This is a genomic window from Streptomyces sp. NBRC 110611, assembly GCF_001590865.1.
GTDB lineage: Bacteria > Actinomycetota > Actinomycetes > Streptomycetales > Streptomycetaceae > Streptomyces.
Window position 1 is genome coordinate 235,217 of record NZ_BBUY01000003.1, and the last position, 112,165, is coordinate 347,381.

General features: G+C 69.8%; 110 protein-coding genes (2 of these 110 cut by a window edge). 39 read left to right on the forward strand and 71 right to left on the reverse strand.

Features of this window, described 5'->3' with window-relative positions:
• From AZE13_RS09230 to AZE13_RS09250, 5 genes are all read right to left on the reverse strand, one after another.
• On the reverse strand, window positions 1-992 hold the 5' portion of the coding sequence (locus AZE13_RS09230) for a hypothetical protein (protein ID WP_147264625.1). It extends 70 nt beyond the left edge of the window; only the first 992 of its 1,062 coding nucleotides appear in the window; the start codon lies at window positions 990-992; the stop codon falls past the left edge of the window.
• 463 nt (window positions 993-1,455) lie between these two features.
• The gene (locus AZE13_RS09235) at window positions 1,456-2,403 is read right to left on the reverse strand and encodes an ABC transporter substrate-binding protein (RefSeq protein WP_066929534.1); all 948 of its coding nucleotides are present in this window, start codon (window positions 2,401-2,403) and stop codon (window positions 1,456-1,458) included.
• 119 nt (window positions 2,404-2,522) lie between these two features.
• Entirely contained in the window at window positions 2,523-3,221 is a 699-nt protein-coding gene (locus tag AZE13_RS09240) for an ABC transporter permease (RefSeq protein ID WP_066928915.1), read from the reverse strand.
• A complete protein-coding gene (locus AZE13_RS09245) occupies window positions 3,218-3,982 on the reverse strand; it encodes an ABC transporter permease (protein WP_066928917.1) in 765 nt (254 codons plus the stop codon). The genes AZE13_RS09240 and AZE13_RS09245 overlap by 4 nt, the downstream gene beginning before the upstream one ends.
• A 96-nt stretch (window positions 3,983-4,078) precedes the next feature.
• The gene (locus AZE13_RS09250; RefSeq protein ID WP_066928919.1) at window positions 4,079-5,308 is read right to left on the reverse strand and encodes an alpha/beta hydrolase; all 1,230 of its coding nucleotides are present in this window, start codon (window positions 5,306-5,308) and stop codon (window positions 4,079-4,081) included.
• Window positions 5,309-5,845: 537 nt separating this feature from the next.
• On the opposite strand from AZE13_RS09250, the gene AZE13_RS33820 reads away from it, so the two are divergent.
• From AZE13_RS33820 to AZE13_RS09275, 6 genes are all read left to right on the forward strand, one after another.
• The gene (locus AZE13_RS33820) at window positions 5,846-7,228 is read left to right on the forward strand and encodes a VWA domain-containing protein (RefSeq protein ID WP_079123843.1); all 1,383 of its coding nucleotides are present in this window, start codon (window positions 5,846-5,848) and stop codon (window positions 7,226-7,228) included.
• Between the two features lie 245 nt (window positions 7,229-7,473).
• The gene (locus AZE13_RS09260) at window positions 7,474-7,938 is read left to right on the forward strand and encodes an SseB family protein (protein ID WP_079123844.1); all 465 of its coding nucleotides are present in this window, start codon (window positions 7,474-7,476) and stop codon (window positions 7,936-7,938) included.
• Window positions 7,929-8,597, forward strand: coding sequence for a hypothetical protein (locus tag AZE13_RS09265; protein ID WP_079123845.1), 669 nt, complete (start codon window positions 7,929-7,931; stop codon window positions 8,595-8,597). The genes AZE13_RS09260 and AZE13_RS09265 overlap by 10 nt, the downstream gene beginning before the upstream one ends.
• The gene (locus tag AZE13_RS09270) at window positions 8,594-13,396 is read left to right on the forward strand and encodes a putative T7SS-secreted protein (RefSeq protein ID WP_066928923.1); all 4,803 of its coding nucleotides are present in this window, start codon (window positions 8,594-8,596) and stop codon (window positions 13,394-13,396) included. Before AZE13_RS09265 ends, AZE13_RS09270 begins: the two co-directional genes overlap by 4 nt.
• 8 nt (window positions 13,397-13,404) lie before the next feature.
• Window positions 13,405-13,848 (forward strand): hypothetical protein, encoded by a 444-nt coding sequence (locus tag AZE13_RS36255; RefSeq protein WP_147264626.1) that lies wholly within the window; start codon window positions 13,405-13,407, stop codon window positions 13,846-13,848.
• A gap of 371 nt (window positions 13,849-14,219) precedes the next feature.
• On the forward strand, window positions 14,220-14,570 hold the full coding sequence (locus AZE13_RS09275) for a hypothetical protein (protein WP_066928925.1): 351 nt from the start codon (window positions 14,220-14,222) through the stop codon (window positions 14,568-14,570).
• An 18-nt stretch (window positions 14,571-14,588) separates the two neighbouring features.
• On the opposite strand, the gene AZE13_RS36765 is transcribed toward AZE13_RS09275, so the two are convergent.
• The 4 genes from AZE13_RS36765 to AZE13_RS09290 form a co-directional block, all read right to left on the reverse strand.
• Window positions 14,589-14,753, reverse strand: a complete 165-nt coding sequence (locus AZE13_RS36765; RefSeq protein WP_181690292.1) for a hypothetical protein — start codon at window positions 14,751-14,753, stop codon at window positions 14,589-14,591.
• Window positions 14,750-15,700: a hypothetical protein gene (locus tag AZE13_RS35530; RefSeq protein WP_066928927.1), complete on the reverse strand. Its 951-nt coding sequence runs from the start codon at window positions 15,698-15,700 to the stop codon at window positions 14,750-14,752. Before AZE13_RS35530 ends, AZE13_RS36765 begins: the two co-directional genes overlap by 4 nt.
• Before the next feature lie 248 nt (window positions 15,701-15,948).
• Window positions 15,949-16,131, reverse strand: coding sequence for a DUF397 domain-containing protein (locus tag AZE13_RS09285; RefSeq protein ID WP_066928929.1), 183 nt, complete (start codon window positions 16,129-16,131; stop codon window positions 15,949-15,951).
• Window positions 16,128-16,946 (reverse strand): helix-turn-helix domain-containing protein, encoded by an 819-nt coding sequence (locus AZE13_RS09290; protein WP_066929543.1) that lies wholly within the window; start codon window positions 16,944-16,946, stop codon window positions 16,128-16,130. Before AZE13_RS09290 ends, AZE13_RS09285 begins: the two co-directional genes overlap by 4 nt.
• A 91-nt stretch (window positions 16,947-17,037) precedes the next feature.
• Between AZE13_RS09290 and AZE13_RS09295 the strand changes: the two genes are divergently transcribed.
• Together AZE13_RS09295 and metG are read left to right on the forward strand one after the other, a co-directional pair.
• Window positions 17,038-17,289, forward strand: coding sequence for a hypothetical protein (locus AZE13_RS09295; RefSeq protein WP_066928931.1), 252 nt, complete (start codon window positions 17,038-17,040; stop codon window positions 17,287-17,289).
• Window positions 17,290-17,414: 125 nt separating this feature from the next.
• Entirely contained in the window at window positions 17,415-19,130 is a 1,716-nt protein-coding gene (gene metG, locus AZE13_RS09300; protein WP_066928933.1) for a methionine--tRNA ligase, read from the forward strand.
• On the opposite strand, the gene AZE13_RS37500 is transcribed toward metG, so the two are convergent.
• Together AZE13_RS37500 and aspS are read right to left on the reverse strand one after the other, a co-directional pair.
• Window positions 19,097-21,262, reverse strand: a complete 2,166-nt coding sequence (locus AZE13_RS37500; protein ID WP_066928935.1) for a hypothetical protein — start codon at window positions 21,260-21,262, stop codon at window positions 19,097-19,099. The genes metG and AZE13_RS37500 overlap by 34 nt on opposite strands.
• Window positions 21,263-21,419: 157 nt before the next feature.
• Window positions 21,420-23,207, reverse strand: a complete 1,788-nt coding sequence (gene aspS / locus AZE13_RS09310; protein ID WP_066928937.1) for an aspartate--tRNA ligase — start codon at window positions 23,205-23,207, stop codon at window positions 21,420-21,422.
• Between the two features lie 378 nt (window positions 23,208-23,585).
• Between aspS and AZE13_RS09315 the strand changes: the two genes are divergently transcribed.
• Window positions 23,586-25,772 carry a SpoIIE family protein phosphatase gene (locus AZE13_RS09315; protein ID WP_066928939.1) on the forward strand — a complete coding sequence of 729 codons (2,187 nt, stop codon included), beginning with the start codon at window positions 23,586-23,588 and terminating at the stop codon, window positions 25,770-25,772.
• Here AZE13_RS09315 and AZE13_RS09320 read toward each other — a convergent pair.
• The 3 genes from AZE13_RS09320 to AZE13_RS09330 form a co-directional block, all read right to left on the reverse strand.
• Complete coding sequence (locus tag AZE13_RS09320) at window positions 25,676-26,848, reverse strand: AI-2E family transporter (RefSeq protein ID WP_066928941.1); 1,173 nt, start codon at window positions 26,846-26,848, stop codon at window positions 25,676-25,678. The genes AZE13_RS09315 and AZE13_RS09320 overlap by 97 nt on opposite strands.
• Window positions 26,849-26,956: 108 nt before the next feature.
• Window positions 26,957-27,910, reverse strand: a complete 954-nt coding sequence (locus AZE13_RS09325) for a pirin family protein (RefSeq protein ID WP_066928943.1) — start codon at window positions 27,908-27,910, stop codon at window positions 26,957-26,959.
• A 191-nt stretch (window positions 27,911-28,101) separates the two neighbouring features.
• The gene (locus AZE13_RS09330; protein ID WP_066928945.1) at window positions 28,102-28,575 is read right to left on the reverse strand and encodes an SseB family protein; all 474 of its coding nucleotides are present in this window, start codon (window positions 28,573-28,575) and stop codon (window positions 28,102-28,104) included.
• 166 nt (window positions 28,576-28,741) lie between these two features.
• On the opposite strand from AZE13_RS09330, the gene AZE13_RS09335 reads away from it, so the two are divergent.
• From AZE13_RS09335 to AZE13_RS09365, 7 genes are all read left to right on the forward strand, one after another.
• Window positions 28,742-30,583 carry an acyl-CoA dehydrogenase gene (locus AZE13_RS09335; RefSeq protein ID WP_066928947.1) on the forward strand — a complete coding sequence of 614 codons (1,842 nt, stop codon included), beginning with the start codon at window positions 28,742-28,744 and terminating at the stop codon, window positions 30,581-30,583.
• 324 nt (window positions 30,584-30,907) lie between these two features.
• Window positions 30,908-32,251, forward strand: coding sequence for a M18 family aminopeptidase (locus AZE13_RS09340; RefSeq protein ID WP_066928949.1), 1,344 nt, complete (start codon window positions 30,908-30,910; stop codon window positions 32,249-32,251).
• Window position 32,252: 1 nt separating this feature from the next.
• A complete protein-coding gene (locus tag AZE13_RS09345; RefSeq protein ID WP_066928951.1) occupies window positions 32,253-34,268 on the forward strand; it encodes a BTAD domain-containing putative transcriptional regulator in 2,016 nt (671 codons plus the stop codon).
• Window positions 34,269-34,381: 113 nt separating this feature from the next.
• Window positions 34,382-35,206 (forward strand): DUF4232 domain-containing protein, encoded by an 825-nt coding sequence (locus AZE13_RS09350; protein WP_066928953.1) that lies wholly within the window; start codon window positions 34,382-34,384, stop codon window positions 35,204-35,206.
• Between the two features lie 296 nt (window positions 35,207-35,502).
• Window positions 35,503-36,438 carry a hypothetical protein gene (locus AZE13_RS09355; RefSeq protein WP_258527673.1) on the forward strand — a complete coding sequence of 312 codons (936 nt, stop codon included), beginning with the start codon at window positions 35,503-35,505 and terminating at the stop codon, window positions 36,436-36,438.
• A gap of 226 nt (window positions 36,439-36,664) precedes the next feature.
• Window positions 36,665-37,594, forward strand: a complete 930-nt coding sequence (locus tag AZE13_RS09360; RefSeq protein WP_066928955.1) for a helix-turn-helix domain-containing protein — start codon at window positions 36,665-36,667, stop codon at window positions 37,592-37,594.
• 161 nt (window positions 37,595-37,755) lie between these two features.
• Window positions 37,756-38,412 (forward strand): DUF4232 domain-containing protein, encoded by a 657-nt coding sequence (locus tag AZE13_RS09365; protein WP_066928958.1) that lies wholly within the window; start codon window positions 37,756-37,758, stop codon window positions 38,410-38,412.
• Between the two features lie 74 nt (window positions 38,413-38,486).
• On the opposite strand, the gene AZE13_RS09370 is transcribed toward AZE13_RS09365, so the two are convergent.
• Window positions 38,487-40,304 carry an NHL domain-containing thioredoxin family protein gene (locus tag AZE13_RS09370; RefSeq protein ID WP_066928959.1) on the reverse strand — a complete coding sequence of 606 codons (1,818 nt, stop codon included), beginning with the start codon at window positions 40,302-40,304 and terminating at the stop codon, window positions 38,487-38,489.
• Window positions 40,305-40,368: 64 nt separating this feature from the next.
• Here AZE13_RS09370 and AZE13_RS09375 point away from each other — a divergent pair, with 64 nt between their 5' ends.
• A complete protein-coding gene (locus AZE13_RS09375; RefSeq protein ID WP_066928961.1) occupies window positions 40,369-40,899 on the forward strand; it encodes an LURP-one-related/scramblase family protein in 531 nt (176 codons plus the stop codon).
• A gap of 150 nt (window positions 40,900-41,049) precedes the next feature.
• On the forward strand, window positions 41,050-41,874 hold the full coding sequence (locus AZE13_RS09380; protein WP_066928963.1) for a maleylpyruvate isomerase family mycothiol-dependent enzyme: 825 nt from the start codon (window positions 41,050-41,052) through the stop codon (window positions 41,872-41,874).
• A gap of 131 nt (window positions 41,875-42,005) precedes the next feature.
• On the opposite strand, the gene AZE13_RS09385 is transcribed toward AZE13_RS09380, so the two are convergent.
• The 3 genes from AZE13_RS09385 to AZE13_RS09395 all read right to left on the reverse strand — a co-directional run bounded on the left by AZE13_RS09385 (window position 42,006) and on the right by AZE13_RS09395 (window position 45,114).
• The gene (locus tag AZE13_RS09385) at window positions 42,006-43,256 is read right to left on the reverse strand and encodes an MFS transporter (RefSeq protein WP_066929549.1); all 1,251 of its coding nucleotides are present in this window, start codon (window positions 43,254-43,256) and stop codon (window positions 42,006-42,008) included.
• Between the two features lie 116 nt (window positions 43,257-43,372).
• Window positions 43,373-44,056, reverse strand: a complete 684-nt coding sequence (locus tag AZE13_RS09390; protein ID WP_066928965.1) for a GntR family transcriptional regulator — start codon at window positions 44,054-44,056, stop codon at window positions 43,373-43,375.
• Window positions 44,057-44,163: 107 nt separating this feature from the next.
• Window positions 44,164-45,114 (reverse strand): GNAT family N-acetyltransferase, encoded by a 951-nt coding sequence (locus AZE13_RS09395; RefSeq protein ID WP_066928967.1) that lies wholly within the window; start codon window positions 45,112-45,114, stop codon window positions 44,164-44,166.
• 207 nt (window positions 45,115-45,321) lie between these two features.
• Between AZE13_RS09395 and AZE13_RS36775 the strand changes: the two genes are divergently transcribed.
• Window positions 45,322-45,498, forward strand: a complete 177-nt coding sequence (locus AZE13_RS36775; RefSeq protein WP_181690293.1) for a hypothetical protein — start codon at window positions 45,322-45,324, stop codon at window positions 45,496-45,498.
• Window positions 45,499-45,627: 129 nt separating this feature from the next.
• On the opposite strand, the gene AZE13_RS09405 is transcribed toward AZE13_RS36775, so the two are convergent.
• From AZE13_RS09405 to pdhA (AZE13_RS09415), 3 genes are read right to left on the reverse strand one after another with little or no spacing between them, the layout of a single operon-like run.
• Window positions 45,628-47,115 (reverse strand): dihydrolipoamide acetyltransferase family protein, encoded by a 1,488-nt coding sequence (locus AZE13_RS09405; RefSeq protein ID WP_066928971.1) that lies wholly within the window; start codon window positions 47,113-47,115, stop codon window positions 45,628-45,630.
• Window positions 47,116-47,138: 23 nt separating this feature from the next.
• Window positions 47,139-48,122, reverse strand: coding sequence for an alpha-ketoacid dehydrogenase subunit beta (locus tag AZE13_RS09410; RefSeq protein ID WP_066928973.1), 984 nt, complete (start codon window positions 48,120-48,122; stop codon window positions 47,139-47,141).
• A gap of 2 nt (window positions 48,123-48,124) precedes the next feature.
• Window positions 48,125-49,342 carry a pyruvate dehydrogenase (acetyl-transferring) E1 component subunit alpha gene (pdhA, locus tag AZE13_RS09415; protein WP_066928975.1) on the reverse strand — a complete coding sequence of 406 codons (1,218 nt, stop codon included), beginning with the start codon at window positions 49,340-49,342 and terminating at the stop codon, window positions 48,125-48,127.
• A 327-nt stretch (window positions 49,343-49,669) separates the two neighbouring features.
• Between pdhA (AZE13_RS09415) and AZE13_RS09420 the strand changes: the two genes are divergently transcribed.
• The 3 genes from AZE13_RS09420 (at window position 49,670) to AZE13_RS09430 (ending at window position 51,975) form a co-directional block, all read left to right on the forward strand.
• The gene (locus AZE13_RS09420; protein WP_066928978.1) at window positions 49,670-50,329 is read left to right on the forward strand and encodes a response regulator; all 660 of its coding nucleotides are present in this window, start codon (window positions 49,670-49,672) and stop codon (window positions 50,327-50,329) included.
• 133 nt (window positions 50,330-50,462) lie between these two features.
• Window positions 50,463-50,879, forward strand: coding sequence for a pyridoxamine 5'-phosphate oxidase family protein (locus AZE13_RS09425; protein WP_066928980.1), 417 nt, complete (start codon window positions 50,463-50,465; stop codon window positions 50,877-50,879).
• A gap of 52 nt (window positions 50,880-50,931) precedes the next feature.
• Window positions 50,932-51,975: a phosphotransferase gene (locus AZE13_RS09430; RefSeq protein ID WP_066928982.1), complete on the forward strand. Its 1,044-nt coding sequence runs from the start codon at window positions 50,932-50,934 to the stop codon at window positions 51,973-51,975.
• Window positions 51,976-51,995: 20 nt separating this feature from the next.
• Here AZE13_RS09430 and AZE13_RS09435 read toward each other — a convergent pair whose 3' ends face one another.
• Entirely contained in the window at window positions 51,996-53,633 is a 1,638-nt protein-coding gene (locus AZE13_RS09435; RefSeq protein WP_066928984.1) for a protein kinase domain-containing protein, read from the reverse strand.
• Between the two features lie 319 nt (window positions 53,634-53,952).
• On the opposite strand from AZE13_RS09435, the gene AZE13_RS09440 reads away from it, so the two are divergent.
• Window positions 53,953-55,626, forward strand: a complete 1,674-nt coding sequence (locus AZE13_RS09440; protein WP_066928986.1) for a protein kinase domain-containing protein — start codon at window positions 53,953-53,955, stop codon at window positions 55,624-55,626.
• 172 nt (window positions 55,627-55,798) lie between these two features.
• Here the strand turns inward: AZE13_RS09440 and AZE13_RS09445 are convergent, their stop codons facing one another.
• The 3 genes from AZE13_RS09445 to AZE13_RS09450 form a co-directional block, all read right to left on the reverse strand.
• A complete protein-coding gene (locus AZE13_RS09445; protein ID WP_066929550.1) occupies window positions 55,799-56,362 on the reverse strand; it encodes a bacterial proteasome activator family protein in 564 nt (187 codons plus the stop codon).
• Between the two features lie 166 nt (window positions 56,363-56,528).
• The gene (locus AZE13_RS36780) at window positions 56,529-56,666 is read right to left on the reverse strand and encodes a hypothetical protein (RefSeq protein WP_181690317.1); all 138 of its coding nucleotides are present in this window, start codon (window positions 56,664-56,666) and stop codon (window positions 56,529-56,531) included.
• Window positions 56,667-57,544: 878 nt separating this feature from the next.
• Window positions 57,545-58,522 (reverse strand): NAD(P)H-quinone oxidoreductase, encoded by a 978-nt coding sequence (locus tag AZE13_RS09450; protein ID WP_066928988.1) that lies wholly within the window; start codon window positions 58,520-58,522, stop codon window positions 57,545-57,547.
• Between the two features lie 335 nt (window positions 58,523-58,857).
• Between AZE13_RS09450 and AZE13_RS09455 the strand changes: the two genes are divergently transcribed.
• Complete coding sequence (locus tag AZE13_RS09455) at window positions 58,858-59,979, forward strand: potassium channel family protein (RefSeq protein WP_066928990.1); 1,122 nt, start codon at window positions 58,858-58,860, stop codon at window positions 59,977-59,979.
• 14 nt (window positions 59,980-59,993) lie between these two features.
• On the opposite strand, the gene AZE13_RS09460 is transcribed toward AZE13_RS09455, so the two are convergent.
• The 5 genes from AZE13_RS09460 to pdhA (AZE13_RS09480) form a co-directional block, all read right to left on the reverse strand.
• Window positions 59,994-61,712, reverse strand: a complete 1,719-nt coding sequence (locus tag AZE13_RS09460) for a molybdopterin molybdotransferase MoeA (protein WP_258527674.1) — start codon at window positions 61,710-61,712, stop codon at window positions 59,994-59,996.
• Complete coding sequence (locus AZE13_RS09465) at window positions 61,709-62,641, reverse strand: NTP transferase domain-containing protein (RefSeq protein ID WP_066929553.1); 933 nt, start codon at window positions 62,639-62,641, stop codon at window positions 61,709-61,711. The genes AZE13_RS09460 and AZE13_RS09465 overlap by 4 nt, the downstream gene beginning before the upstream one ends.
• A 74-nt stretch (window positions 62,642-62,715) precedes the next feature.
• Window positions 62,716-64,050, reverse strand: a complete 1,335-nt coding sequence (locus AZE13_RS09470; RefSeq protein ID WP_066928992.1) for a dihydrolipoamide acetyltransferase family protein — start codon at window positions 64,048-64,050, stop codon at window positions 62,716-62,718.
• A complete protein-coding gene (locus AZE13_RS09475; RefSeq protein WP_066928993.1) occupies window positions 64,050-65,084 on the reverse strand; it encodes an alpha-ketoacid dehydrogenase subunit beta in 1,035 nt (344 codons plus the stop codon). The genes AZE13_RS09470 and AZE13_RS09475 overlap by 1 nt, the downstream gene beginning before the upstream one ends.
• Complete coding sequence (gene pdhA, locus AZE13_RS09480) at window positions 65,081-66,316, reverse strand: pyruvate dehydrogenase (acetyl-transferring) E1 component subunit alpha (RefSeq protein ID WP_066928995.1); 1,236 nt, start codon at window positions 66,314-66,316, stop codon at window positions 65,081-65,083. Before pdhA (AZE13_RS09480) ends, AZE13_RS09475 begins: the two co-directional genes overlap by 4 nt.
• Window positions 66,317-66,541: 225 nt before the next feature.
• On the opposite strand from pdhA (AZE13_RS09480), the gene AZE13_RS09485 reads away from it, so the two are divergent.
• Window positions 66,542-67,057, forward strand: coding sequence for an Lrp/AsnC family transcriptional regulator (locus tag AZE13_RS09485; protein ID WP_066928997.1), 516 nt, complete (start codon window positions 66,542-66,544; stop codon window positions 67,055-67,057).
• Window positions 67,058-67,133: 76 nt separating this feature from the next.
• On the opposite strand, the gene AZE13_RS09490 is transcribed toward AZE13_RS09485, so the two are convergent.
• Both AZE13_RS09490 and AZE13_RS09495 read right to left on the reverse strand, forming a co-directional pair.
• Complete coding sequence (locus AZE13_RS09490; RefSeq protein ID WP_066928999.1) at window positions 67,134-67,724, reverse strand: TetR/AcrR family transcriptional regulator; 591 nt, start codon at window positions 67,722-67,724, stop codon at window positions 67,134-67,136.
• 2 nt (window positions 67,725-67,726) lie between these two features.
• Window positions 67,727-69,247 (reverse strand): 3-hydroxyacyl-CoA dehydrogenase, encoded by a 1,521-nt coding sequence (locus tag AZE13_RS09495; protein WP_066929001.1) that lies wholly within the window; start codon window positions 69,245-69,247, stop codon window positions 67,727-67,729.
• A gap of 204 nt (window positions 69,248-69,451) precedes the next feature.
• Here AZE13_RS09495 and paaN point away from each other — a divergent pair, with 204 nt between their 5' ends.
• Window positions 69,452-71,134 (forward strand): phenylacetic acid degradation protein PaaN, encoded by a 1,683-nt coding sequence (gene paaN / locus AZE13_RS09500; protein ID WP_066929003.1) that lies wholly within the window; start codon window positions 69,452-69,454, stop codon window positions 71,132-71,134.
• Between the two features lie 90 nt (window positions 71,135-71,224).
• On the opposite strand, the gene AZE13_RS09505 is transcribed toward paaN, so the two are convergent.
• From AZE13_RS09505 to AZE13_RS09515, 3 genes are read right to left on the reverse strand one after another with little or no spacing between them, the layout of a single operon-like run.
• Window positions 71,225-71,899, reverse strand: a complete 675-nt coding sequence (locus AZE13_RS09505; RefSeq protein ID WP_066929004.1) for a TrmH family RNA methyltransferase — start codon at window positions 71,897-71,899, stop codon at window positions 71,225-71,227.
• Entirely contained in the window at window positions 71,896-73,221 is a 1,326-nt protein-coding gene (locus AZE13_RS09510) for an HTTM domain-containing protein (protein ID WP_066929006.1), read from the reverse strand. The genes AZE13_RS09505 and AZE13_RS09510 overlap by 4 nt, the downstream gene beginning before the upstream one ends.
• A complete protein-coding gene (locus AZE13_RS09515; protein WP_066929008.1) occupies window positions 73,218-73,889 on the reverse strand; it encodes a DUF5819 family protein in 672 nt (223 codons plus the stop codon). Before AZE13_RS09515 ends, AZE13_RS09510 begins: the two co-directional genes overlap by 4 nt.
• Before the next feature lie 166 nt (window positions 73,890-74,055).
• Between AZE13_RS09515 and paaA the strand changes: the two genes are divergently transcribed.
• The 6 genes from paaA to AZE13_RS09545 all read left to right on the forward strand — a co-directional run bounded on the left by paaA (window position 74,056) and on the right by AZE13_RS09545 (window position 78,940).
• Window positions 74,056-75,006: a 1,2-phenylacetyl-CoA epoxidase subunit PaaA gene (paaA, locus tag AZE13_RS09520; RefSeq protein ID WP_066929010.1), complete on the forward strand. Its 951-nt coding sequence runs from the start codon at window positions 74,056-74,058 to the stop codon at window positions 75,004-75,006.
• Window positions 75,003-75,338 (forward strand): 1,2-phenylacetyl-CoA epoxidase subunit PaaB, encoded by a 336-nt coding sequence (gene paaB, locus AZE13_RS09525; protein ID WP_066929012.1) that lies wholly within the window; start codon window positions 75,003-75,005, stop codon window positions 75,336-75,338. The genes paaA and paaB overlap by 4 nt, the downstream gene beginning before the upstream one ends.
• Entirely contained in the window at window positions 75,335-76,105 is a 771-nt protein-coding gene (gene paaC, locus AZE13_RS09530; protein WP_079123847.1) for a 1,2-phenylacetyl-CoA epoxidase subunit PaaC, read from the forward strand. The genes paaB and paaC overlap by 4 nt, the downstream gene beginning before the upstream one ends.
• A complete protein-coding gene (gene paaD / locus AZE13_RS09535) occupies window positions 76,099-76,596 on the forward strand; it encodes a 1,2-phenylacetyl-CoA epoxidase subunit PaaD (protein WP_066929014.1) in 498 nt (165 codons plus the stop codon). Before paaC ends, paaD begins: the two co-directional genes overlap by 7 nt.
• The gene (locus AZE13_RS09540; protein ID WP_066929016.1) at window positions 76,596-77,639 is read left to right on the forward strand and encodes a 2Fe-2S iron-sulfur cluster-binding protein; all 1,044 of its coding nucleotides are present in this window, start codon (window positions 76,596-76,598) and stop codon (window positions 77,637-77,639) included. Before paaD ends, AZE13_RS09540 begins: the two co-directional genes overlap by 1 nt.
• Window positions 77,640-77,803: 164 nt before the next feature.
• Window positions 77,804-78,940: an acyl-CoA dehydrogenase family protein gene (locus tag AZE13_RS09545; RefSeq protein ID WP_066929018.1), complete on the forward strand. Its 1,137-nt coding sequence runs from the start codon at window positions 77,804-77,806 to the stop codon at window positions 78,938-78,940.
• Between the two features lie 23 nt (window positions 78,941-78,963).
• On the opposite strand, the gene AZE13_RS09550 is transcribed toward AZE13_RS09545, so the two are convergent.
• The 4 genes from AZE13_RS09550 to AZE13_RS09565 form a co-directional block, all read right to left on the reverse strand.
• Window positions 78,964-79,308, reverse strand: coding sequence for a rhodanese-like domain-containing protein (locus AZE13_RS09550; RefSeq protein ID WP_066929020.1), 345 nt, complete (start codon window positions 79,306-79,308; stop codon window positions 78,964-78,966).
• Window positions 79,309-79,318: 10 nt separating this feature from the next.
• On the reverse strand, window positions 79,319-80,209 hold the full coding sequence (locus AZE13_RS09555) for a hypothetical protein (protein WP_258527675.1): 891 nt from the start codon (window positions 80,207-80,209) through the stop codon (window positions 79,319-79,321).
• A 101-nt stretch (window positions 80,210-80,310) separates the two neighbouring features.
• Window positions 80,311-81,756 carry a DUF2252 domain-containing protein gene (locus AZE13_RS09560; protein WP_079123848.1) on the reverse strand — a complete coding sequence of 482 codons (1,446 nt, stop codon included), beginning with the start codon at window positions 81,754-81,756 and terminating at the stop codon, window positions 80,311-80,313.
• Between the two features lie 322 nt (window positions 81,757-82,078).
• On the reverse strand, window positions 82,079-83,257 hold the full coding sequence (locus AZE13_RS09565; protein ID WP_066929555.1) for a hypothetical protein: 1,179 nt from the start codon (window positions 83,255-83,257) through the stop codon (window positions 82,079-82,081).
• Between the two features lie 393 nt (window positions 83,258-83,650).
• On the opposite strand from AZE13_RS09565, the gene AZE13_RS09570 reads away from it, so the two are divergent.
• Entirely contained in the window at window positions 83,651-84,085 is a 435-nt protein-coding gene (locus tag AZE13_RS09570; RefSeq protein ID WP_066929024.1) for a MarR family winged helix-turn-helix transcriptional regulator, read from the forward strand.
• A 17-nt stretch (window positions 84,086-84,102) separates the two neighbouring features.
• Here AZE13_RS09570 and AZE13_RS09575 read toward each other — a convergent pair whose 3' ends face one another.
• Complete coding sequence (locus AZE13_RS09575; RefSeq protein ID WP_066929026.1) at window positions 84,103-84,465, reverse strand: winged helix-turn-helix transcriptional regulator; 363 nt, start codon at window positions 84,463-84,465, stop codon at window positions 84,103-84,105.
• Window positions 84,466-84,590: 125 nt separating this feature from the next.
• Between AZE13_RS09575 and AZE13_RS09580 the strand changes: the two genes are divergently transcribed.
• Window positions 84,591-85,244, forward strand: a complete 654-nt coding sequence (locus AZE13_RS09580; protein ID WP_066929028.1) for an FMN-dependent NADH-azoreductase — start codon at window positions 84,591-84,593, stop codon at window positions 85,242-85,244.
• 378 nt (window positions 85,245-85,622) lie between these two features.
• Here the strand turns inward: AZE13_RS09580 and AZE13_RS09585 are convergent, their stop codons facing one another.
• Window positions 85,623-86,477, reverse strand: a complete 855-nt coding sequence (locus tag AZE13_RS09585) for a hypothetical protein (RefSeq protein ID WP_147264627.1) — start codon at window positions 86,475-86,477, stop codon at window positions 85,623-85,625.
• 292 nt (window positions 86,478-86,769) lie between these two features.
• Window positions 86,770-87,156, reverse strand: coding sequence for a hypothetical protein (locus AZE13_RS36265; protein WP_147264628.1), 387 nt, complete (start codon window positions 87,154-87,156; stop codon window positions 86,770-86,772).
• A gap of 173 nt (window positions 87,157-87,329) precedes the next feature.
• On the opposite strand from AZE13_RS36265, the gene AZE13_RS33835 reads away from it, so the two are divergent.
• Window positions 87,330-87,605 (forward strand): GntR family transcriptional regulator, encoded by a 276-nt coding sequence (locus tag AZE13_RS33835; RefSeq protein WP_079123849.1) that lies wholly within the window; start codon window positions 87,330-87,332, stop codon window positions 87,603-87,605.
• Window positions 87,606-87,965: 360 nt separating this feature from the next.
• On the opposite strand, the gene AZE13_RS09590 is transcribed toward AZE13_RS33835, so the two are convergent.
• The 5 genes from AZE13_RS09590 to AZE13_RS09605 form a co-directional block, all read right to left on the reverse strand.
• Window positions 87,966-88,928: a threonine/serine dehydratase gene (locus AZE13_RS09590; protein WP_398780125.1), complete on the reverse strand. Its 963-nt coding sequence runs from the start codon at window positions 88,926-88,928 to the stop codon at window positions 87,966-87,968.
• A gap of 3 nt (window positions 88,929-88,931) precedes the next feature.
• Entirely contained in the window at window positions 88,932-89,735 is an 804-nt protein-coding gene (locus tag AZE13_RS09595; RefSeq protein WP_066929032.1) for a 2OG-Fe(II) oxygenase family protein, read from the reverse strand.
• A gap of 377 nt (window positions 89,736-90,112) precedes the next feature.
• Window positions 90,113-90,265, reverse strand: coding sequence for a hypothetical protein (locus AZE13_RS33845; protein ID WP_258527676.1), 153 nt, complete (start codon window positions 90,263-90,265; stop codon window positions 90,113-90,115).
• 125 nt (window positions 90,266-90,390) lie between these two features.
• A complete protein-coding gene (locus AZE13_RS09600) occupies window positions 90,391-90,594 on the reverse strand; it encodes a hypothetical protein (protein WP_066929034.1) in 204 nt (67 codons plus the stop codon).
• A 193-nt stretch (window positions 90,595-90,787) separates the two neighbouring features.
• The gene (locus AZE13_RS09605; protein WP_147264629.1) at window positions 90,788-90,976 is read right to left on the reverse strand and encodes a hypothetical protein; all 189 of its coding nucleotides are present in this window, start codon (window positions 90,974-90,976) and stop codon (window positions 90,788-90,790) included.
• A gap of 323 nt (window positions 90,977-91,299) precedes the next feature.
• Between AZE13_RS09605 and AZE13_RS09610 the strand changes: the two genes are divergently transcribed.
• Entirely contained in the window at window positions 91,300-92,178 is an 879-nt protein-coding gene (locus AZE13_RS09610) for a helix-turn-helix domain-containing protein (protein ID WP_066929038.1), read from the forward strand.
• Complete coding sequence (locus AZE13_RS09615) at window positions 92,175-92,399, forward strand: DUF397 domain-containing protein (protein ID WP_066929040.1); 225 nt, start codon at window positions 92,175-92,177, stop codon at window positions 92,397-92,399. The genes AZE13_RS09610 and AZE13_RS09615 overlap by 4 nt, the downstream gene beginning before the upstream one ends.
• A 155-nt stretch (window positions 92,400-92,554) precedes the next feature.
• Here AZE13_RS09615 and AZE13_RS09620 read toward each other — a convergent pair whose 3' ends face one another.
• From AZE13_RS09620 to AZE13_RS09680, 14 genes are all read right to left on the reverse strand, one after another.
• The gene (locus tag AZE13_RS09620) at window positions 92,555-92,803 is read right to left on the reverse strand and encodes a hypothetical protein (RefSeq protein ID WP_258527677.1); all 249 of its coding nucleotides are present in this window, start codon (window positions 92,801-92,803) and stop codon (window positions 92,555-92,557) included.
• Window positions 92,800-93,054, reverse strand: a complete 255-nt coding sequence (locus AZE13_RS09625; protein WP_066929043.1) for a holin — start codon at window positions 93,052-93,054, stop codon at window positions 92,800-92,802. The genes AZE13_RS09620 and AZE13_RS09625 overlap by 4 nt, the downstream gene beginning before the upstream one ends.
• 15 nt (window positions 93,055-93,069) lie before the next feature.
• On the reverse strand, window positions 93,070-94,008 hold the full coding sequence (locus AZE13_RS09630; protein ID WP_066929045.1) for an N-acetylmuramoyl-L-alanine amidase: 939 nt from the start codon (window positions 94,006-94,008) through the stop codon (window positions 93,070-93,072).
• 8 nt (window positions 94,009-94,016) lie between these two features.
• Window positions 94,017-94,175, reverse strand: coding sequence for a hypothetical protein (locus AZE13_RS36785; protein WP_181690295.1), 159 nt, complete (start codon window positions 94,173-94,175; stop codon window positions 94,017-94,019).
• Between the two features lie 3 nt (window positions 94,176-94,178).
• A complete protein-coding gene (locus tag AZE13_RS09635; protein WP_066929047.1) occupies window positions 94,179-95,300 on the reverse strand; it encodes a hypothetical protein in 1,122 nt (373 codons plus the stop codon).
• Window positions 95,297-96,346 (reverse strand): hypothetical protein, encoded by a 1,050-nt coding sequence (locus tag AZE13_RS09640; protein ID WP_066929049.1) that lies wholly within the window; start codon window positions 96,344-96,346, stop codon window positions 95,297-95,299. The genes AZE13_RS09635 and AZE13_RS09640 overlap by 4 nt, the downstream gene beginning before the upstream one ends.
• Before the next feature lie 27 nt (window positions 96,347-96,373).
• On the reverse strand, window positions 96,374-97,273 hold the full coding sequence (locus tag AZE13_RS09645; RefSeq protein WP_066929051.1) for a phage distal tail protein: 900 nt from the start codon (window positions 97,271-97,273) through the stop codon (window positions 96,374-96,376).
• Window positions 97,274-97,279: 6 nt separating this feature from the next.
• Window positions 97,280-100,033, reverse strand: a complete 2,754-nt coding sequence (locus AZE13_RS09650) for a hypothetical protein (protein WP_066929053.1) — start codon at window positions 100,031-100,033, stop codon at window positions 97,280-97,282.
• A gap of 9 nt (window positions 100,034-100,042) precedes the next feature.
• The gene (locus AZE13_RS37505) at window positions 100,043-100,477 is read right to left on the reverse strand and encodes a hypothetical protein (protein ID WP_066929055.1); all 435 of its coding nucleotides are present in this window, start codon (window positions 100,475-100,477) and stop codon (window positions 100,043-100,045) included.
• Complete coding sequence (locus AZE13_RS09660) at window positions 100,429-100,761, reverse strand: phage tail assembly protein (RefSeq protein WP_066929057.1); 333 nt, start codon at window positions 100,759-100,761, stop codon at window positions 100,429-100,431. The genes AZE13_RS37505 and AZE13_RS09660 overlap by 49 nt, the downstream gene beginning before the upstream one ends.
• 109 nt (window positions 100,762-100,870) lie before the next feature.
• Window positions 100,871-101,458, reverse strand: coding sequence for a hypothetical protein (locus tag AZE13_RS09665; protein WP_066929059.1), 588 nt, complete (start codon window positions 101,456-101,458; stop codon window positions 100,871-100,873).
• A gap of 71 nt (window positions 101,459-101,529) precedes the next feature.
• A complete protein-coding gene (locus tag AZE13_RS09670; RefSeq protein WP_066929061.1) occupies window positions 101,530-101,922 on the reverse strand; it encodes a hypothetical protein in 393 nt (130 codons plus the stop codon).
• Window positions 101,923-101,939: 17 nt separating this feature from the next.
• Window positions 101,940-102,221 (reverse strand): DUF5403 family protein, encoded by a 282-nt coding sequence (locus tag AZE13_RS09675; protein WP_066929063.1) that lies wholly within the window; start codon window positions 102,219-102,221, stop codon window positions 101,940-101,942.
• Between the two features lie 24 nt (window positions 102,222-102,245).
• Complete coding sequence (locus AZE13_RS09680) at window positions 102,246-102,581, reverse strand: head-tail adaptor protein (protein ID WP_066929065.1); 336 nt, start codon at window positions 102,579-102,581, stop codon at window positions 102,246-102,248.
• 76 nt (window positions 102,582-102,657) lie between these two features.
• On the opposite strand from AZE13_RS09680, the gene AZE13_RS36270 reads away from it, so the two are divergent.
• On the forward strand, window positions 102,658-103,470 hold the full coding sequence (locus AZE13_RS36270; RefSeq protein ID WP_147264630.1) for a hypothetical protein: 813 nt from the start codon (window positions 102,658-102,660) through the stop codon (window positions 103,468-103,470).
• Here the strand turns inward: AZE13_RS36270 and AZE13_RS09690 are convergent.
• From AZE13_RS09690 to AZE13_RS09725, 8 genes are all read right to left on the reverse strand, one after another.
• Entirely contained in the window at window positions 103,448-103,894 is a 447-nt protein-coding gene (locus AZE13_RS09690) for a Gp19/Gp15/Gp42 family protein (protein ID WP_066929069.1), read from the reverse strand. The two genes, AZE13_RS36270 and AZE13_RS09690, sit on opposite strands and share 23 nt — an antisense overlap.
• Window positions 103,872-104,864, reverse strand: coding sequence for a glycosyltransferase family 4 protein (locus tag AZE13_RS09695; RefSeq protein ID WP_066929071.1), 993 nt, complete (start codon window positions 104,862-104,864; stop codon window positions 103,872-103,874). The genes AZE13_RS09690 and AZE13_RS09695 overlap by 23 nt, the downstream gene beginning before the upstream one ends.
• Before the next feature lie 15 nt (window positions 104,865-104,879).
• Complete coding sequence (locus AZE13_RS09700) at window positions 104,880-105,812, reverse strand: phage major capsid protein (RefSeq protein ID WP_066929073.1); 933 nt, start codon at window positions 105,810-105,812, stop codon at window positions 104,880-104,882.
• A gap of 14 nt (window positions 105,813-105,826) precedes the next feature.
• Entirely contained in the window at window positions 105,827-106,399 is a 573-nt protein-coding gene (locus tag AZE13_RS09705; protein WP_066929075.1) for a hypothetical protein, read from the reverse strand.
• 118 nt (window positions 106,400-106,517) lie between these two features.
• Complete coding sequence (locus AZE13_RS09710; protein WP_066929077.1) at window positions 106,518-107,426, reverse strand: hypothetical protein; 909 nt, start codon at window positions 107,424-107,426, stop codon at window positions 106,518-106,520.
• The gene (locus AZE13_RS09715) at window positions 107,423-108,805 is read right to left on the reverse strand and encodes a phage portal protein (protein ID WP_066929079.1); all 1,383 of its coding nucleotides are present in this window, start codon (window positions 108,803-108,805) and stop codon (window positions 107,423-107,425) included. The genes AZE13_RS09710 and AZE13_RS09715 overlap by 4 nt, the downstream gene beginning before the upstream one ends.
• 23 nt (window positions 108,806-108,828) lie before the next feature.
• Window positions 108,829-110,394, reverse strand: a complete 1,566-nt coding sequence (locus tag AZE13_RS09720) for a terminase (RefSeq protein ID WP_066929082.1) — start codon at window positions 110,392-110,394, stop codon at window positions 108,829-108,831.
• Between the two features lie 63 nt (window positions 110,395-110,457).
• Window positions 110,458-110,850: a hypothetical protein gene (locus tag AZE13_RS09725; protein ID WP_066929559.1), complete on the reverse strand. Its 393-nt coding sequence runs from the start codon at window positions 110,848-110,850 to the stop codon at window positions 110,458-110,460.
• A 141-nt stretch (window positions 110,851-110,991) separates the two neighbouring features.
• On the opposite strand from AZE13_RS09725, the gene AZE13_RS09730 reads away from it, so the two are divergent.
• On the forward strand, window positions 110,992-111,501 hold the full coding sequence (locus AZE13_RS09730) for a hypothetical protein (RefSeq protein ID WP_066929085.1): 510 nt from the start codon (window positions 110,992-110,994) through the stop codon (window positions 111,499-111,501).
• A gap of 209 nt (window positions 111,502-111,710) precedes the next feature.
• Here AZE13_RS09730 and AZE13_RS09735 read toward each other — a convergent pair whose 3' ends face one another.
• On the reverse strand, window positions 111,711-112,052 hold the full coding sequence (locus AZE13_RS09735; RefSeq protein WP_066929087.1) for an HNH endonuclease: 342 nt from the start codon (window positions 112,050-112,052) through the stop codon (window positions 111,711-111,713).
• Window positions 112,053-112,065: 13 nt separating this feature from the next.
• Window positions 112,066-112,165, reverse strand: the 3' portion of a protein-coding gene (locus AZE13_RS09740) for a hypothetical protein (protein ID WP_066929088.1). Its footprint extends 95 nt past the window's final position; 100 of the gene's 195 nt are visible here — the last part of the coding sequence; its start codon lies beyond the right edge, outside the window; its stop codon occupies window positions 112,066-112,068.

The window sequence follows — 112,165 nt, forward strand, 5'->3', positions numbered from 1 at the left end:
GAAGCCGCCAGGGCGAGCGTGACGGCCGCAGCGGCCGCGGCGAGCAGGACGGCGCCGGTGCGGCCGTCGACACTGATCGCGGATGGTTCGGGTGGGCTGGCGAGATCGTCGGGACCGGCGGTTTCCAGGGGTATGTCGTGCTCGACGGGGAAACCGGAAACGGGCGGCACCCAGCGGTCGATCGGGGCCGGACCGTCCTCGACCTCAAGCTTGATCGGTGCGGCGTTGTTGCTGGGGTCGGTGTCTCCGTCAGCGGGTTCGGCCACCGAGATCCTGCCCTCGGCCCCTTCGACCCGCCGGTCGATCCGTACACGCAGGGTGACAAACCAGTTGACATTGCTGCAGTAGATGTTCCCGTCTTCCTCGTCACGCGTGCAGTAGTCGATCTCGGAGGGCAGGCCCTCCCGCTCCCACCGTGTGAGCGGGGCGAAGGTCGTCCCTTCCGGCACCTCGATCCGCACTTCCTGGGCCGCCCCGGTGGGAGCCGGGATGCTCGCCTCGGCGTACTCGCCGACCCTGCCACGGAGCTTGATGCCCTCGATGCCCCAGTCCGCTTTGTCGGCATAGCCGTGCGAGACGAAGCGCAGTTCACCACCGCGCTGCCGTTCCCCACTGTCCTGCCGGTCCCCACCGTCCTGCCGGTCCTGCCCGTCCTGCCCGTCCTGCTGTTCACCATCACGACCGTTGAGCGTGCCGATGGCGACCGGCTTGAGGCCGAGTGCGGGCAGGGTGCCCTGTTCGTACTCCGCCTTGTAGTCCTCGGTATGCGCGGGCGGATCTCCCAGCGGCCAGACGGCGTACGTATACGACCCCATGACGGCGTAGTGGCGGCCATAGACCTCCGGGAGGGGCTCGGCGGTCTCGTAGGCGGCTCCAACGGACACGGGGTTCGGGAACTCGCAGAAGAGGGTGCGCTTGTACTGCCCGCGGTAGCAGTTGCGGGGAAAGCCGACGCCGGTGTCAAAGCGGGCATCGGTGACCGTGACGCGCATGACCACTCCATGAGGCGCCGCGACCGGCCCGGTGTTCCCGAAAGCAGGTGTGAGGGACGGGATGCGGCCACGGTCGTCAGAGGTGAGGGTGTACGGCTCGTGGGTACGGAGCGTGAAGGACGGCCGCTCACCGTCCGGGCGCACCCCGCCAGGTCCGGCGGCACCGGGTGCACCGGCACCGGCGCCGGGCCCGAGCAGCAACACGGCGCCTGCGGTGAACAGGACCGCCGGAATCGCCCTGCGCCCTCTCCCCTTACGCTCCTTGCCCGCCCTGCGCACCATCACCGTCGTCTGCCCCCTCGTACCAGACCGTCCCGGTCCCCCGGGGGTGACACTCTCGCATGCATCCCCTACATACGGCTCATAGAGGTCACCCACGTCACACGGCTCACGGCTCACGGCTCACGCAGGCCGGCCCGAACCGTTTCACGTGAAACAGTGCCGGCCGTTTCACGTGAAACTCTCAGTCTCTCGGCAGCAGCCTCTTCGACACGAGGTAGTTGCGGGCCACATCGGCCGGCAGCCGCCGCCAGCTGTCCACCTGCTCGTTGAGATGCGCGAGATCGGCGGTGGTCAGGACCTTGTTGAGGCGGTTGAGGGCGGCAGCCACCCGTACGCTGCCCGCGCGGCCGCGGTTGACGACCGGGATGACGTAGTCGGCGTTCTGCAACTTCTTGTCGTCGGCGAGCAGGACCAGCCCGAACTGGTCGAGAGTGGCATCGGTGCTGGTGGTCACCATCATCTGGTCCTGTCCGCGCTGCACGGCTTGTTTGGCGGGGATCGTGCCGATGCCTTTGGGGTCGATAGCGGTGATGTTGATCCCGTACGTCTTCCTCAACCCCGGTGCACAGAAAGGCCGTTGGACGCATTCATCGCCTGCCGCGAGGCGGACCGGCAGTTTCGCCCGTCCCACGTCGCTGAGGGTCTTGAGCTGGTGCTTACGGGCGTACGCGGCGCTCACCGCGAAGGCGTTCTGGTCGACGGCCCGGCCGGCCGGAAGCACGGTCAGCCCCCGGGCCGCGGCGAGCCTCCGCAGCACGGCCATGGTCGCGCCGAGGTCGGATGAGGCGACCGGGGCAGTTGTGGAGCCCTTGTCCTTGGCGTTGAGCCAGTCCGCGAAGGTGGCGGCGTACTCGGGGACGACATCGATCTGTCCGGCCTCCAGCGCGGGTTCGTACAGCTCACGGTTGCCGACGGTGAGGACCCGGGTCCGGTAGCCGGCGTGCGCGAGCAGCGCCGCGTACATCTGGGCGAGCAGCTCGCTCTCGGTGAATCCGGCCGAGCCGATGGCCAGGTCGCGGTGGTCCCCGGGCGAGGCGGTGATCGCGGGGCGGGTCTCCAGAGAAGGACCGCGGGCGCAGCCCGTGAGCCCGACGACGGTGAGGACGGTGACGGAAGTAACGGCGGCCATGGTGGTGACGGAGGTGACAGAGGTGACGGCGGTGAGGACGCTGCGGGCGTGGACGGCCGTGCGGGCGGCGGCACGGGCTACGGCAGTGGTGCGGGCCGAGAAGGCCGGCGGCGCGGACCTCACCGGATCCGCCCCCGTGCCCACCGCGGCGCATACCGCTCCACGAGCTCGAACCCGGCCTCCATCAGCAACGCGAACGCCGCGACCAGCACCGCACCGGCCACCACCTGCGGAGTGCTGGCCAGGTTGAACCCTGCGGTGATGATCCGGCCGAGCCCGCCGCCGCCCACCAGCGCGGCGAGCGTGGCAGTGGCCACGAGCTGCACGGCGGCGATCCGCACGCCGGTCAGCACGAGCGGGAAGGCGAGTGGCACCTCGACCCGCCACACCAGCTGCGCCCCGGTCATCCCCATACCGCGCGCGGCCCGCACCACGTCACGGTCCACCTCCCGCATCCCGATGTACGCGTTCGTCAGCAGCGGCGGGACGGCGAACAACACCAGTGCGATGACCGTCGGCCACTGCGCATGCCGCCCGATGGGGGTGAGCAGCAGAAGGACCAGGACGGCGAAGGTCGGCACCGCCCGCCCGACATTGGCGAGGTTGACCGCCAGCGCACCGCCGCGCCCGAGGTGCCCGAGGGTCAGCGCGACCGGCAGCGCGATCAGGGCGCTGATGATCAGGCAGGCGAAGGTGAGCGCGAGGTGCTGCTCCAGACGGTGCCAGACGCCGTTCTCGCCGGACCAGTTGGCAGCGGTGGTCAGCCAGGCCCAGACCGCGGAAAGGGTGCTCGTGCCCGGTGCGGCGATGGTGCTCATGTCCGCCGTCCGGGTACCGTCACCAGCCGTTTCAGCCCGGCCGTCGCCCGGGCCCGCACCGCCCTCTTCCGGCCCGCCCCCTTCCGGCCCGCGCGCCGCCAGGGCGTGAGCAGTCGCTCCGCGCCGAGCAGCAGCAGATCGAAGACCGTCGCGATGATCACGCACAGCACCGACGCGGTGAGCACCTGCGCCTTGAAGAACGAGTTCATCCCGGAGTAGATGAGGTTGCCCAGTCCGCCGTACCCGACGATCGCCCCTACGGTGGCGAGCGCGACCGTCGAGACCGTGGCGATCCGCAGTCCCGCCATGGCCGCGGGCACCGCCAGCGGCAGCTCGACGGTCAGCAGTTGGCGCATCGGCCCGTAGCCCATCCCGCGAGCGGCCTCCCTGGCCTGTACGGGCACGCCGTTCAGCCCCGCCAGGATGTTCCGTACCAACAGGGTGAGTGAGTACAGGGCGAGCCCGACCACGACCAGGGTGGCGGACAGTCCGTAGACCGGGAGCAGCAGCGAGAACATCGCCAGCGACGGGATCGTGTAGACGACCGTGGTGATGCCGAGCACCGGCCCGGCCGTCCAGCGCCGGCGCCGGGCCAGCAGCGCCAGCGGGACCGCGATCACCAGCCCGAGCGCCACCGAGACCACCGTCAGCTGGACGTGCTGCGCGACCGCGTCGAGCAGGATCTGCCGGCGCGTGGTCAGGTAGTCGCCGCAGATCCACTCGTTATGGGCCAGGCAGTCGTCCGGCGGCGGTGCGGTCACGGTACGAGTCCATCCCGGCGGAGGCGGGAGTGTCGCGCCCACGGCGTCCAATCGGGTCCTGCCGCAGACCCGCCTACCCGGACTTCCCGGACCCGCCTACCCGGACTTCCCGGCCTTGGCGGCCTCCTTGTGCGGCTCGCTCCGCGGCAGCACACCAGGCTCCGTGTCCTGCGGGAACGTCAGCTGCCGACCCTGCCACTCCAGAGCCGGTACGAGCTCACGGCGCCAGGTCGCGAACTGGTGGCTTCCCCGCGGCAGGATGATCGAGTCCACCCGCATCGGCGCCTTGGCCGCCTGCATGAACCGCATCGTGTCGCGGTAATTCCCCTCGCCCTCGCGGCTGCTGGTCACCAGCGCGGAGATCTGCGGCGCGGGCAGATGCTTCAGCCGCCACAGCAGATCGTGCTCCCGCTGCCGCTGGGCGGCCGCCGGCCCGCTGCCGAAGAGGCTGCCGGTGGTCAGGTCGTCCTTGACCGCGTAGTCCCCGGAGAGCGAGACCGCGGAGGTGTACGCCTTCGGGTTGCGCAACACCAGCTGCAGCGAGCACGTACCACCGGACGAGTACCCGAACGCGCCCCAGGCGCTGGGGTCATGGCCCACCCGGTAGGCGGACTTCATGGCCTCCGGCAGGTCCTGGGTGAAGAACGTCTCGGCCTGCGGACCACCCGGCACGTCCACGCACTCGGTGTCCCGTGGCGGGGCGATCGTCGGCCGCACCATCACGATCACGGTCGGCTGCATCCTGCCCTGCTCGATCAGCCGGCCCGCGTTCTGCGGCACCTGGAGATGCTGCGCGAGATTCATGATCCCGCCCGGGTAGCCGCTGATGACGACCATGACGGGGAACCGCTGGCGGCGGAACTGCTGCTGGAAGTACTGCGGCGGCAGATAGACGAAGCCGGGGTTGATGGCCCGGCTCCGCCGCCCGGTGATCCGTACGGACTCGACCTTGCCCACCTTGTCGGCGGGCCCCTGGGGCAGTCCGGTCACCCGATCGAGCCCCTGCGGACCGGCCGGTTGGACCAGCCCGTTCTTGGCATCGCCGACCGAGGCGTACTGCCCGCCGCCCTGGTTCACGGACACGGGCGCCTCGTCGTTGTTGCCCAGAAGCTCGTCCCAGCTGCCGTAGAACTCGAAGTTCGCGTTCACCGCCAGGGCGAACGCGCACACGATCGACAGCTGGGTGACGAGGATGGCGCCCAGTCTGCCCAGCACGGCCCCGGCCCCGCGCTTCGCCAGCCGGGGCCAGAACCACACCGTGGCGGCCACACAGGCCAGCGCCAGCACGACCACCGTGCATTCGAGCGACTGACTGGTCAGCCCCATGCGCTCACATCTCCCGTCACCCTCGGAAAGGGTTCTCGCCTTCTTACGGGTTCTCGCCTTCTTACCGGCTTACCGGCCGCCTAAGGCACAACGGCGGCTCGGGACATTGGTCACCGGCAAGTGCGGGCACACCTGCCCATCGGATACCTGAGCGACCGATTCCCGCCCTTCCCTCAGGCCTTTGCCCCTCCCTCTTACTCGCCTCGTGCCGGTTCGTGCTCGCCTCTTGCCAGTTCGTTTCCGTGCCGTGATGCGGGACAGCGGCCCTGGGCCGCGTCAGCGCAATGCCGCCCCCCCCGGGCCCACGCCCAGTGCCCAACAGACCCCCGTAGCCAAAGACACCCCATGGCCGAAGCCGCCTCGGGTCCGCAAAACCACATACCTCACCAGACCCCCCGGATAGCCCATTCCACAAGGCGCGGGGTCCCACGATGGGGCCGGTCCCGGCCGCTACGCTTACGTATCCGTCCTGGTCAGGGACATGTCTGTGCTTCACGGACAAACGCCGCACCCACCACACGCAAGAGAGGTTCGCCGATGGGCATTCGGAGTCTGCTGCGCAACGCTTTCGGTCGCTCCAAGGCGACCCGTGAAGGAACCGGCGCAGCCCCGAGCGGCGCCGACAAGCCGGAGTCCGCGACCATCCCGGAGGCCCGCGAGGAGCCCACCCCGGCCCCTTCCTCGACCTCCGCCGCGTCCTCGGCTTCCGCCTCCTCGTCCTCGGCCGCTGTCCCCGCCTCCGCCCCCGCAGCCGAGGTCCCGGCCGCGCGCACGGCCCCCTCGGACGGGCCGGACGCGGACCCGTACTCGACGACCGCCTCGACGCCCGCCCCTACGACCGCCCCGACGACCGCCCCGGCCACCGCCACCCTGCCGGCCCAGGGCAGCCCGGTGGACCGCGGTGAGCCGCCGGTCCGGGAGCCGGACGCGGAACGGCCCACCGGCACGGTTACGGCCGAGGTCAAGACCGAGGTCAAGGCCGATTCCCACCCCACGTCCGATGACACTGTCGCCGACCTCGTCAGCCAGGCCTTCGACAGCCCAAGTCCGGCGCCCGACGAAACCGTCGAGCCCGCCGCGGCACCGGCGAAGGCACAGCCCGACACCGACCTCAATCCCGAGACCGAGTCGCAGGCCGAGCCCCGGACCGAGACGGAGCCCCGGGTCGAGCCCCGGACCGAGACGGAACCCCAGGCCGAGCCCCGGACCGAGACCGAGCTGGCAGCCACCGCCCCCGCCCTCGTCAGCCTCTACAAGTCCGCCCGCGTCACCCTGGACAAGCATGGCCTCGCCACCCAGCGCGCCGCCGTCTACCTCATCCTCGACCGCTCCGGCTCGATGCGCAACTACTACAAGGACGGTACGGTCCAGCACCTCGCCGAGCAGGCCCTCGGCCTCGCCGTCAACTTCGACGACGACGCCATCGTCCCCGTCATCTTCTTCTCCACCGACGTCGACGGCTCCGCCGACCTCGACCTCACCAACTACCAGGGCCGCATCGACGAGTTGCACTCCGGCCTCGGCCACATGGGCCGTACCAACTACCACTGGGCCATCAACGCCGTCGTCGAGCACTACAAGAACTCCGGCAGCACGGCCCCCGCCTTCGTCATCTTCCAGACCGACGGCGCCCCGACCTCCAAGCCGGCCGCCGAGAGGGCGCTGTGCGAAGCGGCCGAACTCCCCATCTTCTGGCAGTTCATCGGCTTCGGTGACCCGGAGGGCAAGGGCTTCGACTTCCTCCGCAAGCTCGACGACCTGGCCGTCCCGGAGAAGCGCGTGGTGGACAACGCCGGCTTCTTCCACGCCGGCCGGGACCCCCGCGCCCTCTCCCACGACGAGCTCTACCAGCAGCTGATGGTCGAGTTCCCCGAGTGGCTCACCGAGGCCCGCACCGCCGGCGTCCTCAAGGACAACTGACCCACCGCCCAACCTCAGTTCCGCCCCACCGGCCGCGGCCGGGCCCTCGGCCCGCCCGCGGCCGGTTCCATTTACATCCGTTACATCCGTTGAAATAAAAAACAACCACCGTCCGGTTTTGCACCGCAGCACGCCCGCCCCACCCCTCATTGTCAGTGCCGTATGCCAGAGTTAGGCGCAGCAGTTCGACAGTCAGACGGTTGAGCAATCCATCATCGGCGCATCGGGGGAGGGGCCGATCCGTCATGTCATTGGTTGATGAGGTAGCGGCAGTTCACGCGGGACAACCAAATCCAGCCGCGTTGATTGGCGAATTCCGCCGTACCCATGTCCTCCTCCCCACCGTCAACGACACTCTCATGTCCGCCGAAATGAACGGCATTCGCTGGCTGTACGCCTTCACCGACGAAGAGGCCCTCTCCCGCTTTGCTGGATCCCGCGACAGTGATCCCGGCACGGCAGCGGCAACGGCAGCGGAATGGCAGTACGTAACGGCGTCCGGCGCCCGCATCCTCGACGTCCTGATACCCGCCATCGAAGGGCCGACGGGAGTGGCGCTGGATGCGGGCAGCGAACAGGGCGCACTCTTCCCGCCAATGGCCGGAATCGTCCCCGACAACGCGGCGCTCGACGTACCGACCGACGGCGTACCTCCACGTGACATATCCGATATCACGCCTCTCAGGAGGGACGCGCGGAAATGGGCCTGATAGGCGGCGACGGGTATCAGCTCGAACCGGAGGCCTTCGAGGCAATTTCCAAGGGCATCAAAGCAGCCACCGCCGAACTCAAAGAACTGGGCTTCGACATCGAGGCCCAGCTCGGCCGCGGCTTCGACAAACTTGCCCTGGACAGCGTCGAATGCGGCGACGACGGCTTGGCGACCGTCCTCGACTCCTTCTGCGAGCGCTGGGGCTGGGGCGTCCGCACCCTGATGCAAGAGGCCAACGGCTTCTCCCAGAGGCTGGGTCTCACAGCAGGCCTCTATTACGAGCAGGAGCAGTACCTCTCGGACACGCTCAAGCAGACCGTGAACGCCGCGATGGGCGACCCGGCCAAGTCCGCCGAGAAGCTGCACAACACGTCCTGGGGTGACGTCCTCGCCGACAACCCCATCTCCCAGGTCAAGAACGCGGACTTCGACCCGACGTCCGCAGCGTCGCTGGAAGCGCAGCAGAAGGCGAGGAACGCGGGCAACCAGTTCCTCCAGGACGTCCGCTCCATCCCCGACCGGATCACCCACCCCTTTGACGGCCCGGCCGAGGCCACCACGGAGTTTCACGAGCCGACGAAGCCCGAAGGGCACGGAGGCACCGGCAACGGAGGTAACGGGCAAGGGCGTAACGGTCACGGGGGTAACGACAAGTGAACTGGCTGGGAGACGCCGTCAACAAGGTCGGCGACGCGGCCGACAAGCTCACGGACGCCGTGGAACGCGGCGCCGGGGAGGCCGTGGAGTTCGGTGCCGACAAGCTGGGCGACGGCCTGGAGGCGATCGGGGCGGATGGCGCCGCCGACACCGTCCGCTCAGGTGGCGACAAGCTCGCGGGTGCGCTGGGCGCCCACGTCGACGAACGCCAGCTCGGCGAATCCGACGATCCCAAACAGCTCATCCACGGCGACGTCGAAAAGATCAACGAGAGCGCCTCCCACCTCAAGGACTTCTCCGCCGCCTTCGACCGGGTGGCCGACGGGATGCGCAAGATCGGCTCGCACAGCGGCTGGACCGGTCAGGCCGCCGACGCCTTCCGCGAGTCGTTCGACATGCACCCCAAGCAGTGGATGCGCGCCGCCGACGCCTGCAACGACGCCTCGAAAGCCCTCAAGACCTACGCGCACACCGTCTCCTGGGCACAGGGCAAGGCCGCCGACGCGATCGACAAGTACCGCAACGCCTGCGAAGCGACGAAGAAGGCCGTCGACACCTACAAGACCTCCGTCGACTCCTACAACGCGAAGGTCAAGTCCTACAACGCCACCGTGGACAGCGGCTCCGACCCGGGCCCGAAACCGACCGAGCCCGGCGCGTTCAGCGACCCCGGCGACGAGGGCCGCCAGGCCGCCCAGGACATCCTCAAGGACGCCCGCAGCCAGCGCAACGAAGCCGCTGAGCGAGCCCGTAACGCCCTCCAGAAAGCCCTGGCCCACGCCCCCGACAAGCCCGCCTTCACCGAACTGGCAGGCGCGGCCCTCAAGGACGGCAGCAAGGCGTTCGTCCTGGAACACATGCACCTGGCCGGCGGCGTCGTGAAGGCCGGCGCCGAAACCCTCAAGCTGGCCCGCATGATCAACCCCCTTGACCCCTACAACATCACCCACCCTTTCCAATACCTCTCCAACACCAGCACCACGCTCCTCGGCCTGGCCTCCGCCCCCCTCCACCCCATAGAGACCGCCAAGGGCATGCTCGGCTCCGGCTGGGGCAGCGACCCGGCCGACTCTCTCGGCACCATGCTCGGCAACCTCGTCGGCGGCAAGGGGGCCGGCGGACTGGCCAAGGGAGCGGCCAAGGCAGGCGCCAAGAACGCGGCCAAGGGCGCCGCACGGACCGCCGCCAGGGAAGGCGGCAAACGCACCATCCGGGACCGTCTGCGCACCGCCTGGTGCAAGACCTTCGGCAGCGACCCCATCGACATGGCCACCGGCCGTATGCACCTGCCGCAAACCGACATCGCCCTCCCGGCCGGCTTCCCCCTCGCCTTCACCCGCACTTTCGAGTCGTCCTACCGCACCGGCCGCTGGTTCGGCCCGGCCTGGATGTCCACCGTCGACCAGCGCCTGGAGATCGACTCCGAAGGCGTCATCCTCATCGGCGAAGAGGGCGACTTCCTCCTCTATCCCCACCCCGCCGTCGGCGTCCCCACCCTCCCCGTCGAGGGCGACGGCGCAGCCCTGGAGCTCACCCCGGACGGCGACTACCTCCTCACCGACCCCCTCACCGGCCTCCGCCGCTACTTCACCACCTACACCGAGACCCTCGCCGTCCTCGACGAGATATCCGACCGCCACGGCAACCACCACATCACCTTCGACTACACCGAAGACGGCACCCCCACCGCCCTCACCCACAGCGCCGGCTACCGCCTCCTCCTCACCACCGACCAGGGCCGCATCACCGCCCTTCACCTCGCCGGCGCCGCCCCCGACGGCACCGACCAACTCCTGCTCACCTACGGCTACGACGACTTCGGCAACCTCACCACCGTCGCCAAGTCCTCCGGCCTCCCCCTCCGCTTCACCTACGACGACGCCGGCCGCATCACGTCCTGGACCGACACCAACAACAGCGGCTACCACTACGCCTACGACGACCAGGACCGCTGCACCCACCAGGGCGGTACCGAGGGCCACCTACGCGCCCACTTCACCTGGGGCGACCCCGACCCGGTCACCGGCCTGCGCACCAACGTCCACCACAACTCCCTCGGCCAGGCCACCACCTACCAGGTCAACGACCACCACCAGATCGTCGCCACGACCGATCCCACCGGCGCCACCACCCGCACCGTCCGCGACGCGTCCCACCGCATCCTCTCCACCACCGACGCCCTCGGCCGCACCACCCACCTCACCTACGACGACCACGGCCGCCCGCTCACCGTCACCCTCCCCGACGGCACCACCTCCACCACCGAGTACACCGACGACGGCCACCCCCTGCGGGTCACCGGTCCGGACGGCACCACCTGGACCCACACCTACGACGCCAAGGGCAACCGCACCTCCACCACCGACCCCACCGGCGCCACCACCACCTACACCCACGACCCCCGTGGCCACCTCGCCTCCGTCACCGACGCCCTCGGCAACACCACCCGCATCTACTGCAACGACGCCGGCCTCCCGCTCACCGTCACCGACCCCCTCGGCGCCAAGACCCACTACCGCCGCGACGCCTTCGGCCGCACCACATCCGTCACGGACCCCCTCGGCGAAACCACCCACTACATCTGGTCCACCGAAGGCAACCTCACCGCCCGGATAGACCCCACCGGCGCCACCGAGGAATGGACCTACGACGGCGAAGGCAACCGCACCTCTCACACCGACGCCATCGGCCAGACCACCCACTACGAATACGGTCACTTCGACCTCCTGACCGCCCGTACCACGCCCGACGGCGTCCGCTACTCCTTCACTCACGACACCGAACTCCGCCTCACCCAGGTCACCAACCCCCAGGGCCTGACCTGGAGCTACGCCTACGACGACGCCGGCCGCCTCACCTCCGAGTCAGACTTCGACAACCGCACCCTCACCTACACCCACGACCCGGCCGGCCGGCTCACCACCCGCACCAACGCCCTCGGCGAAACCACGACCTACACCCGCGACATAGCCGGCCGCATCACCCACAAAAACGCCGCAGGCCTGGTCACCACCTACACCCACTCCCCCTCGGGCCAACTCCTCCAGGCAGCCAACCCCGACGCCACCGTCACCTACACCCGGGACGTCCTGGGCCGCGTCACCACCGAAACGGTCAACGGCCGTACCCTCACCTTCACTTACGACGCCCTGGGCCGCCGCACCTCCCGCACCACCCCCACCGGCCACGCCACCACCTACGCCTACGACCCGGCCGGCAACCGCACGGCGATGGACATCGCCGGCCACCCCCTCACCTTCGACCACGACGCCGCCGGCCAGGAACTCACCCGCACCATCGCCAACACCCTCCAACTGGCCCACACCTGGGACCCCACCGGCCGCCTGGCGTCCCAGTCCCTCACCACCACAGCCACCGGCACCGTCCAGTCACCACAACCTGCCGCCGAAACAGTGGGGCTTCTCCACCGCACCTACACCTACCGCCCCGACGGCCACCTCACCGCGCTCACCGACTCCCACACCGGCCGCCGCACCTTCGACCTCGACCGCGCCGGCCGCGTCACCGCCGTCCACGCCGCCGACTGGACCGAGACCTACGCCTACGACGAAGCCGGCAACCAAACCCACGCCACCTGGCCCGACCACCACCCCTCCCCCTCCGCCCGAGGCGAAAGGTCATACGTCGGCACCCGCATCACCCACGCCGGCCGCATCCGCTACGAACACGACCCTCTCGGCCGAGTAACCCTCCGCCAGAAGACCCGCCTCTCCCACAAACCCGACACCTGGCACTACACCTGGAACACAGAGGACCGCCTCACCATCGTCACCACCCCTGACGGCACCACCTGGCGCTACCTCTACGACCCCACCGGCCGCCGAATAGCCAAACAACGCCTGTCGGAAGACGGCCAAACCGTCGCCGAACAAACCGACTTCACTTGGGACGGCCCCACTCTCACCGAACAATCCACCCACACCCCAGGCCGTCCAGACGCCCTCTCCCTCACCTGGGACCACCAGGGCCTCACCCCCCTCACCCAAACCGAACGCAAAACCACCACCCTCACCACCACCCTCACCAACGCCCCCCAACACGTAATAGACCAGCGCTTCTTCGCGATCGCCACCGACCTCGTCGGCTCCCCCACCGAACTCGTCGACACTTCAGGCTCGATTGCTTGGCGCACCCGCACCACCCTCTGGGGCACCACCACCTGGAACCGCGAAGCCACCGCCTACACCCCCCTCCGCTTCCCCGGCCAATACTTCGACCCCGAAACCCAGCTCCACTACAACTTCCACCGCTACTACGACCCAGATTCAGGCCGCTATACAACCCTCGATCCGCTCGGCCTCATACCGGCACCCAACCCCGCCTCCTACGTAGATAACCCGCATGCCGCGGTTGACCCTCTTGGCCTCTCTGGTTGTCCGCCACTCGGCGAACACTCAAATCCCTTCAGTTCCCGGGCAGACGCAGAGAGAGCCGCCTTCGACCTCGCAGGTGTCCCTCATGGGCGAATACCCGATGCCGAATGGCAAGCGGTAGGAGATAAAGCCTACAGACACATCCCCGGTTATACATACTCACCCAAGCCGGAACATTGGGGTAATTTCCGTCAATTCGAACTGGATCACGGATCCCGAGTAGTGGTCGAGCATACTCACGACCCCGCCGGACCCCACTTCCATGCCGGCAAACCAAAGGTGGACGACACTCGCCACTTCGTAAATTTCGGCTGGGACAACACAAAAGCGGGATACGAGACCATGGAGAGGTATGCGAAAATTAACAAGCCTGGCGGAGATCACCATTTCTTCTATAAGGAGTGATTCAAATCATGCCTCACCTTGATCGAACACATCGATTGCAACTGATCTCATCCAGCGGATTGGTGGTGGTAGATGCACAGCCGCCGCCAAGCATTCCGACCGTGATGCAGGCATGGCAGAAGGTTGTAAACGTACAGACTGAACCCACAGTCGCAGTCAGTCAGGACCTCCCGGACGCACTGAAAGAGGTGGACCGGCAGTGGCTTTCCCAGGGAGTCAAGAATTCACTATTCAACAAGGAAGGCGAATTCCTCATCAGCGTGGCCGGTCCCGGATCAGTCGACTTCGGATGGACTCGCGTTAGATGGTCCAAGAATGCCAGCCCCTCTTCGATGCCAAGCCAGGATGAAAATTCGCCAGAATTTCTTGGGATGTCACTAGATGGTCGCAACATTTGCGCCGTAACAACAGAAGAGTATGACTATTGGATTGTGGTTTCCAAAATCCAATAACCAACCACTTACGTCGCCTTCACGAACCAACCCTTCAGGACATCCGCAGCCATACCCCTCTACGGCCCGTGACGGGGACCTCGTAACCTGCTGTACCGAATGTCTTGAACTGGTGCGCTCACGTAGCGGCACAGCACAACAGGGGGAACTGCATGTCCGCGTACTCACCGCCGCCGCACGGTCAGCCCGGCCCTGCCCCGTACGGCCCGCTGGCCGGACCGCCTATGGGCCAACCGCCTACGGGTCAGAGCGGCGGTGTTCCCTACAGTCCGCCCGCGGGCACTCCGGTGCCGTACGGCCGGCAGCCGGCGTACGGTCCGCCCGGCCATCAGCCGTGGGCACAGATGCATACACAGCAAGCCGGGACTCCGATGTTCACGCCGACGGGAGTACCTGCGCGGCGGCCGTGGCTGCGTCCGCTCATTGCCTTCGGTGCCGTGGCGGTTGCCTTTACGGGCTTCTGGGTCCTGACCGTCCTCACCGACGACGGCAAACCCCCGGCGAAGGATGCCCGCGAGGCGAATGCCGGGGAGTGCCTGGAGAACCGCGGCACCCAAGCCAAGCCGGTGCTCTTCACCATCGGCTGCAACGACGCCAAGGCCGAGTACATGATCGCGACGAAGCCGGGCTACCAGGGCACATGCGCTCCCGAATTTGACGTGTATGAGGAGAAGCGCAACCGCCTCAAGTACACCGTGTGCCTCCGCCCGCTGCGTCACTGAAGCTCAGCCGCGCGTGGATCACGAAGCTGATTCCCAGCGATCCTCGGCTTCGAGCTCGGCCATGAACGCATCATGAGTCATCGTCGGGCCGGTGGGGGAAGCCTCGCGCGCCTGCGCTTCGGCGGCGTCCGCCGCGTCCCTGAGTTCCTGAAGTTCCCTTGCAGCGACCTCGTGGACGTTCAAGATCGGCTCCGTTCAGTGGAGCGCGCGGTGGCGCGGAGCGTTGCGGCTCGGGCGTGAACCTCGGCGGGGGTGAGGGGGACCGCAAGTGGGGGTGGTGCCTCATTTCGGCAGGAACGGCAGAGGCCGCCGGGGAGAGCTTCGGGGCGGCCCGGTACGCCGCAGTGGGCGCACTCCACCAGCCAGCCGTGAGGCGGAGCGGTGGCGGCCCGCTTCGGTTCACGGCTGCGCTCTGGAGGGATCTTGGTGGTCAGGCGGGTGCGGATGAAGGCACCTGGGCTGTGGATCTCTCCCGGGAGATCGGCGGTGAGGGAGCGGACCAGGTGGTCCTCGCTGGCGCCTCGATCCAGCCACTGGTTAGCCAGGCTTTCGAGGGCCACGCATTCGGCTGCTGAGAGTGTGACGCGGTCATCCGCGTGGCCGAGGCGGGCGAGGGTGGCGTAGGCCCGGGTGCGAGGGGCCTTTCCCGGAGCGGGAGCGGGCGTGTCCGTCGGGTGGGTGGCTGTGGCTGTGCGCGGCCTGGCGGGATGGGGAGTTGGCTGGTGCTGGTTGTTGAGGTACGTCGCCCACCAGGTGTCGGGGCGGGGCGTACGGGAGAAGAAGGTGTGGGTGACGAGCCTGTTGCCGACGGCCGGGGCACGGCGTACGCGACGTAGATGACCTGCGGCGGAGAGGGTGCGCAGGGCGGTGGCGACGGCCTGCTGGCCGTAGTACGGCTGCGCGTCCGCGAGGATCTTGATGCTCATCGCGGCGCCTTCGGGCAACTGGTCGATGAGGGTGGCGAGGTACGCCTCGCGGGCCGGGAGGTGGGCGAAGAGGCCGTCGGCGGAGGGGGTTTGGCCCGTTTCGCCGTCGTCAGCCACCGTCCGTTTTCCGTAGCCCGGTCGGGCCATGGGGTGGGCGGGCGGTGTGGGGATGGGCAGGGCGAGGGTAGGGTTGATTGAAGCCACGAGATCTCCTGTAGCGATCTTGATGGTCAGACCCTGGCTTTGGTGTTGGCGCACCGGCCGGGGTCGTTTTAGTTGTGTGCGTTGAGAGCTGCGGCGAACGCTAGACGAGCAGGACAGGCCGTGGCAAGCCGGTCACGAAAAGTCATCTCCGGTGGTAAAAGGCCCAGTTGGGGTTGGGGGATAACCAATCCAGAACCCAACCAAACCAACAAAGCTTGGGACTCGGGACTTGAGACCCGGGACTCGGGTCAGCGGTCTGCGACCAGGGCGACGAAGCCCGTCCAGGCGGGGACGGAGAAGGTGAGCTGAGGCCCGGTTGCGTGCTTCGAGTCCCGGACGTGGATGGTGTCGGGGCAGGTGGCCACCTCGACGCACGCGCTGCCCTCACTGTCGCTGTAGCTGGACTTGAACCAGGACAGTTCGGCGCTCATAGCTTTTCCACCATCTGTTCGAGGAAGCTCGTTGATTCCTCCACGCTAAGGGCCTGAGTGCGGATCGCGCCATGGCGCGCAGTGAACAGACTGAGGTCGGCCGGATCTGACGTGAGATGGCTCAGGGACTGCCCCTCGGCAAGAGCGAAACGTTCGTGGTCTCGGGTTTCGAGCAGCACCATAGGCCCCATAAGGGCTGCGGGGACGACCCGGTCGTACGGGAGCACTTGCAGGGAGAGGTTCCGCAGTTGCACAGCCTCCAGCAGGTGGAGCAGTTGCCGCTTGTGCCCACCCGGACCACCTACTGGACAGCGCAGGACGGCCTCATAGAGCACGAAGCTGAGATCCACTGGCGGGTTCCGGGACAGCAGCCCTTGTCGATCCAGGCGCGCCTGGATCCGTTCTTCGACCGTAGCCTCGTCCAGTGGTGGGCAGTGGTTTCCGATCAACGCCCTCGCGTACTCCTCCGTCTGCAACAGCCCCGGCACGAGTGCGACCTCGTACCACCAGACACTGACCGCATCCGCCTCGAACTCGAAGAAGTCCCGCGACCGTTCCGGAAACTTCTCCCTCTTCAGGTACGGCAACCCGGCCTTCAGCTTCCCGCCCGCCCCGAAGAGTTCATCCGCCACCTCCGCCAGCTTCGGCGGTACCGGGCGCTTCCCGAGTTCCACGGACTCCACCGTGGACGCGGAGTAGCGGGCGGCCTCGCCCACCTCCGCGCGGGAGACGCCCGCACCCCTGCGCCACAGCTGGAACTGGCTGCCGAAGTAGCGGTACGGAACCGGAAGTTGAAGTTGCGGTTCGTTCACCATGATCGTGCCCCGCCTCCCACGCACCACGTACACACGCTGCGTACGCGTCTCATTACTCGCAGAGTAGGCGCGCCTCGGCGACCGTGATGCCATGAACAGCGAGATTCCCCCGGACCGGCCCCCACTGGCGCCGGCACTGCCCCTGGGCTCGTACGCCGTCGACACCCGTACCGACCGCATCGGGCGGATCATGGACCGCCACGGCGGGCTCGTACAGCTCCGGCCGCCGGGCGGGGGACGAGAGTGGGACTGCCCTCCGGATCTTGTGCGGCGGGCGACGCGGGCCGAGTCGCTGCGGGCGGACGTGGCACGAATGAACGCGGAGAGCGGATGGAGGGTGTGAACGGCGAGCCCCCGGGGCGAAACCCCAGGGAAAGTCCGCGCCGTCGCGCCCACCCCGTCCAGTACGATATTGACGTTCCGTAAAGCAAATCCTCACTGACCGTAGCGACTTGGGAGCAGCCGGCAATGGCTCGACACCTCATCACCAGCGCCCTTCCGTATATCAACGGGATCAAGCACCTGGGCAACATGGTGGGGTCCATGCTTCCCGCTGATGTGTACGCCCGGTATCTGCGGCAGCGGGGGCATGACGTCCTCTACATCTGCGCCACGGACGAGCACGGGACGCCGGCCGAGCTGGCCGCGAAGGAGGCCGGGCAGTCGGTCGCCGAGTTCTGCGGTGAGCAGCACGGCAAGCAGAAGGCGATCTACGACGGCTTCGGGCTGGAATTCGATCACTTCGGGCGGAGCTCGTCGCCGGAGAACGTGGAGCTCACCCAGCACTTCGCGCGCAAGCTGCACGAGAACGGCTTCATCGAGGAGCGGGCCATTCGGCAGGTCTACTCCAACGCCGATGAGCGCTTCCTCCCCGACCGCTACATCGTCGGTACGTGCCCGCACTGCGGCTACGACAAGGCGCGCGGCGACCAGTGCGAGAACTGCACCCGGGTGCTGGACCCGACCGATCTGATCGACGCGCGGTCGGCGATCAGCGGCAGCAGTGATCTCGAGGTGCGGGAGACCAAGCACCTGTTCCTGCTCCAGTCGAAGCTCCAGCACGAGGTCGAGGGCTGGCTGGAGGGGAACGGCAGCAAGGAGTGGCCGGTCCTGGCGTCCTCCATCGCGCACAAGTGGCTGACCGAGGGGCTCCAGGACCGGGCGATCACCCGTGACCTGGACTGGGGTGTCCCGGTGCCGGCCGATGTGTGGCCGGAGCTGGCGGCCGAGGGCAAGGTCTTCTACGTGTGGTTCGACGCGCCGATCGAGTACATCGGGGCGACGAAGGAGTGGGCGGACGTCGCCCCGGAGAACCGCGACTGGAAGTCGTGGTGGTACGAGGCCGATGACGTCCGCTACACGGAGTTCATGGCCAAGGACAATGTGCCGTTCCACTCCGTGATGTTCCCGGCGACGCAGCTGGGGACCCGCGAGCCGTGGAAGAAGGTCGACTTCCTCAAGGCCTTCAACTGGCTGAACTACTACGGCGGGAAGTTCTCCACGTCGCAGAAGCGCGGGATCTTCACGGACGCGGCGCTGGAGCTGCTGCCGGCCGACTACTGGCGCTACTTCCTGATGGCGTACGCCCCGGAGTCGGACGACACCTCCTTCACCTGGGAGCTGTTCTCGGCCTCGGTCAACAAGGACCTGGCGGACACGCTGGGCAACTTCGTCAACCGGGTGCTGTCGTTCTCGCGGAAGCGGTTCGGGGACGAGGTGCCGGCGGGTGCCGAGGCGGGGGCCGCGGAGCAGAAGCTGGGCGTGGAGATCGCCGGACTGCTGGCCGAGTACGAGGGGCACATGGAGGCCCTGCAGTTCCGTAAGGCGGCGGCCTCGCTGCGTGCGCTGTGGAGCGCGGGCAACTCCTACCTGGAGGAGAAGGCCCCGTGGCTGGAGATCAAGACCGACAAGGACGCGGCGGCGCTGACGCTGCGCACCGCGATGAACCTGATCCACCTGTACGCGGTGGTCTCCGAGCCGTTCATCCCGGCGTCGGCGAAGGCGATGCGGAGCGCGTTCACGCTGGCCGACGACACCGCGGTGTGGGTCTCGGCGGACGAGGCGAAGACGCTGGCCGCAGTGCCGGCCGGGACGCCGTTCACGGTGCCGCCGGTGCTCTTCGCGAAGATCACGGAGGAGGACCTGGAGTCCTACCGGGAGCGGTTCGGCGGCTCGGAGGGGTAAGGCCCGTCCGGAGCGTCGGGCTCGGCAGGAGTGTCGGGTTCGGCAGGGAAGTCGGGCTCTGCAGGAGAGCCGGGCTCGGCTGGGGTGTCGGGCTCGGCGGGAAAGGCGGGCTCGGCGGGGAATTCGGGCTCGCCGGAGGCGTAGGGCCCAGGGGGGTAAGGCTCCTTTCGCCCTCCCACCACGTGTACATGCGCCCGCTCGGTCTTCGCGGACCGGGCGGGCGTTTGTGCGCGGCCGGGTGAGCGCTCGTGCGCGGCCGGGCGGACGGCCGGTGACACATATGCGCTCAGGGGCGTCAGGCCCGGCGTCGGCGGGAGGGGGAGTGGGTGCCAGTCGCGGGCGTAGTGGGGCGGTTTGTCGTGGGCGGGGAGGACGACGGCGGTGGGGTCGTGCGCGCCGAGGCTGGTCAGGGCGGCGGGGGTGATGCTGGCGTCATGGCCGTCCGGCTGCCGGGAGGCGCAGCCGATCCGGTAGGCCAGCCGTACCGCTTCCTCTCCGCTGACCACGCACGGCGGCCGTAGGCCGGCGGTCTGGAGGGTGGTGGCGATCCGCTCGATGTCGTTCTGCCCGCGTACGGTTCCCCGCTGCATCTTCTGCAGGATGGCCAGCTGCAGCGCCTCGTGGCCCAGCAGCGCGATCACCAGAGCAGCCACCGCCCAGGCGTGGCGGCGGCGCGGCAGGCGGGTGAGCCAGTGCAGGAACCAGGCGGCAGGCATCAGCAGCAGGGCGTAGGCGGGCAGCAGGAAGCGCGGGGCGGCGTAGTCCACCATCAGCAGGTACGGGGCGGCGAGGCAGAGGCCGGCCAGGGCGGGGAGGGTGACGGCGGCGGCCGGGCCGTAGCGGTGGCGGGGGCCGACGGGGTCGCCGATGCGCGGTGTGGGCCACGGGGGGCCGTAGCCGTGCAGCGGGCCGGCGCCGTGCGGAGGGCCGTAGCGATGCGGCGAACCGTAGCCGTCGGGCGCGTCGGCGGGCCTGAGTCCGTGCGGCGCCGCCCCGGGGGAGCCAAGGCCGAGCGGCCGGGCCGCTCCCCCGCCGAGTGGCCGAAGCGCATCCATGCCGTACGGCTGGACCGTGTCCATGCCGTACGGCTGGGCCGGATCCACGCCGAGCGGCCGGGCCGGGGCCACGCCGAGCGCCCCCAGCCGTACGGGCTCCAGGCCCAGGCCGCGCCGTCGGCCGCCGGGCCTGCTGGTGCGCGCCGCTGCCCAGACCGCGCCGACCACCGCCACGGGCAGCGCGAACCACCATGCCGCCGTCACCGGGTACTTCCACTCCAGATCGCAGGGGCGGCAGAGCGTCTTGCCCTGGAGTACCCGGACGTGGTCGCCGAAGGACGGATGCCAGCCCAGGCCGCCCTGGATCTCCGCCGCCTGCCGCAGCCGGGCGGGCAGCCCGCCGTAGGACAGATACGCCTCCACGACCCACTCACCGCAGCCCAGGAGCACGCCGACCGGGAGCGCCAGCAGCACGGTGGAGCGCCGCCACGCCGGTACACACAGCGCCACGGCGAAGAGCGGTACGGCCAGCCAGACGGCGTCGACCGGGCGCATCAGAGCGGCCACGGCCACCGCGAGGGCGAGGCCGACCGCCGCGCCCCGGCCGGCGCGGGGCGCCAGCTGGGCCGACGGCTGTTGTACGGCCAGCAGGAAGCAGCCGACGGCGATGAGTGCGGCGTAGCCGACCCATAGGTTGGGCATCACCTGCGGTCCGTAGAAGAGCGTGACCCACAGACCGGCGAAGAGCGCACCGCCGAGGGCCGGCACGGGGGCGGGCAGCAGGCGCCGCCAGACACACAGGGTCAGGAGGAATCCGGCGCCGGAGAGCACCGCGAGGTAGCAGTGCAGGACGACGGCCGAGGTCGTCAGGGCGGCGAGCGGGGCGAGGAGGAGGGAGACGCCGCGGGCGCGCGGGGCGCTGAAGAACGCGGCCGGCGCGTCGGGATCGACCTGGCTGACGTACACCGTCTCGTCCCAGCCCAGGCCGGGGGTGGCGAGGGCGAGGTAGACCTGGGCGGCGGTGAAGACGGCCGCGAGGGCGACAAGCCATCGCAGGTCACGGACGGGGGCGGAGGGCGTCGTCAGGGCCCGTGCGTCCGGGCCGGACCTGGCGGGGAGGAGGCTGGCTTGGTGCATGGGCACCACAGTGCGCGGGGTGGACCGTCACGGCCACACGTGTGGTGCGGTTGGAGCAGTGGGCCGACATGCCGCAGGGGCGGTGTTTCACGTGAAACTGTTTCACGTGAAACACCGCCCCTGGGCGTGTCCGGGACGGGCCGCTGGCCCGCCCGCGTCACTTGGTCGGCTTGTACGGCGTCGGCTTCGCCGGGCCCTTGTAGATGTTCAGGTGCAGTTCCTTGAGCCGGGCCGCTTCCAGCTCGCTCGGCGCGCCCATCATCAGGTCCTGCGCGTTGCCGTTCAGCGGGAACGCGATGGTCTCGCGGATGTTCGGCTCGTCGGCGAGCAGCATGACGATCCGGTCGACGCCGGGGGCGATGCCGCCGTGCGGCGGGGCGCCGAAGCGGAAGGCGCGCAGCATGCCCGCGAACTGCTCCTCGACGGTGTCACGGTCGTAGCCCGCGATCTCGAAGGCCTTGATCATGATGTCGGGCTCGTGGTTCCGGATCGCGCCGGAGGACAGCTCGACACCGTTGCAGACGATGTCGTACTGCCAGCCCAGGATGTCCAGCGGGTCCTTCTCCTCCAGGTCCTTCATACCGCCCTGCGGCATGGAGAAGGGGTTGTGGGAGAAGTCGATCTTGCCGGTCTCCTCGTCCCGCTCGTACATCGGGAAGTCGACGATCCAGCAGAAGCGGAAGACGCCCTCTTCGAAGTGGCCGGCCCGCTTCGCAGCCTCGACGCGCACCGCGCCCATGATCTTCGAGACCTCGTCGAAGTCGCCCGCGCCGAAGAACACGGCGTGGCCGGCCTCCAGGCCGAGGCGCTCGCCGAGGACCTTGACGTTCTCCTCGGTCAGGAACTTGGCGATCGGGCCGGTCAGTGCGCCATCGGCGCCGACGCGCACCCAGGCCAGGCCCTTGGCGCCCTGCTCGACGGCGAACTCACCGAGCTGGTCGAAGAACTTGCGCGGCTGGTCCTGCACGGCCGGCACCGGCAGCGCGCGGACGTGCTTGCCCGCGAAGGCCTTGAACTCCGAGCCCTCGAAGACATCGGTGATGTCGACCAGTTCCAGCTGGGCGCGCAGGTCCGGCTTGTCGGAGCCGTACTTCAGCATCGCCTCGCGGAACGGGATGCGCGGGAACGGCGAGGTGACGTGGCGGCCACCACCGAACTCCTCGAAGAGCTCGGTCATCAGCTTCTCGACGGGCTGGAAGACGTCCTCCTGCTCGACGAAGGACATCTCGATGTCGAGCTGGTAGAACTCGCCCGGCGAACGGTCCGCACGGGCGTCCTCGTCACGGAAGCAGGGGGCGATCTGGAAGTAGCGGTCGAAGCCCGAGATCATCAGCAGCTGCTTGAACTGCTGCGGGGCCTGCGGCAGCGCGTAGAACTTGCCCGGGTGGAGGCGGGACGGCACGACGAAGTCGCGGGCGCCCTCCGGCGAGGTGGCGCTGAGGATCGGCGTCGCCATCTCGTTGAAGCCGAGCGTGGTCATCTTGTGGCGGATGGCCGCGATGACCGCCGAGCGCAGCATGATGTTGCGGTGCATGCGCTCGCGGCGCAGGTCGAGGAAGCGGTACTCCAGGCGCTTCTCCTCGTTGACGCCGTCGTCCGCGTTGATGGTGAAGGGGATCTGCTGGGCCGCGCCCAGGACCTCGACCTCGGACGCCTCGATCTCGATCTCGCCGGTGGGCAGCTCCGGATTGACGTTCTCGGCGCCGCGCGAGACGACCTTGCCGTCGACGCGGACGACGGTCTCCTTCGTCAGCTTGTCCAGCACCTCGGCGGCCGCGGTGCCGGGGCGGGCGACGAGCTGGGTGATGCCGTAGTGGTCGCGCAGATCGATGAAGAGGATGCCGCCCAGGTCACGTCGATTGTGCAGCCAGCCGCTGAGGCGGACGTCCGTGCCGACGTCCGCGGCTCGGAGCTCGCCGCAGTTATGGGACCGGTACCGGTGCATCGCTCATCCAAGTCGTCGCGAGTGTCGAGGTGAGGAGTTGTCGGGCGGGGAGGGAAGGGATCGGAGCCCGGACTCGGACGCCCGGTCGGTCCCCTCGTGGATCACCCGGAAGGCCACCCCAGGATTGACATAACCGCTCCAGGTTACCGTCCCGGCGCCCGCCGCTTCATTGACGTATACGCAACAGCGTTTTCCCCACGCGACGGCCCCGTGATTCACCCCCGCGGAGACCCTGCGGTTCACCCCCGCGAAGACCCCATGGTTCTCCCACCCGACGGCCTCGTGGGAGAGCGAGGCTCCGACCGGGACGCCCGACTGGGATGATGGTCACGTTCCGCTCACTGGTCGCTGCACGTCAAACACCCATAAAGTGATGCAATGCGCACCGAGGACCTCCTGGCCGCCCTCGCAACCGGCCTGTGGCGCTGGGACAACGCATCGGGACGGGTCACCCTCGACGCCGAGGCGGCCCGGCTGCTCGGGCTCCCCGCCGAGCCGACGGAGCTGAGCGAGGCGGCCGTACGCTCCCGTTTTCATCCCGTCGACTTCGCCGAGATCAACGGGGTGGTCCAGCTCGCGGTCGCCGAGGAGACGGTCGCCGAGGCCCGGCTGCGCATCGTGGACGAGCGCGGGCGAGTGCAGCGCATCGTCCGCTCCCGCTCCCGGCCCCGCGTCGTCAACGGCGGCTTCGAGATGGTCGGCACCCTCCAGGAGGTACCCGAGCCGCAGCCGGGCACGTCCGCCGCGCACACCCCGATAACCGGTGACTGGCGCCGCTCCCGCGAGGCGTTCCTGCTGGACGCGGGGCGGGCGCTGGCCGAGGCGCACTCCACGGCCGAGGTACTGCGGGTGGCCGCGGGACTGGCCATGCCGGGGTTCATGCCGGACGGGCTGGCGGTCTTCGGGATCGCGGGCGACCGGGTCACGGTGATCGGCCACCACGGCCACCGCCCCGGCGACGAGAAGCCCTTCCTCAACATGCCACTGGACACCGACTACCCGGCCGCCGAGGTCATCCGCACCGGCCGGGCGATCTACCTGCCCACACCCGACGACTACCGCCGCCGCTACCCCGGCACCTGGCCGCTGGCCGCCCGCTTCGGCCGGACGTCCTGGGCGTTCCTGCCGCTGGTCAACGCGGGCCGGACGATCGGCGCCTGGATGGCGGCGTTCGCCCAGCCGGTCGGCTTCACCCCCGATGAGCGCTCGGTGCTGACCACCGTCGCCCGGATGCTGGCCCAGGCGCTGGCCAGGGCCGGTATGCGGGAGGAGCAGCAGGAGCTGGCGCTGGGGTTGCAGCGCAGCATGATGCCGACGGTGCAGCCGGACATCCCGGGGATGTCGGTCGCGGCGCGTTACGTGCCGACCGGCGGCGGGCTGGAGGTCGGCGGCGACTGGTACGACATGATTCCGCTGCCGTCCGGCCGGATCGCCCTGGTCATCGGGGACGTCCAGGGGCATGACGTACGGGCCGCGGGCCTGATGGGCCAGCTGCGGATCGCGCTGCGCGCCTACGCCTCCGAGGGGCACCACCCCGATGCGGTGCTCTCCCGCGCCTCCCGCTTTCTGGCCGGGATCAACGAGACCGAGCTCCGGGGCCACGGCGAGGACCAGCGCTTCGCGACCTGTCTGTACATCGAGGTGGATCCGGCGACCGGGCTGCTGGACATCGCACGGGCCGGCCATCCGGACCCGGCGATCCGGCTGGCCGACGGCACCATGCTGGTGCGGCACACCGCGGGCGGACTGCCGCTGGGCATCGTGCCGGACGCCGACTACCCCACGACCCGGATCGTCCTGGAACCCGGCGAGACGATGCTGGTGTGCACCGATGGGCTGATCGAGACCGGCGGCCACGACCTGGAGACGGGCTGGGCCCGGCTGCGCGACATCATCGAGGCCCACGAGACCAATGAGGACGACCAGGGGCTGGAGCGGCTCGCCGACGCCCTGGTCCAGGCCGTGCACGGGCCGCCCTCGCACCACACCACCGGCCCGCTGGTGGACCGCCGCGAGGACGACATAGCGGTGCTGTTGCTGAGCCGCGACGCCGCCTGCTGCGGGGTGGGCACCGGCCTGCTGGCGCAGCAGCCCGTACGGCGCACCGTGCTCGCCGTCGCGCAGGCCGAACCTCAGCGGATCGCCGAGGCGCGCCGGCAGATCCGCGATGTGCTGCACGACTGGGCCGACCCGGACCAGGTCGACTCGGCGGTGCTGATGGTCTCCGAGATGGTCACCAACGTGCTGATGCACACCGACGGGGACGCGCTGCTGGTCGCCGAGATCTCCGGTGCGCGAGGCGCCCGGCGGATCCGCGTCGACGTCTCCGACAGCAGCGATGAGCTGCCGCACCGCCGCACCCCCGGTGAACTGGCCTCCTCGGGGCGCGGGCTGATGCTGCTGGAGCTGCTGGCCGGGGCATGGGGCGTGGATCCACGCGGGGACGGCAAGTCGACGTGGTTCGAACTTTACGAGGACGCGGGAGACGCGGCCGGACCGCTGTCGCCGGAATCCGGCCCGGAGCCGGATCCCGGGCTCGAGGCGGAGTCCGAGCCCGCCGCGTAGTGCCGGCGCAGCTCGTGCAGCACACCCGTGGCGGCCGCGGTCAGCGGTACGGACAGCAGCATGCCGAGGATTCCGCCGACGCTGGCACCCGCGGTGATCGCCAGCATCACGGTCGCCGGGTGCATCTGGACCGTACGGCTCTGGATCATCGGCTGCAGCACATGGCCCTCCAGCACCTGCACCGCCATGACGACGCCGACCGCCCAGAGCGCGATCACGAAGCCCCGGTCCGCGAAGGCCACCAGGATCGCCACCGCGCCCGAGATGAACGCGCCGAGGTAGGGGATGTACGCGCCGACGAAGACCAGCGCGCCCAGCCCGACGGCGCCCGGTACCTGGAGGATCAGGAGTCCGACGGTGATGAAGGTGGCGTCGATCAGCGCGATGAGGGTGGTGCCGCGCATAAAGCCCTCGATGGACTGGAAGCCCCGGCGGGCCATCTTCTCCAGGCGGGGCCCGGAGTCGCCGGGCGCCCAGTCGTGCAGGGCTTGTACGGCCTTGCCGGAGTCACGCAGGAAGAAGAAGGTCAGCAGCAGGGCGAGTACCGAGGCAGCGATGAACTGGCCGACGACGCTGACCCCGGCCAGCAGCCCGGAGGCCGCGGTGCCGCCGAACTTGGTGACCAGCCCCTTGGCGTTGGTGGCGAGATCGTCCAGCGAGGCCCCGGCCATGCCGAAGTACTTGGAGAGGCCCTCGGCCGCGTCCTTGAGCGAGTTGATGATCTGGTCACCCGTGTCGACCAGCGCGCTGACGACGATGTATCCGGCGCCGCCGACCACCACCACGAGAACCGCGCAGGTCAGTCCGGCCGCCAGCGAACGGTTGAGCTTCATCGCCACCAGCTGCCGGTAGAGCGGCCCGAGCAGCGCACTGCCGAGCAGCGCCAGCAGTACGGGCGTGACCGCCGCGCTCAGGTAGACGCACAGCCACACCACCACGGCCAGCACAGCCGCGACCAGCAGCACCACCCCGCACCAGGCCGCGGCCCGGCGGGCCTCGACCGGCAGCAACGGCTTGTCGGGACGCGGCCGTTCACCGCCGGCGCCACGGCGGTCTTGATCTGAGTCGTTTCGCACCCCGACAGTCCACCATGGCGAGCCGCTCCCATGCGGAGCCTGGAACGGGCCCGAACGGTGTTTCACGTGAAACAGGGGTGGAGTTTCGCGTGACGGGCGGACGCGGCGTCAGCGCTCCGCGGCCGGGACCGTTCCGAACCGTCCGGCCTGGAAGTCCTCGAAGGCCTGGGCCAGTTCGGCATGGGTGTTCATCACAAACGGCCCGTAGTGCATCATCGGCTCGCGGATCGGCCGGCCGCCCAGCAGCACCACCTCGAAGTTCGGGCTGCGCGACTCCTGGGTCTCGTCGGCCCGGATGGTGATCGCGTCACCGGAACCGAACACCACCGCCTGTCCTGTGCGGAACGGGCGCTCCTCGGTACCTGCCGAGCCGCGTCCGGCCAGGGCGTAGGCGAGGGCGTTGAACTCCTGGCGCCAGGGCAGGGTCAGCTCGGCGCCCGGGTTCACCGTCACATGCATCATCGTGATCGGCGTGTGTGTGATGCCCGGCCCACGGTGACCGTCGAGATCACCGGCGATCAGTCGCAGCAGCGCACCGCCGTCGCCGGAGGTCAGGAGCTTGACCTGGCCACCGCCGATGTCCTGGTAGCGGGGAGCCATCATCTTGTCGCTCTTGGGCAGGTTCACCCAGAGCTGGATGCCGTGGAAGAGGCCGCCGGACATCACCAGCGACTCGGGCGGCTCCTCGATATGGAGCAGGCCGGAGCCGGCCGTCATCCACTGGGTGTCGCCGTCGTTGATGACACCGCCGCCTCCGTGCGAGTCACGGTGCACGAACGTGCCGTCGAGCAGGTAGGTGACGGTCTCGAAGCCGCGGTGCGGGTGCCAGGGCGTGCCCTTCGGCTCTCCGGGCGCGTACTCCACCTCGCCCATCTGGTCCATCATGATGAACGGGTCGAGGTGCCGGTAGTCGATACCGGCGAACGCCCTGCGCACCGGGAAGCCCTCGCCCTCGAATCCGCCCGGGGCAGTGGCGACGGCCAGCACGGGGCGGGTGTGTGCTGCGGCAGGGGCCGCCACACGCGGCAGGGTCAGCGGGTTCTCAACGGTCACTGCGGGCATGACGGCCTCCTCGGTCGTTCGCTCAACTTAGTTGAAGCATGAACAACCGGCAAGGCGCACGGCATTCCCGCGCACATTTCCCCAGATCAAAGGCTACGTGAGCGGATTAATATGATTAAAGAGGGATGAAACGGGCCACCGGGGCTAACGAGGTCAACGAGGACGAATCCCCCGATCCCGCCCCGCGCCCCCTACCCGTACATCCGGCGCATCGCGAAGTCCACCATCTGCTCCACGGCCTTCGCGTCGAAGACCATCCGGTGGTCGCCCTCCATGTCGAGGACGAAGCCGTAGCCGGTCGGCAGCAGGTCGAGCACCTCGGCGCCGGTGATCACGAAGTACTTGGACTCCTTGCCCGCGTACCGCCGGAGCTCCTTGAGCGAGGTGAACATCGGGATCACCGGCTGCTGGGTGTTGTGCAGCGCCAGGAAGCCGGGGTTGTCGCCGCGCGGGCAGTAGACCTTGGACGTGGAGAAGATGCCCTGGAAGTCCTCGGCCGACATCGAGCCGGTGGTGAAGGCGCGCACCGCGTCGGCGAGCGAGGGCGGGGACGGCTCGGGATACAGCGGCTGCTCGCCGTAGCCCCCGGGGGCCGGTTGCTGCGGCGGGGGCGGCGGTGCGCCGTACTGCTGCCCGACACCCGCGTTCTGGTCGTAGCCGTACATGGGCCACAGCGTACTGAGTCAGAGGTTCCGCGGGGGACGCTCGTCACAGATGGCGAGAAGGGGTTGATTCTTATTACCCGCGGGTAGCATCATTTGCCTACTAGCCGGTATTGCGTCTGAGGTCCCTGCCTTGGGTCCTCTCCCGAACACTTACGGAGCCGTACCCATGGGCCACTACAAGTCGAATCTCCGCGACATCGAGTTCAACCTCTTCGAGGTGCTGGGCCGTGACCGCGTGTACGGCACCGGACCGTTCGCCGAGATGGACGTCGACACCGCCAAGAGCGTGCTGTCCGAGATCACCCGGCTGTCCGAGAACGAGCTGGCGGAGTCCTTCGCCGACACGGACCGCAACCCCCCGGTCTTCGACCCGGAGACCAACACCGCGCCGGTTCCGGACACCTTCAAGAAGAGCTACCAGGCCTACATGGACGCCGAGTGGTGGCGCCTGGGCATCCCGGAGGAGATCGGCGGCACCACCGCGCCACGCTCCCTGCTGTGGGCCTTCGCCGAGACCATCCTGGGCTCCAACCCGGCGATCTGGATGTACGCCTCCGGCCCCGCCTTCGCCGGTGTCCTCCACGACGAGGGCACCGAGGAGCAGCACCGCATAGCTCAGCTGATGGTGGACAAGCAGTGGGGCTCCACGATGGTGCTGACCGAGCCGGACGCCGGTTCGGACGTCGGCGCGGGCCGCACGAAGGCCACCCAGCAGGAGGACGGCTCCTGGCACATCGAGGGTGTGAAGCGCTTCATCACCTCCGGTGAGCACGACATGGCCGAGAACATCGTGCACTTCGTCCTCGCCCGCCCCGAGGGCGCCGGTCCGGGCACCAAGGGCCTGTCGCTGTTCATCGTGCCGAAGTACGACTTCGACTGGGAGACCGGCGAGCTGGGCGAGCGCAACGGCGCCTACGCCACGAACGTCGAGCACAAGATGGGCCTGAAGGCCTCCAACACCTGCGAGATGACCTTCGGCGCCAACCACCCGGCCAAGGGCTGGCTGCTGGGCGAGAAGCACGACGGCATCCGCCAGATGTTCAAGATCATCGAGTTCGCCCGGATGATGGTCGGCACGAAGGCCATCGCCACCCTCTCCACCGGCTACCTCAACGCGCTGGAGTACGCCAAGGAGCGTGTGCAGGGCCCGGACCTGGCGGCGTTCACCGACAAGACCGCCCCGCGCGTCACCATCACGCACCACCCGGACGTCCGCCGCTCGCTGATGACGCAGAAGGCGTACGCCGAGGGTATGCGCGCCCTGGTGCTCTACACCGCCACGGTCCAGGACGAGATCATCGTCAAGGAGGCCGCGGGCGAGGACGCCGGCGCCGCGATCCGCCTGAACGACCTGCTGCTGCCGATCGTCAAGGGCTACGGCTCGGAGAAGTCCTACGAGCAGCTGGCGCAGTCACTGCAGACCTTCGGCGGCTCCGGCTACCTGCAGGAGTACCCGATCGAGCAGTACATCCGGGACGCCAAGATCGACACCCTCTACGAGGGCACCACCGCGATCCAGGGCCAGGACTTCTTCTTCCGGAAGATCGTCCGCGACCAGGGCCAGGCGCTCACCGCGCTGTCCGAGGAGATCAAGAAGTTCCTCGCCGACAGCACCGGCGGTGACGACCTGGCGCAGGCCCGTGGTGAGCTGGCCAAGGCCGCCGCCGACCTGGAGGCGATCGTCGGCGCCATGCTGACCGACCTCGCGGCCACCGAGCAGGACGTCAAGTCGATCTACAAGGTCGGCCTGAACACCACCCGCCTGCTGCTGGCCTCCGGCGATGTCGTGATCGGCTACCTGCTCCTCAAGGGCGCGGCGGTGGCCGCCGAGAAGCTGGCCGACGCCTCGGCGAAGGCTGTTTCCTCCAAGGATGTGGCCTTCTACACCGGCAAGATCGCCGCGGCGAAGTTCTTCGCGCACAACGTCCTGCCGGACGTCTCCGTCCAGCGCGGGCTGGCCGAGTCCGTCGACCAGTCGCTGATGGAGCTGGACGAGGCAGCGTTCTGAGCAAGCCTCAGTCCCGGCTACCGGGAACGGCGCGTTCCGGGCAGGGTCCGCTGCCCGGAACGCGCGTTCTCCTGAGCGGCGTTCTTAGACGTCTCTCATCTTCGCCGCCCACACTGATCGTTGCCCGCCTCTCTTCCCCCGGGGAGGCGGGCTTCGTCGTCCGCCCGGCGCACCCTGCCCCGGCCCCGCGCTGTGCACACACGACCGGAATAGTTCAGTCCATTTCAGGTTTTCTTCGGGAATGCGGAATTCGTGGCCGGAAGGGAGCGTGGTCATCGCGCACGCGCACGGGGTATGCGGGGTCCGGCTCTTTATGCTGAATCCATGACCAACTCCGCTCGCTTTGATCGCGGCCATACCGACGACCTGATGTCCTTCCTCGCCGCCAGTCCGTCGCCCTACCACGCGGTCGCCAACGCGGCGGAGCGGCTGGAGAAGGCCGGCTTCCGGCAGGTCGCGGAGGCCGACGCGTGGGACAACGCGAGCGGTGGCAAGTATGTGCTGCGCGGCGGCGCCATCATCGCGTGGTACGTGCCCGAGGGGGCGAGCGCCGCGACGCCGTTCCGCATCGTCGGGGCTCACACCGACTCCCCCAATCTGCGGGTCAAGCCGATTCCCGACACCGGCGCCCGCGGCTGGCGGCAGATCGCCGTGGAAATCTACGGCGGCACCCTGCTCAACACCTGGCTCGACCGCGACCTGGGGCTGAGCGGCCGGGTGACGCTGGGGGACCCGGCATCCGGAGACTCACAGGAGCGCCGAGGCGGAGCGGAGCGGAGCGGGCCGCACCGGCTGGTCCATATCGACCGGCCGCTGCTGCGGGTGCCGCAGCTGGCCGTACACCTGGACCGCTCGGTGAACTCCGAAGGACTCAAGCTCGACAAACAGCGCCATATGACGCCCATCTGGGGTCTGGGCGAGGTCGCCGAGGGAGATCTGATCTCCTTCATCGCCGAGGAGGCCGGCGTCCCGGCAGAGGACATCAAGGGCTGGGACCTGATGGTGCACAGCGTCGAGCCGCCCTCCTACCTCGGCCGCGACCGCGAGCTGGTCGCCGGTCCGCGGATGGACAACCTGCTGTCCGTGCACGCCGGTACGGCAGCCCTCGCCGCCGCGGCCACGGCCGGCAGCTCGCTGTCCCACATCCCGGTGCTGGCCGCCTTCGACCACGAGGAGAACGGCAGCCAGTCCGACACCGGCGCGGACGGCCCCCTGCTCGGCACGGTGCTGGAACGTTCGGTCTTCGCGCGCGGCGGCTCGTACGAGGACCGCGCCCGGGCCTTCGCCGGCACCATCTGCCTGTCGTCCGACACCGGGCACGCCGTACACCCCAACTACAGCGAACGGCACGACCCGGGGCACCACCCGATGCCCAACGGCGGGCCGATCCTCAAGGTGAATGTCAATCAGCGCTACGCCACGGACGGCAGCGGCCGGGCGGTCTTCGCGGCGGCCTGCGAGCGCGCCGGGGTGCCGTGGCAGAGCTTCGTCTCCAACAACTCGATGCCGTGCGGCACCACGATCGGCCCGATCACCGCGGCCCGGCACGGCATCGCGACGGTCGACATCGGTGTGGCGATCCTGTCCATGCACTCGGCGCGCGAGCTGTGCGGTGCCGAGGACCCGTATCTGCTGGCGAACGCCCTGACGGCCTTCTTGGAGAGCTGAGTTGGAGTTCTCGCTGCTCGGCCCGATCGCCGTGACGACCGGCTCCGGAGAGCTGTCGCTCGGGCCCGCCAAACGGCGCAGTGTGCTGGCGCTGCTCTTGTTGCAGCCCAACACCACCGTTCCACTGGAGCAGTTGATCGACTCCCTGTGGGAGGACGCACCACCCGAGCATGCCCGTACGGTCGTCCAGGGGCATGTCTCGCGGCTGCGCGCCACTCTCGCCGAGGGCGGGGCCCAGGCGCACGGCATCGAGCTCACCACACACGGTTCGGCCTATCTGCTGCGGCTGCCGGAGGAGCTGATCGACGCCCACCGGTTCGGTGAACTGGTGTCGCTGGCACGCCCCGAGGCGGCGCCCGCCGACGCGGTTCCGCTGCTCCGGGAGGCGCTGGGGCTGTGGCACGGACCCGCACTTACCGGCACGGTCACCAGCCCGCCGTTCGCCGCCGCGGCCCATGCGCTGGAGGAGCGCCGGCTGACGGCCGTGGAGGCACTGGGACGAGCGCACGGCACACTCGGCGAGCATGAGCAGGCCGCCGCCGTGCTCTACTCCGCGGCCGTCAACCACCCCTTGCGCGAAGGGCTGATCGCCGGTCTGATGCGGGCGCTGTTCCGTACCGGGCGGCAGTCCGACGCACTGGAGTGGTTCCACCGCACCCGGCGACTGCTCAACGAGGAGCTGGGCGTCGATCCGGGCGAGCGGCTGCGCGGTGCGTACGAGGAGATCCTCCGGGCGGAGGCGGCACACGGCAGGCACCCTGCGGCCGGGCCCACGCGAGGATCACGCGATGCGGAGGACCGGCCCGCGGGGACACCGGTGTTTCACGTGAAACAGGGCGGCGAGGGGCAGGCCCCACCCGTCCATGGCGGCACCGGCCCGGCAGCAGGTTCCGGGCACGGTCCCGGCACCGGGACCAGTACCGGCCGGGCCGGTGCGGCGCCGCGGCTGCTGCCCCGACCGCCCGCCCGCTTCCTCGGCCGTGAGGCCCAACTCGGCGCACTGACCGGCGCATTGACGGGGCGCACCCCCGGGGAGAGCCCGGTCACGGTGGTCGTGGGACCGGCCGGCGTGGGCAAGACCGCCTGTGCCGTCCAGTGGGCGCATCTGTACGCCGGCGCCTTCCCCGACGGTCAGCTCTTCGCCGATCTGCGCGGCTTCGGCGAGGGCGATGAGGCACCGGCGGCCGAGATCCTGCGGGACTTCCTGCTGGCACTGGGCACACCGCAGGACCGGGTGCCCTCTTCGGCACAGGCCGCATCGGCGCTCTTCCGCTCGCTGGTCGCCGAGCGCCGACTGCTGGTGGTCCTCGACAACGCGCGCAGTTCGGCGCAGGTACGGCCACTGCTGCCGGGCGGTCAGCACTGCGCCACGGTCGTCACCAGCCGCAGCCGGCTGGACGGCCTGGTCGCCACCGACTGCGCCCGGCCGGTCGGCCTCCAGGCGCTCGGCCACGAGGAGGGCGCGGCGCTGCTCGGCGCCATGCTCGGCACGGACCGGGTCGCCGAGGACCCGGCCGCCGCCCGCGAGTTGGTCGACCTCTGCGACGGCCTGCCACTGGCGCTGCGGGCCGCGGCCGCCCAGCTGACCGCCCGGCCGCGCTGGCGGCTGGCGCGGCTGGCCGCGGCGCTGCGCGACGAACGGCGGCGGCTGGCGCTGCTCTCGGCGGAGGACACCGGTGTCGCGGCGGCGCTGCGGATGTCCGTCGCCCGGCTGTCGGCGGACGACGCGCGGCTCCTCAGCGCCCTGGCGAGGAGCGCGGACGGACATCTCAACGCCTCGGTGGCGGCCGCGCTGGCCGGATACGACCAGGAACGCACCCAGGACGGGCTGGACCGGCTGGCGGAGATGCACCTGGTGGACGAGGAGGCCACCGACGTCTACACGATCAGCACGCTCACGCAGCTCTTCGCGCGGGACGAGCGTGGGCAGGTCCGAGGACGCGGCGGCACCGGCACCAGCGCCACGGAGGGCCGGAGCGGGAGCGGCGCCGGTGAGGAGCCGGACGGGCGCGGCTGAGCTGCGGCGGAGCAGCGCACAGGGGCGTTAGGCACACGTTAGTGAGACGGCAGCGGCGGGCGACAGTCTGAGGGACAGACGGGAAGACCACCAACCACCGGGGGAGACCGGAGATGCCGCGCAGCCAGGCCCGTACCAGCAACCTTCGTACGCCTCGGAGCGTCCGCCGCACGGTCAGGATCGCCACGGCCGGACTGACCGCCGTCGCCGCGCTCACCCTCACCGCGTGCGGCGAGGACAACCCGCTGAAGACCAGCGCGGCCAAGCCGTACCACCCGGCGCCGCGGCACGCCACGGAGTCGGCCGCCGACACCGGCGACAGCACTCCGGGCACGGGCGACGCGGCAGAGCCGGCCGGTACCCGGCCCAACGGCGGCGGTACGGCGCAGGTGCCCGCCCAGGGCGGCGGCACCGATTCCGGTACGAACACCGCGGCGGGGAGCGGAAAGCACGGTGCGACGGGGACCGGCAAGCACGGTGCGGGCCGGCGCGGTAGCGATACCGCCGTCCGGCACCGCGCATGCGATGCCGACCGGATCCGTATCGTCGCCGAGCCGGTGAAGGAGCCGGTCAACCATCTCCTGCTGGTGGCCACCAACACCTCGGGGGCCGCCTGTGACCTCTACGAAGCGCCGAATCTGCGATTCGGTACGGCGCAGTCACCGCTCACCGCGCTGCCGGACAGCAAGCCGCAAGCAGTGGTCACTCTCGCACCGGGGCAGTCCGGTTACGCTGGTGTGCTGACGTCGTCCGCCGATGGCTCCGGCCGCAACGGCCGGACGATGACCTCACTGTCCGTCAGCCTCGCGGGACGCGACGGCAAGGGCAGCGTCGGCGGCTCGGCGCAGGTCCCGCTCCCGGGCGGCTCGGTGTACATCGACGACAGCGCATGGGTGACGTACTGGCAGTCGGATATGCGCGATGCGACGGCTTGGTGAGCTGTCCGGCCGAGCCGGAATCCCCTGAGCAGGGCGCCCGCCTCCCCAGCGGGCGCCCTTTCCGCCGCCTACTGTCCCGCCATGTCTCACACAGCGGCCCGCCACGTCTCATACCGCTGTTGTCTTCGCAGGTCACAGCCGTGCGTACGACCGGGACATCCCATGGGACGAGCATCCTCCGAGCGGCCCCCGCGCCCCGCTCCATGATGGTCCCCGTCGCCGCGACCGGACCACCCGGCGGCCGTCCATCAGCCCAGGGCCAACCGGCCAACCGGCCGCCTACGGAGGGAACCGGCATGCACGAGCGCAGCGGCAGCCGCCTGGCGGACACCGCGTCTTCCGCGCACGATCCAGCCCCCACGAACGCCGGCGCGCTCCCCGCGCGCTTCCCATTCGGCAGGGTGGTGCTGCGCAGAGTGCTGCCCACGGTGGCCGCAGCCGGGATCGGCGCCGCTGCGATCGCCGGAGCCTCCGATGGCACCGCTCGCGCCGTTTCCCTGCGCCAGGACGCAGCCGCCGTCGACTTCCCCACCTGGGGCACGCGTTGGGTGGTCCATGCCTCCGCCGACATCAATTCGCCCTCCGTCGGCGTGATCAATACCTCGGCACCTGGGCAGGACCGGATCACCGTCGACTACCAGGTCGAGACCGGCCACACGGCGTGCGAGGGCACCGCCTGCTCGACGTTCATGGCACATATCACCGGCCCGGTCACGGGTTTCCTCACCGTGGTCGCGGTGGACATCCCGCAGGACCGGCTGCCGGGCATACCGGTCCACAGCGACGGGTGGCCACAGCCCGGTGGCTCCCGGCAGGACATGCTCCACCGCGCCGCCACCTGGCTGACCGCCAACAACGGCGCCCAGGTCCCGTACAGCCAGACCACGGTCTGGAAGGACGGCTACCGGCAGGACTGCTCGGGCTATGTGTCCATGGCGCTGGGGCTGCCGGCCCCCGGCACCAACACCGTGGGGCTGGCCGCCAACCGCACCCTCACCCGGCCCATCTCGCTGGGTGAACTCAAGCCCGGGGATCTGCTGATCGACGCGGCCGGCGACCACGACAACCGGCATGTCGTGATCTTCGAGAAGTGGAACAACCCGGCGCACTCCTCGTACACGGCCTACGAGCAGCGCGGGGGCCACGGCACCGACCACCGGACATTGACCTACGGCCTGCCGGGCGGAGACACCGAGTTCACGCCTTACCGTCCCGTGAAGTTCGGGGACTGACGGGTCCCGGGACGGATCCGTCGGTGCCGGCGGCGGCCGTGGCGCTGGTGTGCAACAGCCCGCCGGACGGCATGGCGTCGTTTCACGTGAAACCCTCTCGGGCCTTTGCGGTTTCACGTGAAACGTCACCGACCGATCCGGGTCCGGTCCGGATCGTGCAACGAGGGGCACTTCCGTCACAGGGGAGCGGAAGTGCCCCTCGCGCGCGGATGTCTGCTGTGCTGGAATGCCAGACGTGCCTGGCAACCAGAACCACGCCGCCCGACCACGTCGCAAACCCTTGGCCCCGCTCCCCGATGAACTCTCCGGCCCGGTACGGGACTTCGCCGCCGGCCTGCGCCGTATGCATGGCGAACTGGGCTACAGCCTCAAGGAGTTGGAGAGCAGACTGCCCGCCAGCCGCTCCTCCCTCTCGCGGTACCTGCGCGGCCAGAGCCTGCCCGACGAACGGCTGCTGGTGCAGTGGTGCAAGCTCTCCTTCACCGGTGAGGACCGGCTGCCCACGCTGGTCGATCTGCTGCACCGGGCCCAGGAGGTGGCGGATGCCGGCGAGCAGAGGGGTGTCCCGTCCCCGTCTCCGTCCCCGCCCCCGTCGCCGGAAGAGGGCGGCGCGTCCGGCGCGGGAACGCCGGACTGTACCGACAGCGCAACCGCCGGGCCCGCACTGCCGGCCGGGCGGCGTCGGCTGCGGCTGGTGTTCGCGGCGCTCGGGACGGCCGCCGTACTCGCCGGTGCCGCACTGGTGGTACCGGCGCTGACCAAGGGGAACGGCGCGACGGGCGGCGGTGGAGCACGTGCCGATGCCGGGGTCCAGGGTTCACCGGCCACACCCCCGGGCGCCGGATCCGCCCGCATCACCGTGCACAACGTCGAACGGGCCTGTCAGCGCCCGCACACCGAGTACTGTGCGCTCGGGCTGGCCCGCGACCCGTACCGGCCCTATCGGCGCTCCAACATCGTGGGCCACGCCTGGCACGGCGATGAGCTGCGCGCGGTGTGCCGGATCGCCGACGGGGTCACGGTCACCGACGAGGTGGGCGAGCACAGCAGCATCTGGTTCCGGCTCGACCACGATGGTGAGCCGATGTGGGTACCGGGTATCCGCATCCGCCCGGAACAGCTCGAAAACACCGCATTACCCAGTTGTCCCGATTGACCGCCGCCCTCGCCTCCCGCCCCTACCTACCTGACCAGCAACGACTCCCTATCCCTGGCAGACCCCGCGCACCCGCCCTGACGCGTCGGACCGTAATCGCTATCGTGGCCGTGCCATGACTGACACGCCTCGCTGAACGCAGCGACCCACTGGGGGAACCCATGACCGCACGTCGCTCCCGCCGCTCCGCGGCCTACGCCGCGATGGCCCTCGGCCTGGCCGGCTCGCTCGCGCTGACCGGCTGCAACAGCAGCTCCTCGAAGTCGAAGTCGAAGTCGAAGAAGTCCTCCTCGTCGCCCACGAGCAAGAAGCGGAAGATCATCGGTGGTGGCGCCGCGGCGGGAGCGGGAGCAGGGGCGGCGGCGTCGCGCCGGGCGACCCGCTGCTACCCGACCACGGCCAGGCTCCGCTTCTCCCAGCAGTCCGGGCCGAAGGGCCACGTGACCATCGAGTACAAGAACAGCAGTGACCGGCCCTGCTACCTCAACTACGCACCGCGGCTGCGCTTCAACAACGCCAAGGACCCGCTGCCGATGATCCGGCGCGGGGGCGAGGCGCTCACCAACCACACCGTTACCCTCCGCGCCCGCGCTTCCGCCTACGCCGTCATTCCGACCAACACCCCGGCAACCAAGGGCACCGAGCAGAAGTCGGTGGCCGTCGAACTCATGAACTCGTCGGAGGACGCCCGGCCCTATGGTCCGGTGACGTTCGACTTCGTTCAGAAGCGCGACCACATCTCCGTGGGAAAGAGCCAGGTCACCTACTGGAACAGCAGCCTCGCCGGAGCGAAACTGGCCGCCGGTGTGGGCGACTGACCCACGGCACGGACTGCTTCCTCAGCCGAGCCGGCGGCCCCGCCCCGTCCGAGGCCAAGGCCGCCCCCTCAGGGCTACGCGGTGTCCAGACCCGCCAGGACGAGTCCCAGCCGGGCCACCCCGCCGTCGGCGACCTCGACCGGAACGCCCCAGTCCTGCTGGTGGACATGGCAGGCGGGGAAGTGCTCCGCGTCGGGACCGCTCTCCGCGTCGCAGGACGCGGCCATCGCCGAGACGTGCAGGACGCCCTCGGTCACGCCGTCCGCGAGGACCAGATCGCGGGTGAGATCCGTGCCCGCGCCCGCGCCCTCGGCGAGCAGCTCCGGCGGCGTGGCGCTGACCAGCAGCCGCGTCGACGGGCCGTAGCTGGTGTCCAGCTTCTGGCCCGCCGGGGGCTGGAAGATCACTTCCAGCCGCAGCGTGCCCGGGGCGACCTCGGTGGCCGCGCGCTGGGTGCGGTGCGCCACCGACTCCACGCGTACCGCGTCCTCGGGCAGCCGCAGCCGGGTCAGCCGGTGCCTCGCCGACTCCACCACCACGATGTCGTCGTCGGCGAGCACCGCGCCGGACGGTTCGCGCAGATCAGTCGCCAGCGTCGTGACCTCGCCGGTCGCGGGGTCGAAGCGGCGCAGTGCGTGGTTGTAGGTGTCCGCGACGGCGACCGATCCGTCGGGCAGTGCGGTGACCCCCAGCGGGTGCTGGAGCAGCGCCTGTCCGGCCGCACCATCGCGGTGTCCGAAATCGAAGAGGCCGGTGCCGACGGCCGTACGGACGACATAGCCCACCCCGTCCGCGGCGGGCTCCACCCAGCGGACCGCGCTGGTCTCCGAGTCGGCGATCCACAGCCGGTCGTCGGCCGCCGCGAGCCCGGACGGCTGGGCGAACCAGGCCTCGGCGGCCGGTCCGTCGACCAGGCCCTCGTTGGTCGTGCCGGCCACGACCTCGACCCTGCCGGTGGCCGGGTCGTACGTCCACAGCTGGTGCACGCCGGCCATCGCGATCCACAGCCGGTCCCGCCACCAGGCGAGGTCCCACGGCGAGGAGAGCGCCACCTCGCGCGCCGGTCCGGAAGTCGGTGAACCCTGGAACCACTGCGCGCCGGTACCGGCCACTGTCTCCAGCCCGCCGGTCTCCGGGTCGAAGACGCGGAGGGCGTGGTTGACGGTGTCCGCGACGGCCACCGTGCCGTCGGGCAGCAGCGCCAGGCCCTGCGGCTCGTTGAAGGAGTCCGGCGTCAGGCCGCGCTCGCCGCTGCCGATGCGGCGCAGCACCTGCTCGCCGTCCCCGGCCAGCTCCACCAGCTGATGCCGGGTGGTGTCCGAGACGAGGAAGCTGCCGCCGGGCAGCCGGACCGCCTTGCCGGGGAAGCGCAGATCCGTGGCGGCCGGTTCCGGCGGCACATACGGGCCGTCGCCACGCCGCAGCGTGCCCTTCGCCGTGTGCTCGGCCTCCAGCTCCTCGACGAGCGTGGCAAGAGCGTGCGCATGCCCCTCGCCGGCGTGCTGGGCCACGACATACCCCTCCGGGTCGATCACCACCAGCGTCGGCCAGGCGCGGACCGCGTACTGCTTCCAGGTGATCAGCTCCGGGTCGTCGAGGACCGGATGCTCGACGCCGTACCGCTCGACGGCGTCCACGACCGCCTGGTGGTCGGCCTCGTGCACAAACTTCGGGGAGTGCACGCCGATGATCACCAGCGTGTCGCGGTGCCGCTCCTCCAGCTCCCGCAGTTCGTCCAGGACGTGCAGACAGTTCACACAGCAGAACGTCCAGAAATCCAGGATGACAATGCGTCCTCGCAGGTCGGACAGGGTGAGTTCGTTGTCGCCGGTGTTCAGCCAGCCGCCCTTGCCGGTCAGCTCGGGGGCCCGGACGCGCGCACGTGAAGCCATGTGGACATTCAACGTCACTCCGGTGCGCGCACATTCCGCAGGGGCACCGGGGAACACGTCTGCCATGTGGCATTCCCCCGGGGTACGGCCCCGGCACTCCCGTAAATACCTCGTCCGCGACCGGATCTTCGGCATCGGTGACGACTACTGGATCGAGGACGAGCACGGACAGCACGCCTTCCTGGTCGACGGGAAGGCGCTGCGGCTCCGGGAGACCTTCGAGCTGAAGGACTCCGAGCGGCGGGTGCTGATCACCATCCGCAAGAAGATGCTGGCCCTGCGCGACACGATGACGCTCGAGCGGGACGGCGGGCCACTGGCCACCATCAAGCGCAAGCGGCTCTCACTGCTGCGCAACCACTACCGGGTGGAGCTGGTGGACGGCACCGAACTGGACGTCAGCGGAAAGATCATGGACCGCGAATTCGCCATCGAGTACGAGGGTGAGCTGCTCGCCGAGATCTCCCGTCGCTGGCTGACCGTGCGCGACACCTATGCGGTCAATGTCGTGCGGGACGACGCGGACCCGGCGCTGCTGATCGCCGTCGCGGTGGGGGTGATCCGGCTGGCGGAACGGGAGCGCGGGGAGGAGTGAGCGATGGGCACCGCACCGTACGTCGCCGCCCTCAACGGCCTTGCCACATCGGCCTGCGCTGGTCCCCCAAAGCACTGCCGGGATACCCGTGCGCAGCGGTAACTTAACTGCACAGACAGCAGCCCGCGTACGAACCGTCCGAGGGGTCCCGTGACCGTCCATCCCAGCCTTCAGCCCTCCATCGATGCCTGGACACACTCCATAGAAGCGATAGCCGAGCTGGTGACATCGCTCGCCGAAGGCGAATGGAACAAGGCGACGTGCCTGCCAGGGTGGTCCGTTCGCGATGTGGTCTCCCATGTCATCGGCCTGGAATGCGAGATGCTGGGCGACCCACGGCCGATCCACACACTGCCGCGCGATCTTTACCACGTACGCACCGAATCGGCGCGCCGTATGGAAGTCCAGGTCGACGTCCGGCGGCACCACACCGCCCCGGAGATGCTCAGCGAACTCGAGTACACCGTCATCCGGCGTTCCCGGCAGCTGCGCAACGAGTCCCGTCAGCCGGATGCCGTGGTACGCAGCCCGCTCGGCGAGGACCGTTCACTGGAATTCGTACTGCAACAGCGGGCGTTCGACGTCTGGGTGCATGAGCAGGATCTGCGGCGGGCGCTGGGCAAGCCCGGCAATCTCGACTCCCCCGGTGCGCAGGTGACGCGCGATCTGCTGGTGAAGGTGCTGCCCACCGTTGTCGCCAAAAGGACCCAGGCGCCCGCTGGTTCGGCGGTGGTGTTCGATGTCAGCGGAGCACTGGAGTTCCTGCGCACGGTCCGTATCGACGCGCAGGGCAATGCCACGATCGACGGCAGCGTCTCCCTCGGTCCGACCGTGACGTTCGCGCTGGACTGGGACGTCTTCCACCAGCTGGCCTGCGGCCGGGTGCGCCCGACGGCCGTCGCCCAGCAGATCAAGATCGACGGTGACCACGGACTGGCTGCGGGGATCCTCAACAACTTCGCGGTCACCCCGTGATCTTCACCGCCGTAGACGTCGCGGTCAGGCCGTAACGGAGCGGAACGGGGATGGGGGCAGGGCCGTCCCGGAGGTGTGTTTCACGTGAAACAGCCCGCCGCCGTTTCACGTGAAACACACCCGGCTCCTCCTCAGGCCGGGACGTGCACCGCCTCGACCCGGCTGACGACCAGCCGCTCGCGCTCCCGCTGTGCAGCACTACGGCGCAGCCGGAGGATCTGGGAGACCCCGACCGCCTCCAGAACGAAGATCGAGGCCAGGGCGATCCGGTAGTTGTCGCCCGTCGCATCGAGCAGGACACCCACGGCGAGCAGGGTCGTCATCGACGCGGTGAAGCCGCCCATATTGACGATGCCGGAAGCGGTGCCCTGACGTTCCGGCGGGTTGGCCGGCCGGGCGAAGTCGAAGCCGATCATCGAGGCGGGGCCGCAGGCGCCCAGCACCGCACTCAGCACGATGAGCAGCCCCATGGGTGCATGATCGGTCGGCCAGGACAACACGATCGCCCACATCAGGGCGGTCGCGCCGACGGTTCCCAGAACCAGCGGCATACGCGCCGCGTGGTGGCGCGCGATGATCTGCCCGTAGACCAGGCCCACCGCCATGTTGGCGAGCACCACGAGAGTGAGCAGCTCACCGGCGGTGCCGCGGGACAGGCCCTGCGCCTCGACGAGGAACGGCAGGCCCCACAGCAGCAGGAACACCATCGCGGGGAACTGGGTGGTGAAGTGCACCCACATGCCCAGCCGGGTGCCGGGCTCGCGCCAGGCGTCCACGATCTGCCGGCGGAATCCGGTGCCGGTGTGCGCCGAGGGCGCGGGCGGCGGCGCAAAACCCTCGGGGTGGTTCTTGAGGAAGAGCAGCAGCACGATCAGCACGACGATGCCGCCGGCCGCGCTGGAGGCGAAGGTCGGGGTCCAGCCGAATGTGTGCAGAAGGCGAGCCAGGACGAGGGTGGAGATCAGGTTGCCCGCCATCCCGACCAGGGCGGCGACCTGCGCGATCATCGGCCCACGGCGGGCCGGGAACCAGTGGGAGCCCAGCCGCAGCACACTGATGAACGTCATCGCGTCGCCACAGCCGAGCAGAGCGCGCGAGCCCAGTGCCGTCGGGTACGACGCGGAGAGCGCAAACCCGAACTGGCCGAGGGTGTAGAGCACCACGCCGAGGGTGAGCACCTTCTTGGCACCCAGCCGGTCGACCATCAGGCCGACGGGTATCTGCATCCCCGCATAGACCAACAGCTGGAGGATGGAGAACGTCGACAGCGCCGAGGCGTTGATGTGGAAACGCTCGGCGGCGTCCAGGCCGGCCACGCCGAGACTCGTGCGGTAGGTGATCGCGACGAAGTAGACCGCGACGCCGATACCCCAGACCGCCATGGCCCGGCGGCCACCGGGTGGATCGGTGGATGGCGGGTGGGCGGTGCCGCCGCCTATGCCGGAGCCACCGGACGGCTCCGAGCCGCCGGCACCGCTCGGTCCACCGGGGCCGGCGCTCATCGCACCTCTCCCTGTGCGAGGTTGCGGACCCAGCTGACGTGCCGGTGCACGGCGGCGGTCGCGGCATCCGCGTCACCGGCCCGCAGCGCGTCGAGGATCTCCGCATGCTCGGTGATGTTCTTGGCGATCCGGTCCGGATGGGCGTGCATCACCGCGACGCCCATCCTCAGCTGGCGGTCGCGCAGCTGCTCATAGAGCCGATTCAGGATCTGGTTGCCGGCGCTGCGCACGATGGCGGCGTGGAAGGCCCGGTCAGTGACCGAGACGGCGGCCAGGTCACCGGAGGCGGCCTGCTCCCGCATCGTCTCCAGCAGCCCGGTCAGCTCGTCGAGCAGCGCATCGCTCGCGGGCACCGCCTTGGCCGCCGCGTGCTGCTCGACCAGCAGCCTGGTCTCGACGACATCGGCGATCTCCTGTGCGGAGACCGGCAGCACCATGGCGCCCTTCTTCGGGTAGAGCTTGATCAGCCCCTCGACCTCCAGCCGCAGCAGCGCCTCGCGCACCGGCGTCCGGGACACCCCTACGGCGTCGGCCAGCTCGCCCTCGGTGAGCAGCATCCCGCCCTCGTAGCGGCGGTCCAGTACGGCGTCCTTGATGTGCGCATAGACCCGCTCAGCGGCAGGTGGCTGCTTGGCGACGGGCTCTCTGGAAGGGGCGGCGGGAGTGGACGCGACAGACATGCGCACAGGATAGATACAACAGGTATGCGTGTGGCACCCGGTTCCGCGATGCGGACAGCCAGGTTCCGGGTGCCGGCCAGGTCCCGCCCGGGTCCCGGCGGCCGCCGTCAGCCGCGCATACGCCCCTGCGCGATCAGCCGGTCCACAACCTGCGCATGGGCCGGAGCGCAGCGCTCGCGCGCCTCCCGGCGGTCGAACCAGGCGTACTCGGCGATCTCCCGGCCGGGGACCGGCACGATGTCCTGGGGACCGCCGGCGAAGCAGGTCATATGGAGCCGACGGCCGTTCTTGCCGTGTGCGACGTCATGGATGACGAACGCCTCCGAGAGGTCCTCGGCCGGGACCACCAGGCCCAGCTCCTCGGAGAGCTCCCGCGACAGCGCCTCACGCGCGGTCTCTCCGGGCTCGTACTTGCCGCCGGGGAGGTAGAACGTGTCGTTCCCCCGCGTCCGTACGCTCAGCAGCCGCCCCTCGCGCAGATGTAGCCAGCCCACCGACTTCAGTGGCGCGGTCCGCTCCAGCCCGATCAGCGGATGGCCGGTGCCCTCGTCGGTCCGGCGCCCCCGTTCAGTGAAGCCGAGGTACGCGTAGAAGCGCCGGGCACGGTCGTTCGCCTCGAAGACCTCCAAGGTCAGCGCACCGTGCAGGGCCGCCGCATGCTCCAGCAACTGCCCTCCGACGCCGCCCCCTTGGGCCTCCGGCGCCACGAAGAGGCCGCCGACCTCGGCACCCGGCTCATCGGCCGGAACACCCAGCTCGCCGGTCCCGGCACCCGGTCCGCCGACCGGAGCGTCTCCGCCGCTCTCCCCGCCATGCGTCCCGCCGCGCTCCTCGCGCCCACCCGGCAGGAGTCCGAGCAGTCCGATGACGGTGCCGTCACGCTCGGCGACCCAGTTGTCCGCCTGGACGAGGTACCTCTCGCGGAGGATACGGGCCCGCTCGCCCGCACCCTCCCCCTCGATGAACGGATGCGCCCGGCGCGCGGCCCGGGACCACAGATCCATGACCACGTGCTGGTCGGAGGGCTGATAACGCCGGATGGTCAGATCGCTGCTCATTGCGCCGACCGTAAACAGCACGGCCGACGGCGGCAAACCCTTTACGGTCCGGGGTCCGGCTCCGTCGTAAGGGGGGACCTACGGCCTACGTAAGGTCCACCTCAAGTCTGACGGGAGTCCGTACCTGGCGCGTATGGATCAGCGCGAATCCCATGGGTGAATGGAGGCATGGAGCCGGGAGGCTCCGACACCAAAGGGGAGTTGACCATGCAGCCCAGGACGAATGCCGGCCGCCGCGCACGGAACACCGTCGTACTGGCATTGATCGTCGCCGGCCTGTGGGCGGGCATCTCACTGACCCGCGGGGCCGCACACGCCGACGAGTCCGGCTCGACTGGACCGGTGGGGCATTTCAGCCGCGCCGTGGAGCTGATCCGGGGCTGACCGGACAGCGCGGCGGCGCCGGGAGATCCGCTGGACCGGCCACGGGGCTGTTTCACGTGAAACAGCCCCGATCCGAAGCCCCGTTTCACGTGAAACAACGCCCGGGCCCGGCCGGTCCCGCTTCCTGGATCATCCCCAGGTGATCAGCCGCTTCGGCCGCTCCAGCACCGCCGCCACATCCGCGAGCAGCTTCGAGCCAAGTTCGCCGTCGATCAGGCGGTGGTCGAAGGACAGCGCGAGGGTGGTGACCTGACGCGCCTTCACCTTGCCCTTGTGGACCCACGGCTGGAGCTTGACCGCGCCGAAGGCGAGGATCGCCGACTCCCCCGGGTTGAGGATCGGCGTACCGGTATCGACGCCGAAGACGCCTACGTTGGTAATGGTGACCGTGCCGCCGGACATCGCCGCCGGAGACGTCTTGCCTTCCCTAGCGGTGGCGACCAGCTCGCCCAGTTCCTCGGCGAGCTGGGGGAGCGTCTTGGCGCCGGCGTCCTTGATGTTCGGGACGATCAGGCCGCGCGGAGTGGCCGCCGCGATTCCGAGGTTGATGTAGTCCTTGTAGACGATCTCCTGATTCGCCTCGTCCCAGGACGCATTGACCTCCGGGTGCCGCTTGATGGCGACCAGGAAGGCCTTGGCGACGAGCAGCAGCGGGTTGACCCGCAGCCCCGCCAGGTCCGGGTCCTGCTTGAGCTCCTGGACGAGCTTCATCGTGCGGGTCACATCGACGGTGATGAACTCCGTGACATGCGGCGCGGTGAAGGCGCTGGCCACCATCGCCTGCGCGGTGGCCTTCCGTACACCCTTGACCGGCACCCGCCGCTCGCGGGCGGCGGTGTCGACGACGCCGGGCACGGCCGGGGCGCCCGCCACCGGCGTGGCAGCCTCGCTCGGTGCGGCCGGGGCCGCTGCCCGGCCGACTGCCGCGTGGACATCGTCGCGGGTGATGGTGCCGTCCGGCCCGGTCGGGACGACCGTCGCCAGATCGATGCCGAGGTCCTTGGCGAGCTTGCGCACCGGCGGCTTGGCCAGCGGCCGGCCGGCACCGGCAGCACTCACGGCCGGTGCCACGGACGCCGGAGCGGTGGGGGCGTCCTCGGCCACCGGGGCCGCCATCGGCGCCGGCGCGGGCCGCCCGTTGAGCTCCGCCTGGAGCCCGGCGCTCGCGGGCTCCGGCTGCGCCGGAACACCGGCCTGCGCCTTGCGGGCCCGGCGCTTGGTCGAGGACGGCGCGGCGCCGTAGCCGACCAGCACCGCCTGGCGGCCCTGCGGCTCGGCGTCCTCCTCCGAGTCGGCTGCGGCGGCCTCCTGGGCACCGGACGCCGCCGGCGCCTCGGCGGGGCCGGCTCCGGGATCGGTGTCCACGCTGATGATGACGGTGCCGACATCGACGGTGACGCCCTCACCGAATCTCAGCTCATGGACCACCCCGTCGTAGGGGATGGGCAGTTCGACGGCGGCCTTGGCGGTCTCGACCTCACAGACCGCCTGACCGTCGGTGACGGTGTCGCCCGGCTGGACGTACCACTTGAGGATCTCGGCCTCGGTGAGCCCCTCGCCCACGTCGGGCATCTTGAACTCACGGAAGCGCTGCGCGTTGGCGGTCCCTGCAGTCATGGTCACGAACTCTCCTCAAACCCTCAGTACGCCAACGCACGGTCAACGGCGTCGAGCACCCGGTCCAGTCCCGGAAGGTACTCGTCCTCCAGCCGGGAGGGCGGGTACGGGGAGTGGAAGCCGCCGACCCGCAGGACCGGGGCCTCCAGGTGGTAGAAGCACCGCTCGGTGATCCTGGCGGCGATCTCCGCGCCCGTGCCGAAGAAGACCGGCGCTTCGTGGACGACGACCAGCCGGCCGGTCTTCTGCACCGACGTCTGCACGGTGTCGAAGTCGATCGGGGAGAGCGAGCGCAGGTCGACGACCTCGACCGACTTGCCCTCCTCGGCCGCGACCTTGGCCGCGTCCAGGCAGACCTTCACCATCGGGCCGTAGGCGGCCAGCGTCAGGTCGGAGCCGCTCTGGGTGACCCGGGCCTTGTGCAGCGGGTCCGGGATCGACTCGGTGTCCAGCCGCGACTTGTCGTGGTAGCGGCGCTTGGGCTCGAAGTAGATGACCGGGTCGTCGCCGGCGATCGCCTGCTGGAGCATCCAGTAGGCGTCGGAGGAGTTCGCGGGAGAGACGATCTTCAGGCCCGCGACGTGCGCGAACAGCGCCTCGGGGGATTCGGAGTGGTGCTCGACCGCGCCGATGCCGCCGCCGTACGGAATGCGGATGACGACCGGCACCTTGACCTTGCCCAGCGCACGGGCGTGCATCTTGGCGAGCTGGGTGACGATCTGGTCGTAGGCGGGGAAGACGAAGCCGTCGAACTGGATCTCGACGACCGGGCGGTAGCCGCGCAGCGCCAGGCCGATGGCGGTGCCGACGATGCCGGACTCGGCCAGCGGGGTGTCGATCACCCGGTCCTCGCCGAAGTCCTTCTGCAGCCCGTCGGTGACCCGGAAGACGCCGCCGAGCTTGCCCACGTCCTCGCCCATGACGAGGACCTTGGGGTCGGCCTCCATGGAGGCCCGTAGCGATGCGTTGATCGCCTTGGCGATGGTGATCTTCTCGAAGACAGCCATGGTCAGTTCCCCTCCGCGACGAGCTCGGCATCGGCGAACGACGCCTGGTACGCGGCGAACTGCACGCGCTCCTCATCGACGAGCGCGTGCCCGTCGGCATAGACATTCTCGAAGATCGCCATGTGGTCCGGGTCCGGCATGGCCCGGACGGCATCGCGGACCCGCTTGCCCAGGGCCTCGCTCTCCTCGTCGACCGACGCCAGGTACGCCTCGTCGACCAGGCCCTCGGCCTCCAGATACGTCCGCAGCCGCCGGATCGGGTCCTTGGCCTCCCAGGACGCCCGCTCCTCGTCCGCCCGGTACCGCGTGGGGTCGTCGGAGGTGGTGTGCGCGCCCATCCGGTAGGTGAAGGCCTCGATGAGCATCGGGCCCTGGCCGGTGCGGGCCCGCTCCAGCGCCGCCTTGGTCACGGCCAGGCACGCCAGGACGTCATTGCCGTCGACCCGTACGCCGGGGAATCCGAATCCGCGGGCGCGCTGGTAGAGGGGCACCCGGGTCTGCTTCTCGGTGGGCTCGGAAATCGCCCACTGGTTGTTCTGGCAGAAGAACACGACCGGGGAGTTGTAGACCGCGGAGAAGGTGAAAGCCTCCGCGACATCTCCCTGGCTGGAAGCGCCGTCACCGAAATAGGCGATGACCGCGGAATCCGCGCCGTCCTTCTGCACGCCCATCGCATAGCCGGTCGCATGCAGCGTCTGCGAACCGATGACGATCGTGTAGAGGTGGAAGTTGTTGCTGTTGGGATCCCATCCGCCGTTGTTGACACCGCGGAACATGCCCAGCAGGTTCGTCGGGTCGACGCCGCGGCACCAGGCCACGCCGTGCTCCCGGTAAGTGGGGAAGACGTAGTCGTCGTCGCGCAGCGCGCGGCCGGAGCCGATCTGGGCCGCCTCCTGGCCCAGCAGCGAGGCCCACAGTCCCAGCTCGCCCTGGCGCTGGAGGGTGGTCGCCTCGGCGTCGAACTTCCTCGTCAGCACCATGTCGCGGTAGAGGCCGCGGAGTTCTTCCGGGGACAGGTCGATCGCGTAATCCGGGTGCTCGACCCGCTTCCCTTCGGGGGTCAGCAGTTGTACGAGCTGGTCCTGCTCCGCCTGATCGGACCGGCCGGTGGTGCGAGTCCCGGCCGGCGACGACTTCTTCGACGAGGTCGTCTTTTTGGCGGTGGTGCGCTTGCTGCTGCCGCGGGCGTTCTTCCGCTGCGCAGTGCCTTCCACGGTCACGTGCTGCTCCTCCGTCTGTCCGGCCGCCGGGGTCCGCCGGTGGCCGTATTGCGGCTCACCCGATTTCCGATACGGCGCACGGGGTGTGTGCGAACGCGGGCGGAACCGGGTGGAACAAAGCTCCCGGAACGTGGCCTGCTCAATGCACGTTACCCATTGCCAAAGCCGAAGTGAAAACGGCCCTGACCTGCGATTTTGCTTGGATTTCCAAGTAAATCGCGAAGGCTTGGAACAACTCCTGGTCACAGCGTCGCAGGCCACCGGGACAACGGCACGTTATATCGGTGACCTGGACCACGGGAAGAGTCGATGTGTGAGACTGGGGTCGTGCGCGAAGACGGAAAAATCACGGTATTCCTGCTCGACGATCATGAGGTCGTCCGGCGCGGCGTCCACGAAATGCTCACCGTCGAGGGAGACATCGAGGTGGTCGGCGAGGCCGGTACCGCCGCGGATGCCCTGGTCAGGATCCCGGCGACGCGTCCCGACGTCGCGGTGCTGGACGTCCGGCTACCGGACGGCAGCGGCGTCGAGGTCTGCCGTGAGATCCGCTCGCAGAACGAGGACATCAAGTGTCTGATGCTGACCTCGTTCGCGGACGACGAGGCCCTGTTCGATGCGATCATGGCCGGTGCGGCCGGTTATGTCCTCAAGGCCATCCGGGGCAGCGAGCTGCTCTCCGCGGTCCGCGATGTCGCGGCCGGCAAGTCGCTGCTCGATCCGGTGGCCACCGCCCGCGTCCTGGAGCGGCTGCGCCATGGCAGCGCCGCCAAGGGCGACGACCGGCTGGCGAACCTGACCGAGCAGGAGCGCAAGATCCTCGACCTGATCGGCGAGGGGCTGACCAACCGCGCAATCGGTGAGCGGCTCCACCTCGCCGAGAAGACGATCAAGAACTATGTCTCCAGCCTGCTGTCCAAGCTGGGCATGGAGCGCCGCTCCCAGGCCGCCGCATACGTCGCGCGGATGCAGGCCGAGCGGAACTGACACCGCGGGGCCCGGGCCGTCCGAGCGGCGCGGCACGGGCCCTGTCCGGGTGAGGCGGATTCGGGACCATCGTCCTGTTTCCTCAGGCTGCTGGGCCCTACTGGCCACCAGAGGCCGTGGGCAAGGTGGTGACATGCCCACCGACTATTACCGTGCCATCGAGCTGCTCAGCCGCACCCCCTACGGGCGGGTCTCGGCCAGTCGGCGGGCGCTGCCCTTCACCACCGTCACCCGCCACGTCGTGATGGACGACGGGCGGCTGATGCTGCGGCTGCACCGCGGCTACAACTACCACCAGGCCCTGGACGGCAGCGTGGTCGCGTACGAGGCCGACAACGCCAACTGCGACAGCGACACCTGGTCCGTGCAGTTCACCGGCACCGCCCGGGTCGTCACCCCCACCCCCGCCGAGCGGGAGCTCTTCGGGCCCACCCCGCGGCTGGCCGACGACGCCCCCTTCGACCCGGTGTTCCTGCGGATCGAGCCGGAGCTCGTGGCGCTGCACCAGCTCACGGATGTGCCCGTCTACCGTTACGCGCACTCTGCGTAAGGCTTTCCCGATCACCCACTCCGACGGGTGCAGGTGATCTAACATCTGGCGCGTGCTGCGCTCATCTGTAGTCCGGACGGCGGCGACGCCCGACAGAGACACCCTCGGATCCCTGCTCCGCCACTACACCGGCACCGGCACGCCGCTGTCCTGCGAGCCCGTCGCCGAAGGCCTGCTCAACCACGGCTACTTCCTCGCCACCACCCGCGGCCGCTACTTCCTCAAGCACCACCTCGACGGCGACCGCGCCGCGATCACCCGCCAGCACCGCGCCACCCGCCGGCTCGCCGCGCTCGGCCTGCCGGTCGCCCCGCCCGTCGCCGACGCCGACGGCCACACCGTCACGGTCCTCGACGGCCGCTGCTACGCCCTGCACCCCTGGATCGAGGGCCGGCACCTCGGCGGCGCCGCGCTGACCCGCGGCCAGTCCCGCCGACTGGGCGCCCTGCTCGGACTGGTACACACCGCTCTGGAACAGGTCATGGCCGACGAACCGCCGCCGCCCCGGCCGCCCTGCGCGGACGCGGGAGCCGACCCCGCGCGGACCTTCGAGATGATCGACGAACTGCTGGCCCTGGCCCGCGGCGCCCGCCCGCGCACCAGCTTCGACGAACTCGCCGAACACCGCCTGCTGGAGCGCCGGACCCTGCTCGAACGGCAGGCGCACCGCCGCCCGGCCCCCGGCGCCGAGCCCGCCGCCGGGTGGGTGCACGGCGACTTCCACCCGCTGAACGTCCTGTACCTCGGTGCGGAACCCACCGCGATCGTCGACTGGGACCGGCTGGACATCCAGCCCCGCGCCGAGGAGGCGGTCCGCGCCGCCGCGATCTTCTTCGTACGCCCCTGCGGCACGCTGGACCTGGCCAAGGTGGCGGCGTACGCGGGCGCCTACCGCAGCGCCTGCGGAGCCGACGCCGACGAGCTGGCCGCAGCCGTCCACCGGGTGTGGTGGGAGCGGCTGAACGACTTCTGGATGCTCACCTGGCGCTACCGGCTCGGCGACCGCCGCACCGACCCGCAGTTCCCGGCGGCGGCCGCGCTGGCCGTGTGGTGGACCCGCGAATACCGCGCCGTACGGGAGGCGTTCACCCGCTGAGGCGGGCGGCGGCCGGTCCGTCAGCTGCCGGTCGTGCCGAGCGTCGTGGTGCCGTTGTCCGCGGTGTTGCCGGTGGTGTTCCCGCCGTCGGTGGTACCGGTGGTGTTCCCGCCGTCGCCCGTGCCGCCGTCCGTCGTGGTCCCGCCGTCGCTGCTGGTCCCGCCATCCGTGGTCCCGCCATCGCTCGTCCCGCCGTCCGTGCTGGTGGGCGGCGTGGTCGACGGCTCCGAGGACGTCGGCGGCTGCGAGGTGGGCGGCTCAGACGTGTGCGGTGTGCTCGGCCGGTACGTCGGCGGGCGGCTGTACGTCCCGCTGTCGCCACCGATGCCGCCGGGCTCGGTGTCCGGCGTGCTCGGCTCGTCCGACGGCGGCTCACTGGTCCTGTCGTCGTCCTTCGACGGCGTCGGCGACTGTGTGACCGGGGGCTGCTGCTTCTTGGGCGGCTCGTTGCCGGTGTTCTGCAGCGCGAAGGCCACCCCCACCGCGATGGCGATCACCGCGAGCGCCGCGATCAGCCAGATCTTGCCGCGGCCGCGCCGGGCCGGGCGGGGCCCGCCGTCGTAACCCCCGTCGTCGTCCCGCATACCGGGCGGCAGGATCGGCTGCGCGGTGGTCTGGCCGGCGTCGGGGTGCGGCAGCGCGGTGGTCGCGGCGGTGCCCATGGACGGGGTGTGCGCGCTCTCGTGCATGGCGACCGGCCCGGTGTTCCAGGTACCGGTGTGTCCGCCCTGCTCGTGCAGCATCTGCAGCGAGTACTGGACCAGACCGCGCATCTCCTCGGCGGTCTGGAACCGGTCGTCGGGGTCCTTCGCCAGCGACCGCATGACCAGGCCGTCCAGCTCCGGCGGCACCCCTCCGGCAACCTGGGAGGGCGGCACGGGCATGTCCTGAACATGCTGGTAGACGACCGAAAGCGGGGTCTCGCCGGTGAACGGAGGCCGCAGCGCGAGCAGCTCGTACAGCAGGCAGCCGGTGGCGTAGAGGTCGGAACGGGTGTCGACGGTCTTGCCGAGCGCCTGCTCCGGGGAGAGGTACTGCGGCGTTCCCATGACCATGCCGGTCTGGGTCATGGTCGACTGGGCGCCGTGCAGAGCGCGGGCGATACCGAAGTCCATGACCTTGACGGCGCCGCTGTTGGTGATGATCACGTTCGCGGGCTTGATGTCGCGGTGCACGATGCCGTGCTGGTGGCTGTAGGCCAGCGCCTCCAGCACCCCGGAAACGATGATCAGCGCCTGGTCCGGCGGCGGGGCGTCGGCGTTGAGCAGCAGGTCACGGATAGTGCGGCCCTCGACCAGCTCCATCACGATGTACGGCACGGTGTTGCCGCCGACCAGATCCTCGCCCGAGTCGTAGACCGCCACCACCGCGTGGTGGTTCAGCCCGGCCACGGACTGTGCCTCGCGCGTGAACCGGGCCTTGGACACCGGATCCTCGGCGAGGTCGGCGCGCAGCAGCTTCACGGCGACGGTACGGCCCAGACGGACGTCCTCGGCCGCGAACACCTCCGCCATACCGCCACGGCCCAGCCGCCGCGTGAGCCGGTAACGGCCATCGCCGACCAGCCCGCCATTGCCCCACATCTCCGGTGCATCGGGGATATGGGAGCCGGTGGCATCAGGATCGGACGGGCCCTGGGGGCTCTGCGTCGGTGCCATCGGTCCTCGCCGTCGAATCAATCCGCATGAGAGCGGTAAGGTCATCGGTCTTCGATAGAGCACGCTACAGGTTCCGTGGCACTCACCGGTCCGTCGCGGACCGGTCATCAAACCTGCCGGATGCCCTGTATCGCAAGTTCAGTGGGGGTGCGCAAGGCCGCCGGACGTCTCACCGCCGTGACCTGATCTTGCACATCTGGTCACGGAACGGGCACACGGCTTGACGTGTCCCAGCCCTGGGGCAGACTTGGCTGCGGAATTCCAGATGTGATCGCTATACGTACGGGTCGTGCGCCGTGCGCTAGGGGGAAGCGGAACGATGAGCCAGGACGGCGCTCAGGGCCAATTCGAGGGCCGTTCGGTCGGCGGTGGACGTTACCAGCTTCGTGATCTTCTCGGGGCGGGCGGCATGGCGTCCGTGCACCTCGCGCACGACACCGTGCTCGACCGTGACGTCGCGGTCAAGACCCTGCACACCGAGCTCGGCCGCGAGCAGGCCTTCCGCGAGCGCTTCCGCCGCGAGGCCCAGTCCGTGGCGAAACTCACGCACACCAATATCGTCTCGGTCTTCGACTCCGGCGAGGACGAGCTCGACGGCGGCATGGTCCCGTACATCGTCATGGAGTACGTCGCGGGCCAGCCGCTCCGCTCCGACCTGGACGCCGACATCGCCCAGCACGGCGCGATGCCGACCGAGAAGGCCCTGAAGATCACCGCCGACGTACTGGCCGCGCTCGAGGTCAGCCACGAGATGGGCCTGGTCCACCGCGACATCAAGCCGGGCAACGTCATGCTGAACAAGCGCGGCGTCGTCAAGGTCATGGACTTCGGCATCGCCCGCGCCATGCAGTCCGGCGTGACGTCCATGACGCAGACCGGCATGGTCGTCGGCACCCCGCAGTACCTGTCGCCGGAGCAGGCGCTGGGGCGCGGGGTGGATGCCCGCTCCGACCTCTACTCGGTCGGCATCATGCTCTTCGAGCTGCTGACCGGACAGCTGCCGTTCGATGCGGACTCCCCGCTCGCCATCGCCTACGCCCATGTCCAGGAAGAGCCGCCGGTCCCGTCGAGCATCAACCAGTCGCTGCCGCCGGCCGTGGACGCGCTGGTGGCCCGGGCGCTGAAGAAGAACCCCAATGAGCGCTTCCCCACCGCCGAGGCGATGCGGGACGAGTGCCTGCGGATCGCCGGGTCCGGACAGTCCGGCGCCACGCCGCTGATCATCGGCGAGGGCCCGCGGGCGCGCACCAGCGGCGCCTCGGTGTCCTCCGCGGTGTTCCCCACCGCGTCCGGCACCCCGCAGACCCCGGCCCCGCCGAACGTGCAGCAGCCGTACCAGCCGACGCCGACGGCCGGGTTCGGGCCCCAGACGCCCCCGCCGCCGAACAACGCCTACCCGACACCGGCCCCGGCCCCCGGCCCTGTTCCTGGCCCGGTTCCCGGCCCGGCTCCGTTCAACAGCGGCGGCTTCCAGGCCCCGGCGGCGTATACCCCGCCGCCACCCGTGACCGCCCCGATGCCGTCGCCCGGCGGCCCCGGCCCGCGGAAGAACAACACCCCGGTGATCGTGGTCTCGGCGATCGTCGGGGTGATCGTGGTCATCACGATCGCGGTCGGCATCGGTCTGAGCGCCGGCTCCAGCGACGACAACAGCCACCGTGCCAGCCCGACGCCGACGTATTCGCGCTACTCGCCCAACGTCCGGCCCGAGGACAAGACGGCGACGATCGCGACGTCCAAGTGCACCGACCCGACCAAGAGCTCCGTCAACAAGGGCAAGATCATGGTCCCGTCGTTCCGCTACAAGCACCTCGACTCGGTGAAGAAGTGCATCGAGGCGGCCGGCTGGAAGTACCGGGTCGTCGGCGAGGAGAACAGCTCGCTCTGGGGCAAGAACACCGTCGTCAAGCAGACCCCGGACCCCTACGGCTGGTGGTACCCGAGCCAGAACGACACCATCGAGCTGACCATCGCGAGCGGTCGCAGCAACTGACGGCGCAGCGTTCACGGACCAGACCAGACCGGACCGGGCCGACGCGGCTCACGGAACCGGCACGGCTCATGAGGAAGGGGCCGGCACGCGGAGTGCGTGCCGGCCCCTTCCGGCTGCTCAGCCGTCCGGCGCTCCGGGCGCCGCGCTTCTTCTCGCTGTCCGGTGCGGATCCTCAGAGGTACGGGCCCGAGCGGGCACCGCGCTGCTCGGTCAGGCCGTCCTCGTTCTCCATCCCGGCGACACCGGGCGGCAGCGCCCGGCGCATCTGCTCCAGCTGGGCACGGGCCGCCATCTGCTGAGCGAACAGTGCGGTCTGGATGCCGTGGAAGAGCCCCTCCAGCCAGCCCACCAGCTGCGCCTGGGCGATCCGCAGCTCCGACTCCGTCGGCACCGACTCATCGGTGAAGGGCAGCGACAGCCGCTCCAGCTCCTCGACCAGCTCGGGTGCCAGCCCGTCCTCCAGCTCCTTCACCGAGCTGGCGTGGATCTCCTTGAGCCGGACCCGGCTTGCCTCGTCCAGAGGAGCGGCCTTCACCTCCTCCAGCAGCTGCTTGATCATGCTGCCGATGCGCATGACCTTCGCAGGCTGTTCGACCATGTCCGTCACCGGCACCTCGCGAGGCTCCTCGCCGTCCTCCCCGCCGCCGGAACCGGCGTTGCCGAGCGCCATGCCGTCCGGGCCGACAACCAGGACGTGGGGGTTCTCCTGCGACCGTTCGTTCATCGGCATATCCATGCCGCCCATTCTCTCGTACGAGGGGTTATGAACGGTGGTGCCCCCGCGAGAACATGATCCACCTTCCCGCAAGGGCCCGTCGGGCACGGTTTCACGTGAAACAGTCGGGCTCGCAGCGCTGTTTCACGTGAAACAGCGGCTGTTTCACGTGAAACAGCCGCTCAGATCAGCGCCGCCGCAGCCGCAGGCCGAAGAAGGCCAGCCCCAGTCCGGTCAGGGTGAGACCGGCGCCCATCGGCAGAACCCGCTCGACCGGGGCCGTCGGGGCCTCCAGGGCGTACGGGCCGGGCGTCGCACCCGCCACATCATCCGTGCTCCCCGGAGCAGGGGGCTCCTTCGGTGCGGCACTCGGCCCCGGAAGCGGCGGCAGCGTCTTGTCACGACGCGGGGTGCGCCGCTTCTCTCCGTCGCCGTGGTGCGAAGGCGTCGGCCACGCTGTGGCCGCGGGCGCGTGGGGCTCGGGCTCCGCAGGGCTACGGCGCTTCGACGATGCGCCATGGTGGCCGGGCCGGGGGTGCGCGCGTTTGCTGTGAGGCGAGCCATGCCGATGTCCGGGGTGGTCCCGGAGGCCCATGTCATCGTCCAGGTACCAGATGTCGTACGGCGGGAAGTCAGGGCCGAACGAGTGATGCGGACCGTCGTGCCGGCCCCGGTGCCCGGGGTGGTGAAGCAGCCCGTGCGGGAGCGCGGCCAGGACGTTCGACAGGCCGGGAAACCCGTCCGGAAGTCCATGGAAGCGCGCCGGGGGCCCGGAGTGCCCGGCACGGCCCCGGTTCGCTCCGGGCCGCCCACCGGCCGGCAAGAGGGCTCGCAGACCGTCCTCCACCCCGAAGTCGTCGGGTCCGAAGCCAAGGGCCCGGAGGGTTCCGGGCATCGGGAGATCGGTTGGATCGTCATGGCGGGCGAAGTCGGGAGGCCGGTCGACCGGCGTGTCCCGCCGGTCCGAGGCTGCCGCGGGGGTACCCCCCACGGGAACGGGCAGGACGACGGCGGCGACCAACAGACCGGTGGCGATGCGCGAACGGAATCCTGGAGCGACCACAGTGCCCCTCCCGTGCCGAGCCGTCGGGTGACCTGTTCAGCGTCACATGTGACCAGATTCACGGCATCTCGAGGCTGTCGACCGGGCTATCCGCCGACGCAGCGGGAGGGGCGGGCGCGGGTGGGCCGCGCGGGGCCGGCTCAGACGGTCAGCACGACCTTGCCGACATGCAGGCCGGCGTCCACCACCCGATGCGCCTCGGCGACCTCGGCCATCGGGAGTGTGCGGTCCACGACCGGCCGGACCTGACCGTTGACGATCAGCGGCCAGACATGCTCCCGTACGGCGGCGACAATGGCCGCCTTCTCGTTCAGCGGGCGGGCCCGCAACCCGGCGCCGGTGATCGCGCCGCGCTTGGCCATCAGAGCGGCGAGATTCAGCTCCGCCTTCACCCCGCCCTGCAGCCCGATGACCGCCAGCCGTCCGCTCACCGCCAGCGCCTTGACGTTTCGCTGCAGGTACTTCGCGCCGATGATGTCGAGGATGACGTCCGCGCCCTGGCCGTCGGTGGCCTTGCGGATCTCCTGGACGAAGTCCTGTTCGCGGTAGTCGATGAGGATGTCCGCGCCCAACTCCGCGCAGCGGGCCAGCTTTTCGGGACTCCCCGCGGTCACCGCGACCCGTGCGCCGACCGCCTTGGCAAGCTGGATCGCCATCGTGCCGACGCCGCTGGCGCCGCCGTGGACCAGCAGTGTCTCCCCGGGCCGAAGGTGCGCGATCATGAAGACGTTCGACCAGACCGTGCAGGTCACCTCGGGCAGCGCGGCAGCCGTGACCAGGTCCAGGCCGGCCGGTACCGGCAGCACCTGCCCGGCCGGCACCGCGACCTTCTCGGCGTAGCCGCCGCCCGCCAGCAGCGCGCACACCTCGTCTCCCACGGCCCAGCCGTGCACGCCGGGGCCGACCGCACTGATCCGTCCCGAGCACTCCAGGCCGGGGTACGGGGAGGCGCCGGGCGGCGGGTCGTAGAACCCCTGACGCTGTAGCAGATCGGCGCGGTTCACGGCACTGGCCGCGACATCGATCAGGACCTCGCCCTCGGCGGGCTGCGGATCGGGGACTTCCGCCCAGACAAGTGCTTCGGGGCCACCGGGTTCCGGGATAGTGATCGCTCGCATGGCCGCGAGGCTACTCGCCGTCCGCGCCGGGAGCGACGGTGCGGGAGCCGGTGACGACAGCCGGGTCGGTCACCCGCCCCGCACGCGGTCGGACTGTTCACCCGCTCGGCGCATCGGGGAGACGCCGGTGCCGGGCAGCCGGCAACCACACGGCACCGAGACGACCAGGTCGCCGGTCTCCCGTACGGACGTGCCGGCCTCCGCGCTCCGGCGGGCGGCCGGTGCAGCGCGACACCCTCTCAACCGGACGTAAAGCCGGCCCGATCCCGGAGGATGGCCGCATGCCTTACCGCACGAACTTCCACAGCACGGGCCACACAAGAGGTGTCGGCTAGATGAGGGAAGAGCAGCAGCATCCGGTCCGCAGCACCGGAAGGGGCTCCATCCTCCGAGCCCTCTGGTCTCGTCCACGAACGCGGAGCGAGGAGGATGCCGAGGCCGGACGATCCATCGTCCTGCCCGTCCAGGGTACGAAGCCGCCCCTCCAACAAGTCCTCCGCCGGCTTCTCATGGCGCTGCTGGTTCTGCTGGCGACGGTCCTCATCGTCTGGATCGACCGCGACGAGTACCACGACAACGCCGATGGGAAGGTCGATCTCCTCGACTGCTTCTACTACGCGACGGTCACGCTCTCCACCACGGGCTACGGCGACATCGTCCCGTACGGCGACGGCGCCCGGCTGCTGAACATCCTGCTCGTCACACCGCTCAGGGTGATGTTCCTGATCATCCTGGTCGGCACCACACTCGAAGTACTCGCCGAACGCACTCGGCATCAGGTACGCATTCACCGCTGGAGAACCCGCATGCGAGATCACGTTGTTGTCATCGGGTACGGCACCAAGGGCCGCCACACCGCCGAGACATTGATCAGCCAGGGCGTCCCCAGGGACCAGATCGTCGTGGTCGACCCGCAGCAGAAGGCGGTAGACGCAGCCAGCGCCGATGGACTTGTGGGCGTCCTGGGGGATGCGACCCGCTCCGAGACCCTACTCAAGGCGGAACTGCAGCGCGCTTTGAAGATCGTCATCGCGCCTCAGCGAGACGACACCGCAGCCCTGGTGACGCTCACCGCGCGACAGCTCAACAAGCGCGCTTCCATCGTGGTCGCGGTTCGGGAGGACGAGAACGTCCCTTTGCTGAAGCAGAGCGGAGCCGACACGGTTGTCACGAGTTCCAGCTCAGCGGGTCGTCTGCTCGGCATGTCGATGGCCAGCCCGCACGCGAGCACAGTCCTGGAAGATCTCATGACGTACGGCAGCGGACTGGACCTCAAGGAGCGCCCGGTGACCAAGCCCGAGGCCGGCCGTTCCCCCCGCGAGTGCGATGACCTGGTCGTGGCCGTCGTACGAGGGCACCGGGTGCTGGACTACACCCATCCCGAGGCCGCCACGCTCCAGCTCACCGACCGGCTCATCACCATCCAGCGAGCGATGGCCAACGGCCATGACGTCTGACGCCTCATGGGCCATCAGCAGCCGTCGGCCGACGGCCCCGCTGACCAGGGCAGTTCGAGTATCTCGAGCTCGGCACCGGCCTCCGCGCCGCCGGGCGGAATGACGGCGAGCGCATCGGCGGCGGCGATCCCGCGCAGCATGGCGGGGCCGTGGAACCGCAGCGGCGCCGCGACCAGACCGTGCCGTTCGTCTTCGCGGTAGGCCACCGGAACGAGCCGGGTGTCCTGCGGATGCCCGCGGACGGCGGAAGCCAGCGGCGTACGGCAGGGCGCCGCCGGGCTGCGGGCCGCGAGCGTACGGAGCAGCGGCTCGGCGAGCGTGCACAGCCCGGAGACGGCGGCGAGGGGGTTGCCGGGCAGGCCGACGAGGTGCCGGCGCGGGGCGAGCCGGGCGAGCAGCATGGGGTGCCCGGGGCGTACCGCCACACCGTCCACCAGCACCTCCGCGCCCAGGCGACGCAGGGTGGGGTGCACATGGTCGACCGGACCCGACGCGGTACCTCCGGTGGTGATCACCACATCGGCGGTGGAGTCCACGAGGGCCGCGTACAGCGTGTCGGCGTCGTCGGCGAGGCGGCGCGGGGCGGACGCCTCGACGCCCAGCGCACGCAACCAGGGGCCGAGCATCGGACCGAGCGCATCCCGGATCCGGCCCTCCTGGGGCAGCCCGTGGTCCAGCAACTCATCGCCCAGTACGAATACTTCGGTCCGCGGCCGGGGGTGGACGGACAGCTCGTCGTAACCGGAGGCGGCGGCCAGACCGAGCACGGCGGGGGTCACCAGGACGCCGGCCGGCAGGAGGTGGTCACCGCGCCGGCACTCCTGGCCGCGTGGGCGGATGTCCTGGCCGGGCGGCGCGGGCCGCGGGGCGTACAGCCGCCGCCCGCCGTCGCTCAGCGCCCGGACCTCGCCGCGCTCGCTGCGCAGTACGGCGGTGGCACCGGCCGGGATGCGGGCACCGGTGGCGATCGGGATCGCATGACCGTCGGGGAGCGCCTCGGTGGGGGCATGACCGGCGAGGATGCCGGGAGGTTCAGCGGCGGCGGGCGCGTCGGCGGGCTGGTCGAGGCGCCAGGGCCCGGGGCCGGCGACCGCCCAGCCGTCCATCGCCGAGGTGTCGAACGACGGCAGATCGGTGAGCGCGGTGAGCGGCGCGGCGAGCGTCCGGCCGAGCGCCTCGCCCAGCGCCGCAGTCACGGGCGGGGGCGGGCCGGGTACGGCCTGCCCGGCGATGTGGCGCGCGGTCCGCCAGGGGACGGCGGCGGAAGGGGGGCCGGAGGCCGTGGGCCCTTGAGGGGCGGCGAAGTGGCGGGGAAGACCGGGCCCCGGGGAGGCATGGCCGTCCGGGGCACCGCCAGACGCGGCGCGACCGTCCGGGGTGCGGCCAGACGCGGCGCGACCGTCCGGGCGAGCTGATCCAGCCATGCGGCCGGCGGGCGGCTGACCGCCACCGTCGCCGGTGGCCCTTCCGTCGGCCGGCACGGCATCGCGGGCGTGATTGACGTAATGCATGTGATTGACGTGATGGACGTGATTGACCAGCGCCAGCGCATCGGCGAAGGGATCGTCCGGCAGACCGGCCTCGTCCGGTGCTCCACTCTCCGGTTCACCGCTCTCCGGTGCCCCGCTCATCGGCTCCGCGGACGGTGCGTCGAGATTCCCGAACGGCCCGTCCGGCTCTCCGGATGGCTTGTTGAGCTCTCCGGACGGGCCGTTGATCTGTCCGTCGGTCATTCGGCGGGCTTCGCTTCGCCGCCCGTGCCGCCGCCGGATCCGGTGGCACCCGCGGACTCCTCCGCCTCCGCGGCCCAGCGGTTGGCCAGCGCCGCGGCCCGGTCGGCCAGCTCCTTGACGTCCCGGTCCTGCCGTCCCGCCGCGTAGCCGATCAGGAAGGTCGTCAGCGGCGCGGCGGGACGTGTCACGCCGTGCGCCGCGTCCCGCGCGACATCGAGAAGCGCCGCCGTGTCGACATCGAGCTCGATGCCCAGTTCGGCCTTGACTGCGGTGATCCATTCGTCCAACACATGTCCATGCTCCCTGATACGGGCGCGAGCCGCGCTGATGTCCTCCCAGGTGTCGCAGTCGAAGGAGGCCGCGGAGGCGGCGTCCGGGAGCCGTTCGAGCCGCAACCCGGCCAGCACGGCGCGCAGCGGCAGACCGGTCAGGGTGCCGTGGGCGGCCCGTACGCGGGCCAGTTCGCGGCGCAGCGCGGCGGCCCCGTACGCGGCCACCAGCGGCTGGTCCCGCCCGGAGGCGTCCTGGAGCATCGCACCGTCACAGGCCGCGGTGCGCGTCGCCGCCGCCAGGAGGTTCCGTACGGTCGCGACGGTCAGGAACGGCAGATCGGCGGAGAGGACGAGCACGGTCGGGGCGGTGGTGTGCCGGAGGCCGGCGTCGAGCGCGGCCAGCGGGCCACCGCCGGGCGGGTCCTCAAGGGCATGCACGACGGCACGCGCGGCCGGGCGCCCGGGGCCGACGACGACGGTGGTCGCCGCGTCGGGGCAGGCGGCGAGCACCCGGTCCAGCAGGGGGCGGCCGCCGACGGACAGGGCGGGTTTGTCCGCCCCGCCGAGCCGCCGGGCCGCGCCCCCGGCCAGAACGATGGCGTCATGAACGAGGGCGTCGCGGTCGGTGGCGTCGCGGTGGGTGGCGCCGTGGTCGATGACATCGCGGTCGGTGGCGTCGTGGTCGGTGTGCTCGCTCACCCCTTGAGTATCGCCAGCCGCCGGACCTGGTGTCACAGTCCTCGCAGCAGGAGCGCGGGCTGCTCCACACAGTCGGCCACGTACCGCAGGAAGCCGCCGGCGGTGCCGCCGTCACACACCCGGTGATCGAAGGTGAGCGAGAGCTGGACGACCCGGCGGACGGCCAACTCGCCTGCGTGCACCCAGGGTTTGGCGGCTATCCGGCCGATGCCGAGCATGGCCGCCTCAGGGTGGTTGATGATCGGCGTGGAACCGTCGACTCCGAAAACGCCGTAGTTGTTGAGGGTGAACGTGCCGTGCGTCAGCTCGGCCAGGGACAGTCCGCCTGACCTGGCGGCGTCCGTGAGCCGGGTGATTTCGGCGGACAGTCCCTCGACCGTACGGGCCTGCGCATCCCGTACGACCGGCACCACCAAGCCACGGTCGGTCTGCGCCGCGAAGCCCAGATGGACGGCGGGCAGCCGGACGATCTCCTGGGTCGTGGTGTCGACGGTCGCGTTGAGCTGGGGGTACCGCGCCAGCGCCGCCGTGGCGATCCGGGCCAGCAGCGCGAGCAGCGACACCTCGGGAGCGCCCGGGACGTTCATCGCCGTACGGGCGGCGAGGAGTTCGGTGGCGTCGGCGTCCACCCAGCAGGTCGCCTCCGGGATCTCCCGGCGGCTCCGGCTGAACTTCTCGGCGGCCGCACCGAGCATCCCCTTGAGCGGAATCCGCTCCTCCGCCACGCCGGCACCGACGGGCCCACGCTCCTGGCGCGCCCGGATCGCGGACTCGACGTCCCTGCGCAGGATCAGCCCGTCCCGCCCCGATCCCGTCAACTCCCGTAGATCCACACCGTTCTCACGTGCCATCCGGCGCACCAGCGGGGAGATGACGGCGGCCGTCCGACCGGCGGCGACCCCGCCGGCAGCCTCGGCACGCTCCGCGGCCCGCTCCAGAGCCTGCTCCGGGGCTCCTGTCGTGGGGCCCACGCCGCCGGGCCGGATCCGGCGCCGTCGCGCCGCCGCCGTGCCCGTGCCGTACCCGACGAGCACGTTCCCGGATCCGGAATCGCCCGTATCCGGTCCGCTCGAATCCCCCTCATCCGGCCCGCTCGCCGGGTCTGCCGAGGCCTCCGCGGGCGCGCCCACCGCGACCGTCACCAAGGGGGAGCCCACGGGGACCTCGTCCCCCTCCTCACCGAAGCGGGCGGTCACCACACCGCCGTACGGGCAGGGCACCTCCACCATCGCCTTGGCGGTCTCGACCTCCGCCACCGGCTGGTCGATGGCCACCACCTGCCCGACCTCGACCAGCCACTGCACGATCGTCGCCTCGGTGAGCCCCTCCCCCAGGTCGGGCAGGGTGAATTCGCGGACCACGGCCATCACTCACCACGTCCCTCGGTCCACTCCGACTCCCACTGGAGGCGGGCGACGGTGTCCAGAATCCGGTCCACGCCGGGCAGATGGTGCCGCTCCAGCATCGGCGGCGGATACGGGATGTCGAAGCCGGTGACGCGCAGCACCGGTGCCTCCAGGTGGTGGAAGCAGCGCTCGGTGATCCGTGCGGCGATCTCCCCTCCAGGACCGCCGAAGCCAGTGGCCTCATGGACGATCACGGCCCGGCCGGTGCGCCGCACCGACGCGCAGACCGTCTCGTCGTCGAACGGCACCAGGGAGCGCAGATCGACCACCTCCAGATCCCAGCCCTCGGCACGCGCGGCCTCGGCGGCCTCCAGACAGGCCGGGAGCGACGGACCGTAGGTGATCAGCGTGGCGCTGCTGCCGCGGCGCCGGACCACCGCCCGCCCGAGGGGCGCGACCGGCGCGGGCGCGTCGGGCGACCAGTCGGCCTTGGACCAGTAGAGCCGCTTGGGCTCCAGGAAGACGACCGGGTCGTCGGTGGCGATGGCGGCCCTCAGCAGCCCGTACGCGTCCTCGACGGTCGCCGGGGTGACGACCTGGAGTCCCGGGGTGGCGAGGTAGTACGCCTCGGAGGAGTCGCTGTGATGCTCGACGCCGCCGATCCCGCCGCCGTAGGGGATACGGATGGTCAGGGGCATCGGGAGGGCGCCCCGGGTGCGGTTGCGCATCCGGGAGACGTGACTGACCAGCTGCTCGAACGCCGGGTAGGCGAACGCGTCGAACTGCATCTCGACGACCGGCCGCAGCCCGTACATCGCCATGCCGACGGCGGTGCCCAGGATGCCGGCCTCGGCCAGTGCGGTGTCCGTACAGCGGTCCTCGCCGAACTCCCTGACCAGGCCGTCGGTGACCCGGAACACGCCGCCCAGGGCGCCGACGTCCTCGCCCATGACATGGACGGACGGGTCCTCGGCCATGGCGTCGCGCAGCGCGCGGTTCAGCGCCTGCGCCATCGTGGCGGACCTGCGCGCGGTCTCCGGGGCGGTGGTCGTCATGGCCTGGCCTCCTCGGCGGGCCCGGCGGTGCCCGCGGCGTCCTCGGTGTGCCCGGCGGTGTCCTCGGTGTGCCCGGCGGTGTCCTCGGTGTGCCCGGCGGCCTCGGCGTCCAGCTCGGCGCGCAACTGCGCCGCCTGGTCGCGCAGTTGGCTGGTCTGCTCGGCGAATACGTGGTCGAACAGGTCCATCGGATCCAGCTCCGGCTCGGCGTTCAGCCCGTCCCGCAGGTCGGCCGCCAGCTGCTCGGCGCTCTCCCGGGTGGCGGCGACGAATGCGTCGGTCAGCAGGTGGCGTGCCGTCATCTCCTGCTCCAGCAGGGCTATCGGGTCGTGCGCCCGCCAGGCCTCGACCTCGGCGTCGCTGCGGTAGCGGGTGGCGTCATCGGCGTTGGTGTGCGCCTCGATGCGGTACGTGACGGCCTCGATCAGGGTGGGGCCGCCGCCGTCGCGGGCGTGCCGCACGGCTTCGGTCAAGACCTCGTGCATCGCGGGTGCGTCATTGCCGTCCACCAGACGGCCCGGCATGCCGTATCCGACCGCCTTGTGGGCGAGGGATGGCGCAGCGGTCTGCTTGGCCAGCGGCACGGAGATCGCGAAGCCGTTGTTCTGGACGAGGAAGACGACCGGGGCCTGCCAGAGCGCCGCGAAGTTCAGCGCCTCGTGGAAGTCACCCTCGCTCGTGCCGCCGTCGCCCACCATGGCCAGTGCGACCACGTCGTCGCCCTTGAGGCGGGCGGCGTGCGCCAGGCCCACGGCGTGCGGGAGCTGGGTGGCGAGCGGGGTGCACAGCGGGGCGACGCGGTGCTCGTGCGGGTCGTAGCCGTTGTGCCAGTCGCCGCGCAGCAGGGTCAGCGCCGCCACCGGGCCGAGGCCGCGGACGACGGCGGCGAGGGTGTCGCGGTAGCTGGGGAAGAGCCAGTCGCGGTCCTCGAGGGCCAGCGCGGCGGCGACCTGGCAGGCCTCCTGTCCGGTGGAGGAGGGGTAGACCGCCAGCCGTCCCTGCCGGGTCAGGGCCGTGGCCTGCGCGTTGTAGCGGCGGCCACGCACCAGCTGGGCGTACAGCCGGGTCAGCAGTCCGGAGTCGAGCCGGGCCGCGGCGTCCGTCCCCAGGATGCGGTACGGCACCGGGTCGGGCAGGAGGGGCGCGGGATCGACGCGCGGCCGCCACGCGGGCGGCGGGCCGGCCAGGCTGCTCTTGTTCCTGCTGCTGCCGGGCTGCTCAAGGACCGTCATGTCGAGCACCTCCTCGGATCGAAGGGGTGGCGCGATGGCGCCTCATGTGGGTGGCGGGCGGACGGTGGATGGGCAGGATGGAATCGGTCGGGGCGGGTGCGCCCTTCCCTACCGATTGTTCGGTCGCTGATGCATTTTGGCTACAGGCGGGTCAAGCCTGTGGACAAACGGTTCTCCACAGCTTGAGATGAAGACAGTGCGTCCACCAAGGGGAGGCGGGACCATATGCCGGACGAACAGATGGCCAACTCCGTCGGACAGTCGTCTGCCGCACCGCCACCCGCACCGGCCGCACGCCCGCTGGACACCATCGACCGCGCGATCCTGCGCATGCTGCAGACCGACGGCCGGGCCTCGATACGCTCCGTCGCCGAACGGGTCCATGTGTCGCGCGCCAACGCCTACGCCCGGATCAACCGCCTGCTGGACGACGGGGTGATCCGCGGCTTCAGCGCCCTCATCGACCAGGAGCGCGCAGGTCAGGGCGCCTCCGCGTACATCACCCTGAAGATCGTCCAGAACTCCTGGCGCACCGTCCGCAAACAGCTCACGGCGCTGCCCGGGGCCGCCCACATCGCCCTGGTCAGCGGCGATTTCGACGTTCTGCTCCTGGTCCACGCCAAGGACAACCGGGAGCTGCGGGAGCTGGTCCTCACCCGTATCCAGTCCATCCCGGAGGTCCTCAGCACCCGCACCCTCCTGGTCTTCGAGGAGACCGACCTGGGCCCCGAGGGGGAGTAGCCCGGGGCCCGAAGGGGAGCAGCCCGGGGCCCGAGGGGGCGTAGCCCGGGCAAGGGCTGCCGCGTCGGGCGCCCGGTCAGGCCTTCCGCAGCCCCGCGAACGCCGTGCGGACCACGGCCTCGGCGACCTCGTCGCGGCTCGCGGCGCCGCCCCGGCCCGGCCGGTACCACTCCACGATCGAATTGATCATGCCGAACAGCAGCCGGGTGGCGAGCCGGACGTCCACATCGTCCCGTAGGTCACCGTCGGCGGCGGCCTGCTTCAGCAGATCGGCGACCCGGTGGTCGAACTCCCGCCGGCGCTCCATCGCCCACCGCTCGGTGTCCGTATTGCCACGCACCCGCAACAGCAGCGTCACATAGGGGAGTTCGTCCATCAGGACCTCGGCCACGCGCCGGGTGACATGCTCCAGCCGCTCGATCGCCCTCCCCTGGACGGCGCCCGGCTCCGCCAGCACTCCGAACAGTCCGTCCAGGGCTCGGCTTATGGCCCGGCGCAGCAGCTCTTCCTTGCTGCGCACATGGTGGTAGATCGACGATTTCGAGATACCGGCCGCCTTGGAGAGGTGCTCCATGGACGTGCCGTCGTAGCCGCGCTCGTTGAACACCTCGACGGAGACCGCGAGCAGCGAATCGGGCGTATAGGTGTCGCGCTTGGCCATGGTCATGATTAGAGCATCAACCCCTCGAGGTCCGCACGGCGCCGTAGTGCCGAGGACGGTGCGTAGCGCCCGCCCGCGATGTGGTGGTGCATCGCATCCAGCAGATCCCGCACCCACTGGGCACCGAGCCGCTCGGCCCACTCCAGGGGGCCGCCGGGGTAGTTCACGCCCAGCCGCATGGCCGTGTCGATGTCATCGGGCGTCGCCACCCCACGGGCCGCGGCATCCACGGCGAAGTCGACGATCATCGCGATCGTCCGAGCGACGATCATGCCCGGCGCATCCTCGATCACGCTGACCTGTTTGCCCAGCGCCTGGAACAGTCCAACGGCCTCCGCGAGGTCCGCATCGGAGCAGGCAGGCGAAGCGGCGAGAGCGACGCGGGTGGCGGCCCGGTAGTCGAGCGAGAGGTCGAAGCGGATGGAGCGGCCGTGGTCGGTGCTCGTCGCCGGATATCCGCCGGTCAGCGCCAGGCACGCCCCGCCGGGGAGCCTGATGAAGCCCTCCGGCTCCCCTGCCGCGCGGTCGCGGGTGACCTTGATGCCCGCCTCTTCGATCAGCTCCCGGAGCACCGCCGCGGGGCCGGGCAGCCCGGCATGCACGGCGACCGCCTCCGGGGCGGGCCGGGGCCCCTCCGTACGGGGCCCGGGCAGGCCGGCGCCCTCGGAGTAGTCGAACCATCCGCGCCCGGTCTTGCGGCCGTGCAGCCCCGATTCCACCAGCCGGCGCTGCGCCAGAGAGGGCGTGAACTTCGGGTCCTGGAAGAAGGCCTGCCAGACGGAGTGCGTGACCGCCTCGTTCACGTCCTGCCCGATGAGGTCGGTCAGTTCGAACGGCCCCATCTTGAAGCCGGTGCCCTCGCGCAGTACCGCGTCGATGGTGGCCGGATCGGCGACCCGCTCCTCGTAGGCGCGCAGCGCTTCCGCGTAGAACGGGCGGGCGATGCGGTTGACGAGGAAGCCGGGAGTGTCGGCGCAGCGTACCGGCTTCTTGCCCCAGGCCGCCGCGGTGTCGTACGCGGCGGTGGCGGCCGCCTCCTCGGTGGCGAAGCCGCTGACCACCTCGACCAGCGGGAGCAGCGGCGCGGGATTGAAGAAGTGCATGCCCACGCAGCGGCCGGGACGGCGCAGCCGGCCGGCGACGGCGGTCACGGCAAGCGAGGAGGTGTTGGTGGCCAGCAGGCAGCCGTCCGCCACGATGTCCTCCAGGGCGGCGAACAGCTCCTGTTTGGCGGGCAGTTGCTCCAGGATCGCCTCGATGACGAGCGCTGCGTCGGCCAGTTCCGTGAGGGCGGTGACGGGGGAGAGGCGCTCACGAGCGCCCTCACGGTCACCCGCCGGGATCCGGCCTTTTTCCACGAGCCGGTCGAGTCGCCGCATGATCGCCCCGGCGGCCTCTTCCGCCCGCCCCGGGGCGCTGTCGTAGAGCCGTACGCGGTGGCCGGCGACCAGCGCCACCTGCGCGATGCCCTGTCCCATGGTGCCGGTGCCCACCACTGCCACGGTGCCGCTGGTCCCGATTGCCGTCATGCGAGCTGATCCCCTCTGACCGACTTTTCCACAGGGCGGCCGGATCCCCCTTGCCCCGACCGATCGTTCGGTTACTCTAGCCCCGTCGACGTTTCCACACCCAGCCATATCCGCCCGCCTTACTCACTCCCCATCCGCTCCCCATCCGCTCCCCATCCACTCTCCACCCACTCTCCGCGCAGCTCGACGAGGAGTTGGTCATCGATGGCCGCCGAAATGACCGCAGCGCAGTTGATCGAGAAGCACCGCCCGACCCTCGATCAGGCACTGGAGGCGATCCGCACCCGCGCGTACTGGTCCCCGCACCCCGAGCACCCGAAGGCGTACGGCGAGAGCGCCGCGTCCGACGGCCTGGCCGCGTTCGAGGCGCTGCACGGCAAGCGCTTCGAGCTCGACCAGCCCGGCACGGACGACTGGACGGGTCAGGAAGTCTCGCCCTACGGACCGGAGTTTGGCATCAGCTACCCGCATCCGGATGTCGATGTGCTGCTGCCGGCGATGCGCGCCACGCTCCCCGTCTGGCGGGACGCGGGCCCGGAGGTGCGCGCGGCGGTGTGTCTGGAGATCATCGCCCGGATCAGCGCCCGCACCCATGAGTTCGCGCAGGCCGTGATGCACACCAGCGGGCAGGCCTTCATGATGGCGTTCCAGGCGGGCGGACCGCACGCCCAGGACCGCGGTCTGGAGGCGGTGGCGTACGCGTATGCCGAACAGGTCCGCGTCCCCCAGCAGGCCGCCTGGTCCAAGCCGCAGGGCAAGCGTGAGCCGCTGGAACTGGCCAAGAGCTTCACGGCCGTGCCGCGCGGCGTCGCCCTGGTGATCGGCTGCAACACCTTCCCGACGTGGAACGGCTACCCGGGCCTGTTCGCCTCCCTGGCCACCGGCAACCCGGTGCTGGTCAAGCCGCATCCGCGGGCCGTCCTGCCGCTGGCGCTCACCGTCAAGGTGGCCCGCGAGGTGCTGGACGACGCCGGCTTCCCCGCCGACCTGGTGTGCCTGGCCGTGGACAAGCCCGACGAGGGCCTGGCCAAGACCCTGGCCGTGCGCCCCGAGATCCGGCTCATCGACTACACCGGCTCGACCGCCTTCGGCGACTGGCTGGAGACGCACGCCCGGCAGGCGCAGGTCCACACCGAGAAGGCCGGTGTCAACACCGTCGTCATCGAATCCACCGATGACTACAAGGGCATGCTGAGCAACCTCGCCTTCTCGCTGTCGCTGTACAGCGGCCAGATGTGCACCACCCCGCAGAATCTGCTGATCCCCCGCGAGGGCATCGGCACGGACGCCGGACCGAAGTCGTACGACGAGGTGGTCAGCGATCTCGCCGGCGCGGTGAACGGCCTGCTGGGCGATGACGCGCGAGCCAACGCCCTGCTGGGCGCGATCGTCAATCCGCAGGTCAAGGAACGGATCGCGACCGCCGGCAAGCTGGGCGAGGTGGCACTGGCCTCCCGTGAGGTGGCCAACCCCGACTTCCCGGGGGCAACGGTCCGTACACCGGTGATCGTCAAGCTGGACGGCGCCGAGCCGGACTCAGAGGCGGCGTATCTGTCGGAGTGCTTCGGCCCGGTGTCGTTCGCGGTGGCCGTCGACTCCGCGGCCGGCGCCGTGGAGCTGCTGCGGCGTACGGTCCGCGAGAAGGGCGCCATGACGGTCGGCGCGTACACCACCTCGCCCGAGGTCGAGCAGCTGGTGGAGCAGGCCTGCCTGGAGGAGTGCGCCCAGCTGTCGCTGAACCTGACCGGCGGGGTCTATGTGAACCAGACCGCCGCCTTCTCGGACTTCCATGGCTCGGGCGGCAACCCGGCGGCCAACGCTGTGCTGTGCGACAGCGCGTTCGTGGCGAACCGCTTCCGGACGGTGGAGGTGCGGCGACCGGCGTAGGCAGGAGTAACGGAACGGACGGAACGGAACGCCGGGCCCGGGGTACGCGCTCCCCGGGCCGCGGCCGCAGCACGGACGGTCCAGGGTCCGTCAGACGGCGCCCGGGCCGTCGATCCGGGCGTGGCGGCCGACCCAGGCGTGCATCGCGATGGCGGCCGCGGCGCCCGCGTTGATGGAGCGGGTCGAGCCGAACTGCGCGATCGAGCAGACCATCGAGGCGTGCCGACGCGCCTCCTCGGTCAGCCCCGGCCCTTCCTGGCCGAAGAGCAGCACGCAGCGGCGCGGCAGCTCGGTCGTCTCCAGCGGCACGGAGCCGGGAAGGTTGTCGATCCCGATGATCGGCAGTCCCTCGGCCACGGCCCAGGCCGTGAGATCGGCGGTGTCCGGGTGGTGGCGCAGGTGCTGGTAGCGGTCGGTGACCATCGCACCGCGACGGTTCCAGCGGCGCTGCCCGACGATATGGACTTCCTTGGCCAGGAACGCGTTCGCGGTCCGGACGACCGAGCCGATGTTGAAGTCATGGCTCCAGTTCTCGACGGCCACATGGAAATCGTGACGGCGGGTGTCGAGGTCGGCGACGATCGCCTCGCGCGTCCAGTAGCGGTAGTGGTCGACGACATTGCGGCGGTCGCCGTGCGCGAGCAGCTCGGGGTCGTAGCGGTCGTCCTGGGGCCAGGGCTCCGGGTGCGGACCGACGCCGATCAGGGGTGCGTAGCCCTCGTCGTACTGGAGGGGCTCGGCGGGGACGGTTTTCTCACTGCTCACCCCACGAGCGTATGGCCCCCGCCGCCGTGCTCGGTACGGGCCTCCGGCTCACCGCCCGCCGCCCGGTCCGCCGGCCCCGTGGCGCCGCGGCGCGGAAACAGCCGTCCGCGCAGGCCGGAGAGGCGTGCGGAGAGCCAGGTGAGGAAGTTCGTCGGCAGGAAGACCGCGTCCGCGGTGATCATCGCGAGGGAGAAGAACGGCAGCCCCAGCAGGAACGCGATCGAGAGGTGCTCGCAGATCATCACGACCAGCAGCGCGTTCTTCAGCCGGCGGTTGAAGAGCGTGAAGGGGAAGGCGACCTGGACGATCACCGTGCCGTAGGTGATCAGCATGATCGCCAGACCGCTGCCGGCGAGCAGGTGGGACAGCGCGGGCCACGGCGAGAAGTAGTCCAGGTGCATCGGGTAGTAGACGGCGGTGCCATCCTGCCAGCGGCTGCCCTGGATCTTGTACCAGCCGGCGGTGGCGTAGATCAGGCAGACCTCGACCACGATCACCAGCAGTGCGCCGTTGTGGGCGAGTTTGGCGAGGGTGTCCAGGACGGTGCGCGGCTCCCCGGGGGCGTACCGCCGCACCACCCACCACAGGCCGTGCGTCAGCCACAGGCCCCACAGGGCGAGGCTCCAGCCGATGTGCGGGAACGGGCCGTTCTCGAACCAGCGGAGGCCGTAGGCGCCGCTCAGCTGCGCGGCCGCCAGCCCGAGGCCGAGCACGGCCCACAGCACGATGCCGACCGGGTCCCTGAGGACAGCGGCCCCCTCGGCGGACTCCCGGCGCCTGGCACGGCGGGCGTCGAGCGACCAGACCTGCCCGCACCGGGTCAGTACGAGGTACATCGACATCAGGTGGATGACGTTGTCGCCGCCGTCCCCTATGAAGACGCTGCGGTTCTGCAGCGAGATCACGCCGAGCATGAAGAGCACCGACATGGTGCGGGTGCGCCAGCCCACCATCAGCGCCGCGGCGGCCGCGATCGCCATGACGTAGACGCACTCGAACCAGCCGCGCCCGTCGGACCACACCAGCACGGAGAAGGCGTGGTTGCCGTCCAGCAGCCCGCGCGCCATGTCCAGGCTCCAGGGGCCGTCGGGGCCGTAGAGGGTCCGGCGGTTGGGCCACTCGCGCAGCAGGAAGAACAGCCAGGTGGCCGCGAAGCCGATCCGGATCACGGCGGTCTGGTACGGGGCCAGCGCCCGGCCGGTGACGCGCGCGAACCCGCGGCCCACGGCGCGCTCGATCCGGGTCTCCTGATAGTCGTCCCGGGGCTCCTGGTGGCCGTCGGCGGGTGTCTGCTGCGGCTGCCGCGGCGTCGGTGACGTCACTGGTTCTTCGCCCCCTCGGGCAGGTCGGCTGCGGTGACCTGCCACCACGGCAGCACGCGGTACCCGGGCTTGTCACTGATCTTCTCGGAGCTCCAGGACGGCGGGCTGACCGCCGTGGTCTGCGAACGGGCCTGGATCCGCTCGACCCGGCCACCGCCCCTGGTCCACTCCGCGCCCATCCGGAGCATCACGATCCGCCGGAGGTACCGCTCGGACAGCTCGCCGCGCGTGCCGATCGGCCGGTTCTGCGCGTCGTGGCTGTTGCGGACGAGCTCCCAGCCGCGGCGCAGCTGGTTCTGCTGGGTGTGGCTGGGCAGCGGGTTGTGGCGTATCGCCCTGCCGTCGAGAGCGGTCAGATCGGTCCACCCGGTGGTCCGTGTGGCGCCGTCCGCGGTACGCAGCTGGGCGCGCACCTGGACGGCGATGTTCTGCTGGAGCGGATTGGGTGCGAACAGCTTCCAGTTCTGTTCGTACTCGGGGTAGACGTAGTCGCTGATCAGGGCGCCCTGCTGTTTGCTGAGCGTGTTCGACGGCGCCACGTGCAGGAACATCATCGCCAGATGTATCGCGGCGACGACGGCGACGGCGCAGGCCGCCACGCCTATGACGATCCGCGAGGGCAGCGAGAGCGCGGCCAGTGGCCGTGTTCCGTCCCCGTATGACTCCATTCCCGCCCCGTTCCCAGATTCCATGCGGTCGGCTCCGCTCCGGAACCGTACCTATGCCACCGCACCGGGCACACCCTGCCCCGAGTTATCCACAGGCTTGACACCCGCGGGCCACCCGCTCACCATTGAACCGAACGATCGGTCGGTCGGGAGCGAGGGGGTACCAATGACGACGATCGCGCCGGAGGAGACGGCTCACGAGGCGGCGTTCGACGCCACTGTGGCGGCGGACGAACGCATCGAACCGCGGGACTGGATGCCGGACGCCTACCGCTCGACGCTCGTACGGCAGATAGCGCAGCACGCCCACTCCGAGATCATCGGCATGCAGCCGGAGGCCAACTGGATCACCCGCGCGCCGTCGCTGCGCCGCAAGGCGATCCTGATCGCGAAGGTCCAGGACGAGGCCGGACACGGCCTGTATCTCTACAGCGCCGCCGAGACCCTGGGCACCAGCCGCGACGAACTGCTCGACAAGCTGCACTCCGGCCGCCAGAAGTACTCCTCGATCTTCAACTACCCCACGCTGACCTGGGCCGACGTCGGAGCCATCGGCTGGCTGGTCGACGGCGCAGCGATCACGAACCAGGTCCCGCTGTGCCGCTGTTCGTACGGCCCCTACGCCCGCGCGATGGTCCGCATCTGCAAGGAGGAGTCCTTCCACCAGCGCCAGGGCTACGAGCTCCTGCTGCACCTCAGCCGCGGTACACCGGCGCAGCACGACATGGCGCAGGACGCGGTCGACCGCTGGTGGTGGCCGTCACTGATGATGTTCGGCCCGCCGGACGACGAATCCTCGCACTCCGCGCAGTCCATGGCCTGGAAGATCAAGCGGCACTCCAACGACGAGCTGCGCCAGCGCTTCGTGGACATCTGCGTCCCCCAGGCCGAGGCCCTCGGTCTCACCCTCCCCGACCCCGATCTGGTGTGGAACGAGCAGCGCGGCCACTGGGACTTCGGCCCGATCGACTGGTCCGAGTTCCGGGAGGTCCTCAAGGGCAACGGCCCCTGCAACGAACAACGGATCAGCCGCCGCCGGAGCGCGCACGAGGAAGGCGCCTGGGTACGCGAGGCAGCCGCCGCACACGCGGCCAAGCACGGAAAGGCCGCCCGATGACCACAGCACGCCCTGCCGACACCTCGGCCACCGCGACACCGGGCGCCGGGACCACCGACTGGCCCCTGTGGGAGGTCTTCGTACGCAGCCGCCGCGGCCTCTCCCACAGTCACGCCGGCAGCCTCCATGCACCGGACGCCGCGATGGCCCTGCGCAACGCCCGCGACCTGTACACCCGCCGCTCGGAAGGCGTCTCCATCTGGGTGGTGCCGTCCGCCCAGGTCACCGCGTCCTCGCCGGACGAGAAGGACGCCTTCTTCGAACCGGCCGGCGACAAGCCCTACCGCCACCCGACCTTCTACGAGATCCCGGAGGGGGTGCATCACCTGTGACGACCTCACCTTCACCGGACGTCACGGCCACCCCCGCCCCAGGTGCGGGGCAGGCGGCACTTCCGGCACAAGCCCTGGCCCTCGGGGACGACGCCCTGATCCTCTCCCACCGCCTCGGCGAGTGGGCCGGCCAGGCCCCGGTCCTGGAAGAGGAGGTCGCCCTGGCCAATATCGCGCTGGATCTGCTCGGCCAGGCCCGGGTGCTGCTCTCGCTCGTCGGCGACGAGGACGAGCTGGCGTTTCTGCGCGAGGAGCGGGAGTTCCGCAACCTCCAGCTGGTCGAGCAGCCCAACGGCGACTTCGCCCACACCATCGCCCGCCAGCTGTACTTCTCCACCTACCAGGAGCTGCTGTACGAACATCTCGCCGCAGGCGGCGGTGAGTTGGCGCCACTGGCCGGGAAGGCCGTCAAGGAGGTCGCCTACCACCGCGACCACGCCGAGCAGTGGACCCTGCGGCTGGGCGACGGCACCGACGAGAGCCACACCCGGATGCAGCGCGCCCTGGATGCCCTGTGGCGCTTCACCGGCGAACTGTTCGAGCCGGTGGAGGGGCTGGAAGCGGTGCCGTGGCCGGCGCTCCGCGACGCCTGGACCACACGCCTCACCGACACCCTCGGCCGGGCCACCCTCACCGTCCCCGAAGGCCCCCAGCGGGGCGCCTGGACGGCCGGCGCGGGCCGCCAGGGTCTGCACACCGAACCGTTCGGACGGCTGCTCGCCGAGATGCAGCACCTCCACCGCAGCCACCCGGGAGCGACATGGTGACCACCACCGCCCTCGAACAGGAACTGCTGGCACTCGCCGGCTCCGTTCCCGACCCCGAGCTGCCCGTCCTCACGCTCGCCGAGCTCGGCATACTGCGCGATGTCCGGCTGACGGCCCCGGACCGCGTCGAGGTCCGGCTCACCCCCACGTACACCGGCTGCCCCGCCATAGAGGCGATGTCCGCCGACATCGAGCGGGTCCTGCGTGACCACGGCATGGCCGAGGTCGACGTCCGTACGGTCCTCAGCCCGCCGTGGACCACCGACGCCATCACCGCCGAAGGACGCCGGAAGCTGGCCGAGTTCGGGATCGCACCGCCACGCCCGACGGGACCGGCCGGCGGACCGGTCACCGTCGACCTCACCATCCGCTGCCCGCACTGCGGATCGACCGACACCACACTGCTCAGCCGGTTCTCCGCCACGGCGTGCAAGGCGCTGCGGCGCTGCGAGTCCTGCCGCGAACCCTTCGACCACTTCAAGGAGTTGTGATGTTCCACCCGCTCCGGGTCAGGGAGATCGAGCGGCTCGCGGACGACGCGGTGGCCGTCACCTTCGCGGTCCCGCCCGAGCTGCGTACGACGTTCCGGCACACCCCCGGGCAGCACATCGCCCTGCGCAGAACGGTCGACGGGCAGGAGATCCGCCGCACGTACTCCATCTGCACCCCCGCCACCGACGAGCCCGTACTGCGCGTGGGCATCCGCCTGGTCGAGTCCGGCGCCTTCTCGACGTACGCGCTCAAGGAGCTGGCGGTGGGCGACACCGTGGAAGTCATGGCCCCCGCCGGCCGGTTCACCCTCGCCCCGCGCCCCGGCCACTTCGTCGGCATCGTCGGCGGCAGCGGCATCACCCCCGTACTCTCCATCGCCGGCACCCTGCTGGCACAGCAGCCGGACGCCCGGTTCTGTCTCCTCCGCAGCGACCGCACGGCCGCGTCGACGATGTTCCTGGAGGAGGTGGCCGACCTCAAGGACCGCTACCCCGAGCGCTTCCAGATCGTCCAGTCCCTGTCGCGCGAGGAACAGCAAGCCGGCCTGCCCTCCGGCCGGCTGGACGAGGCCCGGCTCCGCTCGCTGCTGCCCGCCCTCCTGAAGATCGACGCCATCGACGGCTGGTACCTCTGCGGGCCCCACGGCCTGGTCCAGGGCGCCGAGCGTGCGCTGCGCGCCCTCGGCGTACCCCGCACCCATATCCACGAAGAGATCTTCCATATAGACAACGGCGCCCCGACCGCCCCCGCAGCCGCCGCCCCCGCGCACAGCACTGTCACCGCCACCCTCGACGGCCGCTCCGGCACCTGGCCGGTCCACGACGGCGAATCCCTGCTCGACGCGGTACTCCGCAACCGCGCGGACGCCCCGTACGCCTGCAAGGGCGGCGTCTGCGGCACCTGCCGGGCCTTCCTGGTCTCGGGCGAGATCCGTATGGACCGCAACTTCGCCCTGGAATCCGATGAGGTCGACGCCGGCTATGTGCTGGCCTGCCAGTCCCACCCGGTCACAGAACAGGTGGAGCTGGACTTCGACCGCTGAACCGGCCCGCACTCACTGGACCGGGTCCACACCCGCTGGACCGGGCCCGCACTCGCTGGACCGGCCCCGCAGGCCGCTTTCCCTGCGCCGCCATTCCCAATTCCTGGAACCTGTTCTACCTTGACGCTCCATCAGGTCGTTGCGCGGCGCGGGAGGACGGACCAGTGGACTTCACCTTCACCGAGGAGCAACAGGCCGCCGCCGAAGCGGCGAAGGCCGTCTTCGCCAAGGTCGCTCCGGACGGCGTGCCCAGTCCGGCACTCACCCCGGGCGCGGTCGCCGACGACTTCGACCGCGCCCTGTGGCGCAAGCTCGCCGACGCCGACCTGCTCGGCCTGCCCATCGCACCCGAGCACGGCGGCGCGGGCCTGGACCCCCTCGCGCTCTGCCTCGTGCTGCGCGAGTCGGCCAAGGTGCTGGCGCGGGTACCGCTGCTGGAATCCGCCGCCGCCGCGCACACCCTCCAGAACCACGCGGCAGACGAGCTTCGTACGGACGTCCTGCCCAGGATCGCCACCGGGGACCTCGTCGTAACCGTCGCAGCCGCCGGCCGCACCGGGCACGAACCGGCAGAGAGCGCCGTGGCCGCCCACCAGGACGGCGGCCCCGACTGGATCCTCGACGGCACCCAGACCGCCGTCCCCTGGGCCCATACCGCGGACCGGATCCTGCTGCCCGCGCACACTTCCGACGGGCACTCCGTACTCGCCCTCGTGCCCCGCACCCACCCCGGCGTCACGCTGGCAGACCAGATCTCCACCAGCGGAGAGCGTCACGCCGAGGTCCGGCTGGACTCCGTACGGATCAGTGCCCGGGAGGCGGTCACCGACCCCGCCGCCTGGGAGTCGCTGCGCAACCTCCTGACCACCGGCACCTGCGCCCTCGCCCTGGGCATCGGATCCCGCGTGCTCGAAATGACCAGCGACTACACGAGCAAACGCGAACAGTTCGGGTTCCCGGTGGCTACCTTCCAGGCCGTCGCCGTCCAGACCGCTGACCGCTTCATCGACCTCCGCGCCATGGAGGCCACACTCTGGCAGGCGGTCTGGCGCATCACCACCGGCGCACCCGGCCCCCTGCCGCCCGCGGGAGATGTCGCGGTCGCCAAGATCTGGGCCTCGGAGGGCCTGCGCCGCATCGTCCAGACCGCCCAGCATCTGCACGGCGGCTTCGGCGCCGACACCGACTACTGCCTGCACCGCTACCACGCCTGGGCCAAACAGCTCGAACTCTCCCTCGGCCCCGCGGCCGCCCACGAGGAAGCGCTCGGCGACCTCCTGGCGGCGCACGCCCTGGGGTGAGCCGGGACGAGCCGCGATGGTTCCTAGATGATCGTGCCCGTGCCGCCCTTGCCGTCCGACACCGGACGGCCGGCCGCCTCCCAGGCCTGCATACCGCCCGCGACATTCACCGCGTCGACGCCCTGCTGGAGCAGGTACTGCACGACCTGGGCCGAGCGCCCACCGACCCGGCACAGCACGTACACCTTGCCGCCGTCGGGCGCCTTCTCGGTCAGCTCTCCGTAGCGGCCGACGAACTCGCTCATCGGGATGTGCAGCGCGCCCTCGGCGTGCCCCGCCTCCCACTCGTCGTCCTCACGCACGTCCAGGAGGAAGTCCCCGGACGCGAGCGCGTCCACACCGACCGCGGGTACAGAACCAAAATGCATGGCTACGACGCTACCCGACCAGCTGCGCGAGGTACGCCTCACGCTCTGCGACCTCGGCGAGCAGCTTCTCGGCGATCTCGTTGAGCAGCGCATCCGGGTCGTCCGGCGCCATCTTGATCATCGCGCCGATCGCACTCTCCTCCAGCTCGGCGGCCGTGACGGCCAGCAGTTCCTTACGCGCGGCCAGCCACTCCAGCCGGGCGTACAGCTCCTCGCTCTCGCTGGGCCGCACCTCGGCCGGCGCGGGACCGGACTCCCACTCGCGGGCCAGCTCCCACAACGCCGCTTCGTCACCCCGGGCATACGCCGTGTTGACCCTGGCGATGAAGGCATCCCGCCGTGCCCGCTCCGCGTCGTCCCGTGCCAGGTCCGGGTGGGCCTTGCGCACCAGATCACGGTAGACCTTGCGGGCCTCCTCGCTCGGCCGCACCTTCTGCGGAGGCTGCACCGGCTGCTCGGTGAGCATCGCCTGCGCCTCGTCGAACAGCCCGTCCGAGCCCATCCAGCCGTGGAACAGCTCCTCGACCCCCGGCATCGGCAGCACCGAAGCCCGCGCTTCCCGCGCCTTACGGATGTCCTCGGGATCGCCGGTACGCGCCGCCACGGCCTCGGCGATCTGCGCGTCCAGCTCGTCCAGCCGCGCGTACATGGGACCGAGCCGCTGGTGATGCAGCCGGGAGAAGTTCTCCACCTCGACCCGGAAGGTCTCGACTGCGATCTCGAACTCGATCAGCGCCTGCTCCGCGGCCAGCACCGCCTTCGCCAACCGCCGCGTCGCCTCCTCGTGAGCCCCGCTCTCGTCCGGCGCACCACCCGGCTCACCCTGGGCACCCGACTTGCCCTGTTGTGCACCTGTCTCGTGCCGGCCGTCCTGCGCGTTCTCCGCGTGCGAGTTCGTCACCTGGCCAGCGTACGGCCCTGAGGAACCATCGCCTTCCGCCACCTTCCCTTGCCCCTGTGCCTTCCCCCAGCCGCCCGGCCACGCCGGCCACGCCGGCCCGCTCACACCCCGCTTTCCGCTGCTATGCGTCCGCTCTTGACGGCCGCCGTCAGGGCCGCGTGGTCGGCCTCCGTGCGGTTGGCGTAGGAGACCGCAAACGCGGCTATCGCCTCGTCCAGTTCCTCGTTCTTGCCGCAGTAGCCCGCCACCAGGCGCGGGTCGACGCCGTGTGCGTGGGCCCGGGCCAGGAGAGCCCCGGTCATTCGGGCGTAGTCGTCCATCTGGTCGCCGGTCAGCTGCGCCGGGTCCACACTGCCCTTGCGGTTCCTGAACTGCCGTACCTGGAAGGGAAGTCCGCCATCGGTTCCGGCGGGCGCGCCGCCGGAACCCCGCGGTGCTGTGTCCTGCACCGTCGTCCAACCCAGCAGGATGTCGCTGACGACCTGCATACGGCGCTGCCCGAGCACCACCCGGCGCCCCTCGTGCGCCACCGACGGCACCGGGAAGCCGGCCGACTCCGCATACGGAGCCAGCACCGAGCCGCGCGCCTCCTTCACCTGCAGTACCAGCGGCTCGCCTCGATGGTCCAGCAACAGCACCACATACGACCGCAGGCCCACACTGCCGGTGCCGACCACCCTGAAGGCCACGTCGTGCACCGCATAGCGAGCCAGCAGAGGCAGCCGGTCCTCGGGAAGGGTCTCCAGATACATGCCGAGGGAAGCGACCACGGCCGCCGCTTCCGCGTCCGGCACCCGTCGCAGCACCGGCGGCGCATCCACGAACCGGCGGCCGCCGTCCGCCGTCGGCTCCGTAGCCTTCGCGGCGAACCGCGCGCTGGTGTTCTTGCGTGCCTTGCCCGACACCCGCTCCAGCGTCCCCAGCAGATCACGGGCGTCCGTGTGCGAGACCAGTTCCTCGTCCGCGATGGCGTTCCACGCCTCGGTCACCGGCAACTTCGCCAGGAGCCGCATCGTCCGCCGGTACGCGCCCGCCACGTCCTGCGCCGCTCTACGGCAGTCGTCCTCACCGACCCCCGCCTCGCGTCCCGCCAGCACCATCGACGTCGCCAGCCGCTTCACGTCCCACTCCCACGGCCCGTGGAGGGTCTCGTCGAAGTCGTTGAGGTCGATGACGAGGCCGCCCCGGGCATCTCCGTAAAGACCGAAGTTGGCGGCGTGCGCGTCCCCACAGATCTGCGTGCCGATGCCGGTGACGGGACCGCCCACCAGGTCGTACGCCATCAGACCCGCCGATCCGCGGAGGAAGGCGAAGGGGCTCGCGGCCATCCGGCCGACGCGTATCGGCGTCAGCTCGGGCAGTCGGCCGGCGTTGGACTCCTCCACCGCCTCGACCGCGTCCGGCCGCCCGGCTGCGATCGACAGCGCGGCTTGCCCGGCACGGGAAAAGCGCTCCCGCAGCGCCCGGCCCACGGCCTTGGGCGACGGCCCCGAAGGCCCCTGCGCATCGGCCTTCGCAAACCCCGGTACGTACGGCACACGCGACATGGCGGGCCACCTCCCCCTTCACGACCTGCGTCTGTTGCGCACACCCCTGGTGCGCCCGTTCGTGGTGCCGCCGCGCATCGTTCCGTTCATGGCGTGCCGGTCGGCTCTCGGCCTGCCGAGCGGTCCCGGCCTGCCGACGAGCAACGACGTTACCGACACCTCGTCACGCCCGGCACGGCCTGTGGACAACTCCATGAACGACCGATGGCCGAGCTGCCGATTGCCGGAAGTTGCCGCAAGTCGCCTGAAGCGCGGGGGCTCCTGTCGCCACACCCACACCCCCGCTGCCTCGCACCCCCCGCTGCCTCACCTCTCTACTGCCTCACACCCCTACTGCCTCCTCCAGTTCCTCCTCCGTCTCCTCGTCCGCATCCACAGGTGCCATGCACTTGTACGACCGGGACGGAACCGGCCCCGGTGCGCTGGCTGCCGTCTCTGTCTCTTTCTCCGTCTTCGCAGTGCGCCGCCGCTTCTCGGCCGCCCCCGCCACTCCGGCCATCACCAGGCCGGCGACCAGCCACAGCGCCAGCGTCCAGACGTGTCGGGACAGGCTGTAGCCGTCGAAGTAGACATGGCTACGGGCACCCTCCAAGAAGCCCGCACCGTTCCAGAAGGAGTGCAGAGCCGCGAAGAATCCGTTCTGCAGCTCGGGCCGGAAAACCCCGCCGGAGGACGTGAAGTTGAGCATCACGAAGAGCGCCATCACGCCGAGCGTCGTCCAGCGCTTGAGGAAGGTGTGCAGCCCGGTGCCGATCAGCAGGATGCCGGCGGAGTAGAGCCAGGCCATCCCCCACACACCCGGCAGACCGTGGTCGACGAGGTGGAAGACCGGGCCGGCGAACGCCGTGCCGATCAGGCTGACCACGAACGACGTACCGCTCGCCAGTGCCACCCGCAGCCGCAGCGGAAGCACGGCCCCGGCACCGCCGATCACCGCTACCGAGGCGTACGAGCCGATGCTGATCGCCACCAGGAGGAAGAAGAGGCCCTGACCGGTCGGGTCCCCCTCAGTGGTGGGCACCACGTCGGTGACCTTCAGCGGGGCGCCCTGCTGCGCGGCGATGGGGGTGAAGACCTTCTGCACGGCGGAGGCGCTGGTGTCGGAACCCGCGGTCGCCACCAGCAGTTCGGGCGCAGGCCGCACGGCGGAACCGGCCGCCTCCACGCCCGCACCGGCCGTACCGACAGGCGCATCCTTCGCACCCCCCGTCGCGGCGTCCATCACATACGCACCGAAGATGTCCTGCCGCTTGAGCTGCTCGACCGCTGCCGACCGGTCACCGACGGTCCGTACCTCGAGATCACCATGCGTCCTGTCGTTGATCGACTGGGCGAGCAGCTGTGCGCTCCGGGGCGGTCCGACGACGGCGACGGGCAGGTGGTGCGGCGCGGGGTGCGCGAACGCGCCCAGGTAAGCGAATCCCATTCCGACGCACATCAGAAGCGGGGTGAGGAGGTGCGCAAGGACATGGCGCAGCCCTGCGGAGTGCGCGGAACGCATGGCATGCGCGGAGTGGCCGGAGTGGGCAGCATGGCCGGAGTGGCCGGAGTAGGCGGCGTGCGCCGAGCGTGCACCGTGTGCAGAGCGTGTGGAGCGGTCGGTGCTCGGTGCGCCCTGGGCGCCTCGGTGGTCGTCGGGGTGACGGACCGTACTCATGGGGCAGGCCTTCTCAGCTCGTCGATTCGTCGCTCAGTTCGTCGGCTCAGCTGTCACCAACCACGGGCACGACCGCCGACGGTTGGTAAATACAACTCAATACGACTCAATACAACTCATGGCGCGGGATCCAGTGCCGCGTCATTCAGCGGAGGCACCTCGGCACAACCGAAGAGTTGCGCAATGCAACCTCCCATTAACGTTGTACTATACAACCATCCCGACGAAAGGCAAGCCATGGCTCATCGCGAGGACTCCGTCGAGACCATCCAGCAGGAGATGACGGCATTCGCCCGGCGAGCCCGCGCGACCGCCGCCCGGATGCACCCCGAGCTGTCACTGGTCTCCTACACCCTGCTCGCACACCTCGACGACCAGCGCGGATGCCGCGCCATGGACCTCGCGGCGCACTACCTCCTGGACAAGTCCACGGTCAGCCGGCAGATCGCCGCACTGGAGAAACTCGGCTTCGTCGAGCGCCGCGTCGACCCGGACGACAACCGGATCCAGGTCCTCCACCCCACCGAGAGGGGTTCCCAGGCGCTCGCCAGCGCCACCGCCAGCCGCCGCCAGGCCTTCCACGAACGGCTCGCCGACTGGGACGAGGACGACCTCCAGCGCTTCGCGACGTACCTACGGCGCTACAACGCCGCACAGCAGCACCACACCTAGCCCGCCGACCGCGCGCGCTACTTCCGGAAGCGCTCCGGACACTGCCCGCCGTCGGCGAGGTACCTCTCGGCCCAGCGCCCCAGCTCCCTGAGCGCCGGCTCCATCGCCAGACCCGCCTCCGTCAGCCGGTACGACACCCGTAGCGGGGGCCCCGCGTCCACCTCGCGCAGCAGCAGCCCGACCGAGGCCAGTTCCATGAGGCGGTCGGAGAGCATCCGCTCGCTGATCCCGGGGATGGCCCGCCGGAGATCGGCGAAGTGCACCGGGCCCGGCATCAGGGTGGCGACGATCAGCCCCGTCCAGCGCTTCCCGAACAGCTCGAAGACGCGCGCCATGCCCGTGTCGACCTGCCTGCACGTCGCCTCGCCGTGGTCCGCCATACACCCAGAGTACCGCTCCCCCGTTGGTTACTGCAGAAAAGTAAGTACCTGTGTTATCAATAGGAACGTACGGAATTCAACCAACGGTCGTGGCGCCGCCCGGCCGCGTATCGAAGGACCGCACCATGGCCACGCTTCTGCTCATCGACTCGTCCGTGTTCCCCGAGGGCGGCTCCGCCTCCCGTTCGGTCACCGCCGCCTTCCGCAAGGCCTGGGAGGAGCAGCACCCCGACGGCACGGTCATCCACCGCGACCTGGCCGCCGAGCCGCTGCCCCACCTCGACGGAGTCGCCGCCTCCGCCGGCTTCGCCGACCCGGCCACCCACACCCCCGAGCAGCAGGCCGCCTTCGCGCTGCGCGTCCGGCTCGCCGAGGAACTGGAGCAGGCCGACGCGGTCGTCATAGCGGCTCCGATGTACAACTTCACCATCCCCTCGACCCTCAAGGCATGGCTCGACCAGGTGATCATCATGGGCCGTACGGCGGGCGCGGAGCCGACCGCCAAGGGCACACCGGCCCTCGTCGTCGCCAGCCGCGGCGGTTCGTACGCGCCCGGCACGCCCCGTGAGTCCTTCGAGTACGTGCAGAACTACCTGGAGGCCGTCCTCAACGGCGGCATGGGCCTCGAGGTCGACTTCATCGTCCCCGAGCTGACCATGGCGCCCCAGAACCCGGCGATGGCCGAGCTCGTCCCGATGTACGAGGCGTCCCGCGAGAAGGCCCACGCGGACGCGGCGGCCAAGGCCACGGCCCTGGTCGAGCGCCTCGCCGGCGCCTGAGCCGGACCCCGCAGCCTCCTCCGGGGCACCACCCCGGAGGAGGCCCCGGCCCGGCCCGCGCCCGCTCGTGACGAACACAACACTGCGGGCGCCTGCCCGCGCACTCGTCCGTCGGCGAGGACGGCCGGCAACGAATGAACGCAACCGAACGAACACATACACAACGCACGCATACAGCGCGCATACAAAAGGCCCCGGCTTTCCGAATTTCTCGGAAGCCGGGGCCTCATCTGTGCGCGAGGGGGGAGTTGAACTCTCCTCTCGCGCACTGTCATTTGATCCTATGATCAGCCAAAACGCCTTAGGGGCCTCTCTCTTCGCTTCGGTCCGTCGTTGACTATGACCTGGCCTTTTCGGGGTGTTTCTGGATGCTGTTGGTCATGCGTTGGTCACGTGAATCCCGCGCCCGACCAGCTCGTTTCCCGGAGCGTTGGACGCGCTGTCGGTGCGGCTCGTTGCGAGCGGACGCCGCCGACGGACACTTCGCCGTGGCTTGCGGCAGTTCTGTTCGTGGGCGTAGATGACGGCGGCCACGGCAAGGCCGCGACTTTCCCAGTTGTGCCGTACGAGTCGCTGGACCTTCATGCCGTGGTGGCGTGCTTCCCATCCCCGGACACTGCGACCAGTGATGCTGGCCACCCGTTCCACGCTGCCGATAGTTTCGCCGTGCAGCCTCACCAGCCATTGCCCCTCGAAGGTGCATGCGAGCTGGACGAGGGTGTACCCGTCTCCGAACTCGTGAGACATGTCCACGGTCCGGACGACTCGCTCGGCCTCTGCCGGTTCGGTGCTCGACGTCTCGTCGTCCGGGCGCAAGGTGGTCGCCGTCTGCTGGTCGCCCGGCGCCGCCGGGACGGCGGCTGTGCGGATGGCGTCCACCAGGTCGGCGGCGATGCGCTCGATATCTTCGGGGCGGCCGTCGAGGCCGTTTGTGCCGTCGGGGAGCGGTCGGCCGTGGCGTACGGCGCCGGCGGCGAGCTCGACGCGGTGGGCGAGGGCGGCGGTCAGTTCGAGGATGCGGTCCGCCTCGCTGCTGTCGCCCGTGGGCTTCGGCAGCCGGATCACTCGCGGCGCCGTGGTGGACGGGTCGTGGCGACGCTCGGCGACGCGGGCGCGATACGCCTTGGCTTGGCAGGCGCGCGAGCAGTAGACGGCGGGGCGCCCGGTGCGAGCGCGAGGCCGCTTGGGGCCGGCGCACACGGGGCAGGTCTCGGAGTGGGTTGCGGCAGGCATGGGGTCCCCCAGCATGTTTCGTCACGCGTGTTGAATCGGGCGTCGGCGAAATCGCCGCGGCAATGCGGTGGTACTCAACGGCGGAGCCCCGTCCGGTACTTCGGACGGGGCCGGGCGTCGGTGCCGAGTCAGCCGCGCCGCAGCGGTGCGCTCTCCGCGGGAAGGGGGCCAGGCGTGAGGTGGGGCGCGCAGTCGGGGCAGGCGTAGAGCGTCACTCCGGGGCCGCTCGCCCTCTCGATGTATCGCACACCCACGGGGGCGGCCGTCTCACGCCCGCAGCGGCAGCAGGCGGTCATGCTCCCACCGCCACGTGCAACGTGCGGCCACCCGGGCGGACGTGTACGCCGTGGATGGTCGTCGGGCCGACGTCGATGCCACGTAGGGCCATGTCGAGTGCCCAGCGTCGTTCGGCCTGTGCCCGACGCTTCGGGTCGTCCGGGTGCGTTTTGGGGGTGCGGAGCACGTAGGGGCGTATCGGGCTGAGGGTGTCCCGGAACGTTCGGTTCTCGGCCGCGTCGCGGGCGTATGGGCTCTTGTGCTCTGGCAGTGGCTGTCGGGGCTGTGGGGAGGGAGTGGGCGCTGGTTCCGGTGCGGGGGTGGGGGTGGCGCGGTGCTTCCCGCGGGCGGGGAAGAGCAGCGAGCACAGGCGCACGAAGGCGCGCGCGATAGGCTCGGGCATGTTCGTCAGCTCCTTCATAGCTGATGGGCACACCGCCCCGGTGACGACCTTGCCCGTCGTCACCGGGGCTTTCTTGTAGACGAAGCTATACCAGTAGTCTCTAGTCGTACAGCCTCGGGACTGTACGTATAGAGCGGAGCAATGTGGAACCTAGCGCCCTACCCTTCTGACCCATGAGCGACTATGGGCCGGACGACGAGATCGTTCACGGCGGGCCAGTACCGGTATATGTGCAGATCGCTGGGGTGTTGCGCGCCCGTATCCAGCGCGGCGACTGGCAGCCCATGCGTCCCCTCCCGGGCGAGCAACGTCTCGCCGACGAGTTCGGCGTTGCCCGGATGACGGCCCGTAAAGCTGTCCGAGTGCTTGCTGACGAGGGCACAGTGTTCGTAGTTCCGCAGCGTGGGGCCTTTGTCTCTGCGCCGGGAAACCCAGCCCCGGACGCATGACCTAGGCCGATCACATCCACACGTTGTGATCGCCGCCCCGCCACTCGATCAAGTCGCGATCTTCGAGAGACACCGTGTCGAGACCGGCTCGCCGTAGAAATTCAAGAAGGTCGACGCTGCTGTACGCGAGACCGAGGATTTCACCCCGGCTGGTGACTCGCCTGCCACCGGTGGGGGACGGCGGGTGTACGACGACGGGCGGCCGATCAGCCACACCTCCAGCGTCCCCTAGCTCACCCACCCGTGCATCCCGTGGACGACTCCGTCCGCCGCGCGGCGTGCGTGGCGGGCGGAGTCTGCGGTGGGCCCTGCGCCGGGCTTGCGGTAAGGCCCGGCCAGTCTTCCAGCAGGGCGAGGAGCTCAGACGAGGTCTGCGGGGTCGGTGTTGGCTCCGCAGAGCACCACAGCGACCGACTCGCCGGGGGCGGGGGTGTAGGCGCCCGAGGTCAGGCCAGCCACGGCAGTTGCCGCGGCGTGCTCGACGGCCAAACGTCGGTGATCCCAAAGCGACTGGCGGGCGGCAATGATCTGCTCGTCGGTCACCAGGACGGAGCACACGTCACCAGACACGGCTGCGTGCAGCGCCATGCGGGAGGTGCGGCGCGCCCCTAGTGAGTCTGCGGCCACAGAGTTCACGTCGACATCCACCACGTCCCCGGCCTTGACAGCCGCGTTCAGGGCACGGCAGGTCTCCGGCTCCACGGCGATGACCCGGATGTCGTGCTGGGCAGCCGCTGTGGCCACGCCGGCGAACAGGCCACCACCGCCGACGGCAACGACGATCGTGTCGACCGGCGGGGTGTCCGTGCGGGTGGCGATCTCTTCCAACAAGGTCCCAGCGCCAGCCGCGATGTACGGGTTGTCGTACGCGTGGGAGGGCAGGGCGCCCGTCTGCTCGGCGTAGGCGGAGGCGGCTTCGGCCGCATGGTGGTATGCGTTCCCGGTGAGATTCACGGTCGCCCCGTAGGCCTGGAGGCGGTTGACCTTCACCGAAGGTGCGGTCTCGGGCAGGAACACCGTCGCAGGGATTCCGTGCTGGGAGGCAGCCCAGGCGCAGGCCAGTCCCGCGTTTCCGCCGGAGGCGATGACAACCCCGGATTTGGGCATAGTGCCGTTTTCGAGGTGGGCGGCGGTGAAGTTGTACGCCCCGCGCGCCTTGAACGAGCCCGTGTGCTGCATGTGCTCCAGCACCAGCCAGACGTCCGCCTCGCCAAAGGCCCCTGGGTCGGCGGGGGCGAGGGTGACGGGTCGCACCTTGCCGCGGATGCGTTCCGCGGCCTGGACGACGTCTTTGTAGTCGATGTGGTCGGTGATGTCGGACACGGATCAACTCCAGTAGATGAGATGGCCAGTGGAGGTCAGGCCGAGGAAGAACGCAAACGCGATGCGGCGGCCGCCGGGGTTCACCGGTTCGACGGCGTGGAAGTGAGTGGGATTGAACAGCAGTCCCTCCCCCAGCTGCGGAGCCAAGTGGAGCTCCTGATAGCCGTCGACCACTTCCGGGCGGTAGCCGTATGCCTGCCGGTGAGCTTCGTCCGTCGGGTGCCAGCGCCGCCGCCACACCCGGGTTTCGCCACCCGAAGAGGGGACGGCCACCCACACGTTGAAAGCGAGCTGCGCAATGACCCTCTGGTCGAAGAGGCCGGCAGGGTACTCACGTACGACCTCGTCATAGTGGATGAGCGCGCCGTTGTTGATCTCTCTCAACGTCCCGCCGAACGCGGCGCGGCCGCCGATCGTGGCCGGGCTGATCGCCGCTCCCCACGCCTGACCGAGGCGTTGCAGAGCTATCGACACGGGGTCACAGCGCAGACCTGCGCGCGCCCATGCTGCGCGTGCCTCATCGGTGACCTGCCAGTACCGGTCAGCGTCCAACTCGCCCCCGTCGGCACGGTAGTCGTTCAATGCCGGTCCGAACCGGGCGATCGTCGCAGCCATCCGTGCCGGGTCGTAGGTGCCGACCGGCAGTGCCTCAACGGCTTTGACAGCTTCCGCACACTCCTGCGGGCTCAGCAGGCTCGGGACCCGCACCGCGCCGGCTGTGCCTGCGGCAAGCGCGGCCAGATGCCTGTCGGTGAACGCTCCGGCATCGATCAGGGTGAATAGTGGGTCAGAGATGGTGGCGTTCATTTTCCCTTCCTCTCGGTTGTTTCCGTGGACGATTGGCGAGACCCACCGCCCGATGGCTCCCACGCTGCTGCGTTATCCGGCTCCGCTGTCGGGGCCTATGCGTGCGTACGGAACCAGACCTCTGGGGGGGGGAGGGCCGGGGTCCCGCCCGGTGGAGGAGCTCACCAGGCGGGACCTGTTTCCCTCACCGCGCTGCCGTCATGGCGCGGCATCCGTGAAGGGAGTGCCTAGGACACTCCCCGCTGGACGGACCGGGGCGAGAGCTGAGCCCGTCGGCTCACGCGGGACACGTCTGTCCCTGCTCAGGGCTAGTCCGGTCGGGGGAAGTCGTGCGGGCGGGGCGGCCGGAAGGTACGCCACGGCGGCCCCACCCTGGTCTACGTCGGCGGAGTGTCGTCCGCCGTCGGGCCGGTCATGGAGCCGCCCTTCGACGGGTCCGGAACGTCGCTGCCCGCCGTCTGGATGGCGTCGACGCACGGGTTGAGGCCACGCAGCATCTCCGCCAGTTCCTCTTCGGTCAGCTCTGCCATCCACGCAGTACGGGCCTTGACCTCCGCCCTTCTCCGGTCAAGATGCCGGTACAACTCCCGGTACCTCACATGCCGATTCCACGCTTGCTCGCCCCGGTCCCACAGCCGCGACCAGACGCCCGCCCTCACAACTCCGCCGCCTTGAGAGTGCGGGCCAGCTTCGCGGCCGTGCCGACGCTGACGCGGCCGAGGTTGATCCGGAGTTTGCCGTCGGCGGTGTCGCTGAGCGTCATTTCCGGGAACGCCATACCTACGTCAGCGAGGGCGAGTTGCAGATCGCGGTAGGCGTACGCTGCCGCCTGGCTGGATGTGGGTACCTCGGTCGTCATCACCGACCCTCCAAGGCCACCGGGAGGCCAGCGGCGAGGGCGCACTCGGAACAGACGGTGATGTCGACGCGGCCGGGGACGGGGATCGCGGGACGGGCCAGGGTGTAGCCGTGGTGGCAGACCGGACAAGCGTGCCCGGCGATCGCGGGTACAGGCCACTTCTCCCGTGGCGGGATCACAATTTCCGGGCCGCTCACTGGACACCTCCGAGATTGGCGTAGGCGTCGAACATGGACGAGTCCCAATGCGCCGGATCACCACTGCGGTCGGCGATCGCGCGGGCCTCCGCGCTTATCGGCTCGGTAAGCGCGCGGGTGGGCGCGTCCATCGTGGTCCTGGTGTTCGCGCTGAAGTGCTGCTCCTGGTACGCGTTCATCGTCATCGCGGCCTTAACTGCTCGCGGAATTTGGTGGATTGGCGTGTCGTCCACAGCGAGGGACGCGAGGAGACACACCAACTGCAGCTACATGACCGTCAGTTCATGCTTCTTGGCCGACGATCCGTCACCGCACTGGCAGGATGCACCCATGGAAGCGATGTCCGCAACGTTGGAATTGAAATCCGCAAAACTAGAACTCCAGTGCTGTGGACCTCCGGCCCTGCATGCGGGCACACTTCACCCGTGAACACACCCGATGACCCCGCAAAGGGGGTCAGTCACCCCGCGCCGTACCCGAATTGACCCACACGAAGGGCAGGTCACAGATGGCGACCGTTCGTCTCGTCCCCACCGTCCGTCGACGGCGGCTCGGCGGCACCCTGCGCAGGCTGCGCAACGAGGCCGGCGTGTCGATCGACGCCGCCTCGGAAGGCATGGAGTGGGATCCGAGCAAGCTGAGCCGGATCGAAAACGCCAAGGCGCACTTGCCCGTGAAGGACGTGGCTCGGCTCCTCTCGCGCTACAAGGTGACCGACCCGGCTGTGATCACAGCCCTCGAAGGGCTCGCCCAGGACGCCAACAAGACCGGTTGGTGGACGACGTACGGGAACGTCGTGGCCGACGGATACAAGGACTACATCGGTCTCGAAGAGGACGCCGCGTCGACGCACATCTATGCGCAGGGCCTTATCCCTGGGCTCCTACAGACCGGCGCGTACGCCCGCGAGATCATCGCCGGAACGGCCCCGCACCTCGCACCGGACGATGTGGCCGCACTCGCGGAGGTACGCAAGAAACGTCAGGCGATCCTCACCGACAGCAGCCGCCCGAACGGACCCCTCAAGCTGTGGGCCGTCATCCACGAGGCCGTTCTCAGCTATAGGTCAGCGGCTCAGCCGTCACTGATGCGGGAACAGCTTCGCCACTTGCTCGACATGACCGATCTGCCGAACATGACCATCCAAGTCATGCCGAAGGACGCCCCCGCGCACCCCGGAATGGTGGGTCCCTTCCACGTCGTACGGTTCCCCTCGCCGTGGCCCACAGTGATCAATCTGGAGAACATTCGGGGCGGCTACTTTGTCGAGGGCACCGACGACGTGCAGGCGTTCGAGTCAGGGTTTGAACTGATCGTTGCCGCCGCTCTTCCCGTGGATGACTCCCGGGAGACCATTAAGAAGATCATGGAAGGAACACCCTCATGAGCACAGAAGACCGTTTCGCACTCGACCTGATGGGTGCCGCCTGGGTGAAGTCGTCTTACTCCGACGGCGGACAACAGTGTGTGGAGGTCGCCGTGAACCTGCCTGGCCTCGCGCCGGTCCGGGACAGCAAGGACCCCGAGGGTCCGGCCCTCATCTTCCCCCGGGCTGCTTTCGCCGATTTCGTCAACGCCGCCGGGGGCGGCAAGTTCGGCGCCCTCTGAGCCCCTCCCGCACCAACACGCGAGGCCCGTCCCCAGGTGAGTTGGGGACGGGCCTCGCTCGTACGTGCGCATCAGGACCCTACCCAGCGGTGTCGAGAACGCAAGAACGCGCCCCCGCTCACGGCCACTTGCGGCCGTGAGCGGGGGCGCCTTGATCAGTGGGTCATTTCCCATGCGGACAGGACGAGGGCTGCAACTGCGACAAGAGCGGTGATGGTCGGCCATGGCCACCTGTTTGCTTCGAGGTGGCGGATGCGTTCCTCATGGTCTTCGAGCTCACCAGTAATGGCAGCGATGCCGTCCAACTTGCCTTCAATACGGTGAACGCTTTCGCGGAGGCCTCGAAGTTCGCCGTACATCTCGGCCGCGGTGATGGTGACGACCGGGGCGGCCTCATCAGTCACGGGTTCCTACCTGTAGTGGGGGTTTCGGTGATGCCGGGGCCGTCGCTGCCCGTGCCCGCAGCCGCGATGGAGGTGAGGAGGGAGAGGAGTGCGGCGGTGCCGGCGAGGGCGAGTCCGTGCTCCCAGGGGACGTGGAGGATGTCGGTCGTGTCGAGGCCGAGTGCGGCGATGAGGGTCTGGGCGAAGGTGCGAACGGCGCGCTCGACGGCGGCGACCCAGAAACGGGAGGTCGTGAGGTTGGCTGTCGCCATGCAAGGGGCTCCTGTTCAGTCGGTGACGTCGAAGTCGTAGCGGCGGCCGAGGGCGGTGAGGGACTTGCGGCCGGGGATGCCGTCGGCGTCGCGGCCGGTGTAGCCGAGGCGCCGTTGCCATGCGGCGTAGGCGGTGATGGTCTTGGTGCCGAAAGAACCGTCTCCCCACGTGGCGTCGAGCAGCCCTTCAGCGATGAGGGCGTGTTCGACGTACTCAACTTCGGTTTCGTAGGTGGTGTGGCCCTGCGCGGCCCGGGGATCCCTGCGCGCCGCTTCGCGGAGGTGAGCCACGCTGACGGCCGAGACGGCACCGTCCGCGTTCGTGGTGGGCTTCGTGTCCGCCGTGCCCTCTGGCTTGGCGCCAAGGCGGTGCGTGATGCGGGCGCGCATGTCCGGCATGCCGAAGCTGGGGTCGATCTTGGTGTTCGTCCACTCTTTGTGGCCGATCACGGATTTCGCGGTCCAGCCGTGGGCGCGGCAGATGGCGGCCGCGATGCGCTCGATGGCGTCGAGCTGTTCGGCGGGCCAGGGGTCGTTGCCGTCGCCGAGGTTGATGCATTCGAAGCCGTAGAAACGGGCGTTGCCGTCGGTGTCGTTCTCGGTCGGTTGTGGCGGGGTCTGGTTGTAGTCCTCGGCGATGACCGCGTTCAGGACGTCGCTGTCTCCGCGGCCGGCGTGGTTGGCGCGGCCGTTGCCGACGAGGTGGACGGTGCCGGTCTTGTCGACGACGCCGTGGCAGAGGGGGCCGGGCAGGTCGTCGTATCCGTCCCAGCACATGGCGACGGAGGAGTCGGTGCCGCGGGTGACGGTGTGGTGGATGACCACCCCGTTGACCGGCCCCCAGGGGCCGTGGCCGGCACGGTTGTGGGTGCGCCAGCCGGGGTGCTCTACGACGGTGACACCTTCGTTGCGCAGGGCCGTGACGAGAGCGTCGGCGGACAGGGGTGTGGCCATTGCGGCTCCTATCTGGTCGGGGTCTCGGGCTCGTCGCCTGTGCTGCCGTCCTGCTCGGCTGGCTCGGTCTCGTCGGCAGGCGGGGCGGGGAGCCGGCCGCGAAGCTCGCGTACCTCCTCTTCGAGCCGGCGGATGCGGTCGAGGAGGTCGGGCGGGATCACTGCCATAGGTCAGCTCCCGTCGTTGCCGATGGCGCTGTGGGTAGCGGCGTCGAGGGTGAGGGTGGCGGTCTCGGGCTGGCCGCGTTCGGGGGCTCGGACGGTGAAGCCGACGACCCGGTAGCGGCCAACGCCGGCTGTCGTCCAGACGTCGGCGATGCGCAGGCGGATGGTGGCGCCGAGGATGGCGGGGGTGAGGTGGGCGGCTTCGAGGTTCACCGTGATCTCGGGCACGGTCGCTCGTGTCCAGGCTTCGGTGAGGTCCGCGGCGGCGTGCTCGTCGAGCGCCCTTTTGGTGGTGATGGTGGTGTAGTCGCTGGTGCCGTCCAGGCGGGGCCATCCTGCGTCGATGGCGCCGGTGATGTGCAGCGGCGTGGACATGAGCGGACGGTTGGTCGTGCTGTTGGTGGCGCCGCGGGACTGCCAGTGAGTGGCGCGGGTGGTGGCATCGTACGGGAAGCGGTACGACATGACCGGGCCTGGAAAATCGAGCACGGTCTCGGCCCGTCCGCGGCTGGTGGCGATGCGGGGGTGCCCGAGCTGGAGCTCTTTGACACGTTCGCCGGCGTCGGTGCGGTAGCAGCGAATGCGCCACTCGAAACCGTTCTCCACACCGGCAAGCTTGTCGAGGAGCTCACGGAGTTTAGACAGGTCGTATCGGCTGTACTTCCGCGTCCGCGTCACTCCGGACCGGGCGGTGCCGAGGCGGATCCCGATGTCGCCGCCCTCACTGGACCGCGCGAAGCCCACCAGGCGGCGGACGAGGTCGAACTGGTCCTCATCCTTGGCCGTGAGGTCCGCGGCGAGCAGCCGGTGGTCCAGGTAGCTGTCAAAAGTGCCGGCTTGGATCTCGGCTTTCGCCGGCGCCCCGCGGGTGGTGGAGCCAAGGGCAGTGGTCCAGATGATGCCGCCCCACCAGATCACGCGGTCGCGTTCGATCCACACGGCGGTACGGCCAGGGACCACGGCGGCTTTGATGCGTTCGGCGGTGGCGTGGTCCGGGGCGGTCAGTGTGCCGGTCATGGTGCCGGTCTTGCCGATGTAGTCCTCAATGCTGACGCCGGCGACGGGCAGGGCGTCGAGGACTCGGTCGGTGCGGAGGTCGCAGAACAGGGCGCGGTAGGTGGCGGTCATGCGCCGATCCAGATCAGGGACAGGTTGGAGTAGGAGCCGGGGATGTCGGTGATGCGGGCGGCTGTGTGCAGCTGCATTTCGATGTAGTCGCCGGCGCTCAGGTATGCGCCGATCGAGCCGCCATGTCCCTGGTTGCCGTTGGAGTCGGCGACGTAGGAGAGTTGCCACTGTGAGGCGCCGCCGTTGCGGATGATGCGTGCGTGGGCGTCCCGTGCTCCTTGGGGCCAGGTCTGCTGGGCGGTGATCAGATATAGGCCGCGGGCCGGGGCGGTGAGCCGGGAGCGGTGCGATGCCGTCCACATGCCGGCGTCGGATTCCACCCGGGCGGCATCCCACTGGACCGACACGTAGCTGCCGGCGGCCAGGTCGTAGGCGGCGTTTTTGAGTACCTGCGCATAGTGGCGTTCGACCACGGGGCGCCAGGCTCTGCCGTCGAAGCGTTGCGGCTCACTGCCGTCGTCGCGGTACTGGCCGCGGTAGGCGCCGGTGGCGTTGGCCTGCGGGATGATGCCGCCGACGGCGGCGGTGTAGGGGCGCACGTCGGTGGTGGCGGCGGGGAAGTCGATGCCACCGCCACCGGCGGATACCCGGGCGGCGACGTCCACTCGGTACAAGGCCAGTGCCCCTGCCGGGAGCGGCGGCGGGGCGGGGGCGGCAGCAGGGGTGCCAGGGATGATTTCGACGGTAGCGCGGACCTGTCCGGAGGCGTCGTGCGCGGCGTCGTAGACACGGAGCACCACCAGGTCGGTGCGGGGGTTGTCGGGGTCGCCGTCGGCGAACGTCAGGATTTCGTCTGCGGTAACGGCGACCGGGTAGGCGCCCTGGACCGGGTTTCCCTGCACGATGGCGCGGCCGACGCCGAGGGTGGCGGTCATGGGGCCGGTGGCGGTGAGGGCGAAGGGGGTGCCGCCGGGGATCACGCCGGGCTGGGTGGTGAGTTCGGCGGCGGGGGCCATGGTGCCCAGCGGCGTCATGCGGGTGTCGTTGCGGGTCTGACCGCCCGCGGCGTCCCCGCGGGTGGTCAGCCATGCCGCCCGTACGGTCATGATGGTCTCTCCCTTGCTGGTTGGGGGTCACCACCAGGCGGAGCGCCATAGGACGGTGAGGGCGCCGGAGGGGTTGAATTCCTCGGCGCGGAAGGTCAGTTGTGAGGGGCCGGGTGGGAGGGTGAATGCCTGCTCGGGGCTGCTGCGTGTGGTGGCGGTGTACAGGCGCGGGGCGGTGTCGTTGAGGGTGACGGTGCCGTCGCGGGTGTCGATGACGAGCCGGTCGGTGGCGGTGAGGGTGAGGTCGTATTCGAGGACGGCGCCGGTGGCCTGGTGGGTGATCACCGGCCGGATCACCGGGCCGGTGATGACCAGCGTCGGGTAGGTGTCGGCGTCCCCGCCGTTGTCGACGACGACCGCGCCGGGGGTAGCGGTGCCGCCCCAGTCGAGATCCCACTCGACACCGGGCGGCGGGTCGGCCGCGTGCCAGTCGAGGCCGGGCTCGGGAGTCGGCAGTCCTGTGCGGGCTACCTGCTCGGCGACTTCGTACCGGCGGGGGTCGGCACAGGTCCATTCGATCGCGCCGGCCGGGTTGCCCCAGGTGTACGTACGGTCGGCGGTCAGGGTGCGGCGGGTGACGCGCGCCCACATCAGCCGTCGGGAGCCAGCGAGTTGGACGATGAGAGGGGTCTCCTCCTGCCGGAGGGCGGTGGCGCGTCGCAGCCCGTCGAGCACGTCGGGGAGGCCGACGATGCCTCGGTCGTCGACGAGGAAGTCGAAGGTGAGGACCCGTGGCCCGGCCAGTAGCCAGCCGGGCCACGATCCGTGGGATGCTGGCATGGGGACGGAGGCGTCGTCCAGGGCGGGAAGGTCGTCCCAGCCGGTGAGCTGTCTGCCGTGGATGGGGGTGTCCTCGCCCATGAGGAAGGCGCCGAATTGGATCTGCCCATCCGTGGTGACGTGGACTTCAGCGGGTGCTGCACGCACGCCGGATCACCCCCTTCCCTTGGCCAGCCAGGCGAGCTCTCGGGCGATGCCGGCTGGGGGCTGGCTTTCGTGAGCGACGAAGGTGTCGATGGAGACGACTGGCCTGCTCGCGGCGCCGCTGTTCATCGTCACGGCCGCGGCAGCGGTCTCGAACTGCGGGGCGAGGTTCGGCCGGTAGGCGGCGACCTCGTCTGTGACGCCGCGCAGTTGGGCGCGCAGGTCGGGGACGGAGTCGGTGATGCCGTCCAGGAATCCGGCCATGACCAGGTGTCCGGCCGGCCGCAGAATGCGGGCGTCTCGGGTCGGTGGGCCTTTCCAGGAGGTCAGGCTGTCGGTGATGTCGCCGAGGACGGACCGAATGGATCCGATCATGGATTGGATGCCGCCGACGAACCCCTGGATGAGGCTTGCGCCGGCGTCCCACAGGAGCGAGCCGATGTTGCCCAGGGCGTTTACGGCCATGGACGGGACGTTGCCGATCCAGTCCACCGCCTGGCCAAGGCCGCCGCGTACGGCCGCGAGGAACTGCGAGCCGGCCTGCTCCGCCTTGCCGGCGAGGAAGCCGGGCAGGGAGGCGATTGCCGCGAGGGCCTTGCCGGGCAGGGAGGCAATCCAGGACACGATGCCCCGCACCATGTCCGGAATCACGGAGTGGCCAACCAAGTGATCGTAAAGCCATTCGAAAACAGAGCTAATCCCGTTCGCTACCCATCTCACGGCGGCGATGGCCGGAGACAGGAAACGCTGAAGTCCACTAATGAAGCTGATCAACTTCTGAAGCGCCGGAATCGCGTACTGTGTAATGGCGCTGATTCCCATGCTGATCAGTGCCGCCGAAAGCCTGGCGATCGGCGGGATGATGGGAAGGATCGCAGGCAGCAGTTGTCCGGCAAGCTGCGTACCCAGCTGCGTGAGCTGCGGAATCAGGGGCGCAACAGCCACAAGGAGTTGCCCGAGTGCGGCTCCGACCTGCCCCATCGCGCTGGCCAGAACCGGCATGATCGGAGCCAGGGAATTGAACACAACGACGAGCTGGCCAGCGTATCCACTGATCAGTTTCGCGATAATCGACGCGATCCCTGAAAGGACAGGCCCCAAGTAACTCCCGATTCCGCTCGCGAGCTGCGAAATTACCGGCGTGAGCGACTTGAAGACACGTCCAAGGGCGCCGAATACGGGCTCGATTGCAGGTAGAAGGGCCGCGATGATGTTGCCCACAGCGGTAAGCAGGGGCGAAAAGGCGACCACGAGTTGCCCCGCAGCGCTGGCGGCGGAGGCGAGGGCGGGGCCGAGGGCCTTGATCACCGGCTGAAGGGCAGAGCCCAACGCCTTGATCAGGGTCTGGGCTGGCGGGCCGAGCTGCGACAGCACCTGGCCGACGACGCGGAGCGCCTGCCCGGCCAGCGGCGCTGCGGTCTGGGCCAGTTGCCCCATCGTGGCGAAGAGGGCTTTGAGGCCGCCCTGTACGTCGGGGCTGGCAAATGCCGTCTTCATGGCGCCGGTGATCGTCTGCAAGGTGCTGACGAACCCGCCGCCGGAAAGCTGCGCGGCGCTGAAAACGCTGCCGATGACACTGGCGACGTTGCCAGCCACCGTCATCAACTGGCCTATCAGGCTGATGGCTTGGTTGATGAACGCAGTGAGCTGGCCGGAGGCTAGTCCTGTGCTGATCTGTGCTGCGATACGGGTAGCCGCACCACCGGCGGCCCTCGTCACCTGATCGAATGCCGGCGCCGCGGCGACGGCTATCTGGCCCAGGGCTGTGACGAACTGGCCAGGGATCTTGGAGAGGTTGCCCAGGCCCTTGTTGGCGCCGGCCAGTGCCTGTCCCAGCTGTCCGCTGGCGGACAGCTGCCGCACGGCCGCCACCACGCCTTGGCTCATCTGGTTCAGCGCGCCGGCCGCACCTACCAGGCCACGCCGGAGCACCGGCAACGCGACCGCCCCCGCGTGGGTGATCTGCGAGGCCAGCCCGTCGAACAGCCGCTCCTGGACTGCCGTGCGTACTGCGATCAGCTGCGGCTGCATGCCCTTGAGCGAGAAGACGAACGCCCTGGCGTTCGGCGTGAGGCGCGCGAGCGCCTCGTTGAACTGCTCCGCCTTCGTGGGATCGAACGCAGCTGCCAGGGCGTCGCCGATGCCTTGTGTGCCGAGCTTCAGGGCGGCGGCTGCCGTTCCCATGGCGACGATGCCCGTAGCGGCGAGCGCCGCGGCCGGAGCGATGCCCTGAAGAGCAGCTGTCAGACCAGCCGCAACGGGAACGGCCGCCCCGATCGCGGCCGCGATCTTCCCGAACGTTCCCGCCATACCGCCGAGGCCGGCGGCGACCTTCCGCAGCCGGTCCAGTACCGAGGAGGCATTGCTGATGGAGCGGCGGTCTCCCTCGGCCCGGACCGGTACGAGGATGGGCGGTGCGAGATGGGCAAGTTCAGCGCGAAGCCGTGCGATCGCCGCGGCGTTCGTCGTGGGCTGCACCGGTACCGGCAGTGCACCCATCGTTCGCAGCTCGGTCCGCAGCCGGCCTGCGAAGCCCCTCAGCGACGGCACCACCGGCACCGTCGCCCTGGCATAGATAGGCGTGCGCAGCTCAGTCCGCAACCGGTCCTTGAATTGCGACAGGTCCGGGAAAACGGGCACCTTCACACGCGCCCGGTGCTCGGTTCTTTCCAGCGCGTCCCGCAGATCAGCGGCGAAGCGGGAGGTATCAGGGACGACGCGGACACTGACGCGGTCCGCTTCGCGCCCTCCGGGGCCAGCCATCGGGAGGGGTCACCTCCTTATGACGGCCCCCTGTTCGGGAGCGCCGAAACGTCGCGCCAGATCGGCGACGGTGGCCGGGCGCCGCTGGTCGGCGGCCGGACGGGGGAAGCGCCGCGGACGGCGGATGCGCTTGCGGGAATTGGCCTGCGCGGTGATCCACGCGGCGTCGTTCACGGCGTCGATGACCGAGGCGAGCAGGTGCGCCGAAACGGTCCAGCCGCGGTGGTGGGGCCCGCCGCGGACGGCTGCGGCGAGCGCGGAGTCTTCGGGGAGTTCCTCTACGAGCCCCAGCAGCAGCGACGGCGCCACCGGCTGGCTTCCGAAGAGTGCTTCGGCCAGGTCGAGGCCGTAGAAGCGGCGAAAGTCGGCGAGCAGCGCCGTGCCGTACTCGTCGGTCAGCTCGCAGAGGGCGAGGGTTCCCCCACGCTCACCGCCGTCGCCCACTGCTCGAAGAGCACAGCGGCGGCGGCGAGGTCTCCGCCGAGGGCATCGAGGAGCCGGGCGGCCTGTTCGGGAGTCTTGGCAGCGATCTTGAGGGCTTCGGTTATGGCGCCGGTGTCGCCGGCGCCGACGAGGGATTCGATGTCTCCGAGGAGGGAGCGTTCCTCGGCGCTCATGCGCAGCGGGGAGCGAAGCGTGGCCGTGGTGCCGTCCGGTAGGGCGATGTCGAAGTCGCCGTACTGCCGCTCGGCAGCGCGGCGGATCTCGTCGAGCGTGACGCGGGCCATGGGTACGGACCTCCAGGGTTCGTGCGGACGCTTGCGGGGTGGGCATGGCAAGGCCGGGCGGCGCGGCGGTCCGCGATGACCGCGCCGCCCGGCTGACAGGGGTGGGCGCTCAGGAGCCCGGCAGTGTGGAGAGCGGGGCGAGGGTGCCGACCTGGTAGGTCCAGTCCTGGCCGGACATGCCCAGGACGGTGGCGCGCACGGGCAGGCCGGCCAGTTTCTCGGCGTCGAACTCGATGTCGTCGGCGCGGGCGATGGACACCCGCGGAAAGTGGAAGAACATGCCCATCGCGCCGTCGCGGACGAGGACGAACAGCGCGCCTTCGAGCTCTTCGGGGACGCTCGGGGTCTGCACGACCGTGCGGCCGGCGGCCTGGATCGTGGTGGCGTTGGTGCCCCAGAACGCGCGGTAGGCCTGCTCGTCCCACTGCTGAAGAGCGAAGGTGACGGTTTCCACGCGTGCGCTGGTGGTGTTGCGGATGTTCTTGTTCTGCCAGGTACCGAGCGTTTCGGTCTCTCCGCCTTCGCTGTTGACGCCGAACGGGTCGTCGAGGCTGGTGTGTCCGAGGTCGACCCACGGCGCGGCGGGGCTGGTGATGTCGTCGGGGATGGGCTGTCCGGTCGTGGGGGCGAAGTAGTAGTGGCCCACGGCCGGGTTGAGGACGGCGTTGTCGTCGAGCGGCACGGCGGTGCCCTCCAAGGTCTCTCGGGAACGACGAAGCGCCCCGACAAGGGGTCGGAGCGCTCGGGTGACGGGTTGGGGGCCGCCGTCTACGGGGCGGGGCGGACGGCGAGTTCGTAAGTGGCCTGGTAGCGGTACACGCCATCGGGCGTGCGCTCCTCCGGCAACAGCACGGGGGCCGTGCGCTCAGTGAGGAAGCCGATGGAGCCCACGGCCGGCACCACGGTTTGCGCCCGCCATGCCATGACCAGGGCCGTACGGGAGGCAGCGGCGAGGTCTTCGGCCGCGCGGTCCGACTCGGCCCAGGTCTGCACATCGACCACGGCGCGGGCGAGGAACCGCATGTCCACCGCGGCCCCGCCGACCGGACGAGCAAGGACGAACGGCAACGGCATCGGCTCAGGCAGCAGAGTTCCCACGGTCGCGCCCGCGAGGGCGGGGCGCAGGATGCCGACGAGGAGATCAGCCGCGGACGGCAGCATCCGGGCAGGCAACGGCCTCAGCCCCCTCGCGCCGCACGGGTCATGATGTAAAGCCCCTGCATGGGACCCACCCGCCGGCCGCGGCTGTTGGTGGAAGCGACGCGGCCGTACTCAATGGACAGGGCAGCGACATCGACAAGGGACACCACCACATCGGTACGGCCATGGGTCACCTCGATGCGGGCATCGCCTTCGGCACGGTGCGCTGCGAGGTCGGCCCGTGCATGCTCGGCGATGCGGTTGCCCCGCTGCCGAACGGCGGCTTTCACGCTGCGCATCCGGGCCAGGCGGCGGCTCATGCTGGCGATGGCGACACCTCCTTGTCATGTCGTGGTGGTGCGGGCGCGGATGAGGGCGTCGATGTGCCGGGTGGCGGATGACCCGTTGTAGCGGCGGGGTTCGCCGACCACATCCCACGTGCGGCCGTCCCATTCGACGCGTGCCCATGGGCCGAGTGGCGCGTCCCGCGCGATCACGCGGTAGGTGGTGGTCGTGGCCTGTCCGGCTACGGTCGGCTCGTCGGGGTCTTCCGGCTGGATGCGGCACCGGACGACCACGGGGATCGCGGAGGGGCGCCATACGACGTTGCCGCGGTCGTCGGTGGTCTGTTCCTGCGGGTAGATGGTGACGGTCTCGTTTCCCCTGTCCAGCAAGCTCACAGAAGCACCGTTCGTCTCTGCTGTTGAAGCCCTAGGATTACGTTCCTGAGTCGAGGTTGATGGGTGGAGGGTCGAGGTGACCGATATTCCAAACGCGACGATTGCGGACACTCAAATCATCTCGTACGCAATGAAAGGGGTCTTGAAAGAATCCATTGCAGGCTTCACCATTCCGAGCACCGTGGCGCACGAATTCTTGACGGTGCGCGATCGGAATACCGGCAAGTCTAGATACTTCACCCCGTCCCCGCAGATCCTCTCCGTGCCGCCCCGAGTCACCCCAGAAACAGGGCCGGCGGTCGTCATGGACCGCCCCGGCAACATGCCACGTTTTCGCAACAGGACCGATCGACTCGTGATGGATTTCAACAACGAGTTCCCATCGATCGTGGAACACGGGCACATGGGCATGGCGGCTTTGATCAACTCGGCAGGTGACAGGATCTTCAGGGAGGCCATATTCCACCTCCCGAAGAAGGAGAAAAAGGCCCTTACAGCTAAATTCCACTTCCTCATAGAGGAAAAGATCAGATGTATCCCCATAAACGGGCAACACGCACAGCTAGCCTTCGACTTACTTCGGTCCCTCATTGCATCCGGCGTCAACCTGAAGGCGAACTTCAGAAACAGTCTGAACGATATGATCATTCTAGCGACCGCACTGAAGTCGAAGTCTAGCCTTTGGACGGAAGATGATCTCTTGGCGAATTTCGCCAAGAGGCACCTCGAACCTGATGTCAGCTTTCGCGACGGCGTGTATCGAATCGAATTCCCGGAACGCAGTTCAGAACGCCAAAAGTCTCGTGAGAGCAAGGGGTACGTCAATACGGGATGGCGGTTCGCACTGCACCGAATTCCCCCACCGGCTACGGCCACCACTCACGGTTGAGCGGGAGGTAGGGGCCGGTCCCGCGCGGGTAGCGGACGAGGTAGCGCGGGTCGTGGCGCAGCGGGTCGAGGTAGGGCACGGCGGTGAACGCGCCGCGTGAGACGCCGAGGAGTGCCCATTCGTCGTCGAGGATGGTGAGGAAGCCGGCCGCGGCGCGGGTGTCGAGGGTGTAGGCGTAGTTGCCGTCCGTCTCGGAGCGGTAGCCGCCGGGGTTGCGCAGGACGCGGACGACGGAGGCGGCTTCGACGGAGACGACGAGGGCGCGGTAGTGCTCGTCCGCGCTGACGCGTTCGTCGAGGTCGGGGATGCGGGCGCGTATGCGTTGCTCGGCGTCGTCGAGGAGCACGGCCGCAAGCCGTTGCTCGTCCTCGTCGAGGGGGCGGCCGAGGCGGGCGGCGACATCATCGACGGTTGCGTACGCCACGAGCTTGCCCCTCCCCTTCGAGTCGTTCGACGGCGGTCACCCAACGGGCGAGTTCGGGGCGGGGGTCGAGTTCGGCGACTCGCTCGCAGGCGGCAGCCGAGGCGGCGGTCCACCGATCCGGAAGGATGAGTGAGCGAATGGCGGAGACCCACGCGTCGAGGTTGCCGCGGTCCGCGAACGTTCCGGCCCACGAAACGGACTCGACGAGGCCGGGGGTGGGGTTGGCGATGACGGGGATGCCCGAGCACATCGCCTCGATGGCGGCCATGCCGTACGACTCGTACACGCTGGGCATGAGCAGCACCCGGGTGCGCGCCCACACGTTCCCGCGCATGTCCGGCGTGTGCGGGATGATCTCGACGTTGGGCACGTCCCGGCGGATGACCTGTTCGCCGTGGCCGCCGATCACACCGGCGAACTTGACGTCCGGCATCCGCTTGGCGAGTTCGTACAAGATCTCTCCGCCCTTGTGGGCGTTGAGGTTGACCAGCGTCACCAGCTCGCCGGGGCTGGTGGCGTGTTCGGCGGCGTGCACGGGCGGGTGGACGACGATGCGGGGCACGTTGTAGCGGGCCAACTCGCGCTCTATCCACAGGGTGTTGAAAACTGCAAGCGCGGGCCGCTTGTGCAGCCACACGCGCGTGTGCTGCATGTCGTTGTGGATCAGCTGAATCACCGGAACCCCGCGTGTGCGTCCGTACTGGCTAGCGTGCGGGGTCTCCTGGTGGTGGGTGACCAGCGCGGCCGGGGCGAGGGTGTCGAGGAGTTCGGGGACCGTGCCGAGGGCTCCGGCACGGTGGACGGTCACGCCCTGGTGGACGTACTCCGCTTCTCCTTCCTCTTGGCTCGTGGTCACCACATGGGCTTCGTGGCCGGCATCGACGAGCGCCCTGAGTAGCGTGTGGAGCATCGTTTCCGATCCGGCGTTGTGGAACGGCACGTACCAGTGGACGAGGGCGACGACGCGCACGCGGTCCCCCTTTCGTCAGGATCGGGCGGGGGCGTCCTCGTAGGCGGCGAACGCCTCAAGATCACCTATGGCCCATCCGAAAATGATCTCGGCTCGCAGTGCTACGAGGTTGTTTTCCCACAGCGACACGAGCTGTCCGCCGAGCGTGATCGAGGCACTGTCAGTGAAGTCGAGACGGAGGTCCTTGACGATGCCGACGCGCAGTTGGTTGAAGTCGCCGCCGATGGCGCGGACGCGGGTGTCGTGATTGGCTCCGATCTTGCCGGAGACGGCGCGGCCGTAGCGGACAGGCAGGCCCATCACGGTCATGGTGGCGTCGGACAGGTCCGGTCCGGCTGCCTGGAAGAGGGGGCGGCCGAAGGAGTCGTAGGCGTTGACGGCGCGGGCGCGGAAGCGCGGGTCGGCGGCGAAGCTGGTGAAGTCGTGGCCGGCGTCCACGACGAGCTCGTACCCGTCGCCGATGTCCTTGGCCAGGCCGCCTTCGTCGGGGAGCGCGGTACCGAGGGTGACGCGGTTGTCGGTGGCGTTGAGGAATTGGCCTTCCACGCCGGCGAGCGCGTCACCGGTGGTGGCTGCGCGGCCGTGGAGGACGGCCAGGTCCACGGCGCGGGCGATGGCGAACGACAGGTCCCCTTGGATCTGCGAGTACAGGCCGGCGATGTCGGCATCCATGAACTCTTGGGAGACGGTCACGATGGTCGCGAACTTGCGCGGGGTGACCACGCGCATTTCGTACCGGTACTCGCTGCCCGGCTTGCGCTCGCTCTCGCCGACCGGTCCGGCTTCGGGACGCTGGGTGATGACGGGGATGTTCGTCTGTCCGTACGAGAGGGGCATGGTGTTGGCCATGCTCAGGATCAAGGACTGTTCCTGTGCCTTCTCGAAGATCGGGGCGACGACTTCGACGGGAAGCTGACCGATGTCAGCGAGGATGCCAGGGGATGGCATGGATGTGATCTCCTCTATCTGTGCAGGCGCTCACGCGCGAACTGGGCGAAGATGTCCGCGGGCGACGCCGGGGCGGATGCCCCGCCGCCCTGGGTGGGGTCGGGCAGGGGCCGGCGGGGGCCGGTGATCTTGGCGGCGATGCGCTCCGCTCGCTGCATGACCTCGTCCTCGGAGGAGCCGGTCAGGAACTCCAAGAGGTCGTCGGGGATGCCGTGGGCGCGGGCGGCGCGCTCGCGCCACAGGTCGGCCTCGGCCCGTGTGCGGGCGCCAAGGGCCTCCTCGTACTGCTCTTCGAGGGACCGGGCGCGGGCTTCGAGGTCGGGGTAGCGGGTGGCGAGGTCGCTGTTGCGCTTGGCACGGCGTTCCCAGTCACGGGCACGGCGCTTCCACCGCGTGAGCTCGTCCGTCCCGCCTTCGTCCTGGTCGTCGTCAGCGGGGTCGTGCTGCTCGGCAGGTAGGGCATCGGCGGAGGTGTCGGGGCCTGTGCCGCCCGGGGCCGCGGTGGGAGGGGACGAAGTGACGCCAACGGCTTCAGCTCCGTTGGCGAGGGTGCTTGCGGCGGCCGTGGTGGCGGTGGTGTCGGACACGGGGTTCGCTCCCTTTCCGGGCGCATCGCCGGCTCCGTTGCGGTGCGCGGCGTAGTGGGCATGGCGAGTGCGCCCGTCCCCGTTGCGGGGATCAGCGCGCGGGTGGTGCGGTCGAGCGTTACGAGGCAGCGGGTGCCGTGCTGTCGTCGTCGGCCGCCTGCTGGCGCTGCTCGGCGAGGTGGCGGCGCCAGTCGGCGAGGGTGCCGCCGCTCGCGCGCCACTGGCGTTCGAGTTCTTCGGCTTCCTCGCGTCCGGGCCATGCGTCGGCGTTGAAGATGGGGACGGCGACGCAGGAACAGCCGTCGTGGTACGGCTCGTTCTCGCCGTCGCGGTTCAGCGCGGCGGACGCGTTCTTGTAGACCGCGCCACGGCTGACGAGCATCAGGCAGAACGCACACGGGTTCGCCGACAGGGCGCGGCGGGCGTAGCCGAGGGCGGCGGGGTCGTGGCGGGCGGCGTCCACGATGGCTTCGCGGCCGGCGTCGCGGGCGTGCCGCTCGGCGATGCGTACCGCGCGCTCGGTCGTGGTCTCTGGGGGCCGCTCGCCCTCGTCGAGGGTATTGAGCTGGGCGCGCAAGAGGCGGTAGGCGGCGGCCACGGTGCGCGGCGGGTAGTTGCGTCGTGGCACCTCCGGGCTTTCGTCACGGCCGCCGTCGACCGCCGCGAGCCTGTTGCGCGGGGCTGTTTCCTCACGCTGTGACGGATCCCGTGCGGAATCCGGCTCGGCCGTATCGTCCTGGCGTGACGCATCCGTCTCCGTGGTGTCCGGGGTTGTTGCGTCACGGCGTGAGGTTTCCCCGCTGCGGGTCGGGGTGAGCTGGGCGCGGCGCTGGGCGGCGTAGAAGTCGGCGGCGAGCTGCCAGGACTCGACGCGCGCCCGGTAGATCGCGGGGTAGGAGGCTTCGAGGAAAGCGGCCCACTGCGCATCGCTCGGCCGTCCGCGCAGCGAGCGGACGAGCGGGGCCAGCACGGCGCGCAGCGCGGCCGTGATCGTGTTCTGTCGGCTCCGGTATTCCTCGGGCCTCACGCGGCCGCCGCCCCGCCCTCGTCGGATGTACCACCGCCTGTGGCGGCGAGGTATCTGACGGCGGGGTCGGCGTCGGTCATGGCGCGGAGCCGGGCGCGGTACTGCGGGGAGTAGCCGAGCTGTTCCCACGCCGCTTCGACGGGGAGGATCCCCGTGGCCACGAGTTTCGTCACGGCGTCCGCGCGTGCTGCAACCGTCGGGGTCGCGGCGTCGCGCCAGACGGTTTCCATCCCCGCCGCGCCCGTGGTGTCGAGTCCTTCGACGAGCAGGGCGAGCCGCATCACGCGTTCCCACCCGCCGCCGAAAGCGCGCTGTTTGCGCTCCGCGCGCTTGATCAGCCGTGCCTCGGACGAGCGGATCGCATCCGCCGAGGCGGGGTTGTCCGTGGACATCCCCAGGTAGTAAGGCGGGAGGCCGGTGACGGAGGCGACGAGCTTGGCGTAGAGGTTCATGACCTCCACGAAGTTCCGCAGGTCGGCGGACGGGAACTGGCCGGCCTTGGCGTCGTCGTTCGCCAGCATGAGGAAACGGCCCACATACGCTTCCCATGCAGGGAGGGGGTTGCCGTGGGCATCCTGGAAGTCCTGCTGGCTCGCGCCGAGTACGTACCGCTGCGGGACCGCCAGCATCTCTTGGGCGCCCTGCAGATTGGTCAGCGAACGGCACGCGGCGTCCGTCAGCGCCATCACGTCGCGCATCTCGCTCGCGCCGGACCGCTCACCCGCGCGCCCACGGTTGGTCAGCATCTCCACCAGGGGGCGGCCGAGGTTGTGCACGTCCTCACCGCTCACGTTCCACCGGCCTCCGTTCTTTACGCGTTCGAGCGAGACCGTACGGTCGGGCAGATAGAGGCGGGCGGCGTACGGCGGCTTGGTGGGGTGGCTGTCGCGGTCGTGGGGCTCGTCCTCGGGCTCCTCGGCAAGCACGCGAAGCGCGGCGGTGATCTGGCGGGTGTAGGGGTCGAAGTCGGCTGCCATGTGGCGGGCGGACTCCACCCGGATCACGGGTGTGGCCGCCGCGTCGAGCGGAGTGCCGACGGTGACGTAGGCACGCCCGTAGATCAGGGCGTCGAGGTGGGCCAGCTGGCTTTCCTCGTCGAGGTCATTGGCCTGCCACCACTGCCACAGCCGGTCGTCGGCGTCCGCCGATCCTTCGAGCCGGAACCCTTCCACGTCCAGCCGCTCTTCGAGCGCATCGACATACAGGGCCGGCCAGTTGACTACCGTCGACAGCTGCCGCATCTCGGGCGGAAGGGCGAGCCCGATGGACGCGAGCCGGACCCGACCCTCGTAATAGCGGTCGAGGCGGGATCGGGTGTGGGCGCCGCTGGTCAGCTTGCGTTCGAGCCGGGCCACTGTGGCGGCGTAGTCGTCGGCCATCGCTCCCCCTCTTCAGTTGGTGATCAGCGGAGGACGATCACGCGCCGGTCTTTGCGGGTCGTGCCCTTGCCGTTCATGGTCAGGTCGTAGCGGGCCATCTCGGCGAGCAGGCAGGCGGCCCATCCGTCGACCTTGCGGCGGCTGCCGCGCCTGTCCTTGCCGAAGCTGATGCCGTACCGGTTGGGGCGGCGCCGGGCATTGAGGACGTGGCGGCGTAGCGTCACGTCCCCGGCGTGACGGATCTTGCCGTCGCGTACGGCGCGCATGAGGCGTTCGTTGGCCAGGGTCGATTGGTACAGGCGCCCGCGCATGTCCCAGGCCACCGGGTTGCTCGTCGAGGCGCGGACTCGGACGGTCTCGCGGAAGTCGCGGCCCCAGGCGTCCACATAGCTTTCCCAGTGCTCGACGTCGGCGAAGAGACCAGCCACGTCGTACCGGTCGAACGCGTCCCGGACGGCGGTGTCCACGGCTTCGCGGTCGATCTCCCAGCCCTTGCCGTCGGGACCGTCGGGGCGTTCCCAGATGCCGAGCGGGACGAACAGCCGGTCCTCGATGCGGCAGGCGACGAGCGCCGTGGCGTCGTCGCGGATGGAGCCGTCGAAGCCGAGGACGATGGTGTCCCCGTCGATCAGCTCCGCGTCGGTACGGCAGACATCCCACTCGTGTGGGGCGAAGAGTGCGTCATCCGCCGTGGCGACCTCGTTGAGGTAGAAGCGCCGTGCGTCGGCGGGGTCGGTGCTGGTGTCGTAGATCTCTTCCAACACGCGATCGATGCGCACCCATGGCGCGTCCCGGTACAGCCGCTTCAACGCGGCACGGACTTCGGCCTCGTCGGACAGATCCTTAACGGAGGCCTGCGGGTGGTAGCGCATGAGCCCTCCGAACTCCCTGCGGGACAGGGCCTGTTCGGCGTCCTCGGCGGTCTTCTCGGCAACGGAGTCCTCGCCGGGAACCCACGTGTTCGTGGTCTCGATGGACCGGCCATTCATCTTGCCGAGATTGCGGCGGATGGTGGCGGCGAGCTTGCGGCCCCCGTTGGACGGCAGCCACAAATGGGGCTCGTCGAGGACGGCCGCGGTGAGGCGCTGGCCCTCTCGGGAGGCCGCCGACGCGGTGACCGGCTCCAGCCTTCCCGCGCGAGTGCGGACACGGGTCAGGCCGATGTCGAGCCCGGGTATCGCGTGGGCGGCGTCGCCCTCGCGCAGCATCGCCAGGACGAGCGACATGGTGTTGTCTGTCTGGTCCTGGCTGACGGCGGCGAGCTGCACATGGGGCGAAGGGTGCGGCCGACCGACGGCCTCGCCTGCGGCGTCGAAGCCGTCGAACACCACTTCCGCCGCAAGTTCGCAGCAGGACAGGGCGCTAGCGAGCGGGGACTTGCCGGCACCCTTGGGCATGACGACCTGGCCGCGGCGGAACAGCCACGAGCCGTGGGAGTCGACGGCATACCACCAGGCGACCACGCGGGCTTGAGTGTCCGTCCACCGCCACGAATCGCCCGCCGCGCTGCCGTCCGGCTGTGCGAGGAACGTCTCGCCCCACGCGAGTACTCCCCACCCCAGGGTGGAGAGGCCGTAGTCGGTGGGCATGCCGATTGGTAGACCATCGGGGGCGAGCGGTATGCGTTGACCAGCGAGCGTGACGCGCAACGGTCACACCCCCTTGACGTTCCCCCACCGGGCGCGGGCGGCGGCGCGTGCCTGCTCGGACACGAGGTTCTGCTTACGCTGCGCGTCCGCCGGGGCATCGGGCAGCTTCAACGACTTCAGGAGCGCTGCCAGCACCGAGCGGTGTTGGCGCACTTCGGAGACGAGCGGGGAGGCGACGAGCTGCCCCATGGACCCCTTGACCATCAACGGGGCGTCGGCCAGCTCGGCTTCGAGGCGTTCCACGATGTCGGCCTCACGGCATGCGTCGCCGAGGATGCGCGCCTCATCGGGGCGCAGCTCGTACCGTTCGACGACCTCACGCCACAGACGGCGGCCGGCTGCACCGAGCTTCGCGGGCGGGCGCGGCTTGGCCCGCTCGGTGTCAAAACCGGCCACGGCGACCACCCCCAACCGGAGAACTGACTGGACTCCCCATCCCGTGATGCGGGTCACACCCTTTGTGCACTGGCAGAGCAGACCCCGGCCGCTGGCGCAGCCATCATCGGTTCCGGACACCACCGCCGACGGGAGACTCGGATGCCTGTTCTGCGCCAGATCACTACATGCCCGATGCCGGCTGCCCACGCCGTCGAAGGCCGAAGCCGAAAGGCGGGGCGCGCGCTGGAGTATCAGGTGAAAGTGTGCACCCGGCACCGGTCACTCACGCAGGACTGGCCCGGACGACAGATCAGCCACGCACCAGACGGCCGGTGCGGAACCGTTCTCGATCACCGAGCCTACGAACAAGTGGTGCAGTCTCATGGCGACCAATGGATCGGCCCTCTGACCACACAGCGCCTACGGGACTACGGCGGCGACGTTGCCGCCATGCTGCGTGCCGCCCACGACTGGCTGGCCGCTGTGTTTAAGGATCCCGAGATGCAGCGGTACGAGATTCACGGGGCTGTGGTGACGGCGCTCGATCACGCGGCGCGGCTGGCCGAGGCAGTCGCGTCGGGCCGTCTGGACCCCGAAACTGGTAAGGCCCAGGTGTTGGCGGCGCTCGGCGTCGCCGAGACGATCGATGTCGTGTCACGAGGGGCGTAGCCTCACACGCCGCCTGACTCCGCAAACCCAAGGATGAGGACGAAGGCCGGGAAAACGCGACGGAACCGCACGCATGACGGGGACTGCTATGACGATGCGGTCTTCCCAAGATCACCGGGGTGGGGGGTCTCCCCCACGTTCCCGCTGGTCAGACGCGACTTGACCCCGATCCGTTAGGCGTATGCAGTGCATACGCCTTGGTCACGTGGTCACTCGTCGCCGTCCGTGTGCTCGTCGTCCGGTCGCGGTGCGCGTCGGCGCTGTGCTGCGGGGTGCGGCTCGGTGGGTCGCTGCCGGGGCAGCTGCGCGCGGGACTTCGCAGCGGCCTTGCCGCCCTCGCTGCTCGACTTCGCGCGGTGGCACGGGTCCGAGTGGATGGCGGCGAGGTTGTCGGGTGAGTGGTCGTCGCCGGGGGTGATGTGGTCGACCTGGTCTGCGCCGTGCTTGCCGCAGACGTGGCAGATGCCGTTGTCGCGACGGAGGATCGTGGCGCGCAGGATGGGCCAGTTCGGTGGCAGGCGCTTCGCGCGGTTGCTGGTGTCCCATGCCATGCGGGTCACCTCCTCACGGGTTGCGATTGTCGCCGGGCCACATGCCGGTTTGATCGTGGTGCCACTGGCTACAGATGCGGCGGGCGCGGTCGTCTCCGACGTGCTTTGTCAGG

Coding starts and splice junctions, on each gene's coding strand:
- AZE13_RS09235 (WP_066929534.1), bottom strand. CDS start 2,403: ATGGCCGCCGTTACTTCCGTCACCGTCCTCACCGTCGTCGGGCTCACG.
- AZE13_RS09240 (WP_066928915.1), bottom strand. CDS start 3,221: ATGAGCACCATCGCCGCACCGGGCACGAGCACCCTTTCCGCGGTCTGG.
- AZE13_RS09250 (WP_066928919.1), bottom strand. CDS start 5,308: ATGGGGCTGACCAGTCAGTCGCTCGAATGCACGGTGGTCGTGCTGGCG.
- AZE13_RS33820 (WP_079123843.1), top strand. CDS start 5,846: ATGGGCATTCGGAGTCTGCTGCGCAACGCTTTCGGTCGCTCCAAGGCG.
- AZE13_RS09260 (WP_079123844.1), top strand. CDS start 7,474: ATGTCATTGGTTGATGAGGTAGCGGCAGTTCACGCGGGACAACCAAAT.
- AZE13_RS09265 (WP_079123845.1), top strand. CDS start 7,929: ATGGGCCTGATAGGCGGCGACGGGTATCAGCTCGAACCGGAGGCCTTC.
- AZE13_RS36255 (WP_147264626.1), top strand. CDS start 13,405: ATGCCTCACCTTGATCGAACACATCGATTGCAACTGATCTCATCCAGC.
- AZE13_RS09275 (WP_066928925.1), top strand. CDS start 14,220: ATGTTCACGCCGACGGGAGTACCTGCGCGGCGGCCGTGGCTGCGTCCG.
- AZE13_RS09285 (WP_066928929.1), bottom strand. CDS start 16,131: ATGAGCGCCGAACTGTCCTGGTTCAAGTCCAGCTACAGCGACAGTGAG.
- AZE13_RS09290 (WP_066929543.1), bottom strand. CDS start 16,946: ATGGTGAACGAACCGCAACTTCAACTTCCGGTTCCGTACCGCTACTTC.
- AZE13_RS09295 (WP_066928931.1), top strand. CDS start 17,038: ATGAACAGCGAGATTCCCCCGGACCGGCCCCCACTGGCGCCGGCACTG.
- metG (WP_066928933.1), top strand. CDS start 17,415: ATGGCTCGACACCTCATCACCAGCGCCCTTCCGTATATCAACGGGATC.
- AZE13_RS37500 (WP_066928935.1), bottom strand. CDS start 21,262: ATGCACCAAGCCAGCCTCCTCCCCGCCAGGTCCGGCCCGGACGCACGG.
- aspS (WP_066928937.1), bottom strand. CDS start 23,207: ATGCACCGGTACCGGTCCCATAACTGCGGCGAGCTCCGAGCCGCGGAC.
- AZE13_RS09315 (WP_066928939.1), top strand. CDS start 23,586: ATGCGCACCGAGGACCTCCTGGCCGCCCTCGCAACCGGCCTGTGGCGC.
- AZE13_RS09325 (WP_066928943.1), bottom strand. CDS start 27,910: ATGCCCGCAGTGACCGTTGAGAACCCGCTGACCCTGCCGCGTGTGGCG.
- AZE13_RS09330 (WP_066928945.1), bottom strand. CDS start 28,575: ATGTACGGCTACGACCAGAACGCGGGTGTCGGGCAGCAGTACGGCGCA.
- AZE13_RS09335 (WP_066928947.1), top strand. CDS start 28,742: ATGGGCCACTACAAGTCGAATCTCCGCGACATCGAGTTCAACCTCTTC.
- AZE13_RS09340 (WP_066928949.1), top strand. CDS start 30,908: ATGACCAACTCCGCTCGCTTTGATCGCGGCCATACCGACGACCTGATG.
- AZE13_RS09350 (WP_066928953.1), top strand. CDS start 34,382: ATGCCGCGCAGCCAGGCCCGTACCAGCAACCTTCGTACGCCTCGGAGC.
- AZE13_RS09355 (WP_258527673.1), top strand. CDS start 35,503: ATGCACGAGCGCAGCGGCAGCCGCCTGGCGGACACCGCGTCTTCCGCG.
- AZE13_RS09360 (WP_066928955.1), top strand. CDS start 36,665: ATGCCAGACGTGCCTGGCAACCAGAACCACGCCGCCCGACCACGTCGC.
- AZE13_RS09365 (WP_066928958.1), top strand. CDS start 37,756: ATGACCGCACGTCGCTCCCGCCGCTCCGCGGCCTACGCCGCGATGGCC.
- AZE13_RS09370 (WP_066928959.1), bottom strand. CDS start 40,304: ATGGCTTCACGTGCGCGCGTCCGGGCCCCCGAGCTGACCGGCAAGGGC.
- AZE13_RS09375 (WP_066928961.1), top strand. CDS start 40,369: ATGTGGCATTCCCCCGGGGTACGGCCCCGGCACTCCCGTAAATACCTC.
- AZE13_RS09385 (WP_066929549.1), bottom strand. CDS start 43,256: ATGGCGGTCTGGGGTATCGGCGTCGCGGTCTACTTCGTCGCGATCACC.
- AZE13_RS09390 (WP_066928965.1), bottom strand. CDS start 44,056: ATGTCTGTCGCGTCCACTCCCGCCGCCCCTTCCAGAGAGCCCGTCGCC.
- AZE13_RS09395 (WP_066928967.1), bottom strand. CDS start 45,114: ATGAGCAGCGATCTGACCATCCGGCGTTATCAGCCCTCCGACCAGCAC.
- AZE13_RS36775 (WP_181690293.1), top strand. CDS start 45,322: ATGCAGCCCAGGACGAATGCCGGCCGCCGCGCACGGAACACCGTCGTA.
- AZE13_RS09405 (WP_066928971.1), bottom strand. CDS start 47,115: ATGACTGCAGGGACCGCCAACGCGCAGCGCTTCCGTGAGTTCAAGATG.
- AZE13_RS09410 (WP_066928973.1), bottom strand. CDS start 48,122: ATGGCTGTCTTCGAGAAGATCACCATCGCCAAGGCGATCAACGCATCG.
- AZE13_RS09425 (WP_066928980.1), top strand. CDS start 50,463: ATGCCCACCGACTATTACCGTGCCATCGAGCTGCTCAGCCGCACCCCC.
- AZE13_RS09435 (WP_066928984.1), bottom strand. CDS start 53,633: ATGGCACCGACGCAGAGCCCCCAGGGCCCGTCCGATCCTGATGCCACC.
- AZE13_RS09440 (WP_066928986.1), top strand. CDS start 53,953: ATGAGCCAGGACGGCGCTCAGGGCCAATTCGAGGGCCGTTCGGTCGGC.
- AZE13_RS09445 (WP_066929550.1), bottom strand. CDS start 56,362: ATGGATATGCCGATGAACGAACGGTCGCAGGAGAACCCCCACGTCCTG.
- AZE13_RS09450 (WP_066928988.1), bottom strand. CDS start 58,522: ATGCGAGCGATCACTATCCCGGAACCCGGTGGCCCCGAAGCACTTGTC.
- AZE13_RS09455 (WP_066928990.1), top strand. CDS start 58,858: ATGAGGGAAGAGCAGCAGCATCCGGTCCGCAGCACCGGAAGGGGCTCC.
- AZE13_RS09460 (WP_258527674.1), bottom strand. CDS start 61,712: ATGACCGACGGACAGATCAACGGCCCGTCCGGAGAGCTCAACAAGCCA.
- AZE13_RS09470 (WP_066928992.1), bottom strand. CDS start 64,050: ATGGCCGTGGTCCGCGAATTCACCCTGCCCGACCTGGGGGAGGGGCTC.
- AZE13_RS09475 (WP_066928993.1), bottom strand. CDS start 65,084: ATGACGACCACCGCCCCGGAGACCGCGCGCAGGTCCGCCACGATGGCG.
- pdhA (WP_066928995.1), bottom strand. CDS start 66,316: ATGACGGTCCTTGAGCAGCCCGGCAGCAGCAGGAACAAGAGCAGCCTG.
- AZE13_RS09485 (WP_066928997.1), top strand. CDS start 66,542: ATGCCGGACGAACAGATGGCCAACTCCGTCGGACAGTCGTCTGCCGCA.
- AZE13_RS09490 (WP_066928999.1), bottom strand. CDS start 67,724: ATGACCATGGCCAAGCGCGACACCTATACGCCCGATTCGCTGCTCGCG.
- AZE13_RS09495 (WP_066929001.1), bottom strand. CDS start 69,247: ATGACGGCAATCGGGACCAGCGGCACCGTGGCAGTGGTGGGCACCGGC.
- paaN (WP_066929003.1), top strand. CDS start 69,452: ATGGCCGCCGAAATGACCGCAGCGCAGTTGATCGAGAAGCACCGCCCG.
- AZE13_RS09515 (WP_066929008.1), bottom strand. CDS start 73,889: ATGGAGTCATACGGGGACGGAACACGGCCACTGGCCGCGCTCTCGCTG.
- paaA (WP_066929010.1), top strand. CDS start 74,056: ATGACGACGATCGCGCCGGAGGAGACGGCTCACGAGGCGGCGTTCGAC.
- paaB (WP_066929012.1), top strand. CDS start 75,003: ATGACCACAGCACGCCCTGCCGACACCTCGGCCACCGCGACACCGGGC.
- paaD (WP_066929014.1), top strand. CDS start 76,099: ATGGTGACCACCACCGCCCTCGAACAGGAACTGCTGGCACTCGCCGGC.
- AZE13_RS09540 (WP_066929016.1), top strand. CDS start 76,596: ATGTTCCACCCGCTCCGGGTCAGGGAGATCGAGCGGCTCGCGGACGAC.
- AZE13_RS09550 (WP_066929020.1), bottom strand. CDS start 79,308: ATGCATTTTGGTTCTGTACCCGCGGTCGGTGTGGACGCGCTCGCGTCC.
- AZE13_RS09560 (WP_079123848.1), bottom strand. CDS start 81,756: ATGTCGCGTGTGCCGTACGTACCGGGGTTTGCGAAGGCCGATGCGCAG.
- AZE13_RS09565 (WP_066929555.1), bottom strand. CDS start 83,257: ATGCGTTCCGCGCACTCCGCAGGGCTGCGCCATGTCCTTGCGCACCTC.
- AZE13_RS09570 (WP_066929024.1), top strand. CDS start 83,651: ATGGCTCATCGCGAGGACTCCGTCGAGACCATCCAGCAGGAGATGACG.
- AZE13_RS09575 (WP_066929026.1), bottom strand. CDS start 84,465: ATGGCGGACCACGGCGAGGCGACGTGCAGGCAGGTCGACACGGGCATG.
- AZE13_RS09580 (WP_066929028.1), top strand. CDS start 84,591: ATGGCCACGCTTCTGCTCATCGACTCGTCCGTGTTCCCCGAGGGCGGC.
- AZE13_RS09585 (WP_147264627.1), bottom strand. CDS start 86,477: ATGCCTGCCGCAACCCACTCCGAGACCTGCCCCGTGTGCGCCGGCCCC.
- AZE13_RS36265 (WP_147264628.1), bottom strand. CDS start 87,156: ATGCCCGAGCCTATCGCGCGCGCCTTCGTGCGCCTGTGCTCGCTGCTC.
- AZE13_RS33835 (WP_079123849.1), top strand. CDS start 87,330: ATGAGCGACTATGGGCCGGACGACGAGATCGTTCACGGCGGGCCAGTA.
- AZE13_RS09595 (WP_066929032.1), bottom strand. CDS start 89,735: ATGAACGCCACCATCTCTGACCCACTATTCACCCTGATCGATGCCGGA.
- AZE13_RS33845 (WP_258527676.1), bottom strand. CDS start 90,265: ATGGCAGAGCTGACCGAAGAGGAACTGGCGGAGATGCTGCGTGGCCTC.
- AZE13_RS09600 (WP_066929034.1), bottom strand. CDS start 90,594: ATGACGACCGAGGTACCCACATCCAGCCAGGCGGCAGCGTACGCCTAC.
- AZE13_RS09605 (WP_147264629.1), bottom strand. CDS start 90,976: ATGACGATGAACGCGTACCAGGAGCAGCACTTCAGCGCGAACACCAGG.
- AZE13_RS09610 (WP_066929038.1), top strand. CDS start 91,300: ATGGCGACCGTTCGTCTCGTCCCCACCGTCCGTCGACGGCGGCTCGGC.
- AZE13_RS09615 (WP_066929040.1), top strand. CDS start 92,175: ATGAGCACAGAAGACCGTTTCGCACTCGACCTGATGGGTGCCGCCTGG.
- AZE13_RS09625 (WP_066929043.1), bottom strand. CDS start 93,054: ATGGCGACAGCCAACCTCACGACCTCCCGTTTCTGGGTCGCCGCCGTC.
- AZE13_RS09630 (WP_066929045.1), bottom strand. CDS start 94,008: ATGGCCACACCCCTGTCCGCCGACGCTCTCGTCACGGCCCTGCGCAAC.
- AZE13_RS36785 (WP_181690295.1), bottom strand. CDS start 94,175: ATGGCAGTGATCCCGCCCGACCTCCTCGACCGCATCCGCCGGCTCGAA.
- AZE13_RS09635 (WP_066929047.1), bottom strand. CDS start 95,300: ATGACCGCCACCTACCGCGCCCTGTTCTGCGACCTCCGCACCGACCGA.
- AZE13_RS09640 (WP_066929049.1), bottom strand. CDS start 96,346: ATGACCGTACGGGCGGCATGGCTGACCACCCGCGGGGACGCCGCGGGC.
- AZE13_RS09650 (WP_066929053.1), bottom strand. CDS start 100,033: ATGGCTGGCCCCGGAGGGCGCGAAGCGGACCGCGTCAGTGTCCGCGTC.
- AZE13_RS09660 (WP_066929057.1), bottom strand. CDS start 100,761: ATGGCCCGCGTCACGCTCGACGAGATCCGCCGCGCTGCCGAGCGGCAG.
- AZE13_RS09670 (WP_066929061.1), bottom strand. CDS start 101,922: ATGCTGCCGTCCGCGGCTGATCTCCTCGTCGGCATCCTGCGCCCCGCC.
- AZE13_RS09675 (WP_066929063.1), bottom strand. CDS start 102,221: ATGAGCCGCCGCCTGGCCCGGATGCGCAGCGTGAAAGCCGCCGTTCGG.
- AZE13_RS09700 (WP_066929073.1), bottom strand. CDS start 105,812: ATGCCATCCCCTGGCATCCTCGCTGACATCGGTCAGCTTCCCGTCGAA.
- AZE13_RS09715 (WP_066929079.1), bottom strand. CDS start 108,805: ATGGCCGACGACTACGCCGCCACAGTGGCCCGGCTCGAACGCAAGCTG.
- AZE13_RS09720 (WP_066929082.1), bottom strand. CDS start 110,394: ATGCCCACCGACTACGGCCTCTCCACCCTGGGGTGGGGAGTACTCGCG.
- AZE13_RS09730 (WP_066929085.1), top strand. CDS start 110,992: ATGCCTGTTCTGCGCCAGATCACTACATGCCCGATGCCGGCTGCCCAC.
- AZE13_RS09735 (WP_066929087.1), bottom strand. CDS start 112,052: ATGGCATGGGACACCAGCAACCGCGCGAAGCGCCTGCCACCGAACTGG.